General features: G+C 36.5%; 111 protein-coding genes, 2 pseudogenes and 2 riboswitches (2 of these 115 running past the window's edge). Of the genes and pseudogenes, 91 read left to right on the top strand and 22 right to left on the bottom strand.

Translation table 11 applies throughout. The features are described from left to right. The 3 genes in view from NSQ59_RS13795 to NSQ59_RS13785 are tightly spaced (at most 13 nt apart) and all read right to left on the bottom strand, a layout consistent with a single transcriptional unit that may run on beyond the window. Positions 1–270 carry the start of an osmoprotectant ABC transporter substrate-binding protein gene (locus NSQ59_RS13795; protein ID WP_340831779.1) on the bottom strand. It extends 642 nt beyond the left edge of the window, so 270 of the gene's 912 nt are visible here — the first part of the coding sequence; it begins with the start codon at positions 268–270; its stop codon lies beyond the left edge, outside the window. A gap of 13 nt (positions 271–283) precedes the next feature. Next, positions 284–937 carry an ABC transporter permease gene (locus tag NSQ59_RS13790; RefSeq protein WP_340831777.1) on the bottom strand — a complete coding sequence of 218 codons (654 nt, stop codon included), beginning with the start codon at positions 935–937 and terminating at the stop codon, positions 284–286. Between the two features lie 11 nt (positions 938–948). Then, a complete protein-coding gene (locus NSQ59_RS13785; RefSeq protein WP_055739887.1) occupies positions 949–2,100 on the bottom strand; it encodes a betaine/proline/choline family ABC transporter ATP-binding protein in 1,152 nt (383 codons plus the stop codon). Positions 2,101–2,360: 260 nt separating this feature from the next. Between NSQ59_RS13785 and NSQ59_RS13780 the strand changes: the two genes are divergently transcribed. Beyond that, entirely contained in the window at positions 2,361–2,897 is a 537-nt protein-coding gene (locus NSQ59_RS13780) for a GbsR/MarR family transcriptional regulator (RefSeq protein WP_055739886.1), read from the top strand. 77 nt (positions 2,898–2,974) lie between these two features. Here the strand turns inward: NSQ59_RS13780 and NSQ59_RS13775 are convergent, their stop codons facing one another. Continuing rightward, a complete protein-coding gene (locus NSQ59_RS13775; protein ID WP_340831775.1) occupies positions 2,975–3,952 on the bottom strand; it encodes an NAD(P)H-quinone oxidoreductase in 978 nt (325 codons plus the stop codon). 382 nt (positions 3,953–4,334) lie between these two features. Between NSQ59_RS13775 and NSQ59_RS13770 the strand changes: the two are divergent. Further along, positions 4,335–4,679, top strand: a pseudogene (locus tag NSQ59_RS13770) (MerR family transcriptional regulator); the annotation flags it as partial. 267 nt (positions 4,680–4,946) lie between these two features. After that, positions 4,947–5,177 (top strand): hypothetical protein, encoded by a 231-nt coding sequence (locus NSQ59_RS13765; protein WP_055739883.1) that lies wholly within the window; start codon positions 4,947–4,949, stop codon positions 5,175–5,177. 141 nt (positions 5,178–5,318) lie between these two features. Here the strand turns inward: NSQ59_RS13765 and NSQ59_RS13760 are convergent, their stop codons facing one another. Beyond that, complete coding sequence (locus NSQ59_RS13760) at positions 5,319–6,683, bottom strand: M20/M25/M40 family metallo-hydrolase (RefSeq protein WP_340831772.1); 1,365 nt, start codon at positions 6,681–6,683, stop codon at positions 5,319–5,321. Positions 6,684–6,896: 213 nt separating this feature from the next. Between NSQ59_RS13760 and NSQ59_RS13755 the strand changes: the two genes are divergently transcribed. The 10 genes from NSQ59_RS13755 (at position 6,897) to NSQ59_RS13710 (ending at position 19,391) form a co-directional block, all read left to right on the top strand. Then, positions 6,897–8,453, top strand: coding sequence for a response regulator transcription factor (locus NSQ59_RS13755; protein ID WP_340831770.1), 1,557 nt, complete (start codon positions 6,897–6,899; stop codon positions 8,451–8,453). Then, positions 8,450–10,219, top strand: a complete 1,770-nt coding sequence (locus tag NSQ59_RS13750; protein ID WP_340831767.1) for a sensor histidine kinase — start codon at positions 8,450–8,452, stop codon at positions 10,217–10,219. The genes NSQ59_RS13755 and NSQ59_RS13750 overlap by 4 nt, the downstream gene beginning before the upstream one ends. Positions 10,220–10,388: 169 nt before the next feature. Then, a complete protein-coding gene (locus NSQ59_RS13745; protein WP_340831765.1) occupies positions 10,389–11,675 on the top strand; it encodes an ABC transporter substrate-binding protein in 1,287 nt (428 codons plus the stop codon). Positions 11,676–11,805: 130 nt separating this feature from the next. Beyond that, a complete protein-coding gene (locus NSQ59_RS13740; RefSeq protein ID WP_340831763.1) occupies positions 11,806–12,732 on the top strand; it encodes a carbohydrate ABC transporter permease in 927 nt (308 codons plus the stop codon). Beyond that, positions 12,725–13,549 carry a carbohydrate ABC transporter permease gene (locus tag NSQ59_RS13735; RefSeq protein ID WP_055739877.1) on the top strand — a complete coding sequence of 275 codons (825 nt, stop codon included), beginning with the start codon at positions 12,725–12,727 and terminating at the stop codon, positions 13,547–13,549. Before NSQ59_RS13740 ends, NSQ59_RS13735 begins: the two co-directional genes overlap by 8 nt. Positions 13,550–13,576: 27 nt before the next feature. After that, positions 13,577–16,618, top strand: a complete 3,042-nt coding sequence (locus NSQ59_RS13730; protein WP_340831759.1) for a glycoside hydrolase family 2 TIM barrel-domain containing protein — start codon at positions 13,577–13,579, stop codon at positions 16,616–16,618. A 141-nt stretch (positions 16,619–16,759) separates the two neighbouring features. Further along, a riboswitch (purine riboswitch) is annotated at positions 16,760–16,860 on the top strand. A gap of 147 nt (positions 16,861–17,007) precedes the next feature. Further along, complete coding sequence (locus NSQ59_RS13725) at positions 17,008–18,201, top strand: nucleoside transporter C-terminal domain-containing protein (RefSeq protein ID WP_055739875.1); 1,194 nt, start codon at positions 17,008–17,010, stop codon at positions 18,199–18,201. A gap of 129 nt (positions 18,202–18,330) precedes the next feature. Continuing rightward, the gene (locus NSQ59_RS13720; protein ID WP_340831757.1) at positions 18,331–18,498 is read left to right on the top strand and encodes a hypothetical protein; all 168 of its coding nucleotides are present in this window, start codon (positions 18,331–18,333) and stop codon (positions 18,496–18,498) included. Between the two features lie 223 nt (positions 18,499–18,721). Beyond that, positions 18,722–19,168, top strand: a complete 447-nt coding sequence (locus tag NSQ59_RS13715) for a hypothetical protein (protein WP_340831755.1) — start codon at positions 18,722–18,724, stop codon at positions 19,166–19,168. Position 19,169: 1 nt separating this feature from the next. After that, positions 19,170–19,391 (top strand): helix-turn-helix transcriptional regulator, encoded by a 222-nt coding sequence (locus NSQ59_RS13710; protein ID WP_055739873.1) that lies wholly within the window; start codon positions 19,170–19,172, stop codon positions 19,389–19,391. Between the two features lie 217 nt (positions 19,392–19,608). On the opposite strand, the gene NSQ59_RS13705 is transcribed toward NSQ59_RS13710, so the two are convergent. Further along, positions 19,609–21,066, bottom strand: a complete 1,458-nt coding sequence (locus tag NSQ59_RS13705; protein ID WP_340831752.1) for an IS1182 family transposase — start codon at positions 21,064–21,066, stop codon at positions 19,609–19,611. 124 nt (positions 21,067–21,190) lie between these two features. Between NSQ59_RS13705 and NSQ59_RS13700 the strand changes: the two genes are divergently transcribed. The 22 genes and pseudogenes from NSQ59_RS13700 (at position 21,191) to NSQ59_RS13595 (ending at position 41,447) form a co-directional block, all read left to right on the top strand. After that, positions 21,191–21,877, top strand: coding sequence for a DUF4386 domain-containing protein (locus NSQ59_RS13700; RefSeq protein ID WP_340831749.1), 687 nt, complete (start codon positions 21,191–21,193; stop codon positions 21,875–21,877). A 360-nt stretch (positions 21,878–22,237) separates the two neighbouring features. Beyond that, entirely contained in the window at positions 22,238–23,458 is a 1,221-nt protein-coding gene (locus tag NSQ59_RS13695; RefSeq protein ID WP_340831748.1) for an MFS transporter, read from the top strand. A gap of 83 nt (positions 23,459–23,541) precedes the next feature. After that, entirely contained in the window at positions 23,542–23,931 is a 390-nt protein-coding gene (locus tag NSQ59_RS13690; RefSeq protein ID WP_055739870.1) for a hypothetical protein, read from the top strand. Between the two features lie 652 nt (positions 23,932–24,583). Further along, positions 24,584–25,399 carry a sugar phosphate isomerase/epimerase family protein gene (locus tag NSQ59_RS13685; protein ID WP_200915578.1) on the top strand — a complete coding sequence of 272 codons (816 nt, stop codon included), beginning with the start codon at positions 24,584–24,586 and terminating at the stop codon, positions 25,397–25,399. Beyond that, the gene (gene frlD, locus NSQ59_RS13680) at positions 25,396–26,199 is read left to right on the top strand and encodes a fructoselysine 6-kinase (RefSeq protein WP_055739869.1); all 804 of its coding nucleotides are present in this window, start codon (positions 25,396–25,398) and stop codon (positions 26,197–26,199) included. Before NSQ59_RS13685 ends, frlD begins: the two co-directional genes overlap by 4 nt. A gap of 26 nt (positions 26,200–26,225) precedes the next feature. Further along, positions 26,226–27,254: an SIS domain-containing protein gene (locus NSQ59_RS13675; RefSeq protein ID WP_055739868.1), complete on the top strand. Its 1,029-nt coding sequence runs from the start codon at positions 26,226–26,228 to the stop codon at positions 27,252–27,254. Between the two features lie 15 nt (positions 27,255–27,269). Continuing rightward, entirely contained in the window at positions 27,270–28,088 is an 819-nt protein-coding gene (gene frlC, locus NSQ59_RS13670) for a fructoselysine 3-epimerase (protein WP_055739867.1), read from the top strand. 10 nt (positions 28,089–28,098) lie between these two features. Further along, a complete protein-coding gene (locus NSQ59_RS13665) occupies positions 28,099–28,953 on the top strand; it encodes an amidohydrolase family protein (protein WP_055739866.1) in 855 nt (284 codons plus the stop codon). Continuing rightward, complete coding sequence (locus NSQ59_RS13660) at positions 28,946–29,392, top strand: secondary thiamine-phosphate synthase enzyme YjbQ (protein WP_055739865.1); 447 nt, start codon at positions 28,946–28,948, stop codon at positions 29,390–29,392. Before NSQ59_RS13665 ends, NSQ59_RS13660 begins: the two co-directional genes overlap by 8 nt. Before the next feature lie 25 nt (positions 29,393–29,417). Next, complete coding sequence (locus NSQ59_RS13655; RefSeq protein ID WP_055739864.1) at positions 29,418–30,158, top strand: GntR family transcriptional regulator; 741 nt, start codon at positions 29,418–29,420, stop codon at positions 30,156–30,158. A gap of 134 nt (positions 30,159–30,292) precedes the next feature. After that, positions 30,293–31,015: a GntR family transcriptional regulator gene (locus NSQ59_RS13650; protein WP_055739863.1), complete on the top strand. Its 723-nt coding sequence runs from the start codon at positions 30,293–30,295 to the stop codon at positions 31,013–31,015. Positions 31,016–31,297: 282 nt separating this feature from the next. After that, the gene (locus NSQ59_RS13645; RefSeq protein ID WP_055739862.1) at positions 31,298–32,461 is read left to right on the top strand and encodes a saccharopine dehydrogenase family protein; all 1,164 of its coding nucleotides are present in this window, start codon (positions 31,298–31,300) and stop codon (positions 32,459–32,461) included. Between the two features lie 159 nt (positions 32,462–32,620). Further along, positions 32,621–34,087 carry an amino acid permease gene (locus tag NSQ59_RS13640; protein ID WP_055739861.1) on the top strand — a complete coding sequence of 489 codons (1,467 nt, stop codon included), beginning with the start codon at positions 32,621–32,623 and terminating at the stop codon, positions 34,085–34,087. 132 nt (positions 34,088–34,219) lie between these two features. Next, positions 34,220–35,428 (top strand): MFS transporter, encoded by a 1,209-nt coding sequence (locus NSQ59_RS13635; RefSeq protein ID WP_055739860.1) that lies wholly within the window; start codon positions 34,220–34,222, stop codon positions 35,426–35,428. Positions 35,429–35,459: 31 nt separating this feature from the next. Beyond that, complete coding sequence (locus tag NSQ59_RS13630) at positions 35,460–36,530, top strand: SIS domain-containing protein (protein ID WP_055739859.1); 1,071 nt, start codon at positions 35,460–35,462, stop codon at positions 36,528–36,530. Positions 36,531–36,651: 121 nt separating this feature from the next. Continuing rightward, positions 36,652–37,620 (top strand): P1 family peptidase, encoded by a 969-nt coding sequence (locus tag NSQ59_RS13625; RefSeq protein WP_055739858.1) that lies wholly within the window; start codon positions 36,652–36,654, stop codon positions 37,618–37,620. 125 nt (positions 37,621–37,745) lie between these two features. Next, positions 37,746–37,928: a hypothetical protein gene (locus tag NSQ59_RS13620; RefSeq protein ID WP_055739857.1), complete on the top strand. Its 183-nt coding sequence runs from the start codon at positions 37,746–37,748 to the stop codon at positions 37,926–37,928. Between the two features lie 414 nt (positions 37,929–38,342). Continuing rightward, the gene (locus NSQ59_RS13615; protein ID WP_340831733.1) at positions 38,343–38,546 is read left to right on the top strand and encodes a Sir2 family NAD-dependent protein deacetylase; all 204 of its coding nucleotides are present in this window, start codon (positions 38,343–38,345) and stop codon (positions 38,544–38,546) included. Positions 38,547–38,587: 41 nt separating this feature from the next. Further along, positions 38,588–39,127 (top strand): annotated as a pseudogene (locus NSQ59_RS13610) (SIR2 family NAD-dependent protein deacylase); the annotation flags it as partial. Positions 39,128–39,155: 28 nt separating this feature from the next. Continuing rightward, positions 39,156–39,956 (top strand): serine hydrolase, encoded by an 801-nt coding sequence (locus tag NSQ59_RS13605; protein WP_340831730.1) that lies wholly within the window; start codon positions 39,156–39,158, stop codon positions 39,954–39,956. 57 nt (positions 39,957–40,013) lie between these two features. Then, the gene (locus tag NSQ59_RS13600) at positions 40,014–40,163 is read left to right on the top strand and encodes a hypothetical protein (RefSeq protein WP_161809237.1); all 150 of its coding nucleotides are present in this window, start codon (positions 40,014–40,016) and stop codon (positions 40,161–40,163) included. A 282-nt stretch (positions 40,164–40,445) separates the two neighbouring features. Beyond that, positions 40,446–41,447: an LLM class flavin-dependent oxidoreductase gene (locus NSQ59_RS13595; protein ID WP_340831729.1), complete on the top strand. Its 1,002-nt coding sequence runs from the start codon at positions 40,446–40,448 to the stop codon at positions 41,445–41,447. Positions 41,448–42,260: 813 nt separating this feature from the next. Here NSQ59_RS13595 and NSQ59_RS13590 read toward each other — a convergent pair. Next, positions 42,261–42,689, bottom strand: coding sequence for a PH domain-containing protein (locus NSQ59_RS13590; protein ID WP_055739853.1), 429 nt, complete (start codon positions 42,687–42,689; stop codon positions 42,261–42,263). Positions 42,690–42,946: 257 nt separating this feature from the next. Between NSQ59_RS13590 and nfsA the strand changes: the two genes are divergently transcribed. Continuing rightward, entirely contained in the window at positions 42,947–43,693 is a 747-nt protein-coding gene (nfsA, locus tag NSQ59_RS13585; RefSeq protein ID WP_055739852.1) for an oxygen-insensitive NADPH nitroreductase, read from the top strand. 37 nt (positions 43,694–43,730) lie between these two features. Here nfsA and NSQ59_RS13580 read toward each other — a convergent pair whose 3' ends face one another. Together NSQ59_RS13580 and NSQ59_RS13575 are read right to left on the bottom strand one after the other, a co-directional pair. Continuing rightward, positions 43,731–45,410, bottom strand: a complete 1,680-nt coding sequence (locus NSQ59_RS13580; protein ID WP_340833166.1) for an ABC1 kinase family protein — start codon at positions 45,408–45,410, stop codon at positions 43,731–43,733. Positions 45,411–45,451: 41 nt separating this feature from the next. After that, entirely contained in the window at positions 45,452–45,754 is a 303-nt protein-coding gene (locus tag NSQ59_RS13575) for a phasin family protein (RefSeq protein WP_340831726.1), read from the bottom strand. 250 nt (positions 45,755–46,004) lie between these two features. Here NSQ59_RS13575 and NSQ59_RS13570 point away from each other — a divergent pair, with 250 nt between their 5' ends. Further along, positions 46,005–47,060, top strand: a complete 1,056-nt coding sequence (locus NSQ59_RS13570) for an acyltransferase family protein (RefSeq protein WP_340831724.1) — start codon at positions 46,005–46,007, stop codon at positions 47,058–47,060. Between the two features lie 83 nt (positions 47,061–47,143). Beyond that, positions 47,144–47,710 carry a nitroreductase family protein gene (locus tag NSQ59_RS13565; protein WP_340831722.1) on the top strand — a complete coding sequence of 189 codons (567 nt, stop codon included), beginning with the start codon at positions 47,144–47,146 and terminating at the stop codon, positions 47,708–47,710. Positions 47,711–48,063: 353 nt separating this feature from the next. Here the strand turns inward: NSQ59_RS13565 and rlmD are convergent, their stop codons facing one another. Beyond that, on the bottom strand, positions 48,064–49,458 hold the full coding sequence (gene rlmD / locus NSQ59_RS13560) for a 23S rRNA (uracil(1939)-C(5))-methyltransferase RlmD (RefSeq protein ID WP_340831720.1): 1,395 nt from the start codon (positions 49,456–49,458) through the stop codon (positions 48,064–48,066). A gap of 351 nt (positions 49,459–49,809) precedes the next feature. Here rlmD and NSQ59_RS13555 point away from each other — a divergent pair, with 351 nt between their 5' ends. Continuing rightward, entirely contained in the window at positions 49,810–51,039 is a 1,230-nt protein-coding gene (locus NSQ59_RS13555) for an MFS transporter (protein WP_340831718.1), read from the top strand. A 95-nt stretch (positions 51,040–51,134) separates the two neighbouring features. Further along, a complete protein-coding gene (locus NSQ59_RS13550) occupies positions 51,135–51,356 on the top strand; it encodes a cysteine-rich CWC family protein (RefSeq protein WP_340831716.1) in 222 nt (73 codons plus the stop codon). A 498-nt stretch (positions 51,357–51,854) separates the two neighbouring features. Here NSQ59_RS13550 and NSQ59_RS13545 read toward each other — a convergent pair whose 3' ends face one another. Further along, complete coding sequence (locus tag NSQ59_RS13545) at positions 51,855–53,111, bottom strand: MFS transporter (protein WP_340831714.1); 1,257 nt, start codon at positions 53,109–53,111, stop codon at positions 51,855–51,857. Positions 53,112–53,234: 123 nt separating this feature from the next. On the opposite strand from NSQ59_RS13545, the gene NSQ59_RS13540 reads away from it, so the two are divergent. The 6 genes from NSQ59_RS13540 to NSQ59_RS13515 all read left to right on the top strand — a co-directional run bounded on the left by NSQ59_RS13540 (position 53,235) and on the right by NSQ59_RS13515 (position 59,613). Continuing rightward, the gene (locus NSQ59_RS13540; RefSeq protein ID WP_340831712.1) at positions 53,235–53,735 is read left to right on the top strand and encodes a hypothetical protein; all 501 of its coding nucleotides are present in this window, start codon (positions 53,235–53,237) and stop codon (positions 53,733–53,735) included. A gap of 840 nt (positions 53,736–54,575) precedes the next feature. Next, positions 54,576–54,797 carry a DUF3311 domain-containing protein gene (locus tag NSQ59_RS13535; protein WP_340831710.1) on the top strand — a complete coding sequence of 74 codons (222 nt, stop codon included), beginning with the start codon at positions 54,576–54,578 and terminating at the stop codon, positions 54,795–54,797. Continuing rightward, positions 54,797–56,260, top strand: a complete 1,464-nt coding sequence (locus NSQ59_RS13530) for a sodium:solute symporter family protein (protein WP_340831708.1) — start codon at positions 54,797–54,799, stop codon at positions 56,258–56,260. Before NSQ59_RS13535 ends, NSQ59_RS13530 begins: the two co-directional genes overlap by 1 nt. A gap of 74 nt (positions 56,261–56,334) precedes the next feature. Next, a complete protein-coding gene (locus tag NSQ59_RS13525) occupies positions 56,335–57,954 on the top strand; it encodes an amidohydrolase (RefSeq protein WP_340831706.1) in 1,620 nt (539 codons plus the stop codon). A gap of 145 nt (positions 57,955–58,099) precedes the next feature. Then, a complete protein-coding gene (locus NSQ59_RS13520) occupies positions 58,100–58,675 on the top strand; it encodes a GNAT family N-acetyltransferase (protein ID WP_340831704.1) in 576 nt (191 codons plus the stop codon). Positions 58,676–59,241: 566 nt separating this feature from the next. Continuing rightward, positions 59,242–59,613 carry a VOC family protein gene (locus NSQ59_RS13515; protein ID WP_340831702.1) on the top strand — a complete coding sequence of 124 codons (372 nt, stop codon included), beginning with the start codon at positions 59,242–59,244 and terminating at the stop codon, positions 59,611–59,613. A 637-nt stretch (positions 59,614–60,250) separates the two neighbouring features. Here the strand turns inward: NSQ59_RS13515 and istB are convergent. Both istB and istA read right to left on the bottom strand, forming a co-directional pair. Next, positions 60,251–60,988, bottom strand: coding sequence for an IS21-like element helper ATPase IstB (gene istB, locus NSQ59_RS13510; RefSeq protein ID WP_445669191.1), 738 nt, complete (start codon positions 60,986–60,988; stop codon positions 60,251–60,253). Next, a complete protein-coding gene (gene istA / locus NSQ59_RS13505) occupies positions 60,988–62,487 on the bottom strand; it encodes an IS21 family transposase (RefSeq protein ID WP_340828741.1) in 1,500 nt (499 codons plus the stop codon). Before istA ends, istB begins: the two co-directional genes overlap by 1 nt. A 433-nt stretch (positions 62,488–62,920) precedes the next feature. On the opposite strand from istA, the gene NSQ59_RS13500 reads away from it, so the two are divergent. From NSQ59_RS13500 to NSQ59_RS13465, 8 genes are all read left to right on the top strand, one after another. Further along, the gene (locus NSQ59_RS13500) at positions 62,921–63,364 is read left to right on the top strand and encodes a DUF1801 domain-containing protein (protein WP_340831700.1); all 444 of its coding nucleotides are present in this window, start codon (positions 62,921–62,923) and stop codon (positions 63,362–63,364) included. Positions 63,365–63,544: 180 nt separating this feature from the next. Beyond that, complete coding sequence (locus NSQ59_RS13495; protein ID WP_340831698.1) at positions 63,545–63,739, top strand: hypothetical protein; 195 nt, start codon at positions 63,545–63,547, stop codon at positions 63,737–63,739. A 153-nt stretch (positions 63,740–63,892) separates the two neighbouring features. Next, positions 63,893–64,375 (top strand): hypothetical protein, encoded by a 483-nt coding sequence (locus tag NSQ59_RS13490; protein ID WP_340831696.1) that lies wholly within the window; start codon positions 63,893–63,895, stop codon positions 64,373–64,375. 239 nt (positions 64,376–64,614) lie between these two features. Continuing rightward, a complete protein-coding gene (locus NSQ59_RS13485) occupies positions 64,615–65,331 on the top strand; it encodes a dihydropteridine reductase (RefSeq protein WP_340831694.1) in 717 nt (238 codons plus the stop codon). A gap of 217 nt (positions 65,332–65,548) precedes the next feature. Continuing rightward, a complete protein-coding gene (locus NSQ59_RS13480; RefSeq protein ID WP_340833165.1) occupies positions 65,549–66,139 on the top strand; it encodes a TetR/AcrR family transcriptional regulator in 591 nt (196 codons plus the stop codon). Between the two features lie 14 nt (positions 66,140–66,153). Then, positions 66,154–66,624 (top strand): DUF2269 family protein, encoded by a 471-nt coding sequence (locus NSQ59_RS13475; RefSeq protein ID WP_340831692.1) that lies wholly within the window; start codon positions 66,154–66,156, stop codon positions 66,622–66,624. 15 nt (positions 66,625–66,639) lie between these two features. Continuing rightward, the gene (locus tag NSQ59_RS13470) at positions 66,640–67,074 is read left to right on the top strand and encodes a DoxX family protein (RefSeq protein WP_340831690.1); all 435 of its coding nucleotides are present in this window, start codon (positions 66,640–66,642) and stop codon (positions 67,072–67,074) included. Positions 67,075–67,184: 110 nt separating this feature from the next. Beyond that, a complete protein-coding gene (locus NSQ59_RS13465) occupies positions 67,185–67,520 on the top strand; it encodes a hypothetical protein (RefSeq protein ID WP_340831688.1) in 336 nt (111 codons plus the stop codon). Between the two features lie 728 nt (positions 67,521–68,248). Here NSQ59_RS13465 and NSQ59_RS13460 read toward each other — a convergent pair. After that, positions 68,249–68,392: a hypothetical protein gene (locus NSQ59_RS13460; RefSeq protein WP_340831686.1), complete on the bottom strand. Its 144-nt coding sequence runs from the start codon at positions 68,390–68,392 to the stop codon at positions 68,249–68,251. 477 nt (positions 68,393–68,869) lie between these two features. On the opposite strand from NSQ59_RS13460, the gene NSQ59_RS13455 reads away from it, so the two are divergent. Beyond that, positions 68,870–69,580 carry a type 1 glutamine amidotransferase gene (locus NSQ59_RS13455; RefSeq protein ID WP_340831684.1) on the top strand — a complete coding sequence of 237 codons (711 nt, stop codon included), beginning with the start codon at positions 68,870–68,872 and terminating at the stop codon, positions 69,578–69,580. Between the two features lie 46 nt (positions 69,581–69,626). On the opposite strand, the gene NSQ59_RS13450 is transcribed toward NSQ59_RS13455, so the two are convergent. Continuing rightward, on the bottom strand, positions 69,627–70,562 hold the full coding sequence (locus NSQ59_RS13450; protein WP_340831682.1) for an RNA polymerase sigma factor: 936 nt from the start codon (positions 70,560–70,562) through the stop codon (positions 69,627–69,629). A gap of 273 nt (positions 70,563–70,835) precedes the next feature. On the opposite strand from NSQ59_RS13450, the gene NSQ59_RS13445 reads away from it, so the two are divergent. The 5 genes from NSQ59_RS13445 (at position 70,836) to NSQ59_RS13430 (ending at position 74,339) form a co-directional block, all read left to right on the top strand. Beyond that, a complete protein-coding gene (locus NSQ59_RS13445; RefSeq protein ID WP_340831680.1) occupies positions 70,836–71,168 on the top strand; it encodes a C40 family peptidase in 333 nt (110 codons plus the stop codon). Beyond that, positions 71,135–71,230 carry a hypothetical protein gene (locus NSQ59_RS27925; RefSeq protein ID WP_445669209.1) on the top strand — a complete coding sequence of 32 codons (96 nt, stop codon included), beginning with the start codon at positions 71,135–71,137 and terminating at the stop codon, positions 71,228–71,230. The genes NSQ59_RS13445 and NSQ59_RS27925 overlap by 34 nt, the downstream gene beginning before the upstream one ends. A gap of 25 nt (positions 71,231–71,255) precedes the next feature. Further along, positions 71,256–71,774, top strand: coding sequence for a YfiT family bacillithiol transferase (locus tag NSQ59_RS13440; protein ID WP_340831679.1), 519 nt, complete (start codon positions 71,256–71,258; stop codon positions 71,772–71,774). A gap of 176 nt (positions 71,775–71,950) precedes the next feature. Further along, on the top strand, positions 71,951–72,466 hold the full coding sequence (locus NSQ59_RS13435) for a GNAT family N-acetyltransferase (RefSeq protein WP_340831678.1): 516 nt from the start codon (positions 71,951–71,953) through the stop codon (positions 72,464–72,466). Positions 72,467–72,809: 343 nt separating this feature from the next. Continuing rightward, positions 72,810–74,339 carry a glycosyltransferase family 2 protein gene (locus NSQ59_RS13430; protein ID WP_340831677.1) on the top strand — a complete coding sequence of 510 codons (1,530 nt, stop codon included), beginning with the start codon at positions 72,810–72,812 and terminating at the stop codon, positions 74,337–74,339. Between the two features lie 70 nt (positions 74,340–74,409). On the opposite strand, the gene NSQ59_RS13425 is transcribed toward NSQ59_RS13430, so the two are convergent. Further along, complete coding sequence (locus NSQ59_RS13425; RefSeq protein ID WP_340831675.1) at positions 74,410–75,381, bottom strand: helix-turn-helix transcriptional regulator; 972 nt, start codon at positions 75,379–75,381, stop codon at positions 74,410–74,412. Between the two features lie 101 nt (positions 75,382–75,482). Here NSQ59_RS13425 and NSQ59_RS13420 point away from each other — a divergent pair, with 101 nt between their 5' ends. Continuing rightward, complete coding sequence (locus NSQ59_RS13420; RefSeq protein ID WP_340831673.1) at positions 75,483–76,316, top strand: SDR family NAD(P)-dependent oxidoreductase; 834 nt, start codon at positions 75,483–75,485, stop codon at positions 76,314–76,316. A 124-nt stretch (positions 76,317–76,440) separates the two neighbouring features. On the opposite strand, the gene NSQ59_RS13415 is transcribed toward NSQ59_RS13420, so the two are convergent. Together NSQ59_RS13415 and NSQ59_RS13410 are read right to left on the bottom strand one after the other, a co-directional pair. Beyond that, positions 76,441–77,757, bottom strand: a complete 1,317-nt coding sequence (locus NSQ59_RS13415; RefSeq protein ID WP_083489324.1) for a nucleobase:cation symporter-2 family protein — start codon at positions 77,755–77,757, stop codon at positions 76,441–76,443. Positions 77,758–77,770: 13 nt separating this feature from the next. Next, the gene (locus NSQ59_RS13410; protein WP_055739832.1) at positions 77,771–78,346 is read right to left on the bottom strand and encodes a xanthine phosphoribosyltransferase; all 576 of its coding nucleotides are present in this window, start codon (positions 78,344–78,346) and stop codon (positions 77,771–77,773) included. A gap of 81 nt (positions 78,347–78,427) precedes the next feature. Then, positions 78,428–78,529, bottom strand: a riboswitch (purine riboswitch). 191 nt (positions 78,530–78,720) lie between these two features. Here NSQ59_RS13410 and NSQ59_RS13405 point away from each other — a divergent pair. From NSQ59_RS13405 to NSQ59_RS13370, 8 genes are all read left to right on the top strand, one after another. After that, positions 78,721–79,638, top strand: coding sequence for an MBL fold metallo-hydrolase (locus tag NSQ59_RS13405; RefSeq protein WP_340831669.1), 918 nt, complete (start codon positions 78,721–78,723; stop codon positions 79,636–79,638). A gap of 120 nt (positions 79,639–79,758) precedes the next feature. Then, on the top strand, positions 79,759–80,748 hold the full coding sequence (locus NSQ59_RS13400) for a LacI family DNA-binding transcriptional regulator (protein ID WP_055741224.1): 990 nt from the start codon (positions 79,759–79,761) through the stop codon (positions 80,746–80,748). After that, complete coding sequence (rbsK, locus tag NSQ59_RS13395; protein WP_340831667.1) at positions 80,741–81,625, top strand: ribokinase; 885 nt, start codon at positions 80,741–80,743, stop codon at positions 81,623–81,625. Before NSQ59_RS13400 ends, rbsK begins: the two co-directional genes overlap by 8 nt. Further along, complete coding sequence (gene rbsD / locus NSQ59_RS13390) at positions 81,622–82,017, top strand: D-ribose pyranase (RefSeq protein ID WP_126649647.1); 396 nt, start codon at positions 81,622–81,624, stop codon at positions 82,015–82,017. The genes rbsK and rbsD overlap by 4 nt, the downstream gene beginning before the upstream one ends. A 15-nt stretch (positions 82,018–82,032) precedes the next feature. Further along, the gene (locus NSQ59_RS13385) at positions 82,033–83,514 is read left to right on the top strand and encodes a sugar ABC transporter ATP-binding protein (RefSeq protein WP_340831665.1); all 1,482 of its coding nucleotides are present in this window, start codon (positions 82,033–82,035) and stop codon (positions 83,512–83,514) included. 1 nt (position 83,515) lies between these two features. Beyond that, positions 83,516–84,487, top strand: coding sequence for a ribose ABC transporter permease RbsC (gene rbsC / locus NSQ59_RS13380; RefSeq protein ID WP_340831662.1), 972 nt, complete (start codon positions 83,516–83,518; stop codon positions 84,485–84,487). Between the two features lie 12 nt (positions 84,488–84,499). Continuing rightward, positions 84,500–85,417 (top strand): ribose ABC transporter substrate-binding protein RbsB, encoded by a 918-nt coding sequence (gene rbsB, locus NSQ59_RS13375; RefSeq protein ID WP_340831660.1) that lies wholly within the window; start codon positions 84,500–84,502, stop codon positions 85,415–85,417. A 158-nt stretch (positions 85,418–85,575) separates the two neighbouring features. After that, entirely contained in the window at positions 85,576–86,856 is a 1,281-nt protein-coding gene (locus NSQ59_RS13370; protein ID WP_340831657.1) for an MFS transporter, read from the top strand. A 513-nt stretch (positions 86,857–87,369) separates the two neighbouring features. On the opposite strand, the gene NSQ59_RS13365 is transcribed toward NSQ59_RS13370, so the two are convergent. After that, positions 87,370–88,602: an MFS transporter gene (locus NSQ59_RS13365; RefSeq protein WP_445669208.1), complete on the bottom strand. Its 1,233-nt coding sequence runs from the start codon at positions 88,600–88,602 to the stop codon at positions 87,370–87,372. 271 nt (positions 88,603–88,873) lie between these two features. Here NSQ59_RS13365 and NSQ59_RS13360 point away from each other — a divergent pair, with 271 nt between their 5' ends. From NSQ59_RS13360 to NSQ59_RS13350, 3 genes are all read left to right on the top strand, one after another. Further along, a complete protein-coding gene (locus tag NSQ59_RS13360) occupies positions 88,874–89,455 on the top strand; it encodes a TetR/AcrR family transcriptional regulator (RefSeq protein WP_055739825.1) in 582 nt (193 codons plus the stop codon). Positions 89,456–89,635: 180 nt separating this feature from the next. Further along, entirely contained in the window at positions 89,636–90,904 is a 1,269-nt protein-coding gene (locus NSQ59_RS13355; protein ID WP_126649971.1) for a serine hydrolase, read from the top strand. Positions 90,905–90,995: 91 nt separating this feature from the next. Further along, positions 90,996–91,211, top strand: a complete 216-nt coding sequence (locus NSQ59_RS13350; RefSeq protein ID WP_055739823.1) for a hypothetical protein — start codon at positions 90,996–90,998, stop codon at positions 91,209–91,211. Between the two features lie 52 nt (positions 91,212–91,263). Here the strand turns inward: NSQ59_RS13350 and NSQ59_RS13345 are convergent, their stop codons facing one another. Then, positions 91,264–92,049, bottom strand: coding sequence for an HAD family hydrolase (locus tag NSQ59_RS13345; protein ID WP_340831653.1), 786 nt, complete (start codon positions 92,047–92,049; stop codon positions 91,264–91,266). Positions 92,050–92,278: 229 nt separating this feature from the next. Here NSQ59_RS13345 and NSQ59_RS13340 point away from each other — a divergent pair, with 229 nt between their 5' ends. Further along, positions 92,279–92,998: a YebC/PmpR family DNA-binding transcriptional regulator gene (locus NSQ59_RS13340; protein WP_340831651.1), complete on the top strand. Its 720-nt coding sequence runs from the start codon at positions 92,279–92,281 to the stop codon at positions 92,996–92,998. A gap of 86 nt (positions 92,999–93,084) precedes the next feature. On the opposite strand, the gene NSQ59_RS13335 is transcribed toward NSQ59_RS13340, so the two are convergent. Beyond that, positions 93,085–94,209 (bottom strand): NAD(P)/FAD-dependent oxidoreductase, encoded by a 1,125-nt coding sequence (locus NSQ59_RS13335; protein WP_340831648.1) that lies wholly within the window; start codon positions 94,207–94,209, stop codon positions 93,085–93,087. A gap of 230 nt (positions 94,210–94,439) precedes the next feature. Between NSQ59_RS13335 and NSQ59_RS13330 the strand changes: the two genes are divergently transcribed. The 4 genes from NSQ59_RS13330 (at position 94,440) to NSQ59_RS13315 (ending at position 99,516) form a co-directional block, all read left to right on the top strand. Further along, positions 94,440–95,645, top strand: a complete 1,206-nt coding sequence (locus NSQ59_RS13330; RefSeq protein ID WP_340831646.1) for an MFS transporter — start codon at positions 94,440–94,442, stop codon at positions 95,643–95,645. Positions 95,646–95,845: 200 nt separating this feature from the next. Further along, positions 95,846–96,388 (top strand): ArsR/SmtB family transcription factor, encoded by a 543-nt coding sequence (locus NSQ59_RS13325; RefSeq protein WP_055739800.1) that lies wholly within the window; start codon positions 95,846–95,848, stop codon positions 96,386–96,388. An 18-nt stretch (positions 96,389–96,406) separates the two neighbouring features. Further along, complete coding sequence (locus tag NSQ59_RS13320) at positions 96,407–97,726, top strand: MFS transporter (RefSeq protein ID WP_340831642.1); 1,320 nt, start codon at positions 96,407–96,409, stop codon at positions 97,724–97,726. A 152-nt stretch (positions 97,727–97,878) separates the two neighbouring features. Further along, a complete protein-coding gene (locus NSQ59_RS13315) occupies positions 97,879–99,516 on the top strand; it encodes a PAS domain-containing sensor histidine kinase (protein WP_340831641.1) in 1,638 nt (545 codons plus the stop codon). Positions 99,517–99,571: 55 nt separating this feature from the next. Here NSQ59_RS13315 and msrA read toward each other — a convergent pair whose 3' ends face one another. Next, on the bottom strand, positions 99,572–100,099 hold the full coding sequence (gene msrA, locus NSQ59_RS13310) for a peptide-methionine (S)-S-oxide reductase MsrA (protein WP_340831639.1): 528 nt from the start codon (positions 100,097–100,099) through the stop codon (positions 99,572–99,574). A gap of 578 nt (positions 100,100–100,677) precedes the next feature. Between msrA and NSQ59_RS13305 the strand changes: the two genes are divergently transcribed. The 14 genes in view from NSQ59_RS13305 to NSQ59_RS13240 are tightly spaced (at most 58 nt apart) and all read left to right on the top strand, a layout consistent with a single transcriptional unit that may run on beyond the window. After that, complete coding sequence (locus NSQ59_RS13305) at positions 100,678–102,504, top strand: polysaccharide biosynthesis protein (RefSeq protein WP_340831637.1); 1,827 nt, start codon at positions 100,678–100,680, stop codon at positions 102,502–102,504. 27 nt (positions 102,505–102,531) lie between these two features. Then, the gene (locus tag NSQ59_RS13300) at positions 102,532–103,158 is read left to right on the top strand and encodes a sugar transferase (RefSeq protein WP_340831635.1); all 627 of its coding nucleotides are present in this window, start codon (positions 102,532–102,534) and stop codon (positions 103,156–103,158) included. A 39-nt stretch (positions 103,159–103,197) separates the two neighbouring features. Then, a complete protein-coding gene (locus tag NSQ59_RS13295; protein WP_340831633.1) occupies positions 103,198–104,361 on the top strand; it encodes a DegT/DnrJ/EryC1/StrS family aminotransferase in 1,164 nt (387 codons plus the stop codon). A gap of 55 nt (positions 104,362–104,416) precedes the next feature. Beyond that, positions 104,417–105,160 carry a YveK family protein gene (locus NSQ59_RS13290; RefSeq protein WP_340831632.1) on the top strand — a complete coding sequence of 248 codons (744 nt, stop codon included), beginning with the start codon at positions 104,417–104,419 and terminating at the stop codon, positions 105,158–105,160. After that, complete coding sequence (locus NSQ59_RS13285) at positions 105,135–105,836, top strand: CpsD/CapB family tyrosine-protein kinase (protein ID WP_445669207.1); 702 nt, start codon at positions 105,135–105,137, stop codon at positions 105,834–105,836. The genes NSQ59_RS13290 and NSQ59_RS13285 overlap by 26 nt, the downstream gene beginning before the upstream one ends. 34 nt (positions 105,837–105,870) lie before the next feature. Continuing rightward, the gene (locus tag NSQ59_RS13280; protein ID WP_083489439.1) at positions 105,871–106,638 is read left to right on the top strand and encodes a tyrosine-protein phosphatase; all 768 of its coding nucleotides are present in this window, start codon (positions 105,871–105,873) and stop codon (positions 106,636–106,638) included. Positions 106,639–106,665: 27 nt separating this feature from the next. Beyond that, positions 106,666–107,982, top strand: a complete 1,317-nt coding sequence (locus NSQ59_RS13275) for an O-antigen ligase family protein (RefSeq protein WP_340831627.1) — start codon at positions 106,666–106,668, stop codon at positions 107,980–107,982. Further along, positions 107,930–109,042 (top strand): phosphotransferase, encoded by a 1,113-nt coding sequence (locus NSQ59_RS13270; protein ID WP_340831625.1) that lies wholly within the window; start codon positions 107,930–107,932, stop codon positions 109,040–109,042. Before NSQ59_RS13275 ends, NSQ59_RS13270 begins: the two co-directional genes overlap by 53 nt. 8 nt (positions 109,043–109,050) lie before the next feature. After that, the gene (murJ, locus tag NSQ59_RS13265) at positions 109,051–110,586 is read left to right on the top strand and encodes a murein biosynthesis integral membrane protein MurJ (protein WP_126646953.1); all 1,536 of its coding nucleotides are present in this window, start codon (positions 109,051–109,053) and stop codon (positions 110,584–110,586) included. A gap of 17 nt (positions 110,587–110,603) precedes the next feature. Beyond that, positions 110,604–111,767: a glycosyltransferase family 4 protein gene (locus NSQ59_RS13260; RefSeq protein ID WP_340831623.1), complete on the top strand. Its 1,164-nt coding sequence runs from the start codon at positions 110,604–110,606 to the stop codon at positions 111,765–111,767. Between the two features lie 25 nt (positions 111,768–111,792). Beyond that, positions 111,793–112,716 (top strand): beta-1,6-N-acetylglucosaminyltransferase, encoded by a 924-nt coding sequence (locus NSQ59_RS13255; protein ID WP_340831621.1) that lies wholly within the window; start codon positions 111,793–111,795, stop codon positions 112,714–112,716. A 52-nt stretch (positions 112,717–112,768) separates the two neighbouring features. Then, positions 112,769–114,022: a diaminopimelate decarboxylase gene (locus tag NSQ59_RS13250; protein ID WP_340831619.1), complete on the top strand. Its 1,254-nt coding sequence runs from the start codon at positions 112,769–112,771 to the stop codon at positions 114,020–114,022. A gap of 58 nt (positions 114,023–114,080) precedes the next feature. Then, positions 114,081–115,070, top strand: a complete 990-nt coding sequence (locus NSQ59_RS13245; RefSeq protein ID WP_340831618.1) for an ATP-grasp domain-containing protein — start codon at positions 114,081–114,083, stop codon at positions 115,068–115,070. Beyond that, positions 115,058–115,343 carry the beginning of a lipid II:glycine glycyltransferase FemX gene (locus NSQ59_RS13240; RefSeq protein WP_340831617.1) on the top strand. 788 nt of this gene lie beyond the right edge of the window, so 286 of the gene's 1,074 nt are visible here — the first part of the coding sequence; its start codon is at positions 115,058–115,060; its stop codon lies beyond the right edge, outside the window. Before NSQ59_RS13245 ends, NSQ59_RS13240 begins: the two co-directional genes overlap by 13 nt.

The raw sequence follows: 115,343 nt of genomic DNA, 5'->3' as shown, positions 1-115,343 counted from the left end.
GCGAACAGAGGAAATGTCCACATCTCCATTTTCCATTGCTTGGTGGAGAACAATGGAAGAGCCTAAATTATTGACGATATCAACTTTTAAATTGGTATAATGTTCAATCATATATTTTTCCATATATCCTAATATTTGTGATTCTGTCGTTACCATTGATCCGATTTTGATTGTTTTATTAGAAGATGCACTTAAGCCTGGCAAGGAGCATCCGCTAATAAGCAATGAAAATGACAGAACAAGGATCATCATCCATTTGCTTTTTTTCATAACTAGCTCCTTCCTAGACAGCTTCATTTACTTGGCGAATCCCTTTAGGAGTAGCCCATTTTTCCAGTTTTCCTAATAGAAAATCGACTACTAATGCTAAAATCGTAACAGGGACTGCACCAGCGATAATATATTGTGTTTGATATAAGTTAAGTCCGCTGAAAATATAATCTCCCAGTCCTCCTGCTCCGATAAAAGAGGCAAGGGTGGCCCAACCAATTAAGTAAACCGTAGAGAGACGGATTCCTGCCATGATAACTGGTATGGCGAGTGGAATCTCTACATAACGGACCCGTTCCCATCCAGTCATACCCATCCCGCGTCCTGCTTCGAGCAGATTCTGTTCTATTCCTTTTACACCAGTGTAGGTGTTTCTTAGGATGGGTAGGACTGAATAGAAAAATAGAGCAATGACGGCAGGCTTCACTCCAACCCCAAGCAGGGGAATGAAAAAGGGTAATATAGCAAGACTCGGAAAGGTTTGGATAACGCCTGCGATGCCCATGACAATTCCGGCTACTCTCGGCACTCGCGTTAACGCAATCCCAAGGGGAACGGCAACGATAATGCCGAGTATGACTGCAATAATAGATATATAGAAATGCTGCCATGTCTTAAATAATAATTCGGTCCAATTGCTATTTAAAAACTGTAGTAAACTATCCATCTGGATTCCTCCTATCCTACATGTTTTTCTTGAAGTTCCTCTTCTGAATCACCCCAAATGGAATCATAAACAATATCAACTAGACTTGCTCTAGTGACAATTCCTACTAAACGCTGTAACTCATCCACAACAGGGACATATTTCATTCCTCTTTTCAATATTTGACGAATAGATTCTCGTACGAGAGAGTCTTTTTGAACCGCAAACACTTCTGTCGCAAGAATATCTCCAACACTTACAGATTTTCTTCGATTTTGATCAATCATTTCTACGTCGATATATCCTTTTAAAATTTGGTACTGATCCACCACTAAAAGGGAATCTACTCGTTGTTCCTTCATGATTTGAATAGCTTCTGATAAGGTTTTATCTTCTGTAATGGTGATTGGTTTAGGATTCATCACTTGTTCAACCGTTTGAATATTAGGTCTTGCCTGAAGCAATCGTTCTTTTCCAATGAATTCTTCGACAAAAGAATCCGCAGGTTCTCGTAAAATTTCATCTGGTGTGCCGATTTGTACCAATTGTCCGTCCCGCATAATGACAATGCGGTCAGCAAGCTTCAATGCTTCATCCATATCGTGGGTAACAAACACAATCGTTTTTCCTAATGTTTTTTGCAGTTTCTTGAATTCGTCTTGTAAGGAATCACGTGTAATGGGATCCAAAGCACCAAACGGTTCATCCATTAGGATCAATGGCTGGTCGGCAGCTAAGGCACGCAATACCCCAATCCGCTGTTGCTGACCGCCGCTTAATTCATGTGGGTAACGATCTAAATAATCTTCTGTCATGTTGACGAGTTTCAGTAGCTCTTTGGCCCGGTCCCGGCGTTTTTCTTCCGGCCATTTTAATAGTTTTGGAATGAGTGAAATGTTTTGTTGAATCGTCATGTGGGGGAATAAACCGATTTGTTGAATAACGTAGCCGATTTCCCGTCTTAATTGGACAGGATCTTTTTCTAAAATATTTTTTCCATTAATATAAATACTGCCGCTTGTAGGTTCAATCAGTCGGTTAATCATTTTCATGGTCGTGGTTTTCCCGCAGCCGCTTGGACCAATAAATACAATAAATTCACCGGGCAGAAACTCCATGTTCAAATCCTTTACCGCGGTTTTTCCTCCTTTATACACCTTTGTTACATGATCAAATTTCAGCAAATTGAAGCACCTCCGTAAATCCTATATTTATGGCTATTACTATTTTAGTATATTGTAAAGTTTGTGAAATAAAAAGTTTATAAAATGCACATATTTCATGATTATCATACGAATATAGATTGTATAATGTTCTAATATTGTAATTACCCAACTTTTCTAAAAAATACTCCTGAATACTGCCGTATATCAGATTTTATTTTTATATGGATGTATGTTACAGTGACGTAGTATAATTGGTAGTCGAAAGGAGATTGCTACCGGTGGATGAAAAGCCCTTAGAAATCATTAATCAAGTGAAAGACCAATATATAGAAAAAATTGCTGATAATATGCGTGCATATGGAGTCTCTTCAACAGTAGGGAGAGTGCTTGGGATTATATATATGAACCGCAAACCGATGACACTGGACGAGCTTTCAGCGGAAACTGGCATGAGCAAGACACGAATGAGCCAGGTTGTACGCGAAATGGTCGAAATTAATATTGCGGAAAAAGTCTTCGAAAAAGGGGTTCGCAAAGATATCTACGATGTCGAAGATGATTATTACGAAACCTTTATTACTATTTTTACGTCCAATTGGAGAAAAACCATTAATCGAAATAAAATGTTTGAAAAGAAAGTATTCCGAGAATTAACGGATCTAAAGGAAAATGAGGAACTATCACCTGAACTTGAGGAAAAAGTAAATGAATTGCTAGTCGAAATGAAAAAGTGGGCCGATTATTATAATTGGTTGACTCGCCTAGTTGAGTTTTTTGAAAGCAATGAAATATTTAAACATGTTCCAAAAACATGAGTAATCACTGAATCAAATAAGGAACCCTTCCTGATTAATCATTTGGAAGGGTTATTTTGTTCCATGGGATATCAATACTAGTTGATCTTTAAGATAATCTTGCCAATATTCCGGTTGTCTTCCATATATTGATGCGCTTTTTGCACCATGTCCAGAGGGAATGCCTCATCGATTACAGGCATTATTTCTTTTCGTTCGATATATGGCGCTACCGTTTCCATAAATTCTTTTGTTAAAAGTGCTTTATACTCATCGCTTCTAGGGGTTAGTAAGGTTCCAGTAATTTGAACGCATTTTGACATAAGGCTGAATAAGTTCATCTTTTCTACTTCACTGCCACCTAAGATTCCGATAAGTACCCAACGACCTTCTTTTTTGATGCTCGCTAAATTTTTTTCCCAATAATCGGCACCAATAAAGTCTAAAATTAAATCTGCACCATGACCGTTTGTCGCTTTTAGAACCTCTTCTTCAAATGACTGTTCCTTGTAATTTATCAGTACATCAGCGCCAAGCTCTCTGCAAAAGTCAAGCTTTCTTTTTGAGCCAGCAGTAACAATAACTTTGGCATTACTAAGTTTTTTTGCTAATTGAATCGCAGCGGTACCGACGCCGCTTGCACCTGCATGAATTAACACAGTTTCTTGTTCCTGCAATTTTCCAATCCAATACAGTGTTTGATAGGCAGTTAGGAACACCTCAGGAATATCTGTTGCTTCTTCAAACGATAGTGAGTCAGGAATTTTCATCGCACGATCAGCGGGCATGACGGCATATTCAGCATATCCGCCGCCATTAACAAGGCCCATTACTCTGTCACCGATTGAGAAAGTTTCATTTCCATTCGTTTCTACAACAGTGCCAGCAATTTCAACCCCTAAGATTGGATTGAGAGCATAACCAGCTTTTCCCTCACGAGTGACAATATCTGTTCGGTTGATTGCAGCAGTCTGTACTTTTATCAGTAATTCTCCTTTTTTCGGTTTTGGAGTGGGCATTTCAACTATTTCAAGTTGTTCTGGACCTCCTGGATTTTTTACGATAACAGCCTTCATTTTGAACACTTCCTACTATGAATTATTGTTAAATCACCATTTAATAGGATAACCATGACCAATTATTTTAGTGTTTGGTGAAATATTATTTTGGTTTTAAGGTCTGCCATTTATCCTAAAGGAACATTTCCCGAGAATCAAATAATATGCAATTGCTTTTTAAAAAGGCTCTTTTCATATACTTTGTTATTTTTGTAAATGAAATTCTGAGTAACAACCTCATTTAGATTAAAAATAACAAAAGATGCCCCGAAACTTAGGATTTATAACCAATGACGACAAGTAACAATTAGTACGAAAACAGCCTTTAAAAAAGGAAATTACATAAAAATGTCTAAATATAAATTATTAGAAACATGGTGATGTGATTCGGGATGTAAAAGTGAGAATTGGTAAATTTGCAGAAATAAATAATGTAAGTATTGATACGATTAGGCATTATATGGATCTTGGTCTGATCGTTCCGGAAAAAAGAGGGGGGCAATATTTTTTTGAGGAGCGCCGTCAAAATGATTTAGAGTTCATTTTCGAATTGAAGGGGAGGGGATTCAGTTTAAACGAGACTAAAATGATTTTTCTTTATCAAACTTTTGCTAAATTTACGGATTATGAAAAAGATACATACTATCAATCTCTATTTATCGAGAAATATGAGAAAATCGAACAGGAAATAAAGTCTTTAATCGAAATAAAGGAGAAGCTGAGGACAAAATTGGATTATTTAACAGCTAAATGGCTGATTCCGCAACATTGTTCGTCGTTTGTTATAAATCCTACGTAGGATTGGTTTCGGGGCAACTTTTCTTACCAAATTTATTCACTTTTTAAACAAATAACATATAAAAGCAACAAAGTTTAAGAAAAGAGCTTTGGTAAAAGGTAGGGTTTGCACTATCTTTTTTATTTTTGCCTAAATTATTCTTTGAAATTACCTATTGATGTCGGGTTCACACGACTTCTTATACTTATAAAAAAGTATAGTGAGGTGCAGAAAATGGATGCAATAAGTTTGAAAATGAACGATGAAAGATATCCAATAGCGAAAAAGAATTTATTACTCTTTTCTACAGGGAAAACTATTTCGATATTTGGTAATGTCATTTTTAATTTTGCTCTAGGGTTATATGTTTTAAAGCTAACAGGATCAGCATTAAGCTGTTCCATGACCCTAATAATTTCACAAAGGTTGGAAATCAACTTTGAGACTGGAAAAATGAGTGTTTAAATTGTTGTAAATTATGGTGTAAGAAGACACTAAAATTCTTCTATCTACTATTTCGATTTTTGTCGGTTTCAAGCCGTTTTTAACAAATTTCATATAAAGAATGGCATGTTAGCTCGCCATTCTTTATATGAATGATTAACCTTAACTATTCCTATTGGCCGATTTCCCTAACGCATCGATAACGTGAGCAGTACAAATCACACCATTTAAGAAGTTTTTGATTTTAATATTTTCGTTAGGGGAGTGGTTTCCCTGATCAAAGTTCGCATACGGAACAATAACAGAGGGAAGTTCCAGTAGTTTTGTCCATACATAATTCGGCAATGACCCACCCATGCCTGGTTGAATGAGAGGTTCAGTTTCATAGGCCTGTTGAACCGCATGGACGACTGTTTGAACTACTTTCAATTCCGCATTGGTTCGCGAAGGCTGCATCGATCCTAAATAGGTAACCTTCACATCCGGAGCATGCTCCGACACATGAGATTTAATTTTATTAAAAATATCCATTGGATCTTGATCTACAACAAGACGAATATCTAATTTTACGCGGGCTGTTGAGGGAATAATCGTTTTTACTCCTTCCCCTGTGTATCCACTTTCGATTCCGCAAATATTAAAAGTAGGTTCCATGATTAACTTTTGATAATAGGTTTCACCGTTCATATGTAATTGCGGATACCCAATTTTTTCTCCTACGCTTTTGGCATCAAAAGGAATTTTCTTTAATAATTCTGTTTCATAGTCGGATAAGGGAAGAATGTTATCGTAGAATCCTTCAATCAATACGTTTCCTTCTTTATCTCTCATCGTCTGCAGAAGGTCTATCAATTTCCAGACAGGGTTCGGAACAATATTTCCTTTATTACCCGAATGGTTATCGCGATCAGCACCTTTTGCTTCCAACTCGATTGCCAGCATTCCTCGAACGCCCAATAAAACGATAGGTGATCCGCTTTCATGTAAGGAACCATCGGAAGTGTATACTAAATCTGCTTTCAATAATTCTTTATGTTTTTCTACAAAAGAAGCTAAATGAATGCTGCCGATTTCTTCTTCTCCTTCAAACACAAATTTTAGATTAATAGGTAATTCTCCAATTGTTTCTAAATATGTTTTCACACCAAGAAGTTGTGCGAGTAGCTGTCCTTTATTGTCACCAGCACCTCGTGCATAGATTCTTCCATCCCGAATCTCTGGTTCAAATGGATTAGATACCCATTTTTCGAGTGGTTCTGGGGGCTGCACATCATAATGACCATAGATTAAGAGGGTAAAGGTATTTTCCGGATTGATGAGTTCCCCATATACAACTGGATGACCATCTGTATCAATGAGCTTCGTTGTGATCCCGATTTCATTCATCATTTCCATAACAAGCTTCGCACATTCTTCTACGCCGTCATTTTGTGCACTAATGCTTTTTTGACGTAAAAGGCTATATAGTTGATCTAAAAATGCAAGCTGATTAGAAGCTACAAAATCTTTTACTTTTTCCATGCTCATGTTAAGAACTCCCTTTCAAATGTTGTGATCAGTATTTTTATTATATACAAAATATTCAGTAGATGTATAATAATGGACATGATGATTGGGAAAATAGGGGGATACTCGATTAGGGAATATTTATATTTTCTGATTTATATAAAAAATCCGCCAGTATTATGATATATAAATAGTATAACCTACTAAATGGAGGGGAAAAGGAGAGGGGAGTTAGTGGCAACTTCAGAACTGTGTAGAACGCTAATTGTAGATGATGAATTATTAATACGGCAAGGGATTAAGCATTATATCGATTGGGAAAAAGAAGGATTTCAAATTGTCGGGGAAGCTTCGAATGGGCAAGAAGCGTTGGAACTAATTGAAAAAGTGGCCCCGCACATCGTGATGACGGATATTATGATGCCTATTATGGATGGTGAGGAATTAACGAGAATAGTAAAAGAAAAATACCCTCAAATGGAAATCATCATTCTTAGCAGCTTTAGCGAATATGATTATGTTCGGTCTACCTTTCAAAATGGAGTGGTGGATTATATTTTGAAGCCAAAGCTTGATGCAGAAGGGCTCTTAACAGTGTTGAGAACTGCTGCGAAACGAATACCGCAGTTTCAAGATACAGTAAAACAAATAAACGAAAACCTTTCAATAGAACAAAAGCTAGGAAGGTTGGTTTCCGGATATGACGTTTGTTTGGAAGTAGAGGAAATGGTTAAAGAGTTTCCATATAGTCACTTTTATTTATTAGGTGCTGCTTTAAAGAATTCTCGATCCAATAATATTCATTTAGTAAAAAAGGAATTAGAAACTGAATTCAATAAAAGCTTTAGCTCTGGTACATATTATCAAATAAGTACGGATCAGTCTTGCATTCTCTTTGTTCTTAATATAAAGCCATGCAATGATCATAGAGTGATAGAATTTGCCCAATCTTTAGCTAGATTAATAGGGGAAGCAAAATTTGCTGTTAGTAATGTATTTGAGGATATTTATCAAATAGAAGAAATATACAAAGAACTATTAAAACTATTTCAATATCATTTTTATATAGTTGGGAAGTCCGTGTTAACGGAAAAAACCCTCCCTGAACTTCCAAGTCAACGTGATCCATTTAATCTGGAATGGTTTACCAATGAATTCAAACACAGGAAATTTGAATCAGCATTTTCCTATTTAACATCTTATGCTTCTGCATTATCCAAGTGTTATACAATGGATATTTTTGAATATAAGTCATTTTTGGGAAACAGTATCTTTAATATTATTATCCTGCTCGGCAATATGGATTTAGATGTGAAGGAACTGGATAAGGAGAAGTATACTTATTTTAAATGGATCGAGGAAGCGTCTTCCGCTGAAGACACATTACAGATTTTGAACCGCTTTATCAAATTGGCTAATCATTGTATAACAGCAGCGCATAATCAACCAGATAATTTTAATATAAAAAAGATGTTGGAATATATAAAGAATCATTACAATGAGCCGCTTTCCTTAACAGAAGTGGCAAAACAATTTCATTTTAGCCCATCCTATCTTTCCAGTTATTTTTCCTTACATAATAAAGAAGGGTTTAATGAATATTTGAATCGAATTCGCATAGAAGAAGCATCTAAACTGCTCATTCAGAATGCGGCCAGCATATCGCAAATTAGTGCAATGGTAGGGTACTCCGATCATAGTTATTTTTGTAAGGTCTTTAAAAAAGTGCAAGGCATGTCTCCCAGTCAATACAAACGAAAAAAGATGATCGATAAGAGATGGAAGAGATGAGAGTTATTCCTAACCGATTTAAACACAGCGGGTTATTTATCAATATGTTTCTTATTACCGTCATTATCATAATTATTGTATCCGTCACGATTGCTTGGACCACTGTAAGAATGGCAGAGAAATTTTTCTTTGGGAAATTCAGCATCATGAATGCAACGGTGATGAGCCAGGTCATCGATAGCTTTGAAACATTTAATTATTCGATTGTCCAAGCATCTAACAGCATTCTCGCGAGCGGCACGATTAAGTCTGTGCTGAGCGAAAAACAAACAAATAAGCAAAAAATGTCTTCCTTTTATAACATGGGGCAGCAAATGAAGCGGATACAATCTAACTTCGTACCTTATGACATGGATATTGTGGTTATGGGGATCAATGGGGTTAGTTTTTCGACGTATCAAAACTATTGGCCAATATCTGATCATGTACTTGAGAACAGTTCACTTCGGAAAAATACATTAGACCAACCAAAAAAGCTGATGTATCAATTCAATCGTCTCGAAAGTTCTTCCTCAACAACGAAAAATAAACAGTACATTGTTGCAACAAGAGCGTTAATGGATCGGATTACAGATAAAATTTATGGTTCTATGTATTTTGCCATATCAGAAAAAGAGATTAGGAAGTTTTATTCCAGTTATACAAGCCCAGGGAATAATGTCTATCTAGTAGATAAGTCTGGGTACATCGCTTCAAGTAATGAGACGAAATTAATTGGAAATAAGTCAAATGATTTGTTGACCTATGCAGCAAAATTAAAAAACACTCCCCGTGAGTATATTGTCGGAAAGTTTATGGGGAAGGACCAAATTATCTTAATGAATTATCTTCCTTCCTTTGATATGTACCTATTTAATATTATTGATAAACAAACAGCGTTTGGCGATTTAATCGATACTAGGGAAATCACACTGATTACAATAGGGATTGTCCTGCTGGCTTTACTCATTGTATTTTTTGCATCAAGAAAGTTAACCAATTCCCTATCCAATTTAGTGAAGCAAATCAGCAACGTCTCCAAAAACAATTTCGATCAATATGTAGCGGTTACCGGTACATATGAAACGATGCAAATAGGAAATGCTTTCAATTCTATGCTGGATGAATTGCATGAATATGTGGACCAATTAATCCTTTCGCAAAAACAACAGCGACATGCAGAGCTTGCCGCTTTGCAACAACAAATAAACCCGCATTTTCTGTACAATACTTTAGCTTCGATTAAATTTTTGGTGAGGCAGGGCGGAAAAGAAGATTCGGAAGCCATTATTAATGCTTTAATTTCCTTATTACAAAATACGATTGGAAATGTAAACGAAACCATCACGATTGAACAGGAATTAGAGAATCTAAGAAACTATGTGTTAATAAATCAAATGCGCTACGGGAATCGAATAAAAGTTCATTATTTCGTAGGACCTGATTGTATGAATCTACCAATACCAAAACTAATTTTACAGCCATTTATCGAAAATTCCTTTTTTCATGGATTTAATCGAAAGCAGGAAGGGACCATTAATGTTTTGATTTGGCGTGAAGGCGACAATCTTAAATGTGAAGTGACGGATAATGGAGATGGCATGAATCAGATAGATACTAAGCTCCCAAAAACAAAGCGAAAACAGCAGCTGTTCTCCGGAATAGGGGTTCGGAATGTTCATGAACGGATACAGCTAATCTACGGGGAAGCATATGGTGTTACGATTACGAGTGAGCCTGATGTGGGTACGAAGGTCCTTATTATTATGCCGGCACAACCATCATAAAAAAATACCAAAATCTAAAAATAGTTCAAACTTTAAATGTAAACGGATTCAAACGGATAAAATATTACCATTTTTCAAGAAAATCCTCCTAACCATTTTTTATATTCAGATGTTACCATAATTCTTACAAGAAGATAACGCTTTCATCAATCATAATGGGGGAATGGAAATGAAAAAAGTACTTGCACTCTTTTTGGTATGTATGCTGATGTTGACTGCATGTTCTTCCGGATCCAGCCAAAAATCATCTGGCGAAGGAAAAAACACTAAGGAAATTACTGTTTGGGCATGGGATCCTAACTTTAATATTAAAGCGATGAATATCGCAAAAGAAGTATATAGTAAAGTGGATCCGAAACTAAAGATAAAAGTAGTAGAGATGGCACAAGATGATATCGTTCAAAAACTGAATACCACCCTTAGCTCTGGAACAACAAAAGGACTTCCTAATATTGTCTTGATTGAAGACTATCGTTCGCAAGGTTTCTTAAAATCCTATCCAGACATGTTTCAGGATTTAACAGGTTCTTATAAGACAGATGATTTTGCTTCCTATAAGATAGCTGCCAATACTTTAGATGGAAAAAATTACGGTGTGCCCTTTGATACTGGCGTAACAGGTTTATATGTACGGACTGACTATTTACAAAAAGCGGGATACTCTGTAAATGACTTGCAAAATATGGATTGGGACAAATACATTGAAATCGGAAAGAAAATCAAAGAAGCTACAGGAAAACAAATGCTGACACAGGATCCAAAAGATCTTGGCCTTATTCGAATGATGATTCAGTCAAGTGGCTCATGGTATGTGAAGAGTGACGGACAAACACCTGATATCGTTGATAATGCCGCCTTAAAGGAAGCATTTCAAACGTATAAGAAAATCATTAATGCGGATATTGTGAAACCAACCTCGGATTGGAGCCAGTTTGTTGCTGGTTTTAATAGTGGATCTGTTGCCAGTGTTCCAACAGGTAATTGGATTACTCCTTCTATAAAAGCCGAAAGCTCTCAATCTGGTAAATGGGCAGTCGTACCTTTTCCGAAACTTTCTGGAACCGCTAATTCTGTTAATGCCTCAAACTTAGGCGGAAGCTCATGGTATGTACTAAATGTACCCGGGAAAGAAAAAGCAGCCGATTTCTTAGCGAAGACCTTTGGATCCAATGTCGACTTCTACCAAACATTAGTGAAGGAAATAGGTGCAATCGGAACGTATAAGCCTGCAGCTGATAGTGAAGCTTATAAAGCAAGTGATGACTTCTTTGGTGGACAAAATATCATTTCCGATTTCGCAAGCTGGACGGAGAAAATTCCTCAAGTAAACTACGGGTTGCACACTTACGAAATTGAGGATATTCTTGCTGCCGCAATGCAGGATTATTTAAAAGGAAAAGCCCTGGATAAAGTGCTTCAGGATGCACAAAAACAAGCAGAGGAGCAAATTAAATAGGGATTCTTTTAACATCCAAGCAAGGCAATTTTCATTTTAGAGAATTCGCCTTGGAATCTGTAAGCTTCCTCCGAAAATAGTGATGAAGGGAGCTAAGGTTTCCAAGGCTTTTTGTATAGGAGTGGAAAATATGATACCGGCTAAAGCTAATCAGAATATATATTTAGCAAAAAATTCGAGCAGAAAACTTCGGACGAAAAAAGCGATCATTGGATGGTCTTTCATTACAGTATCAACCATATTAATCTGTCTCTTTTATTTCTATCCAATGATTCAAGCACTTATCATGTCTTTTCATACAGGAAATGGAATGAACCAAACTTTTGTGGGGATCGATAATTATGTTCGTTTATTTAAAGATCCTGTGTTTCTTACGACCGTGAAGAATACGGTGATCTATTTAATTATTCAAGTTCCGCTAATGATCATTCTAGCTTTGTTTCTATCGGTTTTACTTAATAATAAGAAATTAAAGCTAAAAGGGGTATATCGTACAGCAATATTTTTACCTTGTGTGACTTCCCTTGTTGCCTATTCGGTGATTTTTAAATATTTGTTTGGTCAGGATGGCATTATTAATTTATTTCTCTTAAAACTATCAATCATTTCCGAACCAATACCGTGGTTAACCGATCCATTTTTGGCGAAGATTGCAATCATTATTGCGATTACCTGGAGATGGACGGGGTATAATATGATTTTCTTTTTATCGGCCCTTCAAAATGTGGATGAATCCGTTTATGAAGCGGCAAGAATCGATGGAGCTTCATCCGTGCAACAGTTTTTTAAGATTACCATTCCAATGCTTAAGCCGATTATTTTATTTACTTCTATTACATCCACTATCGGTACACTTCAATTATTCGATGAAGTGATGAATATTACAAAGGGCGGACCGGGAAATGCTACGATGACGATTTCACAATACATTTATAATCTATCTTTTAAATATACGCCTGATTTTGGATATGCGGCAACAGTCTCTTATTCTATTGTGATATTAATTATATTCTTTTCCCTTATCCAATTTAAAGTGGCAGGTGATAAAAATGAATAAAGGGAAATATATTTTCAACTATATTATTTTAACAATCGCTTCCATTATCTCTATCTTTCCGTTTATATGGATGATTGTTAGCGCTACAAATAAGTCCGTAGATGTAACAAAAGGAAGATTCCTTCCTGGTAGTCAGTTGCTGCAAAATTTCCACCACTTACTAGAAAGGGCAGAGCTAGGGACCGCCTTAATGAATTCAGCCAAAATTTCGATTATCACTACAGTACTTGCCTTACTGATTGCCTCTTTAGCGGGATATGGATTTGAAATTTTTAAAAGTAAAATGAAGGATTTGGTGTTTAACATTTTGCTGCTTTCCATGATGATCCCATTTGCGGCTTTGATGGTTCCTCTATTCAAAATGTTTGGATCCATTTCACAAACAGCACCAATGATTGGAATCGATACGCATACAGCAGTCATTTTGCCAACGATTACGACTGCTTTCCTGATTTTCTTTTTTCGGCAAAGTACGAAGATGTTTCCTAAGGATATTCTGGAAGCGGGCAGAATGGATGGATTAACGGAATTTGGAGTATTTTTTCGAATTTATATTCCAACGATGAAAACGAGTTATGCGGCAGCAGCCATCATTACTTTTATGTCTTCTTGGAACAGTTATTTATGGCCACTGGTTATTCTGCAATCTCCTGAGAATCAAACGATTCCGTTATTAATTTCCAACCTGGGGTCCAGTTATTCTCCTGACTATGGAATGATTATGACTGCAATCGTTATTGCAACCCTACCAGCAGCCTTAATCTTCTTTATCATGCAGAAGCATTTCGTGGCAGGAATGATGGGATCGGTTAAATAAAATTTTATACAAAGAGGTGTAATGATTATGATGACAAAACCAGATATAAACTGGCTTTCAGATGTTAATGTATTTGCTGTTAATCGTCTTAAAGCACATTCAGACCATTCTTACTATGAGTCGCTGGAGGAAGCGAAAAATGCTAATCCAATGCCAATGCGTTGTGGGTTAAATGGAAATTGGAAGTTCTATTATTCCAACAATCCGGAAACTCGACCGGAAAAATTTTACCAATTAGATTTTAATTGTACGAGTTGGGGCGATATTCAAGTTCCCGGACATATCCAGTTGCAGGGCTATGGCAACCCTCAATATGTAAATACGATGTATCCTTGGGATGGACTTCAGTCTATTCGGCCGCCGGAAGTACCAACGGATTTTAATCCGGTTGGAAGTTATGTGAGGTATTTTGATGTACCGGAAAATATGCAGGATCGACCTGTTTTTATTTCATTTCAGGGAGTAGAATCGGCTTTTTTCGTTTGGGTGAATGGGGAATTTGTTGGTTACAGCGAGGATTCCTTTACACCAGCGGAATTTGATTTAACACCATATCTGAGAGATTACGAGAATAAATTGGCTGTAGAGGTTTATCAACGAAGCACCGGAAGCTGGCTGGAAGACCAGGATTTTTGGCGGTTTTCTGGAATTTTCCGAGATGTTTACCTTTATACAATTCCTGAAATCCATGTATCAGATATCCGGGTCGAGACCGATTTGAATTCGACTTTTACGAAAGGAACCCTCTCATTAGATTTAGCATTATTCACTTCAGGTCATCTTGGTAAAATAGTTGGCGAATTATACGATGCTGCTGGAACTCTAATAGCAACAACAACTGAAAAGGAAGGTGCTAATGGAAAACGATCCCTTACCTGTTCAGTAGAGTCACCAAAGCTGTGGAGTGCAGAAAATCCTTATTTATATAAACTCTATATTCAAGTTTTTAATAAGGATGGCAGATTAGTAGAGGTTGTCCCTCAATCAATAGGGTTTCGGAAATTCGAGATCGTGGATAAGGTAATGAAACTAAATGGAGAACGGATTGTGTTCAAAGGCGTAAATCGGCACGAATTCCATTGTCGAAGAGGGCGCGCCATTACAAAAGAAGATATGTTATGGGATATAAAAACGATGAAGCAGCATAATATTAACGCCGTTCGGACCTCCCATTACCCTAATCAAAGCGAATGGTACGAGTTATGTGACCGATACGGAATATATGTTATCGATGAAATGAACTTAGAAACGCATGGTTCATGGCAAAAGATGGGGGCGGTTGATCCTTCTTGGAACATACCTGGAAACAAGCCAGAATGGCAAGATATTGTGTTGGACCGAGCGATTTCTATGTATGAACGGGACAAGAATCATCCTTCCATATTGATATGGTCCTGTGGGAATGAATCATATGCAGGTGAGGTAATTTTAAATGTTTCTCGTTATTTTAAATCTGTTGATTCATCACGTCTCGTCCATTATGAAGGGGTGTTTCATAACCGTGATTATGATGATACAAGCGATATGGAAAGCCGTATGTATGCAAAACCTGCCGATATTGAAAAGTATTTAGCTGAAAACCCTAATAAGCCTTATATAAGCTGTGAATACATGCATGCAATGGGAAACTCCCTTGGAGGAATGAAAAAATATACAGATCTCGAGCGAAAATACCCAATGTATCAGGGTGGATTTATCTGGGATTTTATCGATCAGGCGCTCGTGAAAAAAGACCGTTATGGGAAAGAGTACTTAGCGTATGGCGGCGATTTCGATGATCGTCCTACCGATTACGGTTTTTGCACCAATGGTATTGTATATGCTAATCGAAAGCTATCACCTAAGATGCAGGAAGTAAAATATTTATATCAAAACCTGAAATTACTCCCGGATTGCACTGGCATTACAATACGGAATGATAATCTATTTTCAGATACATCGGATTATGATCTAGAAATTATTCTTTATCACGAAGGTGAGGAATTGTTTCGAGATATTCTTCAAGTGAATGTAGCGCCTTTGAGTGAGGGAAGAGCAGCGATTAAGTGGCCGCCTCATATTTTCCGTAAAAAAGGCGAATATTGTATTCATGCCTCTTTTACATTAAAGAAAGATATACTTTGGGCTAAAGCAGGGTATGAAATAGCGTTTGGGCAGTATGTTTTTAAAGAAAAAGGGGAAGAGGAAACACATATTCCACAAGGGAAATTTAAGGTGGTCCACGGTGATGTGAATGTCGGGATTCATGGAAAAGATTTTTCTATTCTTTTTTCAAAACAGGCAGGGAGTCTTGTATCCTTAAATTATTTTGGCAAAGAAATGCTCTCTACACCGATTGCCCCATTATTCTGGCGAGCAACCACCGACAATGATCGAGGTTTTTCCCAAGGATATCATTCAGGGCTTTGGTATGCTGCTAGCTTGGCTCGGAAATGTGAAAAGATTGAAGTGAAAGAAGAACAGGATGTTATTCGCATAGCATTTACTTATAAGTTTTCTATTCATCAGAAAATAGAAGTAAAACATATCTATACTGTGTACCCAGACGGGAGTATTTCTATAAAATCTATTTATAATGGGGCAGACAATCTTCCACAGCTCCCTATATTCGCACTAACATTTAAAGTTCCCGCTGATTATCATCTGCTGGAATGGTATGCAATGGGTCCGGAGGAAAACTATTATGACCGAAATAATGGGGCAAGGTTATGCATATTTAAAAACAATGTTTCAACTAACTTGTCCGATTATGTCATGCCGCAGGAATCAGGCAATAGAACAGGAGTTAGGCGGGTAAGTTTGCAAAATAGTGATGGATTTGGGATTAAGATAGTAGCAGTTTCTGAACCATTAGAATGTAATTTTTCTCCATATACCGCGTTTGAACTCGAAAATGCGATGCATCATTATGAATTGCCAAATATACACTATACGGTTGTAACAGTTGGAATGCAAATGGGTGTTGGGGGAGATGACAGCTGGGGAGCGCCCGTTCATGATGAATACCTTATTCATTCGAATCAGAAATTGGAATTTGACTTTATCATTAAACCGATTCATTCCAATTGAATCTAGATATTATTCACACATAATTCAAAGGATGAATGAAGAAAGGGTTTACCATATGGAATCTTCCTACTATTAATATTTATAAAATGATTACAACTTCTAATAAATATATTGTTGAATTTTGATCCTTATTATAGACTTATGAGGTCAAAAAATTATCCTTGTATAATATCAGTTGAATGGTCTGATAGTTTCTACCCGGCAGCCATAATTGTCGGACTACAGGGAAGTATGAATAAACTTAGAAATAAACATGCAGACTATTTCCTTAGATACGGTTTATTAGATACTGTATCAGGTTAATAGGGTTTCCGTGTTCTATTATTCATACTTCAGTCTGTGGCTGGGGGAATAGAGGTACAGGGAATCCTATGTAAGGAGTTGTTAGCATGTTTTTTTTATTGAATATAGTAGGGATCCTAGTCGTTTTTGGTTTGGTATTCCTTTGTTCGCCTAATAAGAAAAGGATAAAATGGCGGTCCATTCTTAGTTTAATCGTAGTGGAACTCCTTATAACGTGGTTTATGCTTGGAACCCAAATTGGGATATGGGTGATAAATAAAATTGCATCGTTTTTTACTTTTCTCATATCCTGTGCAAATCAGGGAATTTCCTTTGCCTTCCCATCCGTAATGGCGAATCCTACGGTTGATTTTTTCTTTAGTGCCTTAATGCCAATTATTTTTATCATTACCTTCTTTGATATCCTAAGTTACTTCGGTATTTTAACATGGATTATTGATAAAGTCGGCTGGGTCATTTCAAAAGTTTCAGGGTTACCTAAGCTTGAAAGCTTCTTTTCCTTGCAAATGATGTTCCTCGGAAATACGGAGGCATTGGCCGTTATCCGCCAGCAACTTTCCGTATTGAAGGAAAACCGTCTGCTTACATTTGGAATTATGAGCATGAGCAGTATTAGCGGATCTATTATCGGAGCATATCTAAGCATGGTCCCGGGAGAGTATGTATTTGCTGCAATTCCTTTAAACTGTTTAAATGCCTTATTGTTTGCAAGTGTTTTAAATCCCATTGAAGTTACCAAAGAAGAAGATGTAGTCTACGTTCCATCCAAAAAGGAACGAAAAGATTTCTTCTCTACGATTTCGAATAGTATGCTTGTCGGTATAAAAATGGTTATTGTCATTTTAGCTATGGTTGTCGGTTATGTTGCTTTAACAGCCTGTTTAAATGGAATTTTAGGATTTTTTATACACGGACTAACGGTCCAAAAGATTTTCTCCATTATTTTTAGTCCTTTTGCCTTTCTTCTTGGATTGTCCGGCCATGATGCCCTGTACGTTGCTCGTCTAATGGGAATCAAGCTTGCTACCAATGAATTTGTCGCGATGATGGATTTAAAAAATCAAATACATTCGCTGCCGCCTCATACGGTAGCCGTTGCGACAACCTTTTTAACTTCTTTTGCCAATTTCAGTACGGTCGGCATGATTTATGGGGCTATTAGCTCTATCATAGGCGATGAGAAGTCCAGAATCATTGGGAAAAATGTTTGGAAGCTTTTAGTGAGCGGTATTGCTGTTTCACTCTTGAGTGCAATGTTTGTTGGATTGTTTGTTTGGTAATTCACAAAAATGCGCAATTTTGTTCAGAAACCCCCTCGAGTCATTTATGTGTATGTCTTCAAAAAGAAAGAGGAACCATATAAAAGATGAGTTTGCTTTACAACCTAAATTTTAAAAACGGGGGTTTCTATGAGTAAAGATCATTTGAATGAAAAGGAAAAGATGAATGAGGGTTTAAGTGATCATTCGAAGGAAGTATTGGAAATAAGCTCAACTGGATACGGTTTGGAATCTGTTCAAGAAGAAACTGATTCCAAACGAATGAAAAATAATCCATCCTCTTGCGGCGAGTTATAGAATACAGAGTAACCCAGTTACTACTGAATTACTCATTGGCACAGAACTTATCTGTGCCATTTTTATTTTAGCCGCCGTTGTTGGTATCTTTTTTCTTTGTCCAGGAAAGAAAAAGTGTTTTATGATGTAAATTACTATTGACTTTATGTATAGTATATTTTACATTATGTAATAAATACTTTACTTTATGTAAATGGAATGTGCAAAAAAAGGGGGGGAGAGTATGACATATCAAGAAAAGAAAAGCGTTGTATCTATTATCAGTGCAATTGTCATTTTTGGTGTGTTTTGCTTGTTTATGTATCCAAGGCATCCGCTAGGGGGACTGGAGTCGATGGAAACCTTTCGATATTGGGGAACCTTTGTGCTCATCTTGACTTTGATTTCAATAGTCGCGCATATCATTATTAGTATCATTTTTAACATTATTTTTCGAATGACGACTGGAGAAAAGGAGCCAAAATTTGCGGATGAACTCGATAAGCTAATTGACTTAAAAGCAGCTCGAAATTCTTTTGTGGTGTTTATCCTTGGCTTTCTTCTTGCAATGGGATCGCTTATTGTCTTTCAACCGTCACAGCTGATGTTCATTATCCTCATTACTTCAGGATTTATTTCCGATGTGACCGGTTCCATTACGAAACTTTATCACTATAGGAGAGGAGTTTAATATGGGGAAAATTCTTGTCGGCAATCACATACGAAAATTACGCTTTCATCATGATGAAATGACTCAGCAGCAATTGGCTGACAAGGTAGGCGTCACGAGACAAACCATCGTAGCTCTTGAAAAGGGAAACTATTCTCCATCTTTAGAATTGGCTTTTAGAATAGCACGCGCCTTTAACTTACCATTGGAAGAGGTTTTCTTTTATGAAGACGATATTAAGTGATTAGGGAAATAATTATTTAAGATTTACTGTTTTTGAATTTATTTATATAAGGGGAGAGTAAAATGAATTCAAACAAAAAAGCTGCAAAAATGGGAGGCCACTGAAAATCCTTCATTTTTTTAGAAGAATTAAATTGTAAAATAGAAAAAGACGACCTTGCCATTCAAATAGTGAATGTTGAGTCGTCTTTTTTGTTTGTTTTAGGATCTTTGCCCCATTATTTTATATCTATTAGTTTTAGTATTCTTTTTAGATTCACAGTAAATATAGTCACGGCACCTTGTAATTCCATGCCAATTAGACCCGAGGATTCCGCAACATCGTACCCGTGTCTGTGTTTTAATTCGCTATTTTTAGCTTCTATTTTATATCGTTCTTTTGATTTTTCCTTAAAATAATCACTTTCTTGGAATTTTGCTTGTTCGGTATGATCATTTGATTTGATACTTACAGAGTAAGTCTTACTTTTCGCCCCTTCTTTATAACACCCTTCTTTGAAAGGGCATCGTTTACACTTTTCAATGTCAAAGAAGTATGTGTCCACTTGATTAGTAGCGACTCCTTTTTTTCCTCCTCGCGCTTTCCTTATAGCCATATGTCCAGCTTTACAAACATACATCCCTGCATCTTTATTGAATTCAAATTCATCTTCTTTTTTTCGAAAACCTTGTGTTACAGAAGGGTTTAACTTGGCTACTAATTTTATTTCCTTTTCTTTTGTGTATTCGATATTACCTTTTTCTGAATAGGCTGTATCACCAATAACCGTTTCAGCTTTCATTCCAGCTTTGATACTTTTTTCAATCAGCGTTTCTAATTGCTTTCCATCATTCTTTTCTCCAGTCGTAACGGTTGCGGCGGTTATAATTCTTTCTTCACTCATGGCAATGTGTGTTTTATAACCAAAAAAAGAAGAAGCAGCGGTTTTATGACCTACTTTTGCATCTTTATCCTCGGAGATCTGTAAGTGTTCAATATCGTCAGTAACGGTTTCTTTTAAAAGGTTTAAAGGCTCTTTCACCTTTGGATACTGGGTTAGGCTGTCTTCTTTTTCAATTACATCGATGAGTTTTTGACAATAGTCGATTTCATTTTCTAAGACGTCTGTTGTATTTTTAGTGGGAAATTTATCTCTCATTGTTTCGTCTATGGAATAAATAGCTTTTCTTAACTTCTTAGAGCGATCCATTAGGATTTCCCTAGGTGATTTCTGATTGTAGCGAGCTTTTGTATGGGTGGCATCCACGATAATGGATTTACTTTTGATGATTTCTTTCTCGATGGCAATTTCTACAGATTTATTAATAAGCATGTCTAATAGGTTTATATCTTTTAAACGAAGTTTTCGAAACTTCGTTAAAGAACTTGGCTCCATTACTGGCTCTTCCGGGGCCATATGAAGAAAATATTTAAAGGACATGTCGTATTTTGAACGTTCGACAACGTCAACATCAGATAAGTCATAGATGGTCTTTAATAATAAATATTTGAACATACGAATAGGGTCGATAGCGTTTCGACCATTATTATGGCAATATTTTTCCTTAAGTTCATCATAAACAAAAGAAAAATCGACCAAGTCATTTAGTCTACGTAACATATTATCCTTTGGAACAACTAAATCATAAATACCCATATAAGGACTTAGAATCATGGATTGTTGATTTTGTATCATAGTACCCACCCACTTGAAATTGATACTTATAATTATACAGCAAAAAAAGGTATAATTCCCTCAGATTATGAGGTATTATACCTTTTTCCATTAATTAGGGGGACTTTTTCAGTGCCCTCCAAAAATGGTGGGGATATTTTTTATATTGGCTGCCGTAACGGCGATCATCGGTCTCAAATTATACGATCCTATCTTAAACGGTCAAGATTACCTCATTAAAGGTTCCGAACACGCAAATTTGGTGATAATTGGGGCTATTATGGAGTTAATTCTTGTCGCATCTGCCATTGGCACCTCAACTACCATGTTTCCATTTTTAAGAAAGTATAATGAAACGATAGCTCTATGGCATGTTTTCTTCCGATTTCTTGAAGCGGTTATTATTACGGTTGGAGTAATCAGCGTTCTATCCCTATTAACCTTAAGCAAGGAATTTGTTGCAACAGGAGCGACTAATATCGCCGCTTTTCAAGCATCAGGAACATTATTAAAAGCAGTTCATGATTGGACATTTTTGCTTGGCCCCAATTTCATGCTCGGGATAAACACTATGATGTACAGTTATATCTTTTATAAATCCAAGCTTGTTCCAAGATTTATACCAATCATAGGCATGACAGGGGCAATTCTGGTTTTTGTTGCTGCGATATTAGAAATGTTTGGTGTCTTTCCACAAATTTCTGTTTGGGGTGGAATCATGTCTCTGCCAGTAGCAGCAAATGAAATGATCTTAGCTGTTTGGCTTATCGTGAGAGGATTCAATGAATCTGCACTTGCTTCTTTACCTATAAAAAGGAGAGCAGTTTACTAGAAAACACCTATTTTAAATGAAACCTATTTTTAGTCCACAAACGAAATAGTCTTTGCTACTGATAATTAGATCAGTAGTTTTTTTACATAACGGAGTGTACTATTATTTCGGATATTTAGCTATAGTCAATGAACCACGTAAAGATAATAATGAAAAAATTCCTTCGTGGAAACAAAATGATCACAAAAGACGTATGGTTAAATAGTTTTATAATCAAAACACTTTATATTCGTATTCTTGAACTATTCATCTAAAAAATTTTCAACAAATTAGGGTTTAAAAATAGTATAATATTTCGTATTCCTAAATTACGTAATTATATATTCTTTCTTATTCATTCAAAAAGGATGTGAGTTTTGTTTGGCTAGTTTAAGTGGTTCGATTCTGAGACAGCCATCTTTCGCAAATTATTGGGTTTCACGAATTTTAACTTCTATATCATTTCAGATGTTGTCTGTTGCGATAGGATGGCAGATGTATGCGTTAACCCATGATGCTTTCAGTCTAGGGTTAGTGGGTCTTGCCCAGTTTGTACCGATGGTGCTTTTGACATTAGTGGTAGGGCAGGTTGCAGACCGCTTTGATCGCAGAAGAATTGTGAACGTGTGTCAAATTATTGAGGCTCTTACTGCTGGATTGCTTTTATATGGAAGTGTCGCCGGCTGGTTATCCAAAGAGAATATTTTGGTGGCGGCAGCCATTCTTGGAGCATGTCGTTCTTTTGAAGGGCCGGCTTCTTCAGCGTTACTGCCTCAACTTGTACCAAAGAAAATTTTGCAACAAGCAATAGCATGGACTACTTCAGCGGGACAAACGGCGCAAATAGTTGGTCCATCTCTTGGCGGGGTGCTTTATGCATTGGGCCCGGCATCCGTTTACATAACCGTTACCATAGCGTTATTGGTTTCTACTATTCTTACATTCTTTATACGCTTAGAAAGGACATTCCAGAGGTCATCGGAACCTGTCACCTTGCGTTCGATGCTGATGGGACTAGTGTTTGTTTATCGTCACAAGGTTATTTTAGGTACGATTTCACTGGATCTTTTTGCCGTATTACTTGGTGGTGCAACAGCGCTATTACCGATATTTGCCCAAGATATTTTACACACAGGTCCTTTAGGGCTTGGGTTAATGCGGACTGCTCCAGCCGTTGGGGCATTAATCATGTCGATGGTACTGGCATATTATCCTCTTAAAAAAGCATTTGGGCCTATTCTTTTTGGAGCATTGGGAGTTTTCGGACTGGCCACCATGTTATTTGCTTTATCAACGAATCTAATTATTTCTTTAGTAGCTTTATTAATTATCGGAGCTTCTGATGTGGTAAGTGTTGTGATTCGATCCTCTCTCGTTCAACTACAAACTCCGGATGAGATGAGAGGACGGGTGAATGCGGTCAATTCTTTATTTATCGGTACTTCGAACCAGCTTGGCGAGTTTGAATCGGGTACATTGGCTGGACTTATTGGTACTGTGCCTGCCGCGTTCATTGGTGGAGTAGGTACGATTGTAGTTGAAGGCCTATGGATGCTATTATTTCCATCGCTTAGGCGTATACGATCTTTATCGGAAAGTTAACATATCGACCAATTTTTGCTATACTATTTTTGAAAAACGTACTGATTCATTAGTAGTATTTTTGTTCGAAAGGAAATCTCTTTATGGTTAAAGATAAAAGCATCGAAGTAACGGGAATCATTGAAAAAAAAGAAGAAAAAGGTTCTGCAGTGTTGAAAATCAATGATACTCCCATCGCAAAGGTTTTTGAAACGCTAAATGACCAATATGTTTCTATAAAGATTTTTGTACATCAATCGGAAAGTAAGCAATTAATTCGAACTTATGAAGGACATGCCGAAATTTATTACTTTGAAGGAAAGCAATTATTTTTTAGCGGAACAAAGTATGTAAATGATTTTTTTATTGATGATGAGGATGTCATTGAAACATTGGAAGAATTCATTAATAGGCATGTAACGATAACCATTGACATATTAGACTCAAACATAAAAATAAAGAAAAAAACACTTCCTCCATCGTATTTAGTATGATGCAGGAAGTGTTTTTATTTTGTTATTATTGTTCCGCCAACCAAATGACATAAAACCCACGCTAATACATTTTCGGAAAACAAAAAGCCGATTTTCCTAAGCTAAGGAATTTTGGAATGTATATATTATCTTCGAAGTGTTCGTAACAATTCTAAAGTAGTTGCTTGCTTAAATTAATACTTATACTCTCTAAGGAAGTCGATATGTTCCCAATCAAGGGGTGAAATATGATGTAAAAGTTCTTTCCGCAACACACCTTTCTATTTTTTATATTTTATTCCTTCTGCTTAGCGAATAAAATATACGTTTTGTCGGCAGTTGTATCCCATATAAAAAGTCGGTTCTGTAGCGTACGGGAATCCGACTTTTTTTTGTTGAAATTATCCTTTGCGTACAAAATTTCCGAAATGTTGGCGATATCCCTTGGATAAATTTTCGAACTAGATTGGTATAAAAGTTCACGGAATAATCTAACTTCCATGAAAGTGCTTATATTGTAAACAACTGGTATAAAAAAAGTGAAATTTATATGAATAGGTATAAAAAAGATTGAATATGTATTAATTGGTATTAAAAACACAGAAATTATTGAGTTTGGAAGAAGGGGACAACATGTTAAAAAAGGAACAGATTGCTGCAATGAGTGTGCAGTATGTCCAGTACTCATTGGACTATACGATTGACTCTTTTGCTTAAATGCGGAGTTAAAAACATTGAATTTTGGGGTGCTGAGCCCCATTATTTCAGATTAAATTATCTTACAAGATATGAGGCTAGCAATAAGCTTAGAAAGATCAGCAAGCAATTGGAGGAAAGTGGAATAAAGGTTGTCATGTACACCCCGGAAACTCTTGCATATCCTTACAGCTTTTCTAGCCCGGAGGAGAGTGTAAGAAATCGGACGGTTGAATTCTTTGATATGGCTTGTAATGATGCATTGGAGTTAGGATGTCATCGGATTTTTATGAATACAGGTTGTGGACTTCGAGATGTTGAACGAAATATTAGCTGGAATTATACAGTGGAAAGTTATCAAAGAATTTGTGATATAGCAAAACGCTATGGTGTGGAATTAGTGCTGGAACAGTTACAACCATATGAAAGTAACCTCGTAACGTCTTTGAAGGATGTAAAGAATATGCTTCGCGATGTCCAGCGTGAAAATCTCAAAGTCTGTTTGGACGTAGTGGCAATGGAAGTAGCTGGTGATACGATACATGACTTTTTTAGTCAATTAGGAAATAACATCGTACATATTCATCTATCTGATGAAAACCATGAAATCTTAGGTAGTGGCAATTATTCTATTAATGGGTATTTAGACTACCTTTCAAATGTTGAATATAATCAATATGTTTCATTGGAAATTAATGATTCCATCTACTGGAAGGATCCCCACACTTCTCTGAAACAATCTGTGGACTATCTTAATGATAAATATTTCTGTGGAGGTGTAGCGAAAAAATGAAAAGTGTTGCGGTAATTGGTGATAATTGCGTGGACTTCTACTCACATTTAAATCGCTACTATCTCACAGGTAATATCGTCGATACTGGAATGAACCTTGCGCAACTTGGAGTCCCTACATCCATTCTTACTACTGTTGCTGATGATGAATATGGCAAGGAAATGCTTCAATGCTTTAAAGAGCAAGGTCTCAATATCTCTCATGTAAAGGTTGCCCATGGGGATACTGCCATAACCTATATGCAACTGATTGAGAAAGAGAGAATTCATGGGGATTATTTAGAAGGTGTTCTGGAGGATATGGTTTTTGATTCAGAGGATGTTCATTTTGCCGCTTCTCATAACGTTGTTCACTCCGCTTATTGGGGGAAGGCAGAAGGTGTTTTACAAGACATAAAAAAGGCTAATCCGGAATGTTTCATTAGTTTTGATTTTGCTGATCGGCTTGAGAGCCATTTGGTTAAGGAATTAGATGGTATTGTGGATATTGGTTTTTTCTCCTATCGAGAGAAAGATGAAAAAATAATGGATTTTTTAAAGGAACGAATGAAGAATGGAATGAAAGTTGCTGTAGCTACTTTCGGTGAAAATGGTTCTCTAGCTTTAAGCGAGAATCAAGTGTATGAAGCCGGAATTGTAAAGACTGAGGTGGTAAATACGGTAGGTGCTGGAGATAGTTTTATTGCAGGCTTCCTCTCGTGTTACATAAAAAGCGGAAATATTGAAAGATCATTGCAAGAGGGAGCGAAATTAGCAGCATATATTATATCCATTTTCGAACCTTGGGAGAACAAGAGATAGGCAGAATATGAATAGGGAGAATTATTATGTTATCTATTGATAAAAACAGTGTTGATTTTCTCATTACAGATACTATGGTAGATGAGGTAAAGTTTTTGTTAAATGAAAAGGTAAGTGAGATTGACCATATTGTTCAGGAAATGAAATCTCGTGAGATTAATAGAGTCTATTTTGTCGCATGCGGATCACCGTTATGCGCATGTCAAACGGCTCAAATTCTTTTTGATAGGTATTCAAAAATTATCTCTAAGTCCTACAGTGGCTATGATTTTTTAGATCAAACTCCGTATACCATTGATAAGCATACGCTTGTAATTGGGGTAAGTGATTCAGGAACGACGGAAGAAGTTTATCAGAGTATTGACCTCGCAAGACAAAAGGGCGCGATGACTTTAGGAATCTCGAAGGATGGGAAGGGTGTGCCTCTTATTGATCATTCTGAGTATGCAATTGGTTATCAAGGACACGCGATTTGGCAAATGCATCTCTATTTAACCTATCTTATTACGTGCAAATACATTCAGAAAGTAGAAGGTGAAAAAAAGGAGCTTACTGAGATTTTGAAACAGCTTCATGAGTTGCCGGATATTTTAAAAAAATTGGTTCAAAATCAGGAAGAACATGCTAAGGAATTAGGTATTAAGGCAAGTAAGCACGCATTTCTGTACACGGTTTCAGCCGGAAATCTACTACCTTTATCCTATAAAGAAGGTATTATCACCATGCTGGAATTTACGAGAACCCATGGATGTCAACTAAATGCTGCTGAATTTCGTCATGGACCTTTAGAAATGGTGGAGGAAGGCGTACCATACGTATTTTTGTTGGGAAATGATGAATCGAGGCATACGGTAGAACGCGCCTTAAATTTTGTAAAGAGATTCACTAAAGATGTGATTGTCTTTGATGTAAATGATTTAGGAGTGGATGTTCATCCAATGATTACTCCGCTAGTTTTATTCGTTCCTTTAGAGTACTTCTACTATTATCTGTCCATTGCAAAGGATCATCATCCAGACGACAGAAGATATTATGGTGGAAAGGTGAAATATTAAAAGGGGGGAAAAGCAATGGAGTTTGGAATGTTTACTTCCGGTTATCAAAGAAATCCAATTGAGAATGTTTTTGCAGATGCCAAGCGCTTTGGTTATGATTACGTAGAGTTATGGGGTGGTAGACCTCACGCCTACCCTTTTGACTTAAAGCAATACGGTGCCTGTGAAATAAAGAACCTAATGGAAAAGTATGAGATGCCAGTAAGAATCTTCACCCCTGAAATGAATGCCTACCCATATAATATGATGTGCGGCACAGAGCAAATGAGGGTTGATTCGGTGGAGTATACAAAAGCTGCTATGGATGTGGCCAAGGACATTGGAGCGGAATATACGTTAATTTCAGCAGGGCATGCAGGGTATCAAGCCACTCAAAGGGAAATTGATGAAAAACTAGATAAGAGTTTAAGAGAATTGATCGACCATGCGGAAAAAATTGATCATAAAATTATTTATGAGCCATTAACGACCTTTGAATCCAATGTGACAACGAATGCAAACCAAATGAAAGAAGTATTAGATCGGAATCATTCCCCCTATTTAGTGGGAATGGTGGACATTGTGGTTCCTTATATTCAAGGAGAGAGTATCATGGCTTACTTTGATAAACTTCAAGACAAGATGGTGCATATGCACATCATTGATAGTGATGGCCATAGTGAAAACCATATCGTTCCAGGGGAAGGAAACCTGCCTCTTTCGGAATTAATGCATGAACTTCAAAGTGTAGGGTACGACAAGACCATAACAATAGAGCTGGTAACTAATTATCTCAATGAACCAAGATTCTATGCAAAAAGAGCGCTCCATAATCTGAAGAGAATGCTAGATTAGGGGGAAGGCCATGTTTATTGATATACACGTTCATCCCAATTTTTATGAAGGAATTGATCGGGGAAAGGATATTTTTGCTTTGAGACAAGAGGGCCTCAATATTCACAAGAATTCTATCGCAACGATTCAACATGTGAAAAATCAGATGAAATGTGCAGGACTAGATAAGCTCTGTCTGCTTGCACAGGATGAATCCTCTATTTATGGTCAGCCTTTAGTGTCTAATCAGGAAGTGGCAGATTTAATCAATCAAGCACCAGAATTATTTTTTGGATTTGCCAGTGTAGATCCTTTAACCGACAAATGGGAAGAAGAACTATACTTTGCATTTCGAGAATTGAAATTAAATGGATTAAGCCTAAATCTTTCAAAATTAAAGATTTACCCAACAGATCCTTCACTAAGAAAATTATATGAAATTTGTCTGGAGGAAAACAAACCAATCCTCTTCCATAGCGGATGCAGCTATGAAAAGAATACCATCAGCAAATATTCACACCCATTGGAGTTTGAGGAAATAGCCGCTAACTATTCAAAGCTTCGTATAGGCCTTGAACATTTTGGTTGGCCATGGGTGAAAGATACAGCCATGTTACTGTTAAAGTATCAAAATGTGTATGCAGATACAGCTGCACTATTTTTTGACAGTGCATCAGAGTTTTATCAATCTCTTTTTACAAAGGAGCTTGAACTGACCTGGGTAGAAAGAAGTTTAAGACATCAGATTATGTTTGGGAGTGATAATCCCCGTTTTGAGCAGATCCGAATGGCCCACGCATTAGAAAAACTTGGTTTATCAGAGGAAACTTTAAAACTTATTAAAGGGGAGAATGCCATGGCATTCATGGGGATGACACATGACTAAACAAGTTTTCCGTAAAACCATTTGGACAGATAAGTATTTGCAGATGGTTAATATAACAAAGCAAATTGAAGAGGTGGTACAGTCAAGTGGAGTGCAAAATGGCTTCATTACTGTTCAGTCCATGCACACGACTGCCGGAATTACCGTCAATGAAGGGCTTGAATGTTTGGAACAGGATATTCATGAGTTCTTAAATAAACTAGTACCTGAAAACGCTTCCTATCATCACGCTAGGCTTTTGCCCGACTACGGATCGACTGCTGGCAATGCAACTGGCCATCTCAAGGCGATGCTCGTCGGAAACCATTGTCATTTTCTGATTCAAAATGGAAAGCTGGAAAAGGGATCTGCACAGGATGTCTATTTATACGAGTTCGACGGTCCATCGAAACGAACATATTGTATTATCCTAGAGGAGTTTTTGGAAGGGGACTTATAAAACTTATCTAGTGGAGGGAGTCATATTGCCGAAGAAAAAAACCTTTAATCCCAAAAATGAAATAGTCGAAATGGTGGAAGCGTTTATGGAAGAAAATCAATTAAAAGAACATGAAAAACTTCCTTCTGAAAGATTCTTATGTGAAAAATGGAATATTAACAGAACGACTCTCCGAAGTGCTTTAGCGAGACTTATAAAAGAGGGGAAAGTTTATTCGGTTTCTGGAATTGGTTATTTTGTTGCAGAGAAGAAGCTTATTAGAAACCTTCAGGATTTGCGGCCATTAATGGAGATTGCGAAAGAACAAGGGAAGGGGCTAAAAACCGAGGTCTTAAGCAGTCAGGTAGTGAAAGCAGATAAAAGTATTGCAAGAAATTTAGAAATTGAAATGGGTGATGAAGTAATGGAGTTAATTCGTCTCCGTCACCTTAAAGGAATTCCTGCTCTACTTGAGTATAGTTATATTAATCTATCGGTAGCAAAAGGTATTGATGATTACGATTTCAACACCCATTCACTCTATGACATGTTAGAAACAGTCTTTCATATTAAACCTTCTGCTGGTACACAAAGAGTGTCCATTAGTTATGCAACAAAAAATGAATCCCAGTTGCTACAAATTCCAGAAGAAACGCCCGTTTTCTTTTTGAAAGGTATTACGTATAACGAGGGACAGAAAGCCCCTTTTGAGTACTTTAAATCGATTATTCGTTCTGATCATGTGACGTTTTTCTCAACGTTGAGAAGAAAGGAAGAACAGGGATGAAATTGGTTTCAGTTGGGGATAATGGTTCAATTTTTAGGAAAAAACTGTGCAGGCATACTCAGGCGGTAATGCTGTTAACGCAGCTGTATATTTCCGGAGGCTAGCTACGGGGATCATGAAAGTGAGTGTATTATATGTATAAATTTAAGCAGCAGTATCCTATTTATGTACAATTGCGTGATATTTTGAGAGATCAAATAGAAAATGGTGTGTATTTGCCTGGAACAGCAATCCCATCTGAAAAAGAACTGAGTGAGAAATATGGTGTCAACCGACTGACTGTTCGAACAGCAATTGAACAGTTGATGAAGGAAGGGGTTGTCAAACCAATTCAAGGTAAGGGTGTTTATGTGATGGGAGAGCGAATGAACAGAGATCTTGACACACTGTCTGGTTTTTCTCGCACCATTCTTGAAAAAAATAGTAAACCCAGGATTCATGTTCTTAATAAAAAACTTCGAAACGCAGGGTTAAAATTCAGTAAAATTTTTGAAATGGACGAAGAGGATGAAATTCATTACATCAAAAGGGTGTGTTTTGCTGATGAGGAACCAATGTCCATTGATGAAATCTTTGTTCCCAAAGTGATTTTGCCTAATTTGAATGAGCTTAATGTATCTGATTTTTCCATTTACGATCTCTATGATTTCTACCATATAAATGTAACAAATGCTCATCAAACTCTTGATATTGTCACATTGGATCAAAATGAATCCAGACTGCTTAACATCGATACTTCACAGGCTGTATATTTGTTTACAAGCATTACTTATGCAGATGAGAAGATTCCAATTGAATATGCAAAAACTTATGTCCGTGCGGATCTCTGTCAATTTACTGTTAAGTTTAGTAACTAAAAGAATGTCGTATATGTTTTTATGAAATGAAAACTTAGACCTTTCTGAAAGCGATTACAATAGCGGGTTATTCGAGTAACGAAAACATTGGGGAAAAGGGACAAAAATACTCTTTGATGTCAGAAATTTGGCAATATTTCTCTCTAAGGGGGTGAGACCATCTAGAAAAACTCTTATTTGAGGGTTGGAAAAAATGTTTATTTGAAAGCTATTCCATAACACATTGTTGGGATTGACCGTGTGGTTGTCGAGACTCTAGTTTAACTTAAGGAGGAGTTCTTAATGAAGGTTGCTGTTTTAGGTTCGGGACTGATGGGCAAAGAGGTAGCACGGGATTTAGTGAATAGCCCAAATGTTCAAGAAGTGGTCTTGGCGGATGTTGATCTAGACAAGGCTGAAAGCGTATGCAGTCACCTAGATAGTAATAAATTAAAAGCTGCCTATGTAAATGCTTCAGACGGGGAGCAATTGGGTGATTTTATGAAGGGGTTTGATGTAGTTGTCAATGCCTTATACCTGACCTTCAGTGAATTTGTGGCAAAGAACGCAATAAGGGTTGGAGTCAATATTGTTGACTTAGGATGTTCAAATATTGAAAGAACCCTTTCCCTTGATGAGGAAGCAAAAAGGGCAGGCATTACCTACATATCCGAGCTTGGTGTTGCACCGGGTATGGTAAATATCTTGGCTGGATATGGAGCCAGTAAATTGGATACGGTAGAATCGATTGAACTTTTTGTCGGAGGTATACCACTTAAACCTGAACCGCCTTTTGAATATAATGAGGTTTTCACCATGCGAGGGGTTTTCCAGGAATACACTAAGCCATCAACCATAATACGTGATGGGAAGGTAGTACAGGTTCCCTCTTTATCAGGTATTGAAAAAGTGCATTTTGAAAAATTTGGTCCACTTGAAGCCTTTTACACTCCTGGGACGTCTACCTTGCCATTAACCTTTCCAGATGTAAAACATCTGAGTTATAAAACGATTCGGTATCCGGGGCATGCTGAGAAGTTTCAACTATTAGTGGATCTAAACTTAACACGTGAGGATTATGAAATTGAATATAAAGGCCAGAAAATAAATCCATCGGAAGTACTATTAAAGGTATTAGAACCAATCGTTGATCTTCGCGACAAAGAGGATGTCTGTTTATTGAGAGTACGCGTAGGGGGTGTATTAAACAATAACGATGCGGTAGCTGAATACGAAATGGTCACCTATTTTGACAGAAAAAATAAAGTCACGGCAATGGCACGTTCAACAGCTTACAGTATCTCGGTTGTCGCACAAATGATTGGAAATGGCTTAATTGATAAACCAGGTGTTTTTGCACCAGAACAAATCGTTCCAGGGGATGTTTTTATGAAAGAAATGGAAAAACGCGGGGTTGTCATTAAAGAGAAAGAACCTGAAATTACTAATAATCTTGTAAAAAACTAATTTAAAACATACACAGCTTCATCTAAATACTGGACATAAGACTGCTGGGAATTATTCATTTACGGGCATGATCACTTAAGAAGTTAATCGTGTCCGTAATACGAAATGGATTAAAATACGCGTTTAAAAATTAAATTAATAGGTGAGGGGAAATGCGTAATGGTAAAACCAGCTCAGTCACTTCCATCAGAAGAAACATCTTCCACAGGGCAGCTTAAGAAAGGACTTAAGTCACGTCATATGGTGATGATCTCCATTGGCGGGGCAATTGGAACAGGCTTATTTCTGGCAAGTGGTGCAACGATTCATACGGCAGGTCCGGGTGGAGCACTCTTGGCGTATCTTATTATAGGTGCCATGATCTATTTCGTTATGACATCATTAGGAGAACTGGCAGCATTTATGCCAACGAGTGGTTCTTATAGTACGTATGCAACACGCTTTGTGGACCCTTCTCTAGGCTTCGGTTTGGGGTGGATCGCTTGGTATGGTGCAGCAATAACCTTGCCAGCAGAGCTTTCCGCGGCAACACTTATTATGAAATTTTGGTTTCCACACAGCCCATCAATATTGTGGAGTGCATTATTTCTTTTACTTATCTTTTTAATCAATTATCTTTCTGTTAAAGGTTTCGGCGAAAGCGAGTATTGGTTTTCCATCATTAAGGTAGGGACAGTTATTATTTTCATTGTTATCGGTCTTCTAATGATTTTAGGCATAATGGGTGGTGAAGCGGTAGGTTTTAAAAATTTTACAGTCGGTGATGCACCGTTTCATGGGGGCTTTCTGGCAATTTTCGGTGTTTTTGTGGTGGCTGCCTATTCTTTTCAAGGAACAGAAATAGTAGGAAACTCTGCAGGGGAGAGTGAGAACCCAAGAAGAGATGTTCCAAAAGCGATTCGAAGTATATTTTGGCGAATTCTATTATTCTACGTACTTGCAATCGCAGTAATTGGCTTACTTATTCCATATACCAGTGATCGATTACTTAGTGAAGACGTCTTGGTAAGTCCGTTTACTCTTGTTTTCGAAAAGGCTGGTTTGGCCATTGCGGCATCAGTTATGAATGCAGTTATACTAACTTCCGTTTTATCCGCTGGAAATTCATTTCTTTATGTTGGTACTCGTATGCTCTTTGCATTAGCGAAATTAAAGCAAGCACCTAGATTTTTAGCGAAAGTGGATCGACGTGGTGTACCGATTTGGTCACTTCTTGTCACGACCCTTTTTGGCGTATTGGTATTTTTCTCGTCAACATTTGGAGATGGGAAGGTTTATTACTGGTTGCTAAATGCATCTGCCATTTCAGGATTCATCGTCTGGATTTTTATTGGAGTTTGCCATTATCGCTTTCGGAAAGCATATATCGCAAAGGGCTATTCACTCGACGCATTACCTTACCGGGCAAGATGGTTTCCCTTGGGCCCGATATATACCATCGTTATATGTGCTATAGTCGTTTTGGGACAAAATTATGAGTCCATTCTTTCTGGACATATTGATTGGGTGGGCATGCTGGCTACGTATCTTAGTGTTCCGTTATTTCTTCTAGCTTGGTTTATTTATAAATTTGTGAAGAAAACAAAGTTCATTCCACTTGATAAAATAGAATTAGAAGAAAAGTAAACACGAAACCACTTAGGTTCTATTGTACCATCTTCTCTCGGGAAGGATGTAGAGCACAGCATAGCTTTTGATGTAACCTCCTGGGAGAAGAGATTAATCATTCACCGTTGTTAAAACATGGAGGAATACGGATTGAGACAGTTTAAATGGTCATTGTATACGACATATTTTCTTTGTGGTCACGCCCTTGTTGTATTTGGATCGGTTATGCCGCAAATAATAGAACACTATCACCTATCATATACAGAAGGCGGCTTTTTTGTTTTCCTTGGAACTGGTGGTTTCTTGCTTGGGGTTGTCTTTTCATCATTTCTGACAAAACATTATGCTTATAAAAAAGTAATCTCTGTAGCCTCCGTTTTTCTTGCGATTGTACAATGTCTGATGGTGCTCGTTCCACCAATTGGTGTAGTCTATTTATTGAACCTTCTTAATGGAGTTTTGCTTTCCATTCTACAAATCATCGTAGCTACTATTATAATGGATGTATTTGTCGGTAAACGAGCAGTGATGATGAGTCGTACAGAGGTTTCATTTGGACTAGGGGCATTGTGTATGCCCATTATTTCTAGTATTCTAATAGCCATAGCCGAATGGAGGTATTCATTTCTTGTACCTAGTATTCTAGGTATTTTAGTGGCGTCTATTTGGCAAAGTGTTTCCGTTCCTTTGATAGATAGAGAGCGAATAGAGTACCTTGAAGCGCAGAATGCCCCACCACGAATCATGACTAGTCAGTTGAAATGGATCTTATTGTGTCTATTTTTATTAATGATTTTCATCTACGATGGCATTGAAACCAGTCTAAACAATTTTCTTCCATCCATTTTTATAAACTACTCTAAAGTAGGTGTATCTTATGCCACATTAAGTGTTAGTATATTTTGGCTGGCAATGGTGATTGGCAGAGCTTTAACAGGGTGGATAGTGAAGAAAGTGACATATCATCGTTTTCTATTATGGAGCATTGTTGGAACGATTTGTTTTTTTGGCTGCTTTACCTTATGGAGAAGTATCATTATTTGTTACGCAATCCTATTTTTAATAGGTCTGACCATGTCTGGTATCTATTCCGTTACCATGGTTTTTGCCAATCATACCTTTCCAGGAATGACAGGCTTTGTAACAAGTTTGGTAACAGGATTTGCTGGTATTGGCAGTGCAGTGTTCCCAGCCTTCTTCGGGTATACAATGGATCACACCAATACTTTTGCATCGTTATGGATTTTAACAAGCTATGCTTGTTTGTTTTTATTATTATTGTTGGTCTTGATATCTTTGCTATTTCGCAAGAAGGAGTCGAAGTGGAAAGAGTTACAGCTACAGAATAATAGCGAATAATTTTTCACTTTTACCAGGAGGTAATTATAGAATGGAAACCATGATGACGAATGTTTATGAGCAGGAACAAACATGTTTGAGGATGTTAAACCAATTCGAACAAGAATTACATGATTTCAAAAATTTCATTAAATCAAGGAAGCCAAAAAATTGGCTTATATTGGCTACAGGTTCTAGTGCAAATGCAATTATAAGCGCAAAATATTACATAGAAAAGATCGCAGGTGTATTTATAGAAATAAAAGAACCATTTAACTTTACGCATTATGAAAAAGTAAATGACTATACAGATTTTGTGCTGGCAGTGTCACAAAGTGGAAAAAGTCATTCAACGATCGAAGCTTTAAAAAAAATTCAGTCTAGTAGTGAAATACCAACTGCAGTCTTAACATCTCGTTTGGATAGTCCAATTACCGATTATGCCGACATGGTCATTGATATTGGATGCGGCATTGAAAAAGTAGGTTTTGTAACAAAAGGATTCACTGCTACCATGTTAAAGTCGATGTTAATGGGTGTAATCGCTGGACGGAAGCTTCATCATATAAATGAAAAAACGACCGAGTTGGAAATTAAAAAGTTTTATGAGATAGTCAATCGAATCCCATCAATTATTAAAAAGACGGAGGATTTTTACAAAAGACACGCCCAAGAGATTCATTCTATTCCGCGTTTTGCAGCAATTGGATACGGGCCTGCCGTAGGAACAGCAAAAGAATGTGAAACAAAATTTACTGAAACCATAAGGGTACCTACACATGGATTTGAGTTAGAAGCATTTATGCATGGCCCTTATCTGGAAATAAATGAAAACTATGGTCTGTTTTTTATTCAAACCGAAAGCATTCTTTCCAAAAGGGCTAAAAAACTTAAAGATTATTTTTCTCGTTATACAGATCATTGTTTTACTATTGAATGTGGGAACAACGAAGAAGAAGAGAAAACACTTTCCCTTGGAACAGATATCGATGAACTCCTTTGCCCACTTGTCATGTCTATTCCATTTCAAATATTAGCCTACAGAATTGCCGCTGGAAGAGGGATTGATTTAAATACGCCCATTTTCCATGACTTTGATCAATTTTTAAAATGTAAAGTTTAAGGTAATTGTGGCAGTAGTTTTGTGTCTGCTTTTACACTACCAAAAACTGTCTTAACATGGTTGTTACCTCAAAATGTTGGTGGTACTCCTTTTTTAAATAAATAGTAAAAGAGTGATTGAGATGATAAGTGGACAAATCATTGATGTACCTGGAATTAAAGTAGGGAATATGCAAGATATGGAGGCATTGACGGGCTGTACGGTAATTTTAACAGAAAAAGGTGCAACTGGGGGTGTAGATGTTCGCGGATCTGCACCAGGAACTAGGGAAACGGATTTATTAAGTCCGATTAATTTAGTCGATAAGGTTCACGGTATTGTGTTGAGCGGGGGGAGTGCCTTCGGTTTAGATACAGCTTCTGGAGTCATGCAATACTTAGAAGAAAGAAATATCGGACATGATACCGGTGTGGCAAAGGTGCCCATTGTGCCAGCTGCTATTCTTTTTGATTTAGCAAACGGAAATCCAAAGATAAGACCAGATAAAAAGATGGGATATGAGGCAGCAAAAATTGCTAGCAGTAAACCATTTCCAACAGGGAATATTGGAGCAGGCTGCGGTGCTACTGTCGGAAAATTCCTTGGTTTTGAACATTGCATGAAAGGCGGACTGGGAACTGCATCGATTCGTTTGAACGAGGAAATCGTTATTGGGGCAGTGGTAGCTGTGAACCCTTTAGGGGAAATCCGCGATCCTTCCAACGGGAAAATAGTAGCAGGTGCATATAGTCGTGAGAAGAATCAGGTTGTAGATTTTATGGATTTTCTCCAACAAAATAAAGAAATGATGATCAAAGCTGGTACAAATACAACCATCGGTGTGATTGCCGTAAATGCAGCACTAACGAAGGCGGAAGCGACGAAGATTTCACAAATGGCTCAGGACGGTTATGCGAGGACGATTTATCCAGCACACACTATGCATGACGGTGATACGATTTTCACTTTAGCTACTGGAAACAAAAAGGTTTCGATTGATTTGCTTGGACCAATGGCCGCAAAAGTAATGGAAAATGCGATATTAAACGCAATTTATAGTACAGAAAGTATTGCTGGGATTCCGGCGCATCGAGAAATTTTTCGAGCATAAACCCTCCAAATGAATAATTGTGTACAAAAAGAAAATTTTTTATGTACATTTTGTGAATTGTTTGTTACAATTTAGAAAACGATGACAGTTTCTTATTGCAACAAAGGGAAAAGGGAGAGGTTATTATGGTTAAAGCGATGATCGGTTTTTACATTATGGTGATTCTTTATTCGGTCTTTGGAACCGCTTATAGTGTAGCAACAGGACATTTTGAGCTTGTAACTCTAAACTTATTTGTTGGTTTAATCGGTGCCGGATTACTTGCACTTGTAAATATGGAAAGAAAAAAATTAAAAAGTACAAATTAGCCGGAAAAAGGAATGTGGATACGTTCCTTTTTTTTGATGTTTCTTCAATAGTTAAGGGGGCCAAATCACATATGATCTGGTCTTTTATTACATTTGGATGCTTAATATGAGTTTGGAGGACTTCAGTACCGTTATATGTGACAAAATAGGTTATTTTCAAATATTTGCGGACAGAGGTTCCGTTATACGGTATAAAAACAGTGAATCCCAAGTGTTTTTTCGTAATTAACGGATCCTGTGTCCGCTAAGCCTATAAATTAGGGGCATTTGTTCAAAATAACGGAATCTGTGTCCGTTTATGACATACGATGATATTTTTTATTTATACAACGATGGCTCGAAATTTTGATTTTTGTCCTATTGAAAGTCATATTATAAATAAGGAATACGATACATTCAGGAGTGGTTATTTACATGAATTCCAACATGCTAGATACTTGTACCAATTTTATTCGAGATGCAAGGAAGATAGTGGTTTTAACAGGAGCAGGGATTAGTACAGAATCTGGAATCAAGGATTTTCGTTCCAGGACCGGAATTTACTCTTTGGCACCTGAATACATTCTTTCCCTTGACTATTTTTATCAGCATCCAATAGAGTTTATCAATTTGCGGTAGAAAATCTCTATCATCCGAATGCTCTTCCTAATAAAGGGCATGAAATTCTGGCTAAGTGGGAACACGAAGGAAAAATTGCCACGATTATTACTCAGAATATTGATGGCCTCCATCAAAAAGCAGGGAGCAAAAATGTCATTGAATTTCATGGGACGATGAAGACTGCTACATGTTTAAACTGTGGGAAAAAGTATGTCACAGAGGAAATGGTTCGTCGCATAGAAACAATGGAAGATTTTTATGTGTGTAATCACTGTGATTCGAAAGATAAAGAGGATCGATATATTAAACCGGATGTTGTTTTATTTGGGGATACCGGTAATTGGTTTTCAACGAAAGGGATAAATACAATTATTCAATACATGAATGAAGCAGATTTTGTTTTAGTGTTAGGAACAAGTCTACTTGTCGCACCTTTCTCCATCTTTCCGCAATACAGAAAAAAAGGTGTACCTCTATGCATTATTAATAAAGGAGAAACACCATATGATTTTGGAGCGGATACATATGTTATACATGAATCAATAGGAAAGGCGATGACACAAATAGATAATTGGTTAAATAATAGAAAGGAGTATTAATTTTAATATTAGTAAGGGGGATGGGCTGTTGGAGAAGTTGATAAAAGAAATCCAAGCATTTATGAATACTACAGGTGGAACATGGGGAATTTATCTGGAGGATCTGGATAAGAATGAAACTTGGTCATGGAATGAAAATGAAGTATTCTATGCAGCTAGTATTATTAAGGTACCGATCATGGCTGCCGTTTTTTCGGCATTTGATGAGGGGCTTTTTAAATTAAGCGATACGATTGTATTAAAAAGGGAAGAATTAGTTGAAGGCGGTGTTCTTCAACATTTGACACCTGGAATCCGTCTTACCATCTATGATTATCTCACGCTCATGATTATTCAAAGTGATAATACGGCTACGAATGTATTAATAGACTTAGTTGGAGTTGAAAAAATACAAGAAATGATGGCGGAGATTGGAATGAGGAATAGTTGCTTTTACAATAAGCTTAATACTGTTCCAGTTAAAACAAATGGGAGAAATATGATCACAGCAAGGGATATGGCGGTCCTTCTAAAAAAGTTAACTTCAGGTATGATCATTTCCCAATATGTATGCGAACAAATGATTGATATTATGAAAAAACAACAGTTCCGTGACTGTTTACCATACAAATTTCCTGAAACTGAATCTAATATTATCGGAACGAAGCAGGAATGGGAATTTGCGAATAAAACTGGCTGGGTAACAGGTATTCGTCATGATATCGGGGTTTTATATGTCGGCAGGCGAACGATGAATATAGTTGTACTTTCAAAGGATGTAGAGGATAAGCTTGCTAAACAAACAATGGCTCAAATCGGAGAGTGCATTTTTAATTATTTAAAAGAGTGATTGCTGAGTATAAAAAGGCACCTGAATAAACCATCCTATTCATTGGAGGTGAATAGAATGGAAAAAGGAAATTCTTTTGAGTATACAGGCGAGGTGTTAGATCAAAGAAATGATCTTACTGGTCCTGATGACTCGAACAAAGCATCATATCCAAAAAGACCGAAAAATGTTTCCATACAGGGATCAAAAGAAAAAAAGGGGAAGTGAACGATTGTAATTAGTAAATTCGGACTGTCATTTTGACAGTCTTTTTCAATTAATTTTTTTCAATCGTTGTCCAGTCAATATTTGTACTTATAGAGATATCAAAAGGACATTTCAAAGAAAAAGAAAGTCAAAAGGATTCTTCTCGGATGAATCAATATTTCATGTCTATTTTGCATTAATTCGGTTTGTTCCTATTGTATACAATCCCAAGCAAATAAGTTGGTTTTATGATTGCCAATTGTTACTATAGTATTAATCTACAATTTGAAAGGAAAATAGAGGATGACAAATATTCATATACCTGTATCCGTATTAAATTTAGCTCCAATGCGAGAAGGGCAGACTACAAAAGAGGCAATTGACTCTATGGTAGACCTTGCTCAAGCAGTGGAAAAGATGGGTTATACACGATACTGGATTGCAGAACATCATAATACATCAACGCTTGTCAGTTCAGCGACATCGATTTTAATAAAACATACATTAGAACATACCAGCAAAATTAAAGTAGGCTCTGGCGGGGTTATGCTGCCAAATCATTCACCATTAGTTGTGGCAGAGCAATTCGGGACAATGGCTACTATATATCCTGGTCGTGTGGATTTAGGGCTTGGCCGCGCTCCTGGTACAGATATGGAAACAGCAAGTGCTTTAAGACGCTCACAGGTTGATTCCGTGTATACATTTCCTGATGATATTCAATCACTTTTAACTTATTTCGGACCAGAAGAAGAGCAGGGCAGTGTAAAAGCTTATCCCGGAGTAGGTACGAATATTCCTATTTATGTATTAGGTTCTTCTACGGATTCCGCTCATTTAGCAGCGCGATTAGGATTGCCATATGTATTTGCGTCCCATTTTGCTCCAAGATATATGGAAGAGGCGATTTCAATTTATCGTATGGAATTTAAGCCGTCGCAATATCTAGATAAACCATATATGATGGTATGCTTAAATGTAATTGCAGCTGAAACAGATGAAGAAGCAAAGAATTTATCCACTACTATGAAACAATTTTTCCTAAATGTCGTAAGAGGATCTAGAATAAAACTGCAACCGCCTGTGGATACGATGGATCATCTTTGGACGCCGATGGAAGCCGAAATGGCGGAATCTATGTCCAGAATGTCTTTCATGGGGAGCAAAGAGAGTATTCGTCAACAGTTAACGAATTTCCAAAGTTATTTCAACGTAAATGAAATTATGGCAGTATCGTATATTTATGATGCAGATAAACAGAAGCGGTCTTATGAAATATTAAAAGAAGTGGTGGAAGGGAGATAATAAGCATAGTAACATATGCTTTTTTGTATAAAAATTGCTAGGTGGCACCTTTTCGTTCTTGTCTTGTGATCATGTCACGGCAAGAAGGGAGGTGCCTATAATAACAATCTTCGAGGCACTGGTTCTAAAGATTAGTTTTGCAACTATTGCACAGGTGAATTTTGAAGGCAGAGAAATCTCCATAAAAAATATGTCTGAGGATGCCTTCCGAATTTTTAAAAGTATTGGATATTAACATAAGGCTAAAGAGATAAAAGAGTGACTCCATTTCTATATACAAAAAAAATAAATAACTCCTCAAAAGCACCATAATATCGGCGGTTTTGGGGAGTTTTTGCTTCTAAAACTGTAAAAGACGGAAAAAAATCTTACTTCTTCTAATTGTCGTTGGATCTGATTCCGTTATACCAACAGAAACAGCAATTAACGAAGCAGCCACCATAGTAAATTACCCATATCTTTTCACCTCCCCTCGAAATTAATAAGGTGTTACAATTTAAATTATTCTATAACATACCTTACAATCCTCCTATTTTTTAGAAAATTTTAAACTCAATCATTTTTTGTGTTTAAAAAGTCAAGAAATAAAGTGTATTTTAACCCCGTCTTAAATTTAGAATGAGGTTAAGCATAATTTACACTACACTTAAATCCTATCAAGATCCTTAAATGGTAGGAGAGTACAGAGCTATGAGAAAGCTAAATGAAAATCAAGTCGAAACAAATGCTTATTTCAGCGATTCGAAAATCCAATTATGCAACGTTGAAATGTTTTAAAGTGTATAAAAAAGACCCTATATAAAGGGGACAGACTCATAGATATTTATTGAATTTATTATTAAGTTGAATGTTGGGGTTCTCTTTTCGTAACTCACTTATAAATGCTTGTAGGTCTATAGGGGAAATTTGAATTGACCCATACTTTCCGTAATATATTTCAATGCGATTAAAGGAAAGGGATGGTGCGGTAAAGATATTTTTTGTTTTCCGTATTGATGTGATTTCTTTTATATCAATAGACTTTTTAAATGGTCCAAATGATACTTTAAGATTATTGTTTTCTATTTTATAACAAGTGTTGAACCAAATCATTCCCAAAAAGTAAATTAATACAACCATTGCGATGATGCCCAATAAATCAAGTTGAACAAATATTGAACGATATAAAACCCACAGAAAAAATACAATTGTAGTCCAAACCACAATTCCCATCCATACATCTTTCCTTGATGGAAACACCATTGTATCACCTCCATAATTCTTATACGGACAACACCCATAATTGGTTTCAGAAGTAATAGATTTTGAGAATTTTCATATATTTAGTTGCAGTTTTTTCCCTAAAACAAAACCATTAATTTATTAAAATCCTTCCCTTCCTAGGAGTTCATTAAATTGATTTTAAAAAGAGCGATAGGTATATTAAAATTTGTACAATAAAAATATTCTTTTTTAATTGAGAGAAATAAAAAAAATATTTTTAATAGGAGTGAAGGGTGTTGAATCAATTCATCGACTTAATCCAAAATCATCGTTCTATCCGTCATTTTGAGGATCGTCGTTTAACGGATGAACAAATAAAGGCTATTGTGGAAAGTGCTCAATCTGCAGCAACCTCAAGCTTTGTTCAAGCCTATACGATTATTGGGGTAAAGGATAAAGAGAAAAAGAAGAAGCTTGCTGAATGCTCTGGTAATCAGCATGTTGAAAATAATGGACATCTCCTAGTTTTTTGTGCGGATCTTCACCGTCATGAACTTATTGCGGAAATGGAAAAAGTGGATATTTATCCAGCATTAGAAACAACTGAAACCTTTATGGTTGCGATCATCGATGCTGCTTTAGCTGCGCAAAATGCCGCATTGGCAGCAGAAGCATTAGGACTAGGAATCTGCTATATCGGGGGACTTCGCAACAACCTGGAAGAAGTATCAAAAGTACTTAATATTCCAAAGTTCGTCATCCCGTTGTTTGGGATGACAATTGGCTATCCATTGAATCAATCATCACAAAAACCGCGGTTGCCATTTGAACATATTTATCATGAGGATGAATATCAATCTGACGCTGCTGTATTGAAAAAACAACTAGAGGATTATAATAAAACGATTCAGCAATATTATATGGAGCGAACAAATGGAAAAAGGGATGATACGTGGACTTCTCAAATGGCAGTGAAATTTAAAGTGCCTACTAGAACTTATATGAAAGATTTCGTTGAAAAGCAGGGCTTTAATAAAAAATAAAGGTTGTCAGGCACTATCCATTTTGGTGCCTGACACTCTATTTTTTTCCCGACCTAAAAATGGAGAATAGTAACCATAATAACATTAAAACAGCTATAGTAAAGCCAATTTCTTGTGCTGGGATATTCCATAACAGCGTCGATTGGTTACTTAATGCAGATCCAATTATAAGTCCAACCATAATGATACTAAAAGAAAGTAAAATAATACTGAATGACAAGCGGCTGCTGATTCGGTCCAGCTTTTTTAAAAACTGCTCAAGCTCGGGAACCGTAATCTCCATTCGTAATTTACCTTTTTTGATTGTGGAGGTTAATTCTTGAATATGCTTTGGTAATTGGGAAAGGATGTCTCCATATTCAAATAAATAACTAGCCGCATTTTCCGCTACCTTTTTCGGGTGAAGTCGCTCCTTAAGAAGTTTGCGCCCGAATGGTTCGGCTATATTCATAATGCTGAGCTCAGGATCCAGCATTTCCACCGTACCTTCCATTGTAAGCAGCGTTTTGCCTAATAAAGTCAGATCCGCAGGAATCTGAATATGATGTTTAAATGCAATGGAAAACAAATCGTTTATGGACTCTCCAAGGCTTACCTGACTTAAAGGGACATCCAAATATTTTTCTTTTAACTCATCTACATCCTTCGTTAATTTCTGCATATCGATATCATCTGGAATTAACCCCATCTTGGTGATTGCTTTTATCACACCATTTGTATTTTTGCGCATCATCGCAATAATGAGGGCGGCAATATAGGTTTTCATTTCTAAGGTGAGGCGTCCGACCATACCAAAATCCAAAAATACAATGACTTCTCCGGGCCCGGCCAATATATTACCAGGGTGGGGATCACCATGGAAAAATCCTTCTATAAGAATTTGCTGGAAGATGGAGTGGACAAATCGTTCCGCTAGGATTTTGCGATTATATCCTAATTCATCCAGCTTCCGCATATCATTTAGCTTAATGCCTTCTGCAAATTCCAACGTCAATATTTTTTGAGTGGATAAATCCCAGTATACATTTGGAATATGGATGTTTGAGTCTTTTTCAAATTGTTTCGAAACTCTCTCTGTGTTACGAGCCTCAATCGTGTAGTTCAATTCCTCTCGAAGTGATTTTGAGAACTCTTCCACAATTTCAGGAAGCTGATATCGTGAAGCCCATTCTAATCGTTGTGAAGCTAACTGTACCAAGTCCTGCAAAATTTCTAAGTCCGTTTGGATGATTTTACTAATATTAGGCCGTTGGATTTTGACTGCTACACGTTCATTCGACTTCAATACTGCAAAATGAACTTGTCCGATGGAAGCAGCTGCAATGGGAACTTCCTGGAATTCTTTAAACAAAGTGTCGATTGTACTGCCGAGTTCCTCTTGGACAATGCGCTCCACTTCTTCAAATGGAAAGGGTGGGACATGATCCTGTAATTTTTCCAGCTCTTTAAGAATTTCTTCAGGTATTATATCTGGCCGGGTACTAGCAATCTGCCCCATTTTAATAAACGTTGGGCCTAATTCCTCCAATATTAGTCGGACACGTTCCCCGATGGACTTGGAATTCATCTGCTGATGACCATCTATAAATAAGCGTTTCGGTAAGGCAAGTACTTCAAAAAGCCCTAGATCCTTGACAAGAAAACCGAAACCATTGCGGGTAAAGGCAGCAACAATATCTCGGTAACGCCCGAGGTGACGAACTCTTTTTTCTAAAATAGGAATTCACTCCTTTATCGCAGGCAACCATTGTATTACTATTATTCGGCCGGGTTTATTTTTTGGTCAATCTGGTCTATGCGCTGTTCCAATCGCCTGATATCCTCTTTGGTTGCTACATTTAATTTTGCCACCAGTTCTTGCGCTTTTTTCGTAATCAATTGATCTAGCTGCATTTGTGTTTCTATACCCTTTTGAAATAGTTTTTCAACAAATTCTACTGACTCGTCCCTGCTTAGTTCTCCTTTTTTCACCATCTCATCTACGAGTTTCTGTGCCTGTTCTTTGCTTGTTATCGCTAGCCCCAACCCTAATGTTACACCTTTGTTAAGTATATTTTTCAATGTTCATAGCCCCCTTATATATTTTATTTCTGCAACGAACTTGTATATAACCGGATAAAATTATTATTTACATGATAAAGGACTCAATACATTTATTAAATCAAGCTCGTTAAGGGGAATCATTCCTTCTTAAGTTTTATTTAAGTGTAAAATAGTATATTTTATTTATCCGATTGATCACCGAAGGATTCAGTTGACTTCGCATGATCATCAACCTCAAATCACAATTAGTAGAAGAGAGGGGATTTCGATGAAGAAAAGACTTGATTGGTTAGATGCTGGAAAAGGATTGGGGATGCTCCTTGTTATGATGGGGCATGCGGACATCACGGAATATCTTAAAACGTATATTTATACCTTCCATATGCCACTGTTTTTCTTTTTATCAGGTTATTTATTCAAAATAGAAAAATACCCTAATTTAAAGGTGTTTTTAATAAAAAGGACAAAATCATTAGTCCTTCCATATCTTTGTTTCTCATTGGTAGCTTACTTATGGTTTTTAGTTGTCTATTATTATGGAAAAGTAGATTATCATGATAATTTATTCACTCCATTGATTGGAACTTTTATCGATATAAGAAAATCGAATTGGACAGTTCATAGCGGTGCATTGTGGTTTGTAGCTTGTTTATTTTGCACGGAATTATTCTTTTATTTGATTTCAAAAATTGGGCGAACAAATAAGAAGATAAGCTTCTTGTTAATTTTATTATCTGTTATCGGATGTATTTACAATAAAATGGGCGGACAACCATTGCCTTGGAGTATCGATGTGGCGATGATCAGTGTTGGATTTTATGGTATTGGTTACTTCTATAAGGAAAATCGTGAGAAATTAGAGCGGTTTATTAATTTTAAAACATTTATTTTTTTCTTGTTGGTTAATACCGCTGCAGGATATTTCAATTATGTTTTAACTGGAGATAGGGTCGACTTCTACAATAGCAGTTTAGGGAATATCCTATTATTTTACATGGCTGCGTTTTCAGGAATAGGCGCTTTTATGATAGGAATTAAGCGAATAAAGAGAAGTCAGGCACTCCAGTATATCGGAAAAAATTCAATCATCTATTTAGCACTGCATCAGAAGATTATTTTCTTTTTAATCAGTTTAGTGATGCAAAAATATGTGTTAGATAACGTGGATTTAGTCGATATCCCTGTAATAAAAGGATTACTGTATACTTTTACCGCTGCATTTGTCTTAGTGCCTGCTGTATATATTATTAATCACTATTTGCCTTTCATGTTGGGGAAAATAGGCAGGGAGAAGTCAAGAAATGTGCATATGAATATATCTTAAAAGAATTACAAAACATTTGAAGAATTATTTTCCATATCCTATACTCAAGTTATGTTTGTTTTTTGCAAAGGAGAAGATGACACATGGAATTAATGGATTTAATCAAATCGCGTCGCTCAATCGGTGCTGTAGAGGAAAAAGATGTGCCTGACGAAGTGATCAATGAGTTACTGGAAGCAGCAACTTGGGCACCTAACCATAAAAAAACAGAACCATGGAAATTTCGGGTTGTAAAAGGGGAAGGCCGTGTAAAATTAGGGAATGAAATGGCCAGAATCATGGAACAGAAAACGAAGGGGCTAGGTGAAGAAGAGGCGCAGAAAAAGATTGAAAAAGCAAGAAAAGGGCCTTTAAGAGCACCTGTGATTATTATTATGGCGGTTAGTCCAACTGGTAAGGTTCCGGAAATAGAAGAAATCGTTGCAGCTGGTTGCGCAATGCAAAACCTATTGCTGCTTGCAACAGAAAAAGGCTTAGCAACCATCGCGAGAACAGGTGATATTGCATACGAACCTGAATTAAATAAATATCTCCATTTAGAGGAAAACGATAAAATTGTAGGACTTGTATATGTCGGCTATCCGAAGCAGGATTTTCATATAAAAGCGGAGCGGGTACCGGCTGAGGAGAAGACGATTTGGTTTAAATAAATAGATGATTGCCCTTTATTTTCGATTGAAAAAAGAGGGCTTTTTTTTTGAAGTTTTTAGTTACTTGAGTAAGTAATCAGAGACAAAAGTTTATACATCCGCCGTACCAGGTTTTCTTTATACTATAGCTATTTTTATAGAAATATTTCTAAATACATTATTTAAGCGACTTGTTCACAAGGCATGTATCTCAGAATCAAATAATCAAATCGTGATGTTTTCTCATCCAGACCTATAAAAAGTACCTTCACCAGATAACTCCGAAAGCTTCAAATAAAAATCAAACTACATTAATGCAGTAAGCCCCTTATTCTATGATTTTGAACAAGGGGCTTACTGCATTATCCATGAATTTAATCTTCATTTCTAACAAGCAACGCAACACATTCCACATGTACCGTATGCGGAAATAAATCTACCGGTTGCACTGCTTTCAGTGTATAACCAAATGGTTCAAGTTCTTTAATATCCGTAGCAAATGTATCTGGATTACAAGATACATAGACAATACGTTCCGGCTTGGAACGGCCAATTTTTCTCATGACTTTACCACCTGCACCAGAGCGAGGAGGGTCAAGCATTAGCAGTTCAGGGTGACCGAAGCTTTCAAGAACCTGATCAATTCCCATTCTTGCATCTTTTGCTAAAAAGTAGGTGTTGGTAATTTCGTTGTCTTGTGCATTACGTTTCGCAGATTCGATGGAAGTTTCCACAATCTCAATCCCAGCCAGTTCAGCAACTCGGCTTGCAAATGGCAGTGAGAAGGTACCCACACCACAGAATAGGTCTATCATTTTTTCTGTTTTTTTCGGCTGACCCATTTCTAATGCAATTTCTACTAATTTTTGTGCTTGAGTAGGGTTTGTTTGGAAGAATGTATCGAACCAAAGACGATATCGGTATCCAGCCATTTCATCATAAATAAAATCCCGACCTGCCAACACATGACTTTTTTCTGATTGAGTACGGTCCGCCCAATCTGTATTTTCAAGCCACAATAAGCTTTTTACTTGCGAAAATTTCCGTTCAATCCGATCTTTTAAATCTTGAACGGCTTCCTCAAGATCACCGTCAGGAGCTTCCGTAGCAAACAGTGCAAGCATCATTTCACCAGTAGCAAAGGACTGACGTACCATTAAATGGCGGAGTAAACCTTCATGGGCGTCTTTATCATACCCTTTTAATTGATATGCTTTTACCCAGTCCGCTATTTCCATAGCTGCTTCGACCATTTCCTTACCCGCAATTAAACAAGTTTCAAGAGAAATAATTTTCCGGAAGTTACCTTGCTCATGCAAGCCTAATGAACCATCTGGCGCGAAAGTAAATTCCATTTTATTTCGGTATCTCCAAGGATCGTCCATTCCAATCGTTTCACGAACGAGTTTGGGATCAAATCCTTGTGCTTCGACTGCATGTTTAACATGATTTGTTTTTTGTTGCAGCTGTCCAGAATATTGCCAATGCTGCCAAACACAACCGCCACAAAGGTCAAAATGCGGACATGCTGGTTGTAGTCGTTCTGGATGTGCTTCTAGGATTTCGTCTGGCATTGCTTTTCTTCTTCTTCGCTCAGGTTGGTCGACCGTTACACGGACCTTTTCACCTGGCAATGTTTGTGGGATCGTTAGCTTTAATTTTTTTGGATTTCCTAGCTCATTTTCCCGCCAAACCACAGCTTGTCCCGATCCTTTTTCATCCAAATGATTAATTTCTGTGACAAACGTTTTTTCATTAGTAACAGTCAATAAATGTTCCTCCTCTAATTTTTTAATCTATTTGTAAAAGCCTTTCGTTCAGCTTTTTAATCGCTAAATTTTATACATACTTACTTATTATAACGAATCAAAAACTATTTGGAAATAATTCATTTACAGTTGCTATTAGAAAATAACATGTTGAAAGATGAAATCTATCATGCTATGATTATTAACAAATATATTACCTTTAATCTGGTCCTGTGAGGCCAAAAAGGGCGGCAACTTAATGATTACTTTTTTGTATGTTCATGCCCTTTTGTCCTCTTGGATGGAAGGGCATTTATTATTATTTGAACTCTTTTAAATAAAGTCCTGTGAGGCTTGAAAGGAGAAAGAAAAATGAATTATCGCAATAAAACAGTTGTAGCTTCTGTAGCAGGTTTAACACTAGAGGGCATGGATATTATGTTTATCTCTTTTGCCATGTCATTAATCGTTGCAAATTTCCATATTAGTTTAGCGACAGGAGGACTTATTTCTTCCATTACAAATATTGGAATGTTAGTAGGAGGAACGATTTTCGGGATCTTAGCAGATAAATTCGGCAGGGTGAAGATTTTTACGTATACTATCTTTTTGTTCGCTATCGGTACTGCACTAACAGGATTAGCTGCTAATATTGAGCAAGTGTATGTGTTTCGATTTATTGCCGGACTAGGTGCCGGTGGAGAGTATGGAATTGGGATGGCATTAGTAGCGGAAGCATGGCCAAAGAATAAGCAGGGGAGAGCATCCTCTTATGTTAGTATTGGAGCTCAATTCGGTGTTATTCTTGCTGCACTTCTTAGTGCGTTGATCCTTCCGATGTTTGGATGGAGAGGGTTGTTTTTTGTCGGAATAATCCCGGTTATCTTTGCATTTATCGTAAGAAGAAACTTGAATGAATCACCGGAATGGTTAGCGGTACAAAAGGAAAAGCCAGTGGTGAAAAAACAGGGAAAATTGATTCAATTATTTAATTCTCCAAGAACTGCTTTTACAACGATCACTTTAGCAATTATGGCTACTGTACAGATTGCTGGTTATAACGGCTTAATGATTTGGCTGCCATCTATGCTGCAAAAATCACAAGGCTTATCTGTTTCAAGCTCAGCACTTTGGACAATCAGTACCGCTGTTGGAATGATTGCAGGGATGCTGACATTTGGACAAATCATTGACCGAATCGGGTTAAAGCTTTCCTATGGAATCTTCCTTCTTGCATCTGCTGCCGCTGTTTTCATGTATTCTTTTGCAAGTGGAAGTGTAGGGATTTTAATTGGCGGCGCAATCGTAGGTTTCTTCTCAAATGGAATGTTTGCGGGATACGGAGCTCTTATTAGTAGATATTATCATGTGGATATACGAAGCACTGCGACAAACTCCATCTTTAACTTTGGAAGAGCGCTTGGTGGATTTTCGCCCATTTTGGTAGGATATATCTTACAACATGCGAATATGTCCGTTGCGATGACTTATCTTGCAGCCCTATATTGTTTATCTTTCATAGTTATGCTTAGTCTTAAAAAGGGAAAATCTAAGAGCAGTGAAAATGAAACTGTTAGCGGTATTGTTTCAGAAGCTATTTGATTTTAAATGTAGTCTCTCTTTCGAATAAGGGAGGCTATATTTTTTATTTCTTATGTATAATGGTATTATCTAATCGAGTTTAGGGGTGGTCAAAAATGCACAAAGTCAATAATTTTCTTGAGGAGATTGAAATCTGCCCGCTTTGTGGCAACAGCAATCAATGCTGTAATTCAAAGAATTCAAATTCCAAAAAATGCTGGTGTACAGAGGAAACTTTTCCAAATGCGATATTTGATCTTGTTCCTCTAGAACAATTGAGAAAGACGTGTATTTGTAAAAGTTGCTTGGAGAAGTTTAAACTCGAGGGAGCAAAGTGAAAAATAAGATAAATGTCTTTTATCAGGTTTTATAAAAAGAGAATGAAAGTATCGTTTTATAAAGTTTGTTAAGAACGGTCTGGGTAAAAAGTAAAAGTGTAGTGTCTTTAATAAGGACTCTAAAGGACATTCGGCGTCAAAAAGCCTAAGCAAATGTCCTTTATAAGGTTTCTAAAGGACATTCTGGATGAAAAAACATAAACTAATGTCCTTTATAAGGTTTCTAAAGGACATTCGGCGTCAAAAAACATAAGCTAATGTCCTTTATAAGGTCTCTAAAGGACATTCGGCGCCAAAAAACATAAGCTAATGTCCTTTATAAGGTTTCTAAAGGACATTCGGCATCAAAAAACATAAGCAAATGTCCTTTATAAGGTCTCTAAAGGACATTCGGCGCCAAAAAGCCTAAGTAAATGTTCTTTATAAGGTATCTAAAGGACAATCGGATTAAAATTAGTCAAATGAAAAAGATAACCTCATAAAATCTCTATAACGAACTCAATCCGAAACATGAACGAATTTTTCCGAAACCCCAATTTTACTCCATCTCAATAACCACGCAACAAGCATCAATAAAATGAATCCCGCACAAAGGAATATTACCTTCGCATCTACTACATCAAATAATGCTCCAAAAATCAGTGATCCGATTGGGCCCATCCCAACAGATAGTGTTTCAATAATACCAAACACTCGGCCGCGGTATTCATCATCGATGGAACGTTGAATGACTACTCCCATCGGTGTGTTTGCCCCGACACTCAGTGCGGAAAATAAAAACATCACAGCCATATAAAAAATAAAGGAATAGAAACCGTTAAATGCTAAAAATAAAGGTAAAGAAATGAAAGCAAGCATTCCGCACATACTAAACGAGGAGCGCCTCACAAAAGTAAGAGGGTTTTTTAAATCATTATGTAGAGATAAATATAAGGAAGCAATTAGCATTCCCATTGCGCCTGCTCCTTCGATAAAGCCTACTTGTGATGAAGGAATCGAGAGCTTTTGAACTAGGACGAATACCAGACCGACACTTACGGCCGAAGAAAAAAAATTAATCCAAAGTGTTGTCATCAATAAGGTTTGAACTAATGGCTTTGTCCGTAAATAACGAAATCCTTCCTTCATGCTTTGCGTAACCGATTCTTGTTTCTTTTTCACTCTCACTTCAAATAATTCGAAATCCATCGTTGCTTCCAAGCAAAGGGCAATAAAGTAAGCAATCATCATAGAAATTAAAAAAACTTTCATCGAAACAAAGCCGAACATCATCCCGCCGATTGCTGGTCCGCCGATTCCGCCAATGGAATAGGATACTTGGTTAAAGGACAATGCCTTTTGCAAACGTTCTTTCCCCACTAAATTCGGGATGGAGCTCGAAAATGCAACACCATTAAAAGCACCAATGATGGAAAATATGGTTGTAATCGTATAGATAGCCGGAACCGACATACCAAAAATCAGTGTATAAACAATTAAAGCAGCTACTGATAATGTTATTCCCGCCATACTCATGACAACAATGCGTTTTTTCGGAAAACGGTCAGCCACATATCCTGCCAATGGTGCAGCAAGTGCACGTGGCAACACATTAAACATAATATTCGTTGCAAAACTTAGAGCTGATCCTGTTGCAGATAGAATATATAGACTAATCCCAAAGTTAAAAACACCAAACCCCAGTGACGTCAACATTTTACTTACAAGAAAGGTATATAGATTCCGCTGTGCCTTCCTAATTTTCTGTCCTTCCAAAACTATTACCTTCTTACTCTATTAATTTAATCTCATAAATATATATAATAAGATGTCGGATTATAATTGTCAAAGTAATCTAAGTATTTTTGGGAGAAACTATAGAAGAACGGAGGGAGAAAAATGTTTGATCCTACTGCATACGAAAATATGAAAGTCGTGATAGAAGGCACTGCATATGATTTAGATTTGGAAGGACAAATTAAGGTAGTAGATAGAAAAGACATTGTCGATTTAGCAACCCTTACAAGAAAGTACGAAATAACTCTTTGTTTAAAACAATCTTCCGCTATTTTAGCGAAATTAACACTGGAGGCAAAACTAAACCAATTGGCTGCAGAGATTTTACAAAAAGGAGATCCGAAGCACATTGGTGCATTTGTAAATATTTCGTTTACATGGAATGATACTGGCAAAAAGTATATCGACAGGATTAAAGAACACTGGGGTCCAGAACATAATTATGAAGAAAGAAAAATATATTCCTCTTTAAATGGTGTGAAGGAAGAAATCATCATCAATTTTTCACTTTTAATAACGGAGGATATGATCGACGATCTTGTGGAGATGTTTCATTATTCTGTTCAGACACTTAAAAAAACGATAAATCTAAGCCGTATGTAAGGTTAACGGGTTTACTTTAGATGTGCTAACATTATAAACACATAGCAAAATGCACTTGAATTCACCATATAATTCACAGTGCGTTTTTATTGATTTATCAACATTTTGGCGGATTTAAATTGCTTACCGTTTCCTATTTCACTGTGAATTTTTTGTGATTTGGTACGTGGATTATTGTTGATTTGATTTTAATGGGTAACTTTCAGGGGAACGTAGACACCTTCTGGATTAGTGGGAGCGAAGAGACAGCCCCTGCAGATTTAACATCGAGAAGGCTCCCAGCGACGCATCTAAATGAGGTAACTTGGTTTTTTAGAAAAATAAGAACTCTTATCCGTAAGGGTTAAAATAAGCGGAGATTTTCCGGTTAGACTGCAGAATAGAACTCGGTTCGGGATATATAAGCGGAAATTTTCCGATTAAGCAAAGCAAAATTACCTATTTTCCCATTTTTCAAGGCAATAGTCGGAATCTTTCCGTCTATTTAAGCTTTTTTCAGTGCTCTTTCTTCATTAGGAGAATTTTCTCCGCTTATTTATCAATTAATGAACTTGTACAACTTACGGGTGGTACGTGAAAAAAAGGCTTGGAGATATTTGCATCTCTAAGCCTTTTTGACGGTGAATTATGCTATGAAGCTTATGTGCTATTTTATTTAGTCTGCGATTTATCGTTTTGCACCTCATAAGTAAGCCCTAAATGTAAAGGTTTGGATTTTTTATTTTGGATAAATAGTAAAATGACAAGCCTCTTATTTTAGGCATTAGGTAACAAATAATGGTTGGACAAATTACATATATTTAAAATTGAATTTTCAAATAACTATAAGGGGAGATGAATATGAGTCAGAGAAAATTCAATACGTTCTATATAATCATTGCACTCATTCCATTCTTGATGTTAATTTTTCCACTTTTTGAATTAGGAAATCGCGCTACTCCAATTGTTTTAGGATTACCATTTTCATTCTTTTGGGTCATACTGTGGATCATTATCACTTTTGTAGGCCTAATAATCCTGTATAAATTTGACCCAAAAAAAGATGGGGAGGAGGATGAATAATGCCAGGGTGGCAAATAGCTCTTATTATGATGATTGCCTATTTAGTTATCGCGCTTATTGTTGGTGTTATGGCCGGTAAAGGAAGAGATGGAAGTTCGCTTGATGAATTTGCCGTAGCTGGCGGGAAGCTAAGTCTATTTGTGATGTGGTTTTTGATGGGAGGAGCGGTGTTCAGTGCCTTTTCCTTTTTAGGTGCACCGGGCTGGGCTTATTCAAAAGGCGCTCCAGCGCTGTATATTATCGCTTACACCGCTTTTGCGATATTACCTTGGTTTATCATTGGCCCTAAGGTAAGAAAAATCGGAAAAAGAGATAGGCTATTTACCATTTCCGGCTTTCTAAAAGGAAGGTTTAACAGTCCATTATTAGCTGTCTTGATTGGACTAATCGCATTATTTGCTTCCGTTCAATATTTGGCAACACAAATGACGGGGATGGCAGTTATATTTGATGTCATGACAGAAGGAAGAATTCCATTTTGGCTAGGTGCTCTAATTTCCTATGGAATTGTTGTGATCTACGTAGCAACTGGCGGTTTGCGTGCTGCTGCTTGGTCGGACGTGTTTCAAGGCTTGTTAATGATCATCGTTTCATGGGTTGTTGGTCTATCCATTGTATATCAGTTACATGGAGGCACGACGGAAATGTTTTCACAAATGGCAAAAGATACACCAGCATTTTTGCAGGTAGGTAAGGAAGGTTCAAATATGGGAACTGTCGCTTATTCTACTACCATTTTAGTATCGGTAATCGGATTTCTTATGTGGCCGCATTTATTTACAAAATCTTATGCATCCAATTCACGAACTATTAAAAAGACGGTATTAGCTTATCCTATTTTTGCTTTGTTTCTTGTCCCGTTGTTACTAGTTGGTTTTGCAGCAGTTGGGGTAGTTGATTCTGGTAAATTATCAAGCCCTGATCAAGTTCTCCCATATTTAATTACAACGGTAATGCATTTACCAGGCTGGGTTTATGGTTTGGTTGGCGCTGGTGCTCTTGCGGCTGCTATGTCAACAGCTGATGCGATTACACATAGTGCTTCATTAGAGGTTACAGAAGGAGTGATAAAAAATATTTGGAAAAACCTTTCTGATAAAACAACCTTAAGGATCATGCGACTAGGTGTATTTGTCATCGGTGCTCTTTCCTATTACATTACTGTTTTTGGTGGCCAGGGCTTAGTTGCATTATTGCTTGGCGCGTATGGTTCCATCGTCCAGTTCGCCCCAGGTGTTTACAGTGCTCTATATTGGCGAAGAGCAAATGCTGCAGGAGTTATTTCGGGATTAACAGTTGGAACCGTCGTCAACTATTATTATCAGCTTGTTGTAACTACAACGCCATTTGGTATTCATGCGGGTATATTAGGATTAATAGCGAACGTGGTGGTAATGTGTACTGTTTGTTATGCAACAAAGCCGCAAATCGAAACTGCCAGAAGATATGTAGATGTGGCTTAATCTATCTACTATTTTATTGTCGGCTCCACCATTCTTTATCGGAACCGACGATTATGTGAAAGGAGGAAAAAGATATGAAAGCAAATGTTGTTTTTATTAACGGAGAGGTTGTTACGGTTGATGAAAAAAATAGAATCGCAGAGTGTGTGGCTGTAAAAAACAATCGTATTATTGGTGTCGGGTCAATGGAAGAAATTCGTGAATTTATTTCAGAGGAAACAAATGTTATTGATTTGGAAGGGAAATCACTGCTCCCTGGTTTCATTGATGCTCACTTACATTTGACTATATACGGTACCAATCTGCTAGGGGTAAGTTGTATTGCTCCGCATATTCATTCGGTAGAAGATATTTTAAGAGATTTGCACAAAAAAGCTCATGAAACTCCTAAGGGTCACTGGGTACGTGCATGGGGATTTAATGAAAACTTACTAACCGAAAAACGATTTCCAACAAAAGAAGAGCTAGATCAAGTTTCCACAGAACATCCAATTGTCATTATTCGAACATGTAACCATACTTCCATTGCTAATACTTTGGCACTGGAAATCGCCGGAATCTCTGAAAATACGAAAAATCCTGAAGGTGGCATAATTGAACGAAATCAAGATGGAAGCTTAACTGGTAAGTTAATGGAAAATGCCCATATGCAGCTTTTTAACTATGCAAGTTATACTAATGAAGAAATGCGAAAAGGAATGAAGCTTGCTTCGGAGGAATTTATCCAGGCTGGAATAACAAGTGTTCACGATGCAGGTGCCTATGGTGAAGGATCAGAGGCACTCCGTATCATGCAGCAGGCAATAAATGCTCATGAAATCAAAGTTCGTGTCTATGCAATCATAGGTTCTTTAACGAATTCCCATGATTTTGTACAAAAAATGGTGGAAGCTGGACCGATAACTGGACTTGGGAATGAACGTTTTAAAATTGGCCCTGCAAAGGTTTTTACGGATGGAAGTAGTACTGGCCCAACCATCGCCACACGTGAACCTTATCATCATAATCATCATGATTATGGGTTGATTTATTATAGCCAAGAGGAATTGGATCGGATATTGGGAGAGGCTCATAAAAAAGGATTCCAGATTACGGCACATGCACAAGGAGATAAAGCGATTGAAATGCTATTAAATTGTTTTGAAAAAGCTTTATCCGAATCTCCACGTGAAAATCACCGGCATCGTATCGAGCATGCAGGCATCGCTTCTCCTGATTTACAGGAAAGAATGCAGAAGCTTGGTGTTGTAATCATACCAAATCCAGTATTTATGTATGTGAACGAAGAAAAGTATTTGGAATATTATGGGGAACGGGTCAATGTCATGTACCCAGCACAGGACTATCTTGAAAAAGGAATCGTTGCTGCATTTGGATCAGATGCACCTGTTACGTTTGTTAATCCTTTACTTGGCATCCACGCTGCTGTTAATAGGGAAACGGAAGAGGGAACTCCAGTAGGGAAAAACCAATGTATAAGTGTGATGGATGCGATTCGGGCATACACATGGAACGGTGCATATGCCAGCTTTGATGAAAATAATAAGGGAAGTATTGAGGTTGGAAAATTGGCAGATTTGGTAGTGCTTGATAAGTCTATTCTACAGGTGGATATAACGAAAATAAAAGATATTCAGGTAGAACTGACGATGATGGATGGGGAAATTTTGTATGATTGTCATAAGGTTATGTAAAAACAGGCATAAAAGGATAAGCCATTTTCTCTATATGGCTGATCTTTAGTTTTTCTTTTAAGAATTCCTAACTTTAGTATGAAAAAGCTAAATATACACATACTTCCAATAAAGGATTACAAAAATGTGGTTAGGAGTCATGAACATGCATTGGTATGAGAAGTTGAATCAATATTTTCCAATAGAAGAAATGAAATCAAGAGAACATATGGAAACACTGTTGGAAGAACGGTCCGATATTTATCATAAAGATGAAGGTCCAAATCATGTGCTAATGTATGCGGAGCTCGAAAACTTTATCTTTATAGATTATCTTTTTGTATCCAAAAATACACGCGGTCAAGGGCTTGGTCATAAGTTAATCGAAAAAATGAAACAGAAAGGGAAGCCAATCATACTAGAAGTGGAGCCGATTAATTATGAAGACAGCGACACTGAGAAGAGACTTCGTTTTTATAAGCGAGAGGGCTTTAATCACGCTCAGTCCATTGGCTATAAAAGAAGATCGCATGCGACTAAAGAAATCAATGAAATGGAAATTCTTTACTGGGCTCCTAATGGCGAATCAGAAAAAGACATTTTTGATGCCATGAAAAAAACGTATGATTTAATCCATACCTATAAAGATGCACAGTTTTACGGTGAATCCTACGATCCCGCTAAAGAAGTTTTGACTTTTGATCATGAGTCAGACAATAAAAATATATTAGAAAATCTATGAGAGAATGACACCCTGTTTACGGGTGTTTTTTCTTAAAGTAAAATCCATTTCAAAAAAACTCCTCAAGCTTCTTATTCAAAATCCCGTAAAAATAGGCAATTGAATTCCGAACCTTTTTCCTTCATTTATCTTACGAACTAATTATTTAAAAGAAATGATGGGAAGCTCCAGCACTCTGGTAGGTTCTTTTTTGTGATTATTTCGATATGCGGCAATTCTACACATTCTCTAGAATTCTACAATGTGGTATTTGAATCTGGATAGAAAGCTTTGACTAGCTCGATAAGATCTTTTGGAACTGTTTTAGTTCACTTTTTTATTTGCGCTCGTTCCAATTCTTATACACTATGAAACATATAAAAGATAACATTACGATTACCAGAATGGATTTAGACAGTTGTTCTTTCTCAGTTAATACATCTTATGATAAACTTGGACTATCGGAATTTTCTGAACGAAGGAACGTTCATTGTTCCGTTAACGGGCAGGTTATTTCAATAATCGGAAAAAAGTTATATAGAAAGGGAACTGTTTGATATACCAGATTAAATAAGGGAGAGAAGGCAATGAGTAAATCATTTATTGAACAAGTAAATTATATTAGAATTCCTGTAAAAGATTTAGAACTGTCTGCACAATGGTATAGAGATGTATTAGGGCTCCAGTTATTAAACATTACGGAGGAACTTGCGATTGTAAAAGTAAATGAAGGGCCTTTCTTACTTATCTTAGTTCCTACCGAAGATGAAACATTTGCACATTTTACAATTGATAATGAACAAGAATTTAGCATTGGCTTTACAAGTCCAGAATTATCTAAATTTCATCAACACTTAATGGATAATCAAGTTAAGGTCGACGATATAAAAGAAGATAATGGTCATGCCTATTTCCACTTTTATGACCCAAATGGTAATAAACTTCAAGTACACTGGTAAGATTATCATAAAAAAATTACCTTATTTCATTAACGGTGCTTTAATGGAATAAGAACGGGAACGTCCAAATCAGACGTTCCCATATTTTTTGCCTAAAAAACAACAATACTATTTTACAAAACCTAAAATAAAGATTGAAAATAAATAATAAAGTTTGATAAAAACCTGGTTTCCAGTTATTAACTACTGGGGCAGAATCACCCCTATCCAAAAACGCTTCTCGTAACTACAATCATAATAAAGGATAATGGAAACTTCAGAAGGAGTGTACTCTATTTGAAACATATTAAATATTTTGGAATTCATTTTTTATTATTTTGTGTAATAATTCTTACTGGTTTTTACTCACGTAATTACATAAGGAAGCCTTTTAGTTACACCGATTTAATAGCAATAATTATTGAATTTTCCTTAGTAATCGTTGCTTTAAATCTATATAAAAGCCTAAAAAAATGTCTACCATCAATACATGTAATTAATAAGATTTTCCTTTCTGTATTAGCGATTTTTATTGCGACTTTTTTTACAGGGATTTTAACAGGAGAAATGAGGTTTTAATCCATATGTGTTTTTTGCAAGCAGAAAGTGCAGAAAAATGCAGCGAAATTTACATAGGCTTGCAGCGGTTTGTTTTACATTAAATTTCATCCAATGTTTTTACCGATGAAAGAGCATTTTTTAACCTATAACTTTCTCCCGTAAACGCTATTACGTGGGCATGATGTACTAATCGGTCCACAAGGGCTGATGTTAGGCGGTTATCTCCAAAAACCCGGTTCCATTGACCGAATTCTAGGTTAGAGGTTACTATCACGCTCTTGTGTTCATAACAGTCTGCGATAATATGAAACAATAATTCAGAGCCTTCTTTTTGAAAAGGGACGTATCCCAATTCGTCCAATATAAGTAGGTCGCACTTTTCGATTTGACGTTTTAACCTGTGTAAAGTGCCTAATTTCATTGCTTCTTCTAATTGTCCTACTAAATCAGCTACCCGAAAGAAACGGACTTCATATCCCATTTCACAGGCCTTAACACCTAAAGCCGTTGCTAAATGTGTTTTCCCCGTACCCGGTGTCCCCATAAGTAGTAGGTTCTGTTTTTCCTTAATAAAACGAAGGTCACAAATTTCCTCTTTCGAGGTTGTGGCTGGTAAATGTAGCTGCTCATCCCATTCATAGCCATTAAGCCATTTAAGTTCCCTAAATTTAGCCTTTTTTATTAGTCTAGCTATCTTTGTTGTCTGCCTAGAATTGACTTCAATTAATAGAACATCACGTAAATACTGTTCTTTACTTTCAAAAGGGATATCCTCAAACTCTTCGATAATATGGGCTAAGTGAAGTGTTTTGCAAATTGCCTTCAAGTCGGCCATCAGGAAACACCTCCTTCCAGAGAAGGACAAAGCATTTTATCATAAGTATTCAAATCGGTTTCATAGTTAAGCAAAATCTTAGGCGTATGTACCTCGTTTAATTTTTCCGGATAGGATGCTTTTTTTGCTTCTAAAATAAAATCAAGTTCATGTGGATCCCTCTCAAAACGTTCTTCTTTTTCCAAAGCCATATGAATATCATTCAGAGTATGTTTTTCTAATAATTTTTTTACCCCCTTGACCCGGGATCTGGTCTCTTCTGATCGTATCGTCAAATACGTTTGAACTCTTTCCGGCAAATACTTAAAAAAGCGTGAATACCTCACGGACCGCGGTTTCTTCTCCCAATCTATTAAAATATCATTCCATGGAATCGCTCTTGTGGCATTCATATAAGGGCGGTTTTCTTGATAAACAATTTCTCCGTCATTCGTAAAACAGGTAAATCGATCCCATTCCATTTTAAGGACTAACGCCTGTTTCATTCTCGCTTTGTGGAGAACAAATTTCTCACCGTCAACTTCAATTTCCCCGTATTTATTAACCTTAGCGGATTTTACCGAATAAATCGGAAAATCAGTTAAAGGAAGGGCTTTCAATTGCTTTTTATCCTCTTCCCAAAGCTCATCAATCATCACATTTTTTTCATAGTGGGGACGTTGCCGGTCCTTTTCCATTTCTTCCTTCATCCAGTCTGCTAATTGTGGAAAACTCTCCATAATCGGTGCTGTTGTAAACAGGTTATTCCTTGTATATCCGACCTTCTTTTCTACATTTCCTTTCTCATGTCCACTTGCCGGATTACAAGGCTGTACTTCAAAGCCGTAATGGCATTTAAATCTCAGAAAGGCGTCAGTATAGGTCCTTCTGTCCCCTTTGCCAATAGAAACAACCACCGCGGCTAGGTTATCTATACGCAAATATGTAGGTACTCCTCCTGATTGATGGAACAGCTGCTTTAACCCCTCTAAGAAACACTCGGTATTTTCGCCAGGAAGAGGATAACCAAATCCAGCATTACTGTGTGGAAAGCTCAGGATTAGAGCTTTGATATCTTTATAGGCTCCATCTTTTACTACAGTCATGTTTCCAAAGTCCACCTGCGCTTCACCTGGAGGGTGTTCTAAACGTTCATGTCTTTCAATCCTAGCTGCTTTGAGTTGTGGCTTTCGGTTCTGGATATATTCGCATACGGTCCGATAGGACCCTTTAAAACTATGGTTATCTCTAAGATCTTCATAGATCTTCTTGCTAGTTCTCCGTTCTTTTCTTTTGAGTTTCATGTCCTCCTCTAGCCAATCATCAACAATTTCCCCGAAACCTTCTTCGTACATCATTCCTTTTTTACTGAACTTTAGTGTCTCTTCAAATCTTTCTCCATCAGCGTATTTCTTAACCGTCCTCCAATTACAACCAGTTTTTCTTGTAATTTCATTTATTGATAAGTCTTCTTCTTCTCTTAAGTGTTTGATATAATCTACTTTAGGCATTGCTAGCATCCTTTCATTTCCTCCCCACTGTTGTGATCTCTCAATCAATACAGTAGGGGATAATTTTGGGGCTGGCAAGCCTATTTTTATGCAGTTAAGTTCTGCATAAATTCCCTGCAAACCTCTGTACTTTTATTTTGCAATAAACACATATGAAGGTAAAAGGGGCATTCATTTAACAATGGATGCCTTTTTCAAATATTGTAGTAAAGGGAAGGTTAGTAGATAAAGAAATAACACCCTTCCATGAGTTAAAATCACCATTCAATAATATCTGGTTTTTTCTAAAATTATGTTAAATTTTATATAGGAGGGTTGGAAGGAAGTGGTTTAAGATCATGTTGCCAATTTGAGGATTTTTTTTATTTGACAGGGGCTGGATGTCAAAATATTTAACACGGTTTGTTTGAAAACAAGTAAAAACGGAAGGAGTGAGTATGTTATGACAAAAAGTAAGACACCTTCTGGAAAATCCGCTAAAAAATCAATGAAATTGTCTGGGCATCAACAAGTAGTAGAATTTATGGACAATCTTGAACACCCTCTTAAAGAAGAAATAGAGGAAGTTCGAAAAATAATTTTAAGTGCTAATAAACAAATTAAAGAACATATAAAATGGAATGCACCCAGTTTCCAAGTTGAAAACGAAGACAGGATAACATTTAATTTACATGGAAAAGGATTTTTTCGACTTATCTTTCATTGTGGATCAAAGAAACAAGTTAATATAGGGCAGGAAAATCTGTTTGTTGATACTACAGGGTTATTGGAATGGGTTGCTGTTGACAGAGCTATAGTCAAATTTACTGATATAGATGATGTGAAAGCTAAGGAAAAAAAGCTTACAGAAGTAATAACTAAGTGGATAGAAATAACAATTTCTTAGAAAGTAATCCAACGACAGCCTATAATGTGGCTGTTTTTTTGTAGCAATCGGTAGAATAGTCCATTAATATTTAAATCCATGATAAGCTACGAAACCAGATTAGTTAAACAGGAAATTCTTATAAATGAAGAGAATAAAATATTCAAGTAAACTAAAATTCAATGAATTATAGTTGAACTAATGGAGATTAAAACTCTTATCGCTAATATGTTAATTAAAAATTATCAAATTGAACCAAGGCTAATAGAACAGCGTCCAAGCGGCTGGTCTGGTTTAGCATTTTTAGTAGAAGATATAAGAGAAAAGTACTTTTTGAAAGTGTATGATAAAAAAAGTCGTCAGTTGCTCCTTGGATTAATGCAATTGGCTTTTTAATAATAGATAAAAAGTATGATAATAACTATATTATGGTATAATTTTCATAATATTACTTCAATTGATATAAGCGTTTAGTACAAGAAGGATAATAATCCCTTCTTATTGAAGCGTTAAATAAGAAATAACATTTTAATAAAAGGGGGTTATTGTGTGATTAAAAACAGAGAATATAGGGAAAAAAGAAAAGGGTATAAGAGGGTAATAATATCTTTGTATCTTGGATTAATGTTGTTATTTTATTTGGGATATATTTTAATGGATAATTACCATCTAAGTAAATCTGAACAGTGGATAAACACTGATTACCTTACGCAAGGAGATATCCAAAATATCCAACAGTTAAACTTCTGGCAATCAATGTTTGAGAATTCGTTTTTGGGATTAATGATACTTGCAACTTTATTAATATTATTTCGTTATCGGAAAAATAAAAAGGTATTAGTTCACTTTATTATTTTACATCTTTGTTTGTTTACTACGCTATTTTTAATAGGGTATATTTTGTCATTTTTCTTGATATCACCTATTGGAAATTTAACAGAGCCTTTAACTTTTTCAGCTTACTTACCTATGATAACAGTAATTTATACTGCTTTTGTGTTGATAAGGGAACGTTTAATCAAAAGTATATAATCAGCCCTTATTAATTTAACGGGTGTATGAGTTTAAGATCCGGCTGCCAATTTGGTAGCTTTTTCTTATTCGACGGGGAAGGTTTCCGAAGAGTCCAGATTGATCTTTGTTCAGCAATTTGGCCATTATCCAGAAATATGAAACTATCTGAAATAATCAATCCTTTTAATTGAGAATTGTTATCATTTATTGTATAGTAGAAAGTAACGATACATATAATTGAGTAAGGAGAATATACAATGCAAATATATTGGACTAAAATAAATAAGGTTATTGAGGAAACGCCTGAGGTTAAAACGTACCTGCTCGACTGTCCGGAAGACTTTACATGGAAAGAAGGTTCCCACACCCACTTCGCACTGGAAGGTTTCAATGTCGGAGATAAACCAAACCGCAGCCTGATTCGCCATATGTCCATCTCTACTTTACCTCATGAAAATGCAATCGGTATCACAACACGCATAAGAGAACAGTGCTCTGAGTTTAAATCGATTTTAAGAAATCTTGAAGTCGGAAATGAAGTTGCAATATTTAAAACTCATTCGAATGTACCGCTTAAAAGAGATGACAAAAATGTCTACCTGCTGTCATCAGGTGTCGGCCTGGCAACTTTCAGACCACTTATACTGGAATATTTCGAACGTGCCGACAACGTCAATCAAATTCATTCCCTGAACATCGATTCATCAAAAGATTTCTTATTCACTAATATTTTTAAAACCGCACCTGACAAGAAGTTCACAGCACAGTTCGTAGATAACCGTAAAGACTATTATAAAGAAGTGAACAATCTTGCTGCTGACAAGGATGGACTCTTCTATGTTGTTGGCAGCGACGAGTTCCTAGTGCAGAACATTGAAATACTGCGTGAGCAGGGCATCAAGCCTGAACAGATTATGCTCGATAAGCGTGAAAAAGAACTGCCAAAGTTTTTATCATTTGAATTGTCGATTTAAGCGAGACAAAATATTTTGTGGGCAAATACTAAATAGATGTTCCATTAAAGGAGGCGATTCTTCGATAACGAAGGATCGCTTTTTTTATTGAAGAAACAGATACAGGCTACGCGTAGGTAATACTAGAAGATTTTAAAACAAATTTACAAACCAACAGTCGGTATGTTATAGTCAGAGTATTCGAATAAACTGATTTTACCAATCTGGAGGGTTGACTTTGAAGCAAGATGAACGAAGAATGCAAACAACAAGGCTTCTGCTTGAAACGACTAAAGAGCTGATACAGGAAAAAGGATGCGATTCGATTACGATGAAGGACATCATGGACAGATCGGGCTTGTCAAAGGGGGCTATTTTCCATTATGTGAAGAGCAAAGACGAACTTTTTGTGTGGGTGCTACAGGAGCGGCTGGAAGAGACGAATGAACTTTTTATGAACGAAGTGGAGCAAGGACGCCGATCATTTGATGAGCCATATCAAAAAATATTTGAAAGTATTGAGGCTTATGCAGATGCAGATGTAACGAACAATGTGTTGATGTATTTGCTTGGAAAGGAGGAGCAGCCGGTTATCGCAGAAGCGCTTAAGAGGTATTATGAGCGTTCTGTATTCTTATCCAGACAGTGGATCGAGGCCGGTCAAAGGTATGGCGTTATTTCGGAATCGGTCGATGCAGGCAAAACAGCTGAAATGTTCGTTCTTCTGACTATCGGTTTGCGTGTCCGATCCACGATCCCTTCTGTTCCGTCTGTTTTCAGGGCCCAAGAATTCTCGGCGTTTATTATCGATATCTTAAAATCCCGGTAAAGGGAGCGGAAGGGATGATCAGTATGAGCTTGTGGTTAACATTGCATCTGATTGGAGTTGTATTATTCGTTGGAAATATCATTACGGCAGCCTTTTGGAAGATCAGAGCGGATTTAACGAAAAATTCGGTTGAAATTCATAGCGCAGTCAAAAACGTCCTGCTGACCGATTATATATTTACGATTCCGGGTCTTGCCCTCATCATCGTCTCGGGCAGTATAATGGCTGCACGCGCGGGAATGCCAATGTCGGGGTTTAATTGGCTAATGTTGTCGCTCATATTATTAGCCATAACCGGGATTATATGGGCCGTTATTCTTATTCCGCTGCAGCTTAAAATGATCCGATACAGCGCGGAATGCGTCGAAAGTGGCACTATCTCCAAGGCATATCAGGATGCTTCTCGCACGTGGGCCGTCTTCGGCATCGCCGCCACGCTGCTGCCGCTCGTCATTTTATACCTTATGGTAACGAAAGGTTTCTAAAGGGGAGGGATTGAGATGGTACCATTTTATGTGCTTGTCGCTGCTTTTCTGCTGTTCAAGGCTATTGGCTTGATTGGAGTACCCTATTTCGAAGGCTGGCATACCCCGCTTCAAGGGGCGATTGCCGTCCTGCTGCTGCTTACCGCATCCGCTCATTGGGGGAAAAGGCGTCCGGATTTAATCCGTATGGTTCCGCCGGCTTTTCCTAGACCGGATTGGATCGTGACGGCTACCGGACTGCTTGAAATTGCCGGAGCTGTCGGCATTCTGTTTCCGGCCACCTCCAAGGCGGCGTCTTTAGGATTGGCGGCGCTGCTGTTGGCAATGTTCCCCGCAAATTTGCGGGCGGCCAGAGAAAAATTAACGATCGGGGGGAGGCCTGTTCCTAAGCTGATTCCCCGAACTGTGCTTCAAATCGTTTTTCTTACGGCCGTCCTTTTGGCAGGTTGAACCTACTGCATGAAAGAACCGGCTTAAAGAAGAAATATAGTAATTATTTTTGTTGTATTTTGATTAAATTGAGTTTAGGATAAGCAAATGACAAACTTTTCGGGGGCACTATGACCATTTATTTAATTCAATTAGAGGTAATTCCTGATATAGATAATCCAGAAAAAGAAGAATGTGTGGGTGCAATTGTAAACTGTTGGGTTAAATCTATAAGTATGAAATTAGCTTTGAATAGAGCTAAAAACTACCTTAGTAATCAAGATTGGAAAGTAATAAGCATTGAGGAACAATTTATAACCAGTCGAGATATGTATATAGGTGAGACTGAAGAAGATGATGAATTGCTAGAATGCTTCGATGAAGCTATGAGAGATGGAATTTCTGCGATTTTTTATATATTTAGCGAGGAACATGACGAAGAAGATGAAATAGAAACTATGGATTGATTAGTTTCTTATGGCCTCAAATAAAATTTCTTTTCAAATTAAATGATTCTTGAGAAGGAAATCCAAAGGGTATGTATTAAATGTTGATTTTATTTATTAGTTTTTTTTAAAACGGGCATCCTTCTCTTTAAACAAAATCATCTCTTTGAATTGCTTGAACTGAATTTTCATTTAGCACCTCATAGGTGAATTTGAAAAATGTCCATCTACCTACTAATTCTCAATTTCATAACTATGACAAGTGATGATAAGCGTTCAAGACTGCATAAATAAAAAAAGATTGTTCAGAATTATTCTTCAAGTAGCGGCATTCCTTTTATGAGGGATGCTATTTTCTTATTGAAGTAAAGGGGAGGTTAAAAGGAATCTTATATAAACTTTTAGAATTTGTTAATAGATGGTAATAATATTACTCACATAAAGGGGTGTGATTAGGATTGAAGCTGGTGGAGTATACAACAGAAATAGTTTTGATACAAGCAAGTTTCCAAAGAGGATTAGTTATTTAGGATATTTTTTATTTGGGAGTTTTGTCCTTATGCTTATTGCAGGGATAATAATAGGTTTAATTTATAATTAAGTATGGACCAATTTAGTGCAGCTGAACAAAAGATTTTTACCTATATTCAACAAACGGAGTTTAATTGAATATAGTAAAAATCTTTAATGGGCTCTTAAACCTTTATGTGAAATGGAAGACGTACTGTTTTCGAATTCTATGATAAGAACTATTGATTATTTTTATCTGTATTTTTGTTTATTTTTTTTATCAAATATTCAGTTTGAACTTGACCAATTATTGCAGCAATAATTGCGTTTGCGATATTAATGATAATGAACCATTTCAAAACCTTTTTTATTTCATATTTCATCCATACTCACCTTTATTAACAGTTTTTTTACTAGTATCATCAGAAGAAGAACTATTATTCAACAAGTTAATAAAGACTTTATACATGTATAGCCGAGAGTAATGAACTCAAGACCATACAATGAATTAAAGTTCATCGTTCAACTAACCGATGTTTTAGTCCAATAAGTAATGATCAAACTTTATTATAAAAATTGATAGTTAATCAAACCAAGAACCGTCCTTTTGATCAATTAAAATAACGGTTTTTTAATGCTGTTGTATAAGGAAGAAAAGAGAGTTTTTTCAATCTTTATTCTAAATCTACAATTGTTCAAAATGATGTATTTTCCCTGATTTGATTTTTTGCACCACCCTTTCAAGCGATTACGCTAGCTCAAGATAAAATTTTTAAAAATTCAGGATGAATTTGCGGGAGGTTTACGATAAAATCAATTCAGTAAATGTATATTTTTTGGACGAAGAAGGGGAGAAACGCATGAGAATTCACTACATTCAAAATGATCCTATCGTTACCTTAGGATATATAAACAAATGGATTCATGATAAAAATCATACGTTAACTTGTACCAAAATGTATGAAAACGAAACTCTTCCACCATTGAATAGCTTTGATTTACTTATTATTCTTGGCGGAAGAATGGGGGCATATGATGAAGAGGAATTTCCATGGCTAGTAACAGAAAAAAAATTTATTCGTGAAGCTATTGATTGCCATAAATGGGTCCTAGGCATTTGCTTGGGGGTGCAATTGTTAGCTAATGTGCTTGGAAGCAAGGTATATCCGCATTCCCATCAAGAAATCGGCTGGTGGCCAATTTCATTAACGGACGAGGCATTGTCTTCTCCATTCTTAGAGGGTCTTCCGAAAGAAATAGTGGCGTTTGAGCATCATGGGGATACCTTTGATCTTCCCGAAGGTGCAGTTCGACTCGCTACAAGCGGTGGCTGCACGAATCAGGCATTTTCTTATGGGGATCGAGTGATTGGGATACAGTTTCATCCAGAATTTACAAATGAAATGATTCACGGATATAAAAAGGATGCAGAGGGCCAAGTGTTTGCAGGGAAATACTGTCAAGGCCCAAGTGAGTGGATTGATAAGCATTCTAATTTAATTGGTGCAAAAACATTATTATTTACCATACTCAATAATATAGAGAAGGGGATTATGAAACTAGAAGTTTGATTCAGAATAAAAACCAGTGCAATTGCAATATTGCACTGGTTTTCGTCTAGCTTTCCCAATTGATGAATGGTTCTTTTATTAACTGTGGATTTAAACCGAGCTCTTTGGACGCAGCAATAATAAATTCTTTTCGAAAGAAATAGCTTCGGTGATACACGATTTGATTATTTTCTACTTCCTGATACTGAATATCATGGACTACCGGACCTTTATCAGAGTCTGCAAGAACAACAATAACGGCTTTTCCCCATAAAATAAATTCCTTTGCTTTATGGCCGGGTAATCCGTGCGACATCGAACCATTCCTAATTTCATCCTTAGTCACTTCAATAAATCCTAATGCAGCTTCATAATGCACTTGATCACTTATTAGAGCGAGTATCCCTTCCATATCCCCATGATTGAACGCTTTTAAATAAGCTTTAATTACTTCGTTCTTATGATAATCCGTATTTTTCTCCGCTTTGAAAACTCTTGGTCGATTCTTTAATTTTTCCCTCATTCTGCGGATAGTTGCATACACTGCGCCTGGTGTTGTTTTTACTATACTTGCAACCTCGTCAGCTCGAAACTGAAAAACTTCCGTTAGTAAAAATACCGCTGTTTGCCTTGGGGTAAATAGTTGAAAAAGCTCTTCTAATGCCTCTGCCACATCTAAATGGTCTGTAAATTCCTCTGTGGGTGCATGTTCTTCTAATAAGCTGCAGACATTTCGTTTCTCTCTGCGGCAATGATCAATCCATGTGTTGGTAGCGATTCGATATAAATAGGATTTAAGATTTGTAGGGTGCCACCTTTGATACAGTCCTCCCAAAACCTTAAGCATTGTTTCCTGGTACAGGTCTTCTCCGTCCCAAGGGGACCCTGTTAGATAACGGCAATAGCTCCATAAACCTTCTCCAAATTCTCCAATCACATGATCGAATTTTTGATGTAGCTCACGAGATGGTTCATAAAAATTAGTTATTAGTTTCTCCGTCAAAAATTTATCCTCCTTTAATGGTTATTCTTATGTATAACGAATGTCAGTAAGATAATTATACTCTGAATTTAAAAATATTATAAAAAATTTAGGGGAAATATCAGTTCATAGTATATTAATAAAAAACTGGCTGTATTTTTAAAGGATTTACAAGATAAATACAGTATTTATATATGTGGAACTATTTAAAAATGCACGTTTTTATAGGAACTTGTACAATCACTTACGATCATTCAAGAATGTAATATGTAAAACAGTTAGTGAGTGGATCGAATGAAAGCAAGCAAAATTATAAAAACAGGACATACCTTTCTTGGAGTACCTTATGTATTTGATGCTCCTTCATATAGAACGGATATGTTTGACTGCAGTTCATTTATTCAACATATTTTTATGGTTCATGGGATTTCCTTGCCAAGAAATTCCCGTCAGCAATCATTAATTGGAACACGCATTTCACCAAAACAATTACAGAAAGGTGATTTGCTGTTTTTTACCACAAGGAAAAGAAAGCATAAACTTGCAATATATCAAAAATCGGACATGTTGCCCTCTATATTGGAAAAGGCAGAATGCTGCATACGTTTCGCCCGGAAAACAAAGTGACCATTACAAAAATTGATAAGGCGTGGAGTTCTAAGTTTGTACTTGCAAGAAGAATTATATAAAAAATCATTTTGTGGAGGAATATCAATGGATGAAAAATATCCAATAGGAACATTTCAATATGATGGTGAGATAAACCAAATGGTGATCAATAACTGGATAATAGAGATAGAAGACTTACCTAAGCAATTACATGAGGAAGTTAAAGAATTAAATGATAATCAGTTAGATACACCTTATCGAGAAGGGGGATGGACCGTTCGGCAAGTGGTGCATCATATTGCAGATAGTCATTTGAATGCTTATGTCAGAATGAAATTAGCGCTGACGGAGGAAAAACCTACCATAAAACCTTATGAAGAAGGAAAATGGGCGGAGCTTACAGATTATTCTCTACCTGTAGAAATTTCCCTACATTTATTGGAATCTTTGCATCAACGGTGGGGATATCTATTAAGAAATTTAAACAAGTACGATCTTGCAAGAACATTTATCCATCCAGAATTAGGCGAGGTTTCTATTGAAAAAAATATAGGACTGTATGCTTGGCATGGTAAGCATCATCTCGCACATATTACCTCATTATGCAGGAGAATGGGTTGGTAGGATAATTTAATAAATGAAATTTGTGCCAGTACAGGAATTAGGGAATACATGAAGTTTCGTGCATGGGTTTTACCATTGGAAAATTGGCTGGAAAAACAAGTTTGTAAGTATTATAGCTTTGATTTAGATGAAGAGGGATTTTTAATAGAGTAACTATTTAAGGGGAGAGAAATTAGATGGATACTATTTTACCAGGCGGATTAACCATAAAACTTGCATCCGATTCAGATTCTAAGCAAATCATTTACTTACTGAAAGAAACTGCACAGTGGATAAAAAGTAAGAATATTGATCAATGGCAGTATCTGTTAGAAGGAGGCGATGATGAAGAAATCAGTCTAGCTATTTCTAACCAGTTTACTTACAAGGTATTGGAAGGCACTGAACTAATTGGTACGTTTACGCTTTCCCCAACACAAAGTGAGTGGGATATACATATCTTCGGACCAGAAGAAGTTCAAAATTCACTGTATTTACATAGGTTGGCAGTTGCACCGCGCAAAATGGGAAAAGGTATTGGAATGGCCATTATTCAATGGATAAAAGATAATATCCAAACAGATAAAAAGTATTTAAAATTAGATTGTGTGTCACATAACACAAAACTAAATCATTTTTATCAAAAAAATGGATTTGATTATATTGGTGAAACAGATAGTCATAGCAAATATCAAAAAAGGATAAGAGGATGAATTCCCTTTATGAAATCTTCCTCATAATGCGTACAGGCGAGTGCTGAAACAATTTGTCTTTGAACAATATGTACAACAGCAGCAAGATGAACAGCAAACAGACAGTTATGAATATTTCTTTTGAATGCTTTTTCGTCTGTTTATTTTGAAACTGTTCCTTATATTTCAACTGGATTTTTTTCTTTTTGAAATCTAATTTCATATTTCCTCCTAAAAATGAAATATTGTTTATAATCTATTCTCCTTCTTTATAATAAATCCTTGTATAAATATGAATATTTTTCCTCTTTTTAGTTCAGAAATAATTTAGAAGCTAAGAAGAGGAAAGTTGATGTGAGAATTTATGATTAATCCAATAAAGTTCAAAAAAAAGGATTTTAAAAAGAAAAACTATACTATCGTTGATAATAAAATAGAAAATCCCAATAGCAAGCCTAAAGTTACCGTTATAACCCCAGTCTATAATGCGGAAAAATATTTACGGAAAACCATTGAATCTGTTATTTCTCAAACATTGGGAATCGATAATATTGAATATATTTTAGTGGATGATTGCTCGAAGGACAGCTCCAGGGAGATACTTCTAGAGTATTCCTTTAAGTTTCCTACTATTAAGAGTGTCTTATTAAAAGGCAATACAGGAACACCGGGGCATCCGAGAAACATCGGAATTGAATTATCCACAGCGAAATACATTACCTTTTTAGATGCGGATGACTGGCTGGAACCAAATGGACTGGAAATCCTTTTCAATATTTTAGAAGAAACAAATGATGACTATATCGTTGGCAAAACAATCGAGGTACAGCAAAATGGTACGAAAATAGTGGGGGAACATGAATCATGTAAAGAGAGAAGAAACGTGTCTCCATACTCCATCCCTCATATTTTTCAACATTTAGGACCGAGAGCGAGAATGTGCAGGACAGATTTACTGAAAACAAATAAAATATATTTTCCGGAGATGAAATTTGCCGAGGATAAACAGTTTTTTATTGATGTATTAACAGCTTCTAGATCGATATCTACGACAACAGCTCCCATCTATTATTTAAATCGAGTGGATAACAGCGACCGGTTAACGAATCAGACCAATATCCTTCAAAAGACTAATTGTAATTTGAAAGTTATCCAATATGTTATAAAGAAGAATTTAGATGTGGAAAATGAAAAAATGATTTTAAATCGTTTGTATGAATTTGATTCGATTTCAAGATTTTTTAACACGCCTCATTTTCAGAGGACAAGACTCAAATTCATTTATTATTATACCTTTCGAAGAGTGTTAAAAACGGCAAGGTTCCTTAGGTATGAGTTTTCGGAGAATTTTTCAGAACCATTAAATAAAGTGGTGTATGAATTATTTCAAAATAGAAAATATAAGGAGCTTGTAAAGCTTTTGGAATGGAACAAAAAAGAAAAGATAAAGGAGATTCATATTAAAGATAATCTCCCATATGTTAAAGTGCCATTTCTTGATGAGCCATTTAGATATATAAAATTGCCTATGTTTGCTTTAGTAAAAGAAGACAGCACCCTTGAAAATAAATATACCCTTCATTTTAAGGTTTATGGGACCAATATGGTATCCATAACCGACATTATCATCCGAAACTCAAAGGATGTCCTTTTTGAGCACCATTTTGAAGTGGAAATGGAAGAAGACGGAAATGGTAGAGTGATCATTGATCTGGCATTACTGAAACATTTGCCGCCATCCCATTATTCCATTTATTTACGTTTTAATGATTATATGAAAATCAATATCCGCAAGATAGATACGAAACAATCCAAACGATGTTTTCAAAATAGGGACTATATTTTTTATCAAACCAAATATTCAAACGTCGGGTTGAAAATAAAGGGGCAGTAGAGTATTTCATTTCTTATAGAGTTCACAAAATTTTATATAAAAGCCAATGTAATGTGTCATTTTCTCCATACTACTGAAGGGTCCGTTTATAAAATTCTACTGTAGATTCAGCCATTTTAAGTATCTTATTTTGCAGTTCAATTGGTTTAATCACCTTTATTTTGTCAGCAAATCCAAGGACATATCTCTTGGCTTCATCCTCTGTATCAAAAGATAGCTTAACTGGAATCCACTCATCATTCGTTCGGGTTCCGATTTCATTTATACGTACAAAATAACCTGTAAATGTTAATCTCGGTAAGATAGACTCTGCGACCTCTGCATGTACTTCGTAAATAGGTAAATTCTCTAAAAAGGCTTGTGTTGAGGAATTCCAGTAATGTGCAAGGTTAAAGTTTTTTGGTATTTCGAAAGTTTCCTTTATAGGCATTGCATATTGAATACGTGAAGCCCGATAATTTCGAATTTCACCATTTTCTTTGGAGGCAATAAAGTACCATCTGTCGCCCTTCGCAACCAGCCCAAGAGGTTCCACAATCCGCTCATCTGTTTTTCCATCGGCACGAGTATATTCGATTTTTAACTTATTTTCTTTCCATATGGCATTTTTTAGGATTTCAAAGGATACTATTTTTTCTTTTTGTTTTCTCCATGTATTTGTATCAATATGAATGCGATTCCATACCTCTTTTGCGTTTTCACGATATTGTAAAGGAAGAGAAGCGATCAATTTATTTCTAGCATCATCAGATGTCCTGCCTAAATCTAAATCATCCAATAATTGGGCAGAAGGAGAAACAAGTAGAGCATGTATTTCCGATTCTTTTAATCCGGTCAAATCTGTTTGAAATCCTTCTAGTAATGACCATCCGCCCTTTTTACCGCGATCCGCAAAAACCGGAATACCTATACCGCTTAAAGCTTCCATATCTCTATATATGGTTCGTTCAGAAACTTCTAGCTTCTCTGCTAATTCTTTTGCTGTTATCCGCTCTTGTGATTGTAATAACAAAAGAATGGATATCAAGCGATCTCCTCTCATCCAATTCACCTGCACTTTTATTTTTTTTATTTAAATATGACATTAGATGTCAAGAAATGCAATGTACAATGAAAATATCTTATTAGGAAAGGATGAAATAAATGAAACCATTAACTGGAAAAGTTGCATTAGTCACAGGAGGAAGCAGGGGAGCTGGTCGGGCAATTGCTGTTGAATTAGGAAAAGCCGGAGCAACGGTATATGTAACCGGGCGGAGCACGAAAGGAAATTCCACTAATAATTGGCCGGGAACGATAGATGATACCGTTAAACAAATCGAAGCTTATGGAGGAAAGGGTATTGCGATTCGTTGTGATCATCGAAACGATTCGGAAACAGAAGCTGTCATTCAGCAAGTTCGGAAGGAGCAGGGGAAACTAGATATTCTGATTAATAATGTGTGGGGAGCGCATGATCTAGGTGTAGAAGGAGGGGCATTTTGGGAATTGCCATTAGAGCATTGGGATACTATGTTTACTGCCGGTGTTCGGGCTCAATTAGCGACAAATCATTTTGCGATTCCTTTACTCCGTGAAAATACACAAGCCCTCATTATTCACACAACCTTTTGGGACGATAACAAATATACTGGTCAGTTTTATTACGATTTAGCGAAAAATGCATTAATTCGTATGGCTTATAGTCTTTCAATTGAATTACAGCAGGACAATATTGCTGTTCTTGCCGTTTCTCCCGGATTTATGAGAACGGAGCTGGTGTTGAAGCACCATGGATCAGATGAGGAACATTGGCAAGAGTCCGAAGAATTAAGGTTTACCGAAACTCCTTATTATGTTGGACGTGGAATAGCAGCGTTAGCAAAGGACCCAGATGTCATGAAAAAAACAGGACTAGTATTAAAAGCAGGTGATTTAGCCAAAGAATATCAGTTTACCGATATAGATGGGCGATATATCCCACCGTTTTCAATATAAATGATGGTTTCCAGAGAAAATTCGGTGGAAAAGGATGAATCCTAAATCCTTTTCCGTCTTATTCAAACTGACTTTGCTTTCATAAAAAAAGTGGCACACATAGAATGTGTACCTCAAAATATGCTTAACTTGCAAGCTGTGCTTTTTCTTGTTTCACTTTTTTCGTTTCTTGTCCTTTTAGACCGTTGAAGACAAGGTTTAAAACAATCGCTACAATGCTGCCAGATACAATTCCGCTGCCAAGAATCAAACGAATGGATTCAGGAAGCTTAGAAAGTACATCTGGAGCGATAGAAATACCTACTCCAATCGCAATAGAAGAAGCGATGATGAACATGTTTTCAATTCTGTTAAAATCAACTTGTGCAAGTTGGCGTACACCAGAGGCAACCACCATACCAAACATTGGAATCATCGCACCGCCTAATACCGGATTTGGAATAATGGTAGTAAGAGCTGCTACTTTAGGTAAAAGGCCAAGAGCCATAATAATTACACAAGCAGAGAATACAACTTTACGAGATTTTACTCCAGTTAGAGCGACTAACCCAACGTTTTGGGAATAAGTTGTGTATGGGAAGGCTTGAAAAATACCGCCGATAACCTGAGCAAGACCCTCAGAACGAAGTCCTAGCTTAACATCTTTTCCTTCAATTTTTTTCCCAACGATATCACCTAATGCAAAGAATACTCCTGTTGATTCAATCATACTGACGATTCCAACTAGAACCATACTAAGAATAGCAGATATATGGAAGGTTGGAGCTCCAAAGCGGAATGGGTGCACCATATGGAACCATGATGCTTTACCGACAACAGAGTAATCAACAAGTCCCATAAAGGATGCAACCACTGTGCCAAGAATTAGGGAAAGCAGAATGGAAATCATTTTTAAATAGCCTTTGAAAAATTTATTCATAATAACGATAGACACAAATGTAATGGTTGCTAATAAAAGATTTGTTCCGCTTGCATACCCAGGTGTATTTGCTGTACCTGTAATATCTCCAAATGCCGCACTAATCAAAGATGCACCGATTATGGTAACTACTGATCCTGTAACGACTGGCGGGAAAAACTTTACAATTTTATCCATGAATTGCGCTAAAATAAATACAACGATACCAGAAACAATAATCGCTCCATATATGGCCGTAATCCCGGAAGTTTTTCCGATAGCAATCATCGGACCGACTGCTTGGAAAGCACATCCCAATAATATCGGCAGTTTAATACCGAAATATTTTCCGCCAACGACTTGAAGCAGGGAAGCGACTCCGCAGCAAAATAAATCGATAGAGATTAAATACGTTAATTGCTCAGCAGTCATTCCGATAGCTGGGCCAACAATTAACGGCACTACCACTGCACCTGCATACATAGCGAGCACGTGCTGGAAACCAAGCGCTCCAAATTTCCAAAAACCTAATTTCTTCTTCACGTTGACCTCTCCTTTAATCTTCTATGAATTCAACTGTATGATTGGTAAGGCTTTTGATTCTTGCAAGGGATAAAACATCGAAGCCTGCATCTTTCAGCTTCCTGCCGCCTTCTTGAAACGATTTTTCGATGACAATTCCGATTCCCACAACTTCAGCACCTGCCTGTTTGACAATGGATGCAAGTCCAAGCGCTGCTTCACCGTGTGCCAAAAAATCATCAATGATGAGTACTTTGTCATCGGTAGAAAGAAAAGATTTACCGATATGAATCTCATTTTCTATTTGTTTCGTAAAAGAGAATACTCTTTCTACCCAAACATCGCCCTTCATGGTCATCGGCTTTTGTTTTTTCGCGAATACCATTGGAACTCCTAATTCCATCGCTGTTGTAAGAGCCGGAGGGATTCCGGATGATTCTAGAGTCAACACTTTCGTCACATTCTTGTTTTTAAAATAAGAAGCAAACTCTTTTCCCATATCAAATGTTAGTTGCGGATCAATTTGATGATTTAGAAAAGAATCGACTTTTAATACTCCGTCTGAAATGACTCGTCCTTCTGAGATAATTTTTTCTTTTAGACTTTGCATGCTGCACCTCCGAGAAAAATAAAAGACCTCGTAGAAAACTTTTACAAGTGAAAAGTTTCTACGAGGTCATACATACACCACGTCAAATAAACTTTCACTCGTAGTCAGTCCATTTACGGTGGACCGGTAGAAACTTGCAGACCGTATCTCTGCGATTATACGAGATGAATCATTCGTGTTTTTTGATTAGTATAAGACAAAATCCCTCTTTTGAAAAGAGTTTTTTTGCAGAAAACGAATTTTCTATATAATTCAGATAGTATTATTAGGAAATAAGGTGAATTGTTGTAAACGCTTATTTATTTGATTTCATTTAACTTTTCGATAATATTAATAGTAACGAAAATATTCTGCTTTCATGGAGGATATCAACTATGGCAAGAACAAGATATACAAATCCAAATGGCGATAGAAACGTCAATTCCTTTAGAAGATTGATGCGATGGCAAAGGGAGCGCCGAAAAAAGATAAAGGATTTGTCTTATGTCGTTCCGCAAGAAGAGGATAAAAAGGATACTTATCTGCAAAAGAATAGGGAAGACACTACCATCACTTGGATTGGGCATTCATCCTTTCTGATTCAAATGAACGGGTTAAATATTGTAACGGATATTGTTTGGGCTAAGAGAATGGGGTTTGATATTAGACTTGCTGAACCTGGCTTGAATCCTGAACAAATGCCGGAAATGGATGTGGTTTTAATCTCACACAGCCATTATGATCACTTGGATATTCCTTCTTTAAGGAAGTTGAAAGGAAACCCGGTATTTTTAGCTCCAGTTGGACTAAAAAACTTTTTAGAGAGAAGAAAATTTTCACCTGTGAAAGAATTTAACTGGTGGGACTCAACCACCATTAAAAACGTTACATTTACGTTCGTTCCTTCCAAACACTGGACAAAGAGAACCTTAACGGATACGAATACTTCCCATTGGGGAGGATGGGTGTTGGAAGGTAGAGGGAAGACTATCTATTTTGCAGGGGATAGCGGATATTTTGATGGTTTTAAGGAAATTGGGGAAAAATTCAAGATTGACTATGCATTAATCCCAATTGGCGCATATGAACCGGAATGGTTTATGTCTGCTCAACATATAAATCCTGAAGAAGCTGTTCAGGTATTTTTAGATGTACAGGCAAAAGTGTTTATTCCTATGCATTATGGTGCTTTTCGTTTGGCAGATGATACTCCGAAAGAAGCATTAGATCGTTTAATGGATGCATGGGAAAAGCAAGAAATAGATAAATCGTCTTTAGCGATTCTAAAATTGGGGGAAACGTTGACTATTTGAAATAATGATTAACATTTCTCCTAGCTTTTTTTAAAATTTTCCTTTTAATTAGGATTGTCATAAAAGATGGACTGTGCTATTCTTAGTATGTAATCGGTTACATATATAGGGGTGATAGAGCTGGCAACAATACGAGATGTAGCGAAAGAAGCAGGAGTATCCGTCGCGACGGTTTCCCGGGTGTTAAATGAAACCGGTTACGTGCATGAAGATACGAAAAAGGCTGTTACCTCAGCAATAGAAAAGCTAAATTATAGTCCAAACGAAGTGGCGCGTTCCCTTTATACACGAAAATCTAAGTTAATCGGGTTATTGCTCCCAGATATAACAAACCCATTTTTCCCATTGTTAGCGCGGGGAGTGGAGGATGAATTGCGATTGCATGATTTCCGCTTAATCTTTGGAAATACGGATGAAAACGCGGAGAAAGAACAGGATTATATTCAAACCTTTCAGCAAAATAATGTCATCGGAATCATTTCTATGACCAATCAATTAAGTAAAGCAACCTATCAGGATTTATCCATCCCGGTTGTTTTTCTTGATCGAACATCTTCCAGTCTTCCTTCTGTATATGCAGATGGCAAAGAAGGCGGACGGATTGCTGCAATGGAAATGTTAAAAAGGGGAAGCAGACGAATCACTTTGATTAAAGGACCTTCGCATATACAAACGGCACAAGATCGATTTAAAGGCTCTCTTGAAGTTTTAAGTGCTTCAGAAGTTGATTTTTATGTGATGTCAACGTCTTCTTTTTCCTTTACAGAAGCGGAAAAATGGGCAAAAGAGCTTTTCGGCAAATATGAAGATACCGACGGAGTAATCGCAAGTAACGATATTGTTGCAACAGCGGTTATACATGAAGCATTGCGAATGGGAAAGTCGATTCCAAATGATATACAAATTATCGGGTTTGATGATATTCCCCACAGCAGCTTGTTATTTCCGCCTTTATCAACGATACGACAGCCTGCTTATGAAATGGGCAGAGAAGCTGCAAAATTATTAATGAAATTAATGAAGAATAATCAAATGAAAGAAAATAGTATACAATTACCTGTTACATTCATCGAAAGAAGTACAACTAGAAAGGTTGATGATTATGTCTAAACTAGTCGTAATTGGGAGTTCTTCCATGGATTTGGTCGTTTCTGCTGCGAAACGACCTAGTGCAGGGGAAACCATTATTGGGGATTCCTTTAAAACGGTTCCTGGAGGAAAAGGAGCGAATCAAGCCGTTGCAGCAGCTAGATTAGGTGCAGATGTTTTGATGATTGGATGCGTTGGAAAGGACAATTACGGGAAAGCCATTTTAGATAATTTTAAGAAAAATAATGTTCGCATCGATTATGTGGAACCGGTTACATATTATGATACCGGAACAGCACACATCATTCTTGCAGAAGGTGACAACAGTATCATCGTCGTAAAAGGGGCAAATGACTTGCTGACTCCTGACTATATTGATAAAGCAAAAGATGTGATTCAAGCTGCCGATATCGTCTTGATCCAGCAGGAAATACCGGAGGAAACCGTTGAATATGTCGCTGAACTGTGTCATAGCTTTCAAGTTCCTTTATTATTAAACCCTGCACCTGCAAGGGAAATTAGTCAAAATGTGATTGAAAAAGCTGCCTATCTTACGCCAAATGAACATGAGGTCACCATCTTATTTAAGGGTTTGACAAAAGATGAAGCACTGAAAAAATATCCAAACAAGCTTTTTATTACAGAAGGAAAACGGGGAGTTCGATATTTCGACGGGGAAAAGGAAGTTCTTGTCCCTTCATATAAAGTGGAGGCAGTGGATACAACAGGTGCCGGTGATACTTTTAATGCTGCATTTGCCGTTGCATTGTCGGAAGGAAAAAGCGTGAAAGAAAGCTTACAGTTCGCTAATCGCGCAGCATCCCTTTCGGTTACGAAGTTTGGGGCACAAGGCGGGATGCCAACAAGAGATGAGGTAGAGAGGAAATTACAAGCATGAAACGACATGGAATGTTAAATAGTCATATTTCAAAAATATTAACGGATCTTGGGCATACAGATCAGATTGTCATTGCCGACGCAGGATTACCCATTCCGGAAGGCGTTCTCAAAATTGACTTATCTTTAAAGCTAGGAACTCCTAGTTTTAAAGAGGTTGTATCTGTCATCGCGGATGACATGGTAATTGAAAAGATTGTCATTGCGAGTGAAATGGAAACACAAAATCCTGCAACCTATCAATTTATGAATAAACACTTTCCGAAAGTTTTAAAGGAAAAGGTATCCCACGAAACATTAAAAGATCTAACTAGAAATGCAAAGGCGGTTATTCGAACCGGTGAAGCTACACCATATGCTAATTGTATTTTACAGGCAGGGGTTATTTTTTAAAAAGGGGTGAAACCAATGAAAATCTCTATGCGGAATATTCATAAAACTTTTGGCGCCAATCAAGTATTAACCGGTGTTAACTTTGAGCTTCAACAAGGAGAAGTCCATGCACTGATGGGAGAAAATGGCGCAGGGAAATCAACGCTTATGAATATTCTTACTGGTTTACATAAAATGGATCAAGGAAGCATTATGATTGACGGCAAGGAAACAAGCTACAGTAATCCAAAAGTTGCCGAGGAGTCCGGTATAACCTTTATTCATCAGGAATTGAATATTTGGCCGGATATGACCGTTTTGGAAAATCTATTTATCGGGAAAGAACGAAAAAACGCATTTGGCTTTTTAAAAATGCAAGAAATGAAAACGCTAGCAAAGGAACAATTTGAGAAATTATCCGTTTCAATCCCATTGGATAAAGAAGCAGGTCAATGTTCCGTTGGCCAGCAGCAAATGATTGAAATCGCTAAAGCTTTATTGACAGATGCGAAAGTTATTATTATGGACGAGCCGACTGCTGCACTTACGGAAAGGGAAATTCAAAAGTTATTTGAAGTAATTGCTGCACTGAAAAAAGAAGGCGTTTCCATTGTTTATATTTCCCATCGTATGGAAGAAATTTTTACAATATGTGATCGAATTACGGTCATGAGAGATGGAAAAACAGTTGATACAAAAAAAATTCCCGAAACCAGCTTTGATGAAGTGGTACGAAAAATGGTTGGACGGGAGCTGACAGAAAGATATCCTGAACGAAATCCAGCCTTAGGCAAAACCATTTTTGAGGTAAAGAATTTATCGCGAAGCGGTGTTTTTGAAAATGTCGATTTTTCCGTAAAGTCAGGTGAAATTATTGGTTTTTCAGGCTTAATGGGTTCCGGAAGAACGGAGATTATGAGAGCCATATTCGGTTTAGATTCACTAGATTCAGGTGAAATTTGGATGGATGGAAATAAGGTATCTATCAAAAAGCCTCATCAAGCTATTAATCTCGGCATCGGATTCATAACAGAGGATCGAAAGGATGAAGGGCTCATTTTAGATTTTTCCATCACTGAAAATATGGTATTGCCTAGCTTAAAAAGCTTTGCTCCAAAAGGATTTATGCAAGAAAAAAGTGAACGTGAGTTTGTCAATATGCTGATTAAACGATTAACGGTAAAAACAGAGACAGCCTCTACGAGAGTTGGAAGTCTTTCAGGCGGGAATCAGCAAAAGGTTGTTATCGCAAAATGGGTAGGAATTGCTCCAAAGGTTTTGATTATGGATGAACCAACACGAGGTGTGGATGTTGGGGCAAAAAGAGAAATTTATGAATTGATGAATGAACTAACTCAGCGAGGGGTGGCCATCATTATGGTTTCCTCGGAGCTTCCGGAAATTCTCGGAATGAGCGACCGAATATATGTCGTTCATGAAGGCAAAATCAGCGGAGAGTTAAAGAAAGAAGAGGCAACGCAAGAAAGAATCATGACATTAGCAACGGGAGGTCAGTAAGATGAAAGCAGTCAGTGAGGAGAAATCGACAGTACGTGTCAATCATGTAAGTAATGTAATGCAAAAACTCGGTCCGCTACTAGGATTTATTATCATTGTCATTATCGTTTCTATTTTAAATCCAAGTTTTCTTCAACCATTAAATATTTTAAATCTATTAAGACAAATTGCGATTAATGCGCTAATTGCGTTCGGGATGACATTTGTTATATTAACAGGCGGGATTGATTTATCTGTCGGCTCGATATTAGCTTTGTCAAGTGCACTTATGGCCTGCATGATGGTATCAGGATTAGATCCTATCTTAGCTATTATTATCGGATCGCTATTAGGCGGAGTAATGGGAATGGTTAATGGTTTGTTGATTACAAAAGGAAAGATGGCTCCATTTATTGCAACATTAGCAACGATGACCGTTTTTCGTGGACTTACCCTCGTATATACAGACGGGAACCCTATTACTGGATTAAGTAACAGCCGTTTGTTTCAGCTATTTGGACGGGGCTACCAATTTGGGATACCGGTGCCTGCCATTACGATGATTATTGCATTTGTAATATTATATCTTATCCTTCACAAAACCTCTTTTGGCCGTAAAACATATGCGATTGGCGGAAATGAGAAGGCAGCTATGATTTCCGGAATTAAAGTCACAAAAGTGAAAGTGATGATCTATTCATTGGCAGGAGTTCTTTCTGCATTAGCGGGCGCCATTTTAACATCCCGACTTGATTCAGCTCAGCCAACTGCTGGTACTTCCTATGAATTGGATGCCATTGCAGCGGTTGTTTTAGGCGGGACAAGCTTATCAGGCGGCCGCGGAAAAATATTCGGTACACTGATTGGTGCATTAATTATCGGTACTTTAAATAATGGTTTGAATCTTTTGGGCGTATCATCCTTTTATCAAATGGTCGTAAAAGGAATTGTCATCTTAATTGCAGTCTTACTAGATCGTAAAAAAGCAGCATAGGAGGGATGAATGATGAAAAGATTAATTTTATTAGTAATGACCGTATCTCTTGTTTTACTTGGAGCATGTTCTATGGAACCGCCAAATTGGGCAAAACCTGCAGAAAAGCATAACTTAAAAAATATTAAAATAGGATTATCTGTCTCTACATTAAATAATCCATTCTTCGTATCGCTTAAAGATGGTGTTATGAAGGAAGCGAAAGCAAAAGGAATGCATGTAACCGTTGTGGATGCACAAAATGATTCGGCAAAGCAAGTGAATGATGTTCAAGATTTATTGCAGCAGGGTGTGGATGTATTATTAATTAACCCGACCGACTCAGCTGCCATTTCAACAGCAGTTCAATCTGCTAATGAAGTAGGAGTTCCTGTTATCACTCTTGACCGTTCTTCGGATAAAGGGAAAGTAGAAACATTGGTTGCCTCTGATAATATTAAAGGGGGAAAAATGGCCGCGAATTTTATCATTGATCAAGTCGAAAAAAATGCCAAAGTAGTAGAATTGCAAGGTGTTCCAGGTGCTTCCGCTACACGTGAAAGAGGAAAAGGATTCCATCAGATTGCGGACAAAGAGCTGCAAGTAGTGGAAAGTCAATCTGCTCATTTTGACCGTACGGAAGGACTTAATGTAATGGAAAATCTGATTCAAGGTCATCCGGATATAAAGGCGGTATTTGCACAAAACGACGAAATGGCTTTAGGAGCTCTAGAAGCGATTAATAGTTCTGGTAAAAATATCGTCGTCGTTGGCTTTGACGGAAATGACGATGCACTTAAATCTATTAAAGACGGAAAATTAAATGCTACTGTAGCCCAACAACCCGAACTTATCGGTAAGTTGGCGGTTAACGCTGCAGGAGATGTACTAAAAGGGAAGAAAGTAAAAAAATACATTCCTGCACCTTTAAAACTGGTGACGAAAAAATAATCGTATCCCCCCGTGCTTGGTTAACACGGGGGATTTTTTTGTCTCTCCAAAACATATGAAAAAAATTTCGTAAGAAAGCGCATTCAATTTAATTAGCCACCCTAAATATCAAAAAAATGGATTATAATAGGGGAAAAAGACAACAGGAGAAGAGATCATTGGATAAACAAAATAGCAAGTACCGCTGGGTTGTTTTTGCTACCGTCTTGTTTTCATATTTTATCATTGTTAGTCAAAGAACTGCTCCAGGCCTTATTTCTGATCAATTAATGAAGGAGTTTCACATTACAGCATCAACTATTGGTGCTTTAACGAGTATTCAATTTCTAGCATATGCCGGTTTGCAAATTCCAATTGGCATTTTGTCAGATCGGTTTGGACCAAATCGATTTCTCATCGCAGGTACATTATTGAATGGTATTGGGACTTTATTTTATAGTATAGCGCCTAATGAAGCAGTGCTTTTTGCTGCCAGATTACTGGTAGGACTAGGAGATGCAACCATTTGGATCAACTTGGTTCTAATCTTAAGTCAGTGGTTTAAAGTAAATGAATTTGTCGGATTACTTGGCTGGGCCGGGATGTCAGGAAGCTTTGGTTCCATTATGGCAACTGTCCCATTCTCCAGTATGATTGCTGCCTTTGGCTGGAGAAAACCGTTTTTGACATTTGGGATTCTAATTATTCTGACAGGCATATTACTTTATTTTGTACTTGTACAAAAACCAAAGAAATGGGAATCTGCCAAGAATGTGTCAGTCAACGAACATTCAAAACGAGAAAAAACGTTCACCATTTTACGCCGCCTCGTTTCGAGCCGGCAAGCATGGGCAACCTTTTTATGCCATTTTGGGATTGTCGGTACATATGTTGGCTTTATAGGATCATGGGCGGTTCCTTATGGAATGTCCGTTTACGGAATGACGCGGTCAGGTGCCAGTCAGCTCATTATGATTGGTCTTATTGGTGCGATTATCGGAGCACCTGTTACGACCTGGATTTCCAGTCGCTTAAAATCCAATAAAAAACCATATATAGTCGTACAAATTATTATCTTTTTAAGCTGGTTTTCCTTCCTTTTATTTAATGGAAAGCCTCCTTACGTGATGCTAATAGCTCTATTTCTCATTATAGGATATGGAAACGGGGCAAGTGCTTTGACATTTGCAGTGGTTCGGAAGTCATTTGATATTAAAGAGGTTGGTGTGGTATCAGGGTTTGCCAATACCGGCGGATTTTTAAGTGCTGTATTACTACCAACCATATTCGGAAAGGTACTGGATCATTTTCAACATGCATCAAGTTCGGTTGGGTATCACTATGGCTTCTTTATACCGGTGATTTTTTCACTGTTTGCGATTTTTGGTGGGATCCTCATTAAGGAATCTAGCAGCGAAGTGCAAACAAAGGAAACAACCCTTCGTTCTAATGAAATATAATTTACGATACAATGCTGGATCTACTTGTAATCAAAGTAGATCTTTTTTATGTAGGATGAAACTTATATAAGGGAACGAAATGAAGGGCAGGGAACAAACACATATAGATGAAGCTGGGCATATTGAATTGCGGAAAGCGCACATTAACTAGAATGTGGGGGACATAAAATCCAACATGAGGTACATTCTTGAAGTGAAAGGGCACATAAAAAGAAGCAGGTCGCATTGAATTACAGAAAAGGCATATTCATTGGAATCTAGGGAACAAAAACTCCAACATGGCGCACATACATAAAGATAAAGGGAACAATAAATTGTTTTTAGTTTCTCGTAGGCAAAGCTTTATGAAGCTCTTCATTAATTTAAAAAAGTGGAAATAGTAGGAAATAGAAATGACCGAATTCCTTTCATATGGAATTCCGGTCATTTCCATTTCAACTTTTTATTGCACTAAACACCCATTCGTACAGCAAACTAACAGGGTCAACTGAACCATAGAAAAACAAAAATATCTTATTTCTGACGGGACGTTATTACCCAAAACAATAGAGCAAAAGCACTGACAGCTGCACCTAATATACAAACTCCATTCCATCCAAAAATTGCGTATATGTTGGTTGAAGCAATTGAACCTGTTGCACTGCCTATAGAATAAAAAACCATGTAAGCAGCGGTAAGTCGACTTCTTGCTTCAAGAAGTACTGTAAAAATCATACTTTGGTTAGTGACGTGTACGGCTTGCACAGCAAGGTCAAGAAGAATAATACCAATAATCAAAACGAACAAGGAGTAATGGATAAGGCTAATTAAAAACCAGGATATTAACAATAAAGTTAGGGCTATACCTGTTGTTCGCTGCCCCAATCCTTGATCTGCCATCCGTCCAGCTCGAGTAGCAGCTAATGCTCCGGCCACTCCAACAAGACCAAATGCTCCAATGGCAGTGTGTGGAAGAGAATAAGGTGCCGAGCTAAGAGGCAGTACCAATGAAGTCCACAGAATACTGAAAGAAATAAAAATTAGTAGTGCCAGTATACCGCGAACCAGTAGAATCCTTTCTTGTATGAAAAAGAAAAAGACGGAACGCAATAGCTCTGGATAGGACATCGATGATTGATTATCCGTATAATTCGGTAATTTCCAGTTTAATAAACATACGACGAAAAGCATGAGTGCGGCAGAGGTAAGATAGACTAGACGCCAACTACCTATATCTGTCAATACCCCTGCGAATACTCGTGCCAGAAGAATTCCGATCACAACTCCACTGGTAACGAAACCTACTATACTTCCACGCTCTGCTGGAGAAGACAATGTGGATGCGTATGCGACGAGTGTTTGTGTTACGGTAGCAAGCATTCCTACCACTGCCATCCCTATAAAAAGTACAGTACTCGTGGGAGCCAAACCAATAATAACAAGACCAGCAACTGATAATAGCATTTGGCCAATAATCAGTCTCCGTTGGTTCAATAAATCACCTAGTGGAACTAGAAAGAGTAATCCAAGTGCATAGCAGATTTGGGTGATTGTAATGATAATGCCAATAGTTGAATGATCGATTTTGAACTCATATGATAAAGCATCAAGCAACGGGTGTGCGAAGTATATATTTGCAACAGCCATCCCACAAGCGATAGCAAACAACAGCGCCAAATAGCGCGACATGGTTGTTCTGGAACCTGATTGCAACTGATCATCTTTAGGTTTGGCAATCATTGTTGCTTTTTCTTTAACTTTCTCCATTATTAACATCCCCTTTATGTACCTAACAGTATAATATACCGTTCAGTACAAAATGATTCTTAATAAATATAACTATAGATAATTTTTAATGTCAAGTTGTTAATACGGATATTTATATCTCGATAAAACAATTACAATTTGACTAATTTACTTTGTTTAAATATGATTATAATATACTATTCGGTACATAAAGGGAGGATAATCCAATTACTCAAATTCGCAAGAGTAAGATTAATTTCCTGTAGGCAATTTTTTGAAAAGAGGGATTATTATGGTTCGACAACGTGAATTTGATAAGGAAAGAGCATTAGATGATGCTATGCGGATATTTTGGGAGAAAGGGTACAAGGGTACGTCATTAAATGATCTGACAAACAAAATGGGCATACAACGACCAAGCTTATACTCAGCTTTTGGAGACAAAGAGGAATTATTTGAAACTGCGTTACGCAAATATTCAAAGTTACATGCCTCCAATATTCGAAAAAAACTTCAAAACCCTCAATCTGTAAAGGAAGCATTCCGAACATTTTTTGAAGAGTGGGTGGAAGAAGAATATAAAGAAAGTCCAAGTAAGGGATGTTTTTGTATTAATACAATGGTTGAACTTGCTTCTCATGATGAAAAATTTGAAATCCTTACTAGGGAACATCAGATGTATCTTTCGGTCATATTCCAAGAAACGATTGCAGTAGGAATTAAATCAGGTGAACTCGATAGCAATCTAAATGCTAAAATGTTAGCACAGACACTAGTCGTTTCACTAATCGGACTTACCGTGTTAATGAAATCCCGTCCAGAGCGTTCATTTATAGAGAATACTGTAGAAATGATATTATCATTATTAAAATAATTTCTGCCCATTTAGGATGAGGCATTTTTTATCGATGAAATTGCATACCATTCTTTTCTTGAAAATATGCAATGATACCATATGTCCACGGGAATATTAGATGTCCTTTTTTAAAACTTGAATCGGAAATTAATTGGGTATAAGATAGTGCAGATAGTATTACTATTTAGGAGTTATTTTATGAAAAAAATACTCATACCGACCATAATTATCTTACTAGGTTTTGTATCCTACTTTTCTTTGAACCCACATACGCATTCAAAGAAAAAGGAAAATTTAGTGTTATCACCTGCCAAACCAGGACAAGTTGGAGTGGACAGCAGTAAATTATCACAAATTGATTCCATTGTAACGAAAGCAATAACAGACGGGGTCACCCCTGGAGCGGTAGTTCTTATTTCCAAGGATGGAAAAATCATAAAGGACTCGGCGTACGGTTATGCTGAAAAATATGATAAAGGGCTTCCACTTGCAAATCCAAGAAAAATGACGGTTAACACGATGTTTGATCTCGCTTCTATTACAAAGGTGATGGCTACAACACAAGCAGTAATGAAGCTGGTGGAAGATGGGAAGATTTCGATCCATGACCCAGTTGTTAAGTATTTTCCGGATTTCGGCAAGAATGGAAAATCCGCGATTACAATAGAAGATTTGTTAACTCATACTTCCGGTTTACCTTACTGGGAACCAGCTTATTTATATGCAAATGACTCATCAGAGGTATTGAAATTTATTGAAAACTTGAAGTTAGATTACAATACAGGTTCAAAACGTGTGTATAGTGACTTTAATTTTATGCTGCTTGGTTATATCGTTGAAAAGGTAACTCATGAATCACTTGAAACTTATGCAGAAACGCAATTTTATCGCCCGCTTGGTTTAAAACGTATCATGTTCTCACCAAACAAAAAGGGAATGAAAGATATTGCTGCAACTTCTTGGGGAAATCCATATGAATACAATGAGATATCTGAACTTGGCTTAGACCCGGATCAGTTTTCAAAATGGAGATCCTATACTTATGTTGGAGAAGTGGAAGACGGAAACAGCTTTTATGCGAATAATGGGGTTGCCGGCCATGCAGGGTTATTTTCATCTGCAAAAGATTTAGCAGTCATAGGACAGATGTTTATGAATGGTGGAAAATACGGAAAAACGGACATTTTTAAGGACAAAACAATTGAAGAATTCACATCCGAAGATCGGTTTGGTCAAGGGTTAGGGTGGGAGAGAAATCAACCATTTATGGGAAAACTTCATTCTAGGGATGCATTTGGTCATAATGGGTCTACTGGAACACAAGTGATTATTGATCCGAACTATAATTTACAAATTATCGTATTAACGAATAAACAAAATAACGGATTACCAAAAGATGGTACATATCCAAGTACTACTCCATTAACTGCTGATATTGCGGATACAGTATATCAAGCTATAAAATAAACCTGCCAATTATGGCAGGTTTTTCGATAGGAATGCAATTTTTGGTAACACCCTTGATACCTGACACCGCTAGTTGATGGTGGATATTCGGATGTTATCTGCAGAGCCGGTTACCATATGTCCGCATAATGGACATTGTGCTTGCAATCCTTTGAATGCGCTTACATTAAAAACGTCTAAATTACCAAATGAAAAAGGTGAACGAAACCACGTTTTGCAATTATTATTTGTACAACAAAGCTCTAAAATTTTTTCTGCCATCGTTTTTCAAATCCCCTTTTTCATTATGTATATTAAAGAGAAATGATTTTAGTATATTAAGGGAATAAAAAAGCCTTCTCCATTGAGAAGACTAAAGTTTATTTGACTAGTCCAAGACTCTTCAATCCGTTGTATACACCGGAATTAGTTACTTCCGTAGTCTTATGCTTTGCATAGGCAAACAGATCTGGGTGACCATTTCCCATGGCAAAACCCTCTCCGACAACTTGAAGCATTTCTTTATCATTCATACCGTCACCAAAAGCGATAGCACATTCTGAAGGTAAGTTAAGATAATCGAGAACTTTACTTACAGCATACCCTTTATTCACTTTATCGCGAATAACATCATAGCAATGACGCAAACCATCCACATTCACTTGAGAAAGGTGAATACCTTCTTGATCATACAGACTTGTTTCATTTTCGTCTACATTAATAAGCGTCAAACCAAGAATATCCTTTACTATATCAGCAGTAAAAGCGATATTCTGTTGTAAATGAAATTTCTCCGTAATTTCTTTAGTAAATGGAGACTCCATGTCTAAAAAAGCATTTTTTTCATGTGTATAAAAAACAATTTCATGATGATGCTTTTTAGCTATCTGAATGTATTTTTCAATCAGAAAAGAATCCATTGGTTCTTTAACAACACTATTCCCTTTATAAACGGCATAAGCGCCATTATAGCCGATAAACGAATGGATACTAAGCTCTTTTGCTATATCATAAATCTCGTGGAGCGGTCTCCCAGTTGCCAGAATAACTTCAATCCCTTGCTGTTTTACTTCTTTAATTGCTTTTTTAGTAGAGTCCTCTATCGTATCATCTGGACGCATAATCGTTCCGTCAATATCTAAAAATAAGATTTTATAGTTACTCATGATCCTTCTCCCATTATATCTTTTTATATACAAGTGCATTTTATCATAAAATATAAATTCTTGTTCCTCTAAAGTCGGTACAAAAAGTACTTTATTGAATGGCTAATGGTTTAAGCATTTAACAAATCCAGTTTTTGCGGTATAATATAGAATGCAAGAATACGACATTATAACCTAACATACTAAATTTTTCGTTGTAAGATTCAAAGCAGAAAGAGAGTGTTCAAAAATGGGTCGTAAATGGAATAATATTAAGGACAAAAAAGCATCAAAGGATGCTAATACAAGTAGAATTTATGCTAAGTTTGGCCGTGAGATATATGTAGTGGCAAAACAAGGTGAACCAGATCCTGAAGCAAACCAAGCGTTAAAATTCGTACTTGAACGCGCTAAAACATATAATGTTCCAAAACATATCATTGATCGTGCTATTGAAAAAGCAAAAGGCGGTTCAGATGAAAGCTATGATGAGCTACGCTACGAAGGCTTTGGTCCGAACGGTTCTATGGTAATTGTTGACGCCTTGACAAATAACGTAAATCGCACAGCTGCAGATGTCCGTGCTGCATTTGGTAAAAATGGCGGTAACATGGGTGTAAGTGGTTCTGTTGCGTATATGTTTGACTCAACAGCTGTAATTGGTGTTGAAGGAAAATCGGAAGAAGAAGCACTAGAACTTTTAATGGAAGCAGATGTAGATGTACGTGACATCATCGAAGAAGAAGATTCAGTTATCGTATATGCTGATCCAGACCAATTTAACGCCGTACAGGAAGCATTCAAACAAGCAGGAATAACGGAATTCTCTGTTGCCGAAATTACGATGATGGCTCAAAATGAAGTAACCCTTGATGACGAGGCAAAAGCTAAATTTGAAAAACTAATTGATGCATTAGAAGATTTAGATGATGTTCAGCAAGTGTATCATAATGTGGATTTAGGGGAGTAATGCAAAAAGCAGATCTTGAGAAGATCTGCTTTTTTAGATATTAGAGAATTCCATGTCCGTTGAGTCGCCAACCGTAATCCCTCGAGTTACTTTATAGCTCCTGCGACATCATACAAATCCAGGTCAATGTCAGTTTTGCTACCTAGGGCAAGCTTAGCAAGCTCTGATCCAATAAATGGCCCCATTGTTAATCCTGATGCCCCAAGTCCATTTGCCACAAAAATACCTTTATACCCAGGTAGTTCCCCGATAACGGGTAAAAATTCAGGAGTAAAAGGACGAAATCCAACTCTAGTTTCCATATATGTACTTTCCATTAATCCTGGAGCGATCTCCAAAGCTTTGTTGAAAATTTCCTGCATTCCACCGGCAGTAATTCGAGTATCGAATCCCACATTATTTTCATGTGTTGCCCCAATCACAATCCGGCCTTCGTCAAAAGCTAATAGATATTGATCACTTGGAGGCATCACTACGGGCCATTCACTTGTATTTACTTGAGGTAATTCCAAATGAATAATTTGAGCCTTTTGAAAATGAACTTGAAAGTTTACGCCAAGCGGCTCTAAAAGTTGATTTGCCCATGCTCCAGCTGTAACAATGACGGAATCAGCAAAAATGGAGTTTCCATCTACGGAAATACCCGAAACTTGCTTGCCTTCAAATAGGAGTGTAGCATCACCAATGATGATTTTTGCTCCATGTTTTTTGGCACCATTTAATAAGGAATCACGAAGTGCTCGTCCATCAACGCGTGCAGCTCCGCTGACGTGAACCGCACCATAGCCATCAGCTAGCGGGGGAAACAATTCTCGCGTTTCTTCGGGAGTGAGGATGGACACTTCTCCCATTTCGGGTGCTTCATCTTTACGCTTCAAAGCCCGCTTCTCCATAGCTATCAATTTTTCCTTATCCCTATGGATACTGATAGCACCTACCCGCGCATACCCTGTATTTTTTTCGTGATCTTTTTCAAGTTCTTTTATAAGAGTTGGATAATATTTTGCTCCGCCCTTAGCCAATTGGTACCACGCTTTATTCCTTCTCTGTGAGAGCCATGGACATACAATCCCTGCCGCTGCATCTGTTGCCTGACCAATGTCTTTTCGATCTACGACTATTACTTCCGCTTTTGCTTTTGCAAGATGATAGGCAGTGGAGGCACCGAGAATTCCTGCTCCAACCACAATATACTTTTTCATAAAAAACATCCTTTTTTTAACTTTAGTCCAGATTAATGATAACCATGAACACCTATTTAATTCAAGAAATCTTATTAAATTGGTTTGAAACAATTAATGAAACCCAATAAATGAATTTTTTGTCTTTAAAGGTGTCTTTACATCTGTACATTAAAGTGTTATATTTCATGTTGGAATAAGTAATTATTTGTGAAACTATTATTCTCAAAAAATTTACATTATAGAAGGAGTACATCATTATGGAAAAAAGTATAGCGGTGTCTCAAAGAAAACTGCTTCTCATCTCCGGAACAGGGTGGATGTTTGATGCCTTGGATGTAGGTATTTTATCCTTTGTAATTGCTGCACTTGCAAAGGATTGGAATCTAAACCCTGCACAAATGGGGTGGATTGGCAGTATTAATTCTATCGGAATGGCTGTCGGGGCACTCCTTTTTGGGATATTAGCGGATAAATTTGGACGAAAATCCATTTTTATGATCACTTTATTGTTCTTTTCTATTGGCAGTGGACTTTCAGCACTTGCACCAACCTTAACTATTTTTCTTATTTTACGTTTTCTCATTGGTATGGGGTTAGGAGGAGAATTGCCGGTAGCTTCGACTCTCGTTTCCGAGAGTGTTCCGACGAAAGACAGAGGAAGAGTAGTCGTTTTATTAGAAAGTTTTTGGGCTGGCGGCTGGTTAATTGCGGCGCTAATTTCTTATTTTGTTATCCCGAAATTTGGCTGGCAAATTGCATTGTTAATTTGTACCATCCCAGCTTTCTATGCTTTATATTTACGCTTAAGCCTACCTGATTCACCAAGATTTCAAACGATGAATAAAGAAAAGCGCGAATCTGTCCTTAAAAAAATCGAACAGGTTTGGTCAAAAAAATATGCAAAAAGAACATTAATGCTATGGGTTGTCTGGTTTACAGTCGTATTTTCTTATTACGGAATGTTTCTATGGCTTCCAAGTGTGATGGTATTAAAGGGATTCAGCCTTATTAAAAGCTTTGAATATGTGTTAATCATGACGTTAGCACAGCTCCCAGGTTATTTTACAGCAGCTTGGCTAATTGAAAAAGTAGGTAGAAAATTTGTTCTCGTAACTTTTTTACTGGGAACAGCAATATTTGCTTACCTTTTTGGAAATGGGGAAAGCTTAACGATGCTAATTGTGTCCGGAATGTTCCTTTCTTTCTTTAATTTAGGCGCATGGGGAGCACTTTACGCCTATTCACCAGAGCAATATCCAACGGTTATCCGTGGAACAGGTACAGGTATGGCGGCAGCTTTTGGACGAATTGGCGGTATTTTCGGTCCATTATTAGTGGGAAATCTTGTATCTCAAAAAGTATCCACTGATTATATTTTTACAATTTTTTGCATATCCATTGTTATTGGCGTATTATTCGTTTTGTTCCTTGGTAAGGAAACGAAGCAAGTGGAGCTTGATTAGTATAAAAAGCTATCCTGTTGGGATAGCTTTTTTTGTCATACTTGGTAAGGATTATTAGATCTATATTTAGTGTAAACTCGCATTTGACTAACTTTTCTAAATTTTCATTGCGCATTTTTTTTGATGTTACATATAATATTTTATAAGAAGACGTTCAAATTAATTTGAACGATAAATAAAAATTGAAGGTGACAGGAAATATGAAGGAACAATTGGAGGTATATGAAATTACCACGCTTGAGGAAGCGAAGGTATTAACAAATGAATTAAGGATGAAGATATTTTCCATTTATTTTGACCAAAAACCGAGATCAGCAAAGCAACTCGCGGATGAACTTGGCCTTTCACCCTCGAAGGTTCATTACCATATTCGGGAGTTAGTAAAGGTGGGACTCCTCTTTCTGTATGATACAAAGGAGGTAAACGGGATTATCGAAAAATACTATTTGCCGATTGCGAAGGATGTGAGAATTCTAATCAACCAGTTAGATACAGAAGGGAAACAGCAAATAGTAGATAAAACGATAAGCGATATGAAAAAACAGCTATTAGAGTCTTTTGATCATCATCCGGACCATAGTTTATTCCGAAGTTTAAATTTACATCTAAATCTAACGGAGAAACAAGAATTAGAAACAGAATTAATTACTTTAATGGAGAAGTGGGAGAAGAGAATCAAATCCAGAGAACCTAAGGGCGATAAAAATTATGGAATTTTTATTTCCATGTTTGCAAAATCTTAATCCAATGGGGGAAAACAAGTGGAAGGTTATAAGGGGTTTCAATCATTTTTATTCTTATGGGGCGGTCAATTAGGGTCCTTATTAGGTTCAAGTTTAACAACCTTTGCTTTAGGGGTATATATTTTGCAAAAGACAGGGTCTGTATCCAATTTTGCGATTACACTGCTTTGTATGTCTATTCCAGGTCTTCTCATTTCACCATTTGCCGGTGCACTCGTAGACAAGTGGAATCGAAAAGGGATGATGCTTGCAAGCGATTGTTTATCAGGAATTGCAACACTCGGAATATTTGTTACCCTTTTCTTTTCGCAACTTCAGTTATGGCATATATATACAGCTGTCATCATGTGGTCCATTGCGGGGGCAATGCAGTTTCCAGCTTATCAAGCGATTGTGGCGCAAATCGTAGAAAAGAAACATCTTGGACGTGCAAACGGTCTTATTCAAATGTCAGATGCCGCTTCCAGTATAGTTGCTCCACCAATTGCAGGGATCTTACTGCCTTTTATACATCTACAGGGAATCCTCATCATCGATTTCTTATCTTTCTTTATAGCAATATTCTCTTTGTTAGTTGTAAAAATTCCGCCAATACATGCTTGTGAATCCTTTAGAAAAAAACAATCCATTTTATTAGATATTAAAGACGGAATTCAATATTTACGACTGAACAAGGCTTTGTTATGGTTTTTAACTTATTTTTCATTGGCTAATTTTATACTAGGATTCGAAAATGTCCTGCTACAACCGTTAATCCTCTCCATAAGTAATACAAAAAGCCTTGGATTTGTTATGTCATGTATTGGAGTAAGCATGGTTTTAGGCGGATTGGTGATGAGTGCTTGGGGTGGTCCGAAACGAAAAACAAGAGGTGTTTTTGGATTTGGCCTAATTAGCTCCATCTGTTTTACCTTCATTTGGATTTGCCATTCTATTCCGGTGATGTGCATATTTATCTTCCTATCCTTTTTCTTTTTACCTTTTGGAAATACGTGTTCGCAGGTTATTTGGCAAAGTAAAGTGGAACTTAACATCCAAGGTCGTGTATTCGCTTTACGCAGAATGATTGCCATGTCCCTTATGCCAATTTCCTACTTATTATCAGCACCACTATTAGATCATGTATTTACCCCGTTGATGGACTCTCATGCACTTGGCGGCCAATTTCTTGGTGGATGGTTTGGAGTGGGTGAAAATGGCGGAATACGATTGTTTCTGATGATTTTAGGGTTGATTTGGGTTTTAACGTCGGTTATTCTTTCATTTCATAAAGAAATTAAATTATTGGATGAGGATAATAAACTAAAGGATTCTGTCGTTCCTGCTTCTGTTTCGTAGACTTGGCCTGTTCTTAGTGCAGGCTCTTTCTTTTGTCACTTATATTGAAAGATATTCATTTCCGTTTTTTTGCATTTGATTCCATTGTAAAAACTATATTAAAATAATTTCATCTGTACGAAGAAAATTAGCATGCAAAGAAGGCGGCTTACTTGCGAAAATCAAAAATTCTGCTTTTATATTTAATAGCAAGCTTTATTTGGATTTTCCTAACTGAATATCTGATGAAATATTTAGGACTGAATTTATCTGTAGTATTAATAGTGGAAAGAATTAAAGGGATTCTTTATATCATGATGACAGGCGGTTTTATTTATTTTTCGCTCATTAAAAAAGAAGAATTTGATTTCATCAAACAGGAGGAAAGAAAACTCTCCACCCTTATTAATTCGATGGTAGATTACGTTATATTTAAAGATGGGGAAGGGAGATGGATTCAAGCAAACCAATTTAGTCTAAAGCTTTTTCAATTAGAACATGTCCAATATAAAGGAAAAACAGATATCGATCTCACAAACTTAAACCCCTTTTACCGTAAAACATTGCTTCAAAACAAGGAGATTGATGAGCTTGCATGGAAAAAAGGAAAGCAATTTCGAAATGAGGAAAAAATTCTGCTTCCCAGCGGAGAGATGAAGACCTTTGAAACCATCAGGGTGCCCCTCTTTAACCCAGATGGCAGCAGAAAAGCATTAGTTGTAATTGGCAGAGATATAACGGAGAGATTAACGACAGAGCAAAAACTAAGTGAGAGTCAACAGCAATATAAATCTTTGTTCGAATATAATCCGGATCTTGTCTTTATGGTGAACTTAAATGGAACAATAACACAATTGAATCCCGGTTTTGAAATTATCAGTGGCTATCGGCGTGAAGAGTTTGTTGGAAAGCCAATATTTGAGTTAATTATCGCTGAAAGCCGGGAGAAGATTCTTGAACAATTTAACATTATTTTGAGTGGAGGAAGCCCGACCGTCAGTGAAGTAATAATTAAATGTAAGGCTGGCAAAAAGCTGATTTTAAACTGTACAACCGTGCCGATGAAGATTAATGATCAACTGGTAGGGGTTATCGGCTATGGAAGAGATATCACAAAGTTAAAGGAAACAGAGGAAAACTTAAGAAAAACAGAAAAGCTTTCAGTTGTGGGAGAGCTGGCAGCAAGCGTAGCTCATGAGGTACGAAATCCGCTCACTTCTATTAAAGGTTTTATCCAATTATTGGAAGTAGAAGATCAAAAAAACAAGCGCTATTTTGATATTATTTTGAATGAGCTTGATCGAATCAATGAAATTGTAAGTGAACTTCTTGTATTAGCAAAGCCCCAAGAGATCGTTTTTAAAAAGTGCAGTGTTATTCAAATTCTCGAAGATGTAACCTCTTTACTTAAGTCTGAATCCAATATGCAATCAGTCGAATTAATGTTACATGCTGATGATGAAATCCCCATGATTAACTGTGATGCCAATCAATTAAAACAAGTTTTTATTAATATCATTAAAAACGCTATCGAAGCATCCCCACGAGGCAAGCCTGTACAAATTAAAGTGTCGAAACATCAAAATAAATCCATTCTCATCCAAGTGAAAGATAAGGGAATCGGGATATCTGCTGAACGTCTCAAAAGGATTGGCGAACCGTTCTTTTCTCATAAAGAAAAGGGGACTGGCTTAGGACTAACCATTTGTTTCAAAATTATCGAATCCCACCATGGGAAAATTCTATTTGAAAGTGAGCTTGGAAAGGGAACCACCGTGGATATTATTCTACCTGTGCCATCTAAACAATAAAATTATTGTGCAAATATAATAGGGATGTGCCATTTTACACATCCCTTAAAACTGCTTACTCCCAATGAGTTTTGATAAACTCGTCACGTCCAGATTTTTGACGATCTTCTTTATATTCCTCAGGACTCTTTTTATAAAAATCTTGGTGATAATCCTCAGCAGGATAGAAGGTCATCGCAGGAAGGATCTCCGTAACAATTGGCTTCTTAAATTTTCCGCTCTCTGCAAGTGCCTGCTTTGATTCTTCTGCAAGCTTTTTCTGTTTTTCATTATGATAAAAAATTGCCGTTCGGTATGAATCCCCGCGATCATGAAACTGCCCGCCCGCATCCGTTGGATCAATCTGCTGCCAATAAATCTCCAACAACTTTTCATATGAAAAAACGGAAGGCTCAAACGTAATTTGGACGACTTCAAAATGTCCACTAGTTCCAGACTTCACATCTTTATATGTTGGATTCTCCACATGACCTCCAGAATAGCCAGATACTACTTTCTCAATACCATCCCACTGATCAAATGGCTTAACCATACACCAAAAGCATCCTCCCGCAAAGGTTGCCAGCTCGAATTGTTTTGTCATGTTGAAATTCCTCCCAATAAAGGTTGATTAATTAGGATATTATCATTTTAGTAGAGCGGAATCAATAATTAGACCTCTTATATCTAGTTATAAAAAAATTATATTTTAGAAATAATGTATCCTCTCTTGTTGTTCTTAATAATGAATAATAACAATATAATTGAAATATATTTATGATGGTGATGCCTCCTAACCATTATCAAACGGAGACACTCGGTCATGCTGTGGGTCCTAAAACCTTAGACGCTAGTCGTCAAGAGTGTGATGTGAGGGGGGGTTTAATGCCCCAATAAAATAAGAAAAGCGCAAGCGCCGCAGCTCTAGCGTACGGATTTCGTAGTCGCAGTCTTGAGATAAAGGAAACACAGTGAGGTAGTTCACTTGGAGCTAGACAAGATTAAACTTGTTAAATTATTTAGATGTTGAAAAATTTTATACTTTCCTATCCTTCAATAAAAGAATAATGATGCGATTCTTCGAGAAGAGTCGCATCATTATTCTTTTATCACTATACAAAAAAAATTTGATAGAAAAATAGAGTTATTTTAAAGGCTGTACAAAAAGGGGGTAATGTACGATTGACGTATCGCCAAAGAATGTCATTATTTGCCGTTATGGACTCAGTAATCGTGTTAACTGCAATATTCTTTAGTAGATTTTTGGTTACAGCTTCCTTTTATATTGTTACTATCCCAATTTTAGTTAGTTCAATCGTTTTACTTATAAGCCATCATTTTTATTCCCTTAAATTTAAACTATATAAAAAAGCTTGGGAGTATGCGAGTGTTGAAGAACTACTAATTATTTTTAAATCAGTAACTTTATCCATTCTTACAGCAGGGCTTGTTCAACAACTGATTAATCATGATATTTATTTTCGTGTTCTAGTTGTTACGTGGCTGCTAAATATCTTACTAATAGGCGGATCCAGATTCTGCTGGAGAATACTAGGCAATTTCGTTCTTAATAAAGCAAATAATAAGAAAAGAACTTTAATAATTGGTGCAGGTTCTGCAGGAATTATGGTAGCAAGACAACTAAAACGATCGAATGAGGCAGAACTTTTGCCAGTAGGCTTTATTGATGATGATAGCAGAAAAATGAATCTTGATATTTTAGGTATCCCTGTCTTAGGCAGGGTATCAGAAATTGAGAATATAGTGAGACTGCAAAATATTGATCACATTATTATTGCAATCCCTTCACTAAAGAAAAGGGAGTTAAATGTGATTTTCAACGAATGTGTTAAAACAAAGGTGAAAACTCAATATCTGCCTATGATTGAAGATTTAATAACAGGAAAGGTTTCTATTAATCAATTTCGTGATGTAAAGGTAGAAGATTTATTAGGACGTGATCCTGTCGAATTAGATATTGAAAGTATTTCAGAATATATAAAGGATAAAATCATTTTAGTTACAGGTGCTGGCGGATCTATTGGTTCAGAAATTTGCAGACAAATTTCAAATTTTGCACCAAAAAAACTATTATTGCTCGGTCATGGTGAGAATAGTATTTATTCTGTCGATTTAGAACTAAGGAATACATTTTCTAATTCCAGTATTGAATTTATCCCTATCATCGGGGATCTAAAAGATTTAAATAAAATGATGACTATTATGAAAAACTTTCAGCCTGATGTGGTTTATCATGCTGCTGCACACAAACATGTTCCATTAATGGAGGAGTATCCTGAAGAGGCCGTTAAAAATAATTTAATAGGAACTGTAAATCTCGCAAAAGCTGCAAGTTCATATAAAGTTGGAACATTCGTCATGATATCTACAGATAAGGCGGTTAATCCCACAAGTGTTATGGGGGCTACCAAGAGACTGGCGGAAATGATGATTCAATATTTTGATACTGTAAGTGAAACCAAGTTTGTTACGGTAAGATTCGGAAATGTTTTAGAAAGCAGAGGAAGTGTTGTCCCATTATTTAAAAAGCAAATTGAAAATGGCGGACCGGTAACGGTAACACATCCCGATATGGTTCGATATTTTATGACCATACCAGAAGCATCAAGACTAGTAATTCAAGCGGGAGCCCTCTCCAAGGGTGGAGAAATATTTGTGCTTGATATGGGAGAACCATTAAAAATTGTAGATTTAGCAAAGAAATTAATCAAACTATCCGGATACAAGGATGATGAAATAGACATTATCTTTACCGGGATTAGACCTGGAGAAAAACTCTATGAAGAATTGCTTAAAAAAGAGGAAGGATATGAGCAACAAATTTATCCCAATATTTATATAGGAAAAAGATCACTTATTTATGTAAATGAAATTGAGGACATTATCACAAACTTTTTGTTCTTTGATAAAGAAGATTTAAAAAGAAGACTCTTAGATTTGGCGAATAACAGAATGATGGACCATGCATTATTGGGAGCATCATTTTAAAATAATTGGATAGGTGGATAGAATCAATTGAAAAGAATAGTAGATGTGATCCTATCATTAATGTTATTAATTCTATTACTGCCACTTATATTGATGATTGGGTTATTAGTTCGAATCAAGTTAGGATCGCCAATCTTATTTAAGCAGGAACGTCCGGGATTATATGAAAAACCATTTTATCTATATAAATTTCGAAGTATGAATGATCAACTAGACAATGATGGACAATTACTTCCTGATGAACAACGTTTAACTTCGTTTGGAACATTTCTTAGAAGATATAGTCTAGATGAGCTTCCTCAGCTTTTGATTGTTTTAAAAGGGGATTTAAGCTTAGTTGGCCCGCGTCCGCTACTAATGGAATATCTTCCGTTATATACAAAAGAACAAGCAAAAAGACATTTAGTTAAACCAGGGATTACGGGATGGGCGCAAGTGAATGGAAGAAATGCTATTAGCTGGGAAGAAAAATTCGAACTAGATGTATGGTATGTGAATCATCAGTCATTATCTCTTGATTTAAAAATATTATGGTTAACAATGAAAAAGGTTCTAAAAAAAGAAGGTGTTTCACAGCAACACCATGTTACGATGGAGAAGTTTAAAGGAAGTTACGCGATGGAAAGAGAGGATAGCGGTTCAAAACATGCTTAAAGAATGGTCATGCATTTATTATTTTAAGAGGTGTCTTAGATGCTATATACAACAAAAGGCAAACGTATTTATCTTTCCACCCCGCATATGAGCGGTAAGGAAATGAAATATATACAGGATGCATTCGATTCTAATTGGATTGCACCGCTGGGATTTAATGTAGATGAATTCGAAAAAGGAATAGCAAATTATATCGGAGCCAAGGGAGCTGTTGCGGTAAGTTCAGGAACTGCAGCCATTCACTTGGCTCTTTCTTTATTGGATGTCAATAGAGGGGATACGGTGTTTTGTTCCACTCTTACATTTGTTGCCAGCGCAAATCCAATACTGTATCAAGGGGCAGAGCCCGTCTTTATCGACTCTGAGCCAAATTCTTGGAATATGTGCCCCAATGCTTTAAAGAGGGCATTCGAAGATGCTGCTATGAACGGTAAACTACCTAAGGCAGTTATTATCGTAAATCTCTATGGGCAATCTGCTAAAATGGATGAATTGCTTTCAATCTGTAAAGCCTATCAAGTTCCTATTATTGAGGATGCAGCGGAATCGTTGGGAACGATATATAGAGGAAAATTCAGCGGAACTTTCGGTGATTATGGAATATTCTCGTTTAACGGTAATAAAATAATTACCACATCAGGTGGGGGAATGCTTGTATCAGATAACGCAGAAGTAATAGACAAGGCTCGGTTTTTAGCTACACAGGCTAGAGATCCGGCAATATATTATCTTCATAGCAGATTAGGATATAATTATCGGCTAAGCAATGTACTGGCAGGAATCGGAAGAGGTCAATTAGAAGTGCTGGATGAACGAATTAAGGTCAAAAGGGAAATTTTTGAAACATATAAAAGAGAACTAGAGGGGTATTCCTGTTTATCTTTTATGAAAGAATTAGAGAATAGCTTTTCGAATAGATGGTTAACGGTATTAACCATTGATGATAAAAAGGCAGGTATTACAGTAGGTGAGATTGTAGACGCATTCGCGGAGAATGATATTGAGGCAAGACCAGTATGGAAACCACTTCACACACAGCCTCTTTTCAAAAATAGTAAATACTATCCGCATAATAATGAGAAGAGTATATCGGAAAAATTATTTTTAACAGGTATTTGCTTACCTTCAGGTACAAATATGACAAAAGAAGAACAAATAAAAGTAATAAATTGCTTGAAAAACCTATTAATCCATTCAAAATAACACAACGACAAGGATAATAGTAAAGATTAGAGTACGATTAATGATGGAGGTATATATGGATAAAACAATCAAATTTTTAGATATATTTACAATCCTAAAAAAGCGTTGGCTATTAATTGTACTCTTTACAATACTTGTGGCTGCTATTAGCGGCATTCTTTCGTATTTCGTCTTAACACCTGTGTATCAAGCTTCTACACAAATCTTAGTGAATCAACGAAATTCCAATAATCAATTGGACACCGCATTACTTCAAAGTAATGTAGATTTAATCAATACCTATAGAGACATTATAAAAAGTCCCATCATTCTGGACAAAGTCATTAATAATCTTAATCTTGATATGACCACTGAAAAGCTCGGCAAAAATATAACGGTAAACAGCCAGCAAAATTCACAAGTTTTTACCATTATCGTACAAAATAAAAATGCAGCAAAAGCCACAGAAATAGCGAATACTGTTGCAGAAACCTTTCAAAATGATATTCAGTCGATAATGAAAGTCGATAATGTCAGTATCCTTGCTAAGTCTGAATTAAAGCAAAATCCGATACCAGTAAAACCAAATAAGGTATTGAATATTACCATTGGTATTTTAGTAGGACTTATGTTTGGGACTGGATTCGCATTTTTGATTGAAATGTTTGATAATACGTTAAAAAATGATCAAGAGATAATTGATCTCCTTGGTTTGACCGTCATTGGAACGATTCCAAAAATGGAAAAGCGATTAACAAGAAGCAAAAAAAAATCCTCAAAACAAAAAGCAGGAGATGAGACAGTTGCTTCGGAAGCATAAAAATATTGTTAAAGAAGAAATAAAATTAATTACTTACTATCAACCTCAATCTTACATTACCGAACAGTACAGATTATTAAAAAACAATATACAATTTTCCTCTGTCGATAAGGAAATAAAAACAATTGTGGTTACCTCGCCTGAACCTGCAGATGGGAAAACGACAACTTCTGCCAATTTATCAATCGTTCTGGCGCAGCAAGGAAAGAGAGTTATATTGGTAGATTCTGATCTTAGAAAGCCTTCTGTACATTATTCTTTTAATATCAGTAATCTGCACGGACTTACAAATGTATTGACTCGAGAAATCAGCCTGGAAAACGCCATATTAAAAACCCATATCCATAATTTAGAAGTTCTAACAAGCGGACCAATACCTCCCAATCCATCGGAGTTATTAGAATCAAAAGCAATGGAACTGCTCATCTATCAGCTTCACTCGGGATTTGATTATGTAGTGTTTGACACACCTCCTATTCTCGCTGTTTCTGACTCACAAATATTAGCGAATAAATGTGATGGTGTCATTATGGTAGTATCAAGCGGGAAAACGCGAAAGGATGCTGCGTTGAAATCTAAGAATATTTTACTTCAGGCAAATGCAAGATTAATAGGGGTCGTAATGAATGGTATCGAGCAAAAGAGGAGAGAGGATTATTATCAATATGGCCCGTAAAGAAATTAAATTGCATACTAAGGAGGCGATTCCTTTGATTGATATTCATAATCATATATTGCCAAATTTAGATGATGGGCCAGCAGATTTTATCCATTGCCTAGACATGGTCCGTAACGCAATTAATGCAGGGATTACCCATCTTTTTGCAACACCGCATCATAAGAATGGACAATACGAAAATCCAAAAAAGGACATCCTCTTCCATGTACAGGAGCTAAATACTTATTTGGAAAGGGAAAACGTACCTCTCATTATTCATCCAGGACAAGAACTTAGAATTCATCATGACATTTTTTCCGCTATGGAGAGGGATGAAATACTTACGTTGAATAATCAGGGAAAATACTTATTGATGGAACTCCCTTCAAATGATCTTCCACGCTATACGCTGGAAATTGTCTACGAACTAATATTAAGGGGAATTCATCCAATCATTGTCCATCCGGAAAGAAATAGGATGTTGCTTGATAATCCCGCAGTTTTATTCGATTTAGTTCAAGAAGGAGCACTTGTACAGTTAACAGCTGGAAGTATCATCGGTTCTTTCGGAAAAAAAATACGTTCCTTTTCGGAGAAATTATTAAAGCATCAATTAGTTCATTTTATAGCATCTGATGCACATAACTGCACATCAAGAGGATTCTTCTTAAACGAAGCATATGAAGTAATTACAAAATCCTATGGTTCCGAGTTTACACTTTATTTGCAAATAAATGCTGAAGCTCTCCTAAATGGTAAACCAATCTTAACTTCACATCCTGTCCCAATAAAGAGAGGAATTTTTTCTTTTATGAAATAGCAGGCGCAAAGGATGGTGTTCGTTAAGGTGAATCATTTATATAATCCAAATAATCAGCTCAATAATCTATTTTTTACCTCTTCTTTAATCATCATGGCAATATTACTGCATCAATCACAAGTATTATTTGGTATCAATATATCATTTTCAGATATTTTTTGTTTTGTTCTATTCTTCATTATGATGATAAAAAAGGAAGTCATCATCCCTGTAGTACCAACTATTTTTTTTCTGATTGTTTCCATGATTGTTCTATCTTCTGCAGTATTTTTTATTCCAGCCGTTGTAATGTACAATCCTTCCGTAATGTCGATTGCAAATGATTATATAAAGCTAATAGCCATATTTATATACTTTATAACTGGCTACAATCTTACACATAAAAATTTAGTGAAAACTACGATCAAATGGTATTCTGTTTCCGGAATGGTTATTGGGGGACTAGGAGCCATTTTTACTGTTTTAAATATCCGTCTTTTTTCTAATCTATTATATTTTGATGACACAAGATACCGAGGGTTTATGATAGATCCGAATTATTTCTCTGTTCTCCAAATAACTTCTTTTGTTTATTTTAGCCGCTCAGAATTAAAGATGCGCTATAAGGCAGTGGCTTTTTTTATTTTGCTTTTTTCGGTATTAATTTCAGGTTCCAAAACAGGTATCATGACTCTAATTGGCTATTTAGCACTTCGAATGAGTGAATACATTCTTTTAAAAAGGAAAAGAGGCCTTGTTATTGCAGGACAATTGATTGTAGTTGGATGTCTGCTTGTCTTCATTCCTGTTCTTTCAACATCATTAGGCTATATTTTCAATTATTTGAGTACAATAGTGCCTTCTTTTTCAAGAGTACAGCTGCTCTTTACGGATTTTAGTGGAGCACTTTCAGAAAATGGTTCAGGCAGAACCGTAACATGGGAAGTGGCTATACAGCTAATCAAGCTTTCGCCGCTAATTGGAATTGGGATCGGAACGTATTCCAGTGTGGCAAATGAATTATTTTATGAAAATCATATATCCCATAATACATTTCTTCAATTATCTTCAGAATGGGGGATTCCACTTGCTTTTTTCTTCTTTACTTATGTCTTGATATTAATAATTAAAGCAACAACTTTAAAAATAACAAATAAGAACACTAACTCTATGTTAAGAGATATCATTGTTATCCTACTATTAGGATCCTTGGCGATATCATTAAATAACGCAAGGATTCTTTGGTTGATATTAGGGGCGCTAGTATCTTCTTTAAATCCGAATAATTCAGTAAATGATGCGGGGGAAAAAGATGTTCAAGAGATTTTATCTTTTTATCAAAAGAAAAAAGGATATAATGCATAGCTTCAACAGAAATCTCGCTTATATGTCCGCAGGCACTTACGCTTATGATAACAGTATCAAATATATTATGCGATGTGATCGCTACACCATCGATAAGGCTAATGAAATCTTTCAAAAGAATTATTATCAAATATTAATAAGATTCGTCATTTTATTATTAAGGAAAATGGTATTTAATCAAAAAATCAGGATTTCAGAGTTTCATAATAAAACGGATAACTTTTCCGGATGTGTCTACAGACCAGTTAGAAGCATTACAGGCTATAACGACAGCAGAATATTCGACTTTCATCATAATAAAGTTTTAACGATATTTGCGACAAAAGATGATTTTCATTCGGTTCTTAATAATAACGAATATTTTAAGGACTATTTTCCGCTTCCCAAAATACTATGGATTGACGAAACAAATTTATTAATCATGGAAGAACTAATACAATTTCAACAATATAGTAATTGGCAATCGAAAGACTATCTATATATTATTCAAGAAATTTTTAATCGATATTTGGATTATTTTAATGACTGCAAACAGAAAGGAAATATTTCCTATAAGAGCCCGGAATCTTTTTTGTGGGAGGGGAGTGAATCACACGAAATAAAATCAATTTTAAATGAAATACATCCAATTTTATTAAATATGAATTACCCATGCTTAAAACTTCATGGTGATCTGTGGACAGCAAATATCATGCTGATAAAGAAGGCTACCAATCAAATTTGTATGATCGATTGGGAGTATGCCAATGTTTATTTATTTTTCTATGATTTTTTTAATTTAATGTGGCTTGAGGTATATGTAAATAATAACGAATTTTATATTTATCACTATATGGATGGCGAAATGGATACTTATTTTGAAAAGGTATTTGCTTTATTTGATTTAACCTTTCACAAGGAATATCGTTTAGATTATTTATATATTTTCTTTTTGAATTTTTACAAGGAACGGGTTTTGTCTTTGCATAAAAGTGAGAGGCATAAATTTATAAATCGGTTCAAAAAAACAATTGGACTATTAAAAAAGGGAAGCGAGCAAAAACAAAAATTGAGTCAGTAGGCGATTAAATGAAAAAAACCGTGATTATATTAATGTTGGTAACAATTATTTCGAAAATATTGGGATTTGCAAGGGATATCACATTATCGTATTTTTACGGAGCATCAAGTATTAGTGATGTTTATTTAATCTCCTTAACGATACCTGCGATTATTTTTTCCATCGTTGGGAAGGGCATATCAGTTGGTTTTATTCCCATGTATACGCGTATAGAAAATAAAAGCGGTTCCGAAAAAGCATCTTTATTTACAAATAATTTAGTTAATTTGCTGCTCGTCATTTCGATCATAATCTTTCTTATCGGAATCATATTTACGGAAACCATTGTTAAAATGTTTGCATCTGGTTTTGAAGGAGAGACGCTGGCTTTAACTGTTCATTTTACAAGAATATCACTAGTTGGTGTCTTTTTTACCGCCTTAATATATATATATTTAGGATATCTGCAAATAAAAGGAGCATTTATTATTCCTGCCGTTATGGGTCTGCCCGCCAATTTCATTACAATTGGCGCTATTTTTTTAAGCTCCTTTACAAATCCTTATCTTTTATCCATCGGGAGTGTACTATCAACCTTTTCGCAGCTTTTGCTTCTTTTTATTTTTAGTCACAAGAATCATTACCGTTATCAATTTACCCTTCATTATAAAGATGAAAATATAAAAAGAATGGCTGTATTGGCTTTACCTGCGATAGTCGGTACGTCCGTCGCACAAGTAAATTTATTAATTGACCGAACGCTTGCTTCACAAATTACGAAAGGAGGAATAACGGCATTAGATTATGCAAATACATTAAGCGTCGTTATTATCGGAGTATTTGTAGTATCGATAAGTACCATCCTTTATCCAAAAATATCGAAGCTTATTGCTGAAGGGAATATAGATGGCATGAAATCAATATTTTCAAATGCTATTAACATCATAAATATTTTAGTCATTCCTGCCGCAATAGGATGCATGTTCTTTTCAAGGGAAATCGTGGAATTGCTATATGGAAGAGGCAAATTTGATTCCCACGCAATAGAGTTAACTTCGTATGCGCTGTTTTTTTATGCATTAGGAATAATCGGTTTAAGCCACAGAGAAAATTTATCAAATGCCTTTTACGCTCTTCAAGATACAAAAACACCGATGATTAATGCAGGCCTCGCAATGTTTCTAAATATCATTTTGAATCTCCTATTATCCAAAATTTTAGGAATTGGCGGCATCGCATTAGCAACAAGTATTTCAACTACTTTTTGCACTTTTTTGTTAATAATCAGTTTAAGAAGAAAACTAGGAAGACTGGGTTTAAAAAAGCTCTCCTATTCCTTCATGAAGATTATGATTGCTTCACTAGCGATGGGAGGAATAAGTAAGTACATTTATAAATTATTCATCAGCACAACCGGCCATATATTTACATTTATCTTTGCTGTTGTGATAGGAGGATTAATCTATTTTGTGCTTTTGTATCTTTTAAAAGTAAAGGAAATAGACACAATAATTTTATTGGTAAAGGGGAAATTAAAGAAATCGTTGGCAAAGGAAGCAGCTTAAATGCAGGAGGAATTCGAATGAAAATTTTGATTGTTTCTACCGTGTCAGGAACGATTAATACGTTTTTAATTCCGCATATTAAATGGTTGATCGAGAAGGGAAATGAAGTTAGTGTTGCATCCAATTATGCTGAAGATATAGATGATAGAATATCGGAACTTGGATGCACGATATATTCTGTTCCATTTCAAAGGAACCCTTTAAAAATAGAAAATTATCAAGCCTTAAAAAGCATAAAACAAATAGTATTAAACGGAAAGTATGAGATGGTCCATGTTCATACTCCTGTTGCATCCTTATTGACCAGATTTGCTTGCCGGAAAATAAAAGGGGTAACGATGGTATATACATCTCATGGATTTCATTTTTTTAATGGAGCTCCAATGAAGAATTGGATTATATATTGCACATTAGAGAGATTAGCTGCCAGGTGGACGGATGTTTTGATAACTATGAATCATGAAGATTTCGATTATGGGCAAAAATTAACATTAAGATCCAACATTCCTTGCTTCAAAGTGCATGGTGTAGGTGTTGATTTAAATAAGTTTTCGCCGATTTCCCGGGAGGAAAAATTAGCTTTGCGATCTGAATATCAATATAATCCCAATGACTTTATTGTTATATATGTAGCCGAACTAAGCTACCGAAAGCAACAAGATTTATTAATAAAAGCGATAAGTAGACTGCAGAAAAATATTAATCAAATAAAGCTTTTACTAGTTGGAGACGGGGAGCTTTTGGAAACATATAAAAAGATGGCAGCTAATTTTAAGTTAGACAATCGAGTAGAATTTTTAGGATATCGAAAGGACATAGATAAGCTACTAGCTATGTCTGATATTGCTGTTTCCACTTCCAGACAGGAAGGGCTGCCAGTAAATATTATGGAAGCGATGGCAACAGGACTCCCAATCGTTGTGACTAATTGCAGAGGAAATCGGGATTTAATTACCAATAATTATAACGGAATTGTTGTAGGAGTAAACGACGAAAAAGCTTGTGCCAACGCAATTGAAAAAGTATATAGATCTAATAAAACGAGAACCATATTTTCTAAAAATAATATTAATAGTATACAAACCTATAAAATAAATAACATTCTTTCAGAAATGGAAGAGATATATTCTAATATATTTGCTGAAAAGACAAAACTGCTGGGAAAGAAGCTTAAAGCATAATAACAATGGTGGGGAGTGATAAATGATGACCGCTGAACTACGAATTGCCTATATCTTACAAATTCATAAAAATCCTGAACAAGTAAATAAATTTATTCATCAGCTTACAGCAAATAATGACGCTGATGTATATATTCATATTGATAGAAGACAACGCGAACAAATAAAAAGCAAGATTGTAAAAAATCCTAATGTAAAAATTTTAGATCAAAGTTTGATTTGTGAATGGGGAGATTTTAGCCAAATCGATACGACGCTTCTGCTGTTGAAGGAAGTTTTATCTGCGAGCAAATCCTATGATTTCGTATGTTTCAAAAGCGGTCAGGATTTACTTGTAAAAGATGGCTTCCATGAATTCTTATCCAAAAACAAAGGACAAATATTTATGCATTTTAATGACATAACCTGGAAGAATAAAGGAGTTATACTCCTTAATTGGCCAAAAGTAACAAGAAAAAGATATACAAACGCCCATCCATTTAGGATATACAGAAGATCTATTAAATACTTATACGATAAAGGCATTAAACTTTTCCCTAATACGAATTATTGGCCACAGGATTTTGAGTTCTATTGTGGTTCACAATGGTTTACCATTTCTTTTGAAGCAGCTAAGTATATTATCGACTTTTTAGAAGAAAATAAATGGTTTTATCACTATTTTGAAAAAACCTATACCCCTGATGAATGGTTTTTTCACACGTTATTAATGAATTCACACTTTAAGTCGAAGGTGGTAAAAGACAACCATTTATTTTTAAGATCAGGAATAACCTTAAGGGAACGGAATTCTCCTATTTGTTTGACTAAAGATGACATCCCTTTCATTGAGGAATCCAATAAATATTTTGCCAGAAAATTTGACGAATCCATCGATAATGAGGTAATTGACTATTTTGTAAATAAAATATACGAGTCTACCTTAAAAAACCATCATTTAATTAAATGATGATTATAAAAAGCAACATGAAATTGTTAGTCATATAGAAAGCGGTGACAGAATGAAGCTATCTCATAAACAAATAGAGGACCTTAGTAAACAATTCGGTTCATCATTCTATTTATTCAATGTCAATAAATTACGGCACAATTATCGAAAACTGCATGATGCCTTTAAAAATAGATATCCAAACTTTATCATTGGCTATTCTTATAAAACAAATTATATCCCATATTTATGTAAGGAAATGTATTCTTTAGGAGCTTATGCGGAAGTTGTTTCCAAGTTAGAATATGATTTAGCAGTAAAGATTGGGGTAGATCCTAAAAAAATTATTTTTAACGGCCCAATTAAGTCCTTCGAGGATATTAAAACTGCACTAGAGAATGAAAGTTTATTAAATATTGATTCATTATATGAAATGGATCATGTTATTGCTTACTGTTTAGACAATCCAGAGCGACAAGTAAAAATCGGTATTAGAGTAAACTTTGATCTATCCGATTCTAATAAAAATGTCATCCAAGCAGGTTATGAAAAAAGCCGTTTTGGTATCTGTGTTGCAAATGGGGATTTTGGGTCAGCGCTAATCAAACTAGGAAAAATACAAAATATTATACTGGCAGGGATCCATGCACATTTCTCAACAAATGAAAGAAAAGTAGAGACTTATATGGAAGTTACAAAAAAACTTTGTTCGCTAGCCAAAACACATATGTGTGACACTATAGAATACATTGATATCGGTGGAGGAATTTACGGAGAATTGCCTCCAGAATTTGGAGTCCAATCCCCAAGTTTTGATGATTATGCAAGTGCTATTTGTGAGGTTATAAACAATGAGTTTCCATACAAAAACAGAAAACCATTTTTAATCCTGGAACCGGGAATCTCCTTAGTTGCCAATGTATTTACATTTATTGCGAAGGTAATAAAAACGAAAAGAATAGATGATCAATATTTTGTCGTAGTCGATGGAAGTGTTCACAATATAAAACCTACTATGCATAAACGTAACCTCCCTATGAAGATTTTTTATCATCAGGAGGATATTCAAAAAAACCTTCATTATCATATTGTTGGTTATACATGTATGGAAAAGGATTACTTAGCTTTTGGTGTTAAAGGGAAGCTTCCTAACAAAAATGATTTCATCTTATTTGAAAATGTAGGTGCATATACGATTGTCTTTAATCCTCCTTTTATTAAGGAACGCCCTTCTATTATCGCATATGAAAATAATACGTACTTGGAAATTCGAAAAAAGGAAACGCTTAGAGAGTTTTTTCATGAGGATTTATACTTATTTCCATAAGTCTTTGTAGTTTAAAGCCTCTACGTTACAATCTCGATCAAAAGGGAAGGAGATATCATTGAATATTTTAATTACCAGTACTGGCAGACGGGTAAAATTAGTTCAGTATTTTAAAGAGGAGCTTCATAAAATAGGGGGAAAGGTGATTGCAATTGATTGCGATCCATCAGCACCGGCTCTTCAAGTGGCAGATTACGCTGAAAATGTTCCCATCGTTACACATCCGGATTATATAAAAAAGGTAAGAAATCTCTGTATTAAATACGATGTTCATGCAGTATTAAGCCTCATAGATCCGGAATTAAGCGTGTTAGCCTCTCAAAAACATGAATTTGCAAAGGAAAATATAAAAATAATTGTTTCAAATAAAGAGATTGTTGATCTATGCCTCGATAAATATTTCACCTTTACATTTTTAGAAAAACATTGCTTGCCAGCTGTCCCAACTTATATAAATAAGGATGATATTTTAATAGACATTCATAAACAGAAGCTTTCATTTCCTTTAGTTATAAAACCCAGATATGGAAGTGCAAGTATTGGAATCACTATTATCCGATCTCTTGAGGAGCTTGAAACACTTTGGTTCGGCAACGATGACCTAGTTGTCCAGCCTTTCATTAGTGGCCAGGAATATGGAATTGATGGATATGTCGATTTAGTGAGCTATGAAACCACTAATATTTTTTGTAAAAGAAAAATAAAGATGAGAGCGGGCGAAACAGATAAATCTGTATCTGTTTTAGATCCAAATCTCATCCAATTGACAAAAAAGGTTATCAATCATTTAAAACCCATTGGTCCGATTGATATTGATTGTTTTAAAACAGATAATGGCTATCTCATTTCAGAAATAAATCCAAGATTTGGGGGAGGTTATCCTCATGCACATGAAATGGGGCAAAATTTTGTAAAAAATATTATCAACAATTTATCCGGAAAAGCAAATGAGGTCATGGTTGCCAAGTATCCAGAAGGATCCATCATGATAAAGTTTGATGATATTATGATTCTTCATGGAGGAGTGAATTCCGAATGTATGAGGTAATATCCTTTCAGGAAAGATCATTGTGGAAAGAGAAATTAGCCCAATTAAATATAAAGGATGTTTTTTATTATCATTCCTACAGTAATTTAAATCTATTTACGGGAGATGGCGATCCTTTTTTATTTTACTGCGAGGATGAACGAGGGAAAAAACTTTGCTATGTATTTTTACGCAGAAATATTAACGCATTGGCTTTTATGGAGGCAGAAAAAGAAACTGAATTATACGATATCATTACTCCCACCTATGGTTATGGAGGACCATTGTATAATG

The sequence above is a fragment of the Margalitia sp. FSL K6-0131 genome (genome assembly GCF_038008735.1).
GTDB classification, from domain to species: domain Bacteria; phylum Bacillota; class Bacilli; order Bacillales; family Bacillaceae_C; genus Margalitia; species Margalitia shackletonii.
The sequence above is the reverse complement of the archived record's forward strand: the minus strand, read 5'-3'. Positions and strand labels throughout refer to the sequence as shown.

Bases quoted from the DNA above. Each gene is read 5' to 3' on its own strand.
- NSQ59_RS13790 (WP_340831777.1), bottom strand. From the start codon at position 937: ATGGATAGTTTACTACAGTTTTTAAATAGCAATTGGACCGAATTATTA.
- NSQ59_RS13775 (WP_340831775.1), bottom strand. From the start codon at position 3,952: ATGAAGGCTGTTATCGTAAAAAATCCAGGAGGTCCAGAACAACTTGAA.
- NSQ59_RS13765 (WP_055739883.1), top strand. From the start codon at position 4,947: ATGGATGCAATAAGTTTGAAAATGAACGATGAAAGATATCCAATAGCG.
- NSQ59_RS13760 (WP_340831772.1), bottom strand. From the start codon at position 6,683: ATGAGCATGGAAAAAGTAAAAGATTTTGTAGCTTCTAATCAGCTTGCA.
- NSQ59_RS13750 (WP_340831767.1), top strand. From the start codon at position 8,450: ATGAGAGTTATTCCTAACCGATTTAAACACAGCGGGTTATTTATCAAT.
- NSQ59_RS13745 (WP_340831765.1), top strand. From the start codon at position 10,389: ATGAAAAAAGTACTTGCACTCTTTTTGGTATGTATGCTGATGTTGACT.
- NSQ59_RS13740 (WP_340831763.1), top strand. From the start codon at position 11,806: ATGATACCGGCTAAAGCTAATCAGAATATATATTTAGCAAAAAATTCG.
- NSQ59_RS13735 (WP_055739877.1), top strand. From the start codon at position 12,725: ATGAATAAAGGGAAATATATTTTCAACTATATTATTTTAACAATCGCT.
- NSQ59_RS13730 (WP_340831759.1), top strand. From the start codon at position 13,577: ATGATGACAAAACCAGATATAAACTGGCTTTCAGATGTTAATGTATTT.
- NSQ59_RS13725 (WP_055739875.1), top strand. From the start codon at position 17,008: ATGTTTTTTTTATTGAATATAGTAGGGATCCTAGTCGTTTTTGGTTTG.
- NSQ59_RS13720 (WP_340831757.1), top strand. From the start codon at position 18,331: ATGAGTAAAGATCATTTGAATGAAAAGGAAAAGATGAATGAGGGTTTA.
- NSQ59_RS13715 (WP_340831755.1), top strand. From the start codon at position 18,722: ATGACATATCAAGAAAAGAAAAGCGTTGTATCTATTATCAGTGCAATT.
- NSQ59_RS13710 (WP_055739873.1), top strand. From the start codon at position 19,170: ATGGGGAAAATTCTTGTCGGCAATCACATACGAAAATTACGCTTTCAT.
- NSQ59_RS13705 (WP_340831752.1), bottom strand. From the start codon at position 21,066: ATGATACAAAATCAACAATCCATGATTCTAAGTCCTTATATGGGTATT.
- NSQ59_RS13700 (WP_340831749.1), top strand. From the start codon at position 21,191: ATGGTGGGGATATTTTTTATATTGGCTGCCGTAACGGCGATCATCGGT.
- NSQ59_RS13690 (WP_055739870.1), top strand. From the start codon at position 23,542: ATGGTTAAAGATAAAAGCATCGAAGTAACGGGAATCATTGAAAAAAAA.
- NSQ59_RS13685 (WP_200915578.1), top strand. From the start codon at position 24,584: ATGTCCAGTACTCATTGGACTATACGATTGACTCTTTTGCTTAAATGC.
- frlD (WP_055739869.1), top strand. From the start codon at position 25,396: ATGAAAAGTGTTGCGGTAATTGGTGATAATTGCGTGGACTTCTACTCA.
- NSQ59_RS13675 (WP_055739868.1), top strand. From the start codon at position 26,226: ATGTTATCTATTGATAAAAACAGTGTTGATTTTCTCATTACAGATACT.
- frlC (WP_055739867.1), top strand. From the start codon at position 27,270: ATGGAGTTTGGAATGTTTACTTCCGGTTATCAAAGAAATCCAATTGAG.
- NSQ59_RS13665 (WP_055739866.1), top strand. From the start codon at position 28,099: ATGTTTATTGATATACACGTTCATCCCAATTTTTATGAAGGAATTGAT.
- NSQ59_RS13660 (WP_055739865.1), top strand. From the start codon at position 28,946: ATGACTAAACAAGTTTTCCGTAAAACCATTTGGACAGATAAGTATTTG.
- NSQ59_RS13650 (WP_055739863.1), top strand. From the start codon at position 30,293: ATGTATAAATTTAAGCAGCAGTATCCTATTTATGTACAATTGCGTGAT.
- NSQ59_RS13645 (WP_055739862.1), top strand. From the start codon at position 31,298: ATGAAGGTTGCTGTTTTAGGTTCGGGACTGATGGGCAAAGAGGTAGCA.
- NSQ59_RS13640 (WP_055739861.1), top strand. From the start codon at position 32,621: ATGGTAAAACCAGCTCAGTCACTTCCATCAGAAGAAACATCTTCCACA.
- NSQ59_RS13630 (WP_055739859.1), top strand. From the start codon at position 35,460: ATGGAAACCATGATGACGAATGTTTATGAGCAGGAACAAACATGTTTG.
- NSQ59_RS13625 (WP_055739858.1), top strand. From the start codon at position 36,652: ATGATAAGTGGACAAATCATTGATGTACCTGGAATTAAAGTAGGGAAT.
- NSQ59_RS13620 (WP_055739857.1), top strand. From the start codon at position 37,746: ATGGTTAAAGCGATGATCGGTTTTTACATTATGGTGATTCTTTATTCG.
- NSQ59_RS13615 (WP_340831733.1), top strand. From the start codon at position 38,343: ATGAATTCCAACATGCTAGATACTTGTACCAATTTTATTCGAGATGCA.
- NSQ59_RS13600 (WP_161809237.1), top strand. From the start codon at position 40,014: ATGGAAAAAGGAAATTCTTTTGAGTATACAGGCGAGGTGTTAGATCAA.
- NSQ59_RS13595 (WP_340831729.1), top strand. From the start codon at position 40,446: ATGACAAATATTCATATACCTGTATCCGTATTAAATTTAGCTCCAATG.
- NSQ59_RS13590 (WP_055739853.1), bottom strand. From the start codon at position 42,689: ATGGTGTTTCCATCAAGGAAAGATGTATGGATGGGAATTGTGGTTTGG.
- NSQ59_RS13570 (WP_340831724.1), top strand. From the start codon at position 46,005: ATGAAGAAAAGACTTGATTGGTTAGATGCTGGAAAAGGATTGGGGATG.
- NSQ59_RS13565 (WP_340831722.1), top strand. From the start codon at position 47,144: ATGGAATTAATGGATTTAATCAAATCGCGTCGCTCAATCGGTGCTGTA.
- NSQ59_RS13555 (WP_340831718.1), top strand. From the start codon at position 49,810: ATGAATTATCGCAATAAAACAGTTGTAGCTTCTGTAGCAGGTTTAACA.
- NSQ59_RS13550 (WP_340831716.1), top strand. From the start codon at position 51,135: ATGCACAAAGTCAATAATTTTCTTGAGGAGATTGAAATCTGCCCGCTT.
- NSQ59_RS13540 (WP_340831712.1), top strand. From the start codon at position 53,235: ATGTTTGATCCTACTGCATACGAAAATATGAAAGTCGTGATAGAAGGC.
- NSQ59_RS13535 (WP_340831710.1), top strand. From the start codon at position 54,576: ATGAGTCAGAGAAAATTCAATACGTTCTATATAATCATTGCACTCATT.
- NSQ59_RS13530 (WP_340831708.1), top strand. From the start codon at position 54,797: ATGCCAGGGTGGCAAATAGCTCTTATTATGATGATTGCCTATTTAGTT.
- NSQ59_RS13525 (WP_340831706.1), top strand. From the start codon at position 56,335: ATGAAAGCAAATGTTGTTTTTATTAACGGAGAGGTTGTTACGGTTGAT.
- NSQ59_RS13520 (WP_340831704.1), top strand. From the start codon at position 58,100: ATGCATTGGTATGAGAAGTTGAATCAATATTTTCCAATAGAAGAAATG.
- NSQ59_RS13515 (WP_340831702.1), top strand. From the start codon at position 59,242: ATGAGTAAATCATTTATTGAACAAGTAAATTATATTAGAATTCCTGTA.
- istB (WP_445669191.1), bottom strand. From the start codon at position 60,988: ATGGCCGACTTGAAGGCAATTTGCAAAACACTTCACTTAGCCCATATT.
- istA (WP_340828741.1), bottom strand. From the start codon at position 62,487: ATGCTAGCAATGCCTAAAGTAGATTATATCAAACACTTAAGAGAAGAA.
- NSQ59_RS13500 (WP_340831700.1), top strand. From the start codon at position 62,921: ATGACAAAAAGTAAGACACCTTCTGGAAAATCCGCTAAAAAATCAATG.
- NSQ59_RS13495 (WP_340831698.1), top strand. From the start codon at position 63,545: ATGGAGATTAAAACTCTTATCGCTAATATGTTAATTAAAAATTATCAA.
- NSQ59_RS13485 (WP_340831694.1), top strand. From the start codon at position 64,615: ATGCAAATATATTGGACTAAAATAAATAAGGTTATTGAGGAAACGCCT.
- NSQ59_RS13475 (WP_340831692.1), top strand. From the start codon at position 66,154: ATGATCAGTATGAGCTTGTGGTTAACATTGCATCTGATTGGAGTTGTA.
- NSQ59_RS13470 (WP_340831690.1), top strand. From the start codon at position 66,640: ATGGTACCATTTTATGTGCTTGTCGCTGCTTTTCTGCTGTTCAAGGCT.
- NSQ59_RS13465 (WP_340831688.1), top strand. From the start codon at position 67,185: ATGACCATTTATTTAATTCAATTAGAGGTAATTCCTGATATAGATAAT.
- NSQ59_RS13460 (WP_340831686.1), bottom strand. From the start codon at position 68,392: ATGAAATATGAAATAAAAAAGGTTTTGAAATGGTTCATTATCATTAAT.
- NSQ59_RS13455 (WP_340831684.1), top strand. From the start codon at position 68,870: ATGAGAATTCACTACATTCAAAATGATCCTATCGTTACCTTAGGATAT.
- NSQ59_RS13445 (WP_340831680.1), top strand. From the start codon at position 70,836: ATGAAAGCAAGCAAAATTATAAAAACAGGACATACCTTTCTTGGAGTA.
- NSQ59_RS27925 (WP_445669209.1), top strand. From the start codon at position 71,135: ATGCTGCATACGTTTCGCCCGGAAAACAAAGTGACCATTACAAAAATT.
- NSQ59_RS13440 (WP_340831679.1), top strand. From the start codon at position 71,256: ATGGATGAAAAATATCCAATAGGAACATTTCAATATGATGGTGAGATA.
- NSQ59_RS13435 (WP_340831678.1), top strand. From the start codon at position 71,951: ATGGATACTATTTTACCAGGCGGATTAACCATAAAACTTGCATCCGAT.
- NSQ59_RS13430 (WP_340831677.1), top strand. From the start codon at position 72,810: ATGATTAATCCAATAAAGTTCAAAAAAAAGGATTTTAAAAAGAAAAAC.
- NSQ59_RS13425 (WP_340831675.1), bottom strand. From the start codon at position 75,381: ATGAGAGGAGATCGCTTGATATCCATTCTTTTGTTATTACAATCACAA.
- NSQ59_RS13420 (WP_340831673.1), top strand. From the start codon at position 75,483: ATGAAACCATTAACTGGAAAAGTTGCATTAGTCACAGGAGGAAGCAGG.
- NSQ59_RS13410 (WP_055739832.1), bottom strand. From the start codon at position 78,346: ATGCAAAGTCTAAAAGAAAAAATTATCTCAGAAGGACGAGTCATTTCA.
- NSQ59_RS13405 (WP_340831669.1), top strand. From the start codon at position 78,721: ATGGCAAGAACAAGATATACAAATCCAAATGGCGATAGAAACGTCAAT.
- rbsK (WP_340831667.1), top strand. From the start codon at position 80,741: ATGTCTAAACTAGTCGTAATTGGGAGTTCTTCCATGGATTTGGTCGTT.
- rbsD (WP_126649647.1), top strand. From the start codon at position 81,622: ATGAAACGACATGGAATGTTAAATAGTCATATTTCAAAAATATTAACG.
- NSQ59_RS13385 (WP_340831665.1), top strand. From the start codon at position 82,033: ATGAAAATCTCTATGCGGAATATTCATAAAACTTTTGGCGCCAATCAA.
- rbsC (WP_340831662.1), top strand. From the start codon at position 83,516: ATGAAAGCAGTCAGTGAGGAGAAATCGACAGTACGTGTCAATCATGTA.
- rbsB (WP_340831660.1), top strand. From the start codon at position 84,500: ATGAAAAGATTAATTTTATTAGTAATGACCGTATCTCTTGTTTTACTT.
- NSQ59_RS13365 (WP_445669208.1), bottom strand. From the start codon at position 88,602: ATGGAGAAAGTTAAAGAAAAAGCAACAATGATTGCCAAACCTAAAGAT.
- NSQ59_RS13360 (WP_055739825.1), top strand. From the start codon at position 88,874: ATGGTTCGACAACGTGAATTTGATAAGGAAAGAGCATTAGATGATGCT.
- NSQ59_RS13355 (WP_126649971.1), top strand. From the start codon at position 89,636: ATGAAAAAAATACTCATACCGACCATAATTATCTTACTAGGTTTTGTA.
- NSQ59_RS13350 (WP_055739823.1), top strand. From the start codon at position 90,996: ATGTTATCTGCAGAGCCGGTTACCATATGTCCGCATAATGGACATTGT.
- NSQ59_RS13345 (WP_340831653.1), bottom strand. From the start codon at position 92,049: ATGAGTAACTATAAAATCTTATTTTTAGATATTGACGGAACGATTATG.
- NSQ59_RS13340 (WP_340831651.1), top strand. From the start codon at position 92,279: ATGGGTCGTAAATGGAATAATATTAAGGACAAAAAAGCATCAAAGGAT.
- NSQ59_RS13335 (WP_340831648.1), bottom strand. From the start codon at position 94,209: ATGTTTTTTATGAAAAAGTATATTGTGGTTGGAGCAGGAATTCTCGGT.
- NSQ59_RS13330 (WP_340831646.1), top strand. From the start codon at position 94,440: ATGGAAAAAAGTATAGCGGTGTCTCAAAGAAAACTGCTTCTCATCTCC.
- NSQ59_RS13325 (WP_055739800.1), top strand. From the start codon at position 95,846: ATGAAGGAACAATTGGAGGTATATGAAATTACCACGCTTGAGGAAGCG.
- msrA (WP_340831639.1), bottom strand. From the start codon at position 100,099: ATGACAAAACAATTCGAGCTGGCAACCTTTGCGGGAGGATGCTTTTGG.
- NSQ59_RS13295 (WP_340831633.1), top strand. From the start codon at position 103,198: ATGCTATATACAACAAAAGGCAAACGTATTTATCTTTCCACCCCGCAT.
- NSQ59_RS13290 (WP_340831632.1), top strand. From the start codon at position 104,417: ATGGATAAAACAATCAAATTTTTAGATATATTTACAATCCTAAAAAAG.
- NSQ59_RS13285 (WP_445669207.1), top strand. From the start codon at position 105,135: ATGAGACAGTTGCTTCGGAAGCATAAAAATATTGTTAAAGAAGAAATA.
- NSQ59_RS13270 (WP_340831625.1), top strand. From the start codon at position 107,930: ATGTTCAAGAGATTTTATCTTTTTATCAAAAGAAAAAAGGATATAATG.
- murJ (WP_126646953.1), top strand. From the start codon at position 109,051: ATGAAAAAAACCGTGATTATATTAATGTTGGTAACAATTATTTCGAAA.
- NSQ59_RS13260 (WP_340831623.1), top strand. From the start codon at position 110,604: ATGAAAATTTTGATTGTTTCTACCGTGTCAGGAACGATTAATACGTTT.
- NSQ59_RS13255 (WP_340831621.1), top strand. From the start codon at position 111,793: ATGACCGCTGAACTACGAATTGCCTATATCTTACAAATTCATAAAAAT.
- NSQ59_RS13250 (WP_340831619.1), top strand. From the start codon at position 112,769: ATGAAGCTATCTCATAAACAAATAGAGGACCTTAGTAAACAATTCGGT.